Source organism: Pseudoalteromonas sp. Z1A2 (assembly GCF_011378755.1).
Classification (GTDB): domain Bacteria; phylum Pseudomonadota; class Gammaproteobacteria; order Enterobacterales; family Alteromonadaceae; genus Pseudoalteromonas; species Pseudoalteromonas distincta.
The window spans coordinates 70,133-185,475 of record NZ_WTKX01000003.1; the positions used below are offsets into that span (position 1 = coordinate 70,133).

106 protein-coding genes, 1 tRNA gene and 2 pseudogenes (1 of these 109 cut by a window edge) are annotated in these 115,343 nt (G+C 39.4%); 27 read left to right on the top strand and 82 right to left on the bottom strand.

Going from position 1 to position 115,343, the window contains the following annotated elements:
• The 27 genes from GQR47_RS03230 to GQR47_RS03360 all read right to left on the bottom strand — a co-directional run.
• On the bottom strand, positions 1–667 hold the 5' portion of the coding sequence (locus GQR47_RS03230; RefSeq protein ID WP_165723533.1) for a nucleotidyltransferase family protein. It extends 392 nt beyond the left edge of the window; only the first 667 of its 1,059 coding nucleotides appear in the window; its start codon is at positions 665–667; the stop codon falls past the left edge of the window.
• A 10-nt stretch (positions 668–677) separates the two neighbouring features.
• Positions 678–1,310 (bottom strand): acetyltransferase, encoded by a 633-nt coding sequence (locus GQR47_RS03235; RefSeq protein WP_165723534.1) that lies wholly within the window; start codon positions 1,308–1,310, stop codon positions 678–680.
• Entirely contained in the window at positions 1,303–2,385 is a 1,083-nt protein-coding gene (gene neuB / locus GQR47_RS03240; protein WP_165723535.1) for an N-acetylneuraminate synthase, read from the bottom strand. Before neuB ends, GQR47_RS03235 begins: the two co-directional genes overlap by 8 nt.
• Positions 2,382–3,539 (bottom strand): UDP-N-acetylglucosamine 2-epimerase, encoded by a 1,158-nt coding sequence (gene neuC / locus GQR47_RS03245; RefSeq protein ID WP_165723536.1) that lies wholly within the window; start codon positions 3,537–3,539, stop codon positions 2,382–2,384. Before neuC ends, neuB begins: the two co-directional genes overlap by 4 nt.
• Positions 3,536–4,687 (bottom strand): LegC family aminotransferase, encoded by a 1,152-nt coding sequence (locus GQR47_RS03250; protein ID WP_279167554.1) that lies wholly within the window; start codon positions 4,685–4,687, stop codon positions 3,536–3,538. The genes neuC and GQR47_RS03250 overlap by 4 nt, the downstream gene beginning before the upstream one ends.
• A 14-nt stretch (positions 4,688–4,701) precedes the next feature.
• Positions 4,702–5,889, bottom strand: coding sequence for a UDP-N-acetylglucosamine 4,6-dehydratase (locus GQR47_RS03255; RefSeq protein ID WP_165723538.1), 1,188 nt, complete (start codon positions 5,887–5,889; stop codon positions 4,702–4,704).
• A 13-nt stretch (positions 5,890–5,902) separates the two neighbouring features.
• Positions 5,903–7,990 (bottom strand): 6-hydroxymethylpterin diphosphokinase MptE-like protein, encoded by a 2,088-nt coding sequence (locus GQR47_RS03260; RefSeq protein ID WP_165723539.1) that lies wholly within the window; start codon positions 7,988–7,990, stop codon positions 5,903–5,905.
• A 12-nt stretch (positions 7,991–8,002) separates the two neighbouring features.
• Positions 8,003–8,302: a hypothetical protein gene (locus GQR47_RS03265; RefSeq protein ID WP_165723540.1), complete on the bottom strand. Its 300-nt coding sequence runs from the start codon at positions 8,300–8,302 to the stop codon at positions 8,003–8,005.
• Positions 8,292–8,720 (bottom strand): flagellar export chaperone FliS, encoded by a 429-nt coding sequence (gene fliS, locus GQR47_RS03270; RefSeq protein WP_165723541.1) that lies wholly within the window; start codon positions 8,718–8,720, stop codon positions 8,292–8,294. The genes GQR47_RS03265 and fliS overlap by 11 nt, the downstream gene beginning before the upstream one ends.
• Before the next feature lie 41 nt (positions 8,721–8,761).
• Positions 8,762–10,162, bottom strand: coding sequence for a flagellar filament capping protein FliD (fliD, locus tag GQR47_RS03275; protein WP_165723542.1), 1,401 nt, complete (start codon positions 10,160–10,162; stop codon positions 8,762–8,764).
• A 31-nt stretch (positions 10,163–10,193) separates the two neighbouring features.
• Entirely contained in the window at positions 10,194–10,628 is a 435-nt protein-coding gene (locus GQR47_RS03280) for a flagellar protein FlaG (protein WP_165723543.1), read from the bottom strand.
• A 77-nt stretch (positions 10,629–10,705) separates the two neighbouring features.
• Positions 10,706–11,704, bottom strand: a complete 999-nt coding sequence (locus GQR47_RS03285) for a flagellin (RefSeq protein WP_165723544.1) — start codon at positions 11,702–11,704, stop codon at positions 10,706–10,708.
• 164 nt (positions 11,705–11,868) lie between these two features.
• Positions 11,869–12,870, bottom strand: coding sequence for a flagellin (locus tag GQR47_RS03290; protein ID WP_165723545.1), 1,002 nt, complete (start codon positions 12,868–12,870; stop codon positions 11,869–11,871).
• Between the two features lie 443 nt (positions 12,871–13,313).
• Positions 13,314–14,312, bottom strand: coding sequence for a flagellin (locus GQR47_RS03295; RefSeq protein ID WP_165723546.1), 999 nt, complete (start codon positions 14,310–14,312; stop codon positions 13,314–13,316).
• Between the two features lie 336 nt (positions 14,313–14,648).
• The gene (gene flgL, locus GQR47_RS03300; protein WP_165723547.1) at positions 14,649–15,869 is read right to left on the bottom strand and encodes a flagellar hook-associated protein FlgL; all 1,221 of its coding nucleotides are present in this window, start codon (positions 15,867–15,869) and stop codon (positions 14,649–14,651) included.
• A 2-nt stretch (positions 15,870–15,871) separates the two neighbouring features.
• Positions 15,872–17,974 (bottom strand): flagellar hook-associated protein FlgK, encoded by a 2,103-nt coding sequence (gene flgK, locus GQR47_RS03305; protein WP_165723548.1) that lies wholly within the window; start codon positions 17,972–17,974, stop codon positions 15,872–15,874.
• Position 17,975: 1 nt separating this feature from the next.
• Positions 17,976–18,992, bottom strand: a complete 1,017-nt coding sequence (flgJ, locus tag GQR47_RS03310; protein WP_165723549.1) for a flagellar assembly peptidoglycan hydrolase FlgJ — start codon at positions 18,990–18,992, stop codon at positions 17,976–17,978.
• Positions 18,993–19,157: 165 nt separating this feature from the next.
• The gene (locus tag GQR47_RS03315) at positions 19,158–20,252 is read right to left on the bottom strand and encodes a flagellar basal body P-ring protein FlgI (protein WP_039484677.1); all 1,095 of its coding nucleotides are present in this window, start codon (positions 20,250–20,252) and stop codon (positions 19,158–19,160) included.
• A gap of 11 nt (positions 20,253–20,263) precedes the next feature.
• Entirely contained in the window at positions 20,264–20,947 is a 684-nt protein-coding gene (flgH, locus tag GQR47_RS03320) for a flagellar basal body L-ring protein FlgH (protein WP_002959418.1), read from the bottom strand.
• Positions 20,948–20,963: 16 nt separating this feature from the next.
• Positions 20,964–21,752: a flagellar basal-body rod protein FlgG gene (gene flgG / locus GQR47_RS03325; protein WP_002959420.1), complete on the bottom strand. Its 789-nt coding sequence runs from the start codon at positions 21,750–21,752 to the stop codon at positions 20,964–20,966.
• 21 nt (positions 21,753–21,773) lie between these two features.
• The gene (locus GQR47_RS03330; RefSeq protein ID WP_024589964.1) at positions 21,774–22,517 is read right to left on the bottom strand and encodes a flagellar basal body rod protein FlgF; all 744 of its coding nucleotides are present in this window, start codon (positions 22,515–22,517) and stop codon (positions 21,774–21,776) included.
• Positions 22,518–22,674: 157 nt separating this feature from the next.
• Positions 22,675–24,045 carry a flagellar hook protein FlgE gene (gene flgE / locus GQR47_RS03335; protein WP_165723550.1) on the bottom strand — a complete coding sequence of 457 codons (1,371 nt, stop codon included), beginning with the start codon at positions 24,043–24,045 and terminating at the stop codon, positions 22,675–22,677.
• 60 nt (positions 24,046–24,105) lie between these two features.
• Positions 24,106–24,786: a flagellar hook assembly protein FlgD gene (locus GQR47_RS03340; protein WP_002959427.1), complete on the bottom strand. Its 681-nt coding sequence runs from the start codon at positions 24,784–24,786 to the stop codon at positions 24,106–24,108.
• Between the two features lie 13 nt (positions 24,787–24,799).
• The gene (gene flgC, locus GQR47_RS03345) at positions 24,800–25,231 is read right to left on the bottom strand and encodes a flagellar basal body rod protein FlgC (protein WP_002959429.1); all 432 of its coding nucleotides are present in this window, start codon (positions 25,229–25,231) and stop codon (positions 24,800–24,802) included.
• Positions 25,232–25,236: 5 nt separating this feature from the next.
• Positions 25,237–25,644 carry a flagellar basal body rod protein FlgB gene (flgB, locus tag GQR47_RS03350; RefSeq protein WP_165723551.1) on the bottom strand — a complete coding sequence of 136 codons (408 nt, stop codon included), beginning with the start codon at positions 25,642–25,644 and terminating at the stop codon, positions 25,237–25,239.
• 145 nt (positions 25,645–25,789) lie between these two features.
• Positions 25,790–26,620, bottom strand: a complete 831-nt coding sequence (locus GQR47_RS03355) for a protein-glutamate O-methyltransferase CheR (protein ID WP_010553245.1) — start codon at positions 26,618–26,620, stop codon at positions 25,790–25,792.
• 17 nt (positions 26,621–26,637) lie between these two features.
• A complete protein-coding gene (locus GQR47_RS03360) occupies positions 26,638–27,573 on the bottom strand; it encodes a chemotaxis protein CheV (protein WP_165723552.1) in 936 nt (311 codons plus the stop codon).
• A gap of 140 nt (positions 27,574–27,713) precedes the next feature.
• Here GQR47_RS03360 and flgA point away from each other — a divergent pair, with 140 nt between their 5' ends.
• The 3 genes from flgA (at position 27,714) to GQR47_RS03375 (ending at position 29,242) form a co-directional block, all read left to right on the top strand.
• Entirely contained in the window at positions 27,714–28,421 is a 708-nt protein-coding gene (flgA, locus tag GQR47_RS03365; RefSeq protein ID WP_165723553.1) for a flagellar basal body P-ring formation chaperone FlgA, read from the top strand.
• Between the two features lie 76 nt (positions 28,422–28,497).
• Complete coding sequence (gene flgM / locus GQR47_RS03370) at positions 28,498–28,818, top strand: flagellar biosynthesis anti-sigma factor FlgM (protein WP_165723554.1); 321 nt, start codon at positions 28,498–28,500, stop codon at positions 28,816–28,818.
• Positions 28,811–29,242, top strand: a complete 432-nt coding sequence (locus GQR47_RS03375; RefSeq protein WP_024595784.1) for a flagellar protein FlgN — start codon at positions 28,811–28,813, stop codon at positions 29,240–29,242. The genes flgM and GQR47_RS03375 overlap by 8 nt, the downstream gene beginning before the upstream one ends.
• Before the next feature lie 193 nt (positions 29,243–29,435).
• Here GQR47_RS03375 and GQR47_RS03380 read toward each other — a convergent pair whose 3' ends face one another.
• The gene (locus GQR47_RS03380) at positions 29,436–29,657 is read right to left on the bottom strand and encodes a hypothetical protein (protein ID WP_165723555.1); all 222 of its coding nucleotides are present in this window, start codon (positions 29,655–29,657) and stop codon (positions 29,436–29,438) included.
• Positions 29,658–29,847: 190 nt separating this feature from the next.
• Entirely contained in the window at positions 29,848–30,306 is a 459-nt protein-coding gene (locus tag GQR47_RS03385) for an LPP20 family lipoprotein (RefSeq protein WP_008168853.1), read from the bottom strand.
• A gap of 140 nt (positions 30,307–30,446) precedes the next feature.
• Between GQR47_RS03385 and GQR47_RS03390 the strand changes: the two genes are divergently transcribed.
• Positions 30,447–31,640, top strand: a complete 1,194-nt coding sequence (locus GQR47_RS03390; RefSeq protein WP_024595782.1) for a flagellar assembly protein FlgT — start codon at positions 30,447–30,449, stop codon at positions 31,638–31,640.
• Here GQR47_RS03390 and GQR47_RS03395 read toward each other — a convergent pair.
• Complete coding sequence (locus GQR47_RS03395; RefSeq protein ID WP_024595781.1) at positions 31,624–32,526, bottom strand: LysR substrate-binding domain-containing protein; 903 nt, start codon at positions 32,524–32,526, stop codon at positions 31,624–31,626. The genes GQR47_RS03390 and GQR47_RS03395 overlap by 17 nt on opposite strands.
• A 113-nt stretch (positions 32,527–32,639) precedes the next feature.
• Between GQR47_RS03395 and GQR47_RS03400 the strand changes: the two genes are divergently transcribed.
• Positions 32,640–33,368, top strand: a complete 729-nt coding sequence (locus tag GQR47_RS03400) for a glutathione peroxidase (RefSeq protein WP_024603642.1) — start codon at positions 32,640–32,642, stop codon at positions 33,366–33,368.
• 70 nt (positions 33,369–33,438) lie between these two features.
• On the top strand, positions 33,439–34,887 hold the full coding sequence (locus tag GQR47_RS03405) for a dihydrolipoyl dehydrogenase (protein WP_024595779.1): 1,449 nt from the start codon (positions 33,439–33,441) through the stop codon (positions 34,885–34,887).
• Positions 34,888–35,093: 206 nt separating this feature from the next.
• Here GQR47_RS03405 and GQR47_RS03410 read toward each other — a convergent pair whose 3' ends face one another.
• Positions 35,094–36,806, bottom strand: a complete 1,713-nt coding sequence (locus GQR47_RS03410; protein WP_165723556.1) for a thiamine pyrophosphate-dependent enzyme — start codon at positions 36,804–36,806, stop codon at positions 35,094–35,096.
• Positions 36,806–38,479 carry an FMN-binding glutamate synthase family protein gene (locus GQR47_RS03415; RefSeq protein WP_024595777.1) on the bottom strand — a complete coding sequence of 558 codons (1,674 nt, stop codon included), beginning with the start codon at positions 38,477–38,479 and terminating at the stop codon, positions 36,806–36,808. Before GQR47_RS03415 ends, GQR47_RS03410 begins: the two co-directional genes overlap by 1 nt.
• 820 nt (positions 38,480–39,299) lie before the next feature.
• Between GQR47_RS03415 and GQR47_RS03420 the strand changes: the two are divergent.
• From GQR47_RS03420 to GQR47_RS20360, 7 genes and pseudogenes are all read left to right on the top strand, one after another.
• Positions 39,300–39,452, top strand: a pseudogene (locus tag GQR47_RS03420) (dihydrolipoyl dehydrogenase); the annotation flags it as partial.
• Between the two features lie 145 nt (positions 39,453–39,597).
• On the top strand, positions 39,598–40,530 hold the full coding sequence (locus GQR47_RS03425) for an exopolyphosphatase (RefSeq protein WP_165723557.1): 933 nt from the start codon (positions 39,598–39,600) through the stop codon (positions 40,528–40,530).
• A gap of 1,499 nt (positions 40,531–42,029) precedes the next feature.
• On the top strand, positions 42,030–43,607 hold the full coding sequence (locus GQR47_RS03430) for a glycoside hydrolase family 68 protein (RefSeq protein WP_002961343.1): 1,578 nt from the start codon (positions 42,030–42,032) through the stop codon (positions 43,605–43,607).
• Between the two features lie 288 nt (positions 43,608–43,895).
• Positions 43,896–45,563, top strand: a complete 1,668-nt coding sequence (locus GQR47_RS03435) for a glycoside hydrolase family 32 protein (protein ID WP_240915856.1) — start codon at positions 43,896–43,898, stop codon at positions 45,561–45,563.
• A 274-nt stretch (positions 45,564–45,837) separates the two neighbouring features.
• Positions 45,838–46,320 (top strand): annotated as a pseudogene (locus GQR47_RS20425) (DDE-type integrase/transposase/recombinase); the annotation flags it as partial.
• Positions 46,321–47,043: 723 nt separating this feature from the next.
• On the top strand, positions 47,044–47,727 hold the full coding sequence (locus GQR47_RS03445) for a hypothetical protein (protein WP_165723559.1): 684 nt from the start codon (positions 47,044–47,046) through the stop codon (positions 47,725–47,727).
• A 79-nt stretch (positions 47,728–47,806) separates the two neighbouring features.
• Positions 47,807–48,043 carry a hypothetical protein gene (locus GQR47_RS20360; RefSeq protein ID WP_206015966.1) on the top strand — a complete coding sequence of 79 codons (237 nt, stop codon included), beginning with the start codon at positions 47,807–47,809 and terminating at the stop codon, positions 48,041–48,043.
• A 293-nt stretch (positions 48,044–48,336) separates the two neighbouring features.
• Here the strand turns inward: GQR47_RS20360 and GQR47_RS03455 are convergent, their stop codons facing one another.
• The 23 genes from GQR47_RS03455 to rppH all read right to left on the bottom strand — a co-directional run bounded on the left by GQR47_RS03455 (position 48,337) and on the right by rppH (position 69,243).
• Positions 48,337–48,936 (bottom strand): inovirus-type Gp2 protein, encoded by a 600-nt coding sequence (locus tag GQR47_RS03455; protein ID WP_206015968.1) that lies wholly within the window; start codon positions 48,934–48,936, stop codon positions 48,337–48,339.
• Between the two features lie 312 nt (positions 48,937–49,248).
• The gene (locus GQR47_RS03460; protein WP_165723560.1) at positions 49,249–49,668 is read right to left on the bottom strand and encodes a hypothetical protein; all 420 of its coding nucleotides are present in this window, start codon (positions 49,666–49,668) and stop codon (positions 49,249–49,251) included.
• A gap of 60 nt (positions 49,669–49,728) precedes the next feature.
• Positions 49,729–50,133 (bottom strand): hypothetical protein, encoded by a 405-nt coding sequence (locus tag GQR47_RS03465; protein ID WP_165723561.1) that lies wholly within the window; start codon positions 50,131–50,133, stop codon positions 49,729–49,731.
• The gene (locus tag GQR47_RS03470) at positions 50,133–50,333 is read right to left on the bottom strand and encodes an AlpA family transcriptional regulator (protein ID WP_138611398.1); all 201 of its coding nucleotides are present in this window, start codon (positions 50,331–50,333) and stop codon (positions 50,133–50,135) included. Before GQR47_RS03470 ends, GQR47_RS03465 begins: the two co-directional genes overlap by 1 nt.
• 151 nt (positions 50,334–50,484) lie before the next feature.
• Positions 50,485–51,312, bottom strand: coding sequence for a hypothetical protein (locus GQR47_RS03475; RefSeq protein WP_165723562.1), 828 nt, complete (start codon positions 51,310–51,312; stop codon positions 50,485–50,487).
• A 10-nt stretch (positions 51,313–51,322) separates the two neighbouring features.
• Entirely contained in the window at positions 51,323–52,561 is a 1,239-nt protein-coding gene (locus GQR47_RS03480) for an integrase domain-containing protein (protein ID WP_165723563.1), read from the bottom strand.
• A gap of 281 nt (positions 52,562–52,842) precedes the next feature.
• Positions 52,843–52,917, bottom strand: a tRNA-Arg gene (locus GQR47_RS03485).
• A 72-nt stretch (positions 52,918–52,989) separates the two neighbouring features.
• Positions 52,990–53,658: a FlgO family outer membrane protein gene (locus GQR47_RS03490; protein ID WP_024595022.1), complete on the bottom strand. Its 669-nt coding sequence runs from the start codon at positions 53,656–53,658 to the stop codon at positions 52,990–52,992.
• A gap of 7 nt (positions 53,659–53,665) precedes the next feature.
• Positions 53,666–54,358 (bottom strand): FlgO family outer membrane protein, encoded by a 693-nt coding sequence (locus tag GQR47_RS03495; protein WP_024603281.1) that lies wholly within the window; start codon positions 54,356–54,358, stop codon positions 53,666–53,668.
• 13 nt (positions 54,359–54,371) lie between these two features.
• The gene (locus GQR47_RS03500; protein ID WP_007583140.1) at positions 54,372–54,965 is read right to left on the bottom strand and encodes a FlgO family outer membrane protein; all 594 of its coding nucleotides are present in this window, start codon (positions 54,963–54,965) and stop codon (positions 54,372–54,374) included.
• Positions 54,966–55,021: 56 nt separating this feature from the next.
• Positions 55,022–55,651, bottom strand: coding sequence for an SPOR domain-containing protein (locus GQR47_RS03505; RefSeq protein WP_024594916.1), 630 nt, complete (start codon positions 55,649–55,651; stop codon positions 55,022–55,024).
• A 10-nt stretch (positions 55,652–55,661) separates the two neighbouring features.
• The gene (locus GQR47_RS03510; RefSeq protein WP_206015970.1) at positions 55,662–58,559 is read right to left on the bottom strand and encodes a hypothetical protein; all 2,898 of its coding nucleotides are present in this window, start codon (positions 58,557–58,559) and stop codon (positions 55,662–55,664) included.
• A gap of 34 nt (positions 58,560–58,593) precedes the next feature.
• On the bottom strand, positions 58,594–59,424 hold the full coding sequence (locus GQR47_RS03515) for a fimbria/pilus periplasmic chaperone (RefSeq protein ID WP_024592959.1): 831 nt from the start codon (positions 59,422–59,424) through the stop codon (positions 58,594–58,596).
• A 9-nt stretch (positions 59,425–59,433) separates the two neighbouring features.
• A complete protein-coding gene (locus GQR47_RS03520) occupies positions 59,434–59,916 on the bottom strand; it encodes a DUF4402 domain-containing protein (RefSeq protein WP_024594914.1) in 483 nt (160 codons plus the stop codon).
• A 3-nt stretch (positions 59,917–59,919) separates the two neighbouring features.
• On the bottom strand, positions 59,920–60,522 hold the full coding sequence (locus GQR47_RS03525; RefSeq protein ID WP_024594913.1) for a DUF4402 domain-containing protein: 603 nt from the start codon (positions 60,520–60,522) through the stop codon (positions 59,920–59,922).
• A 115-nt stretch (positions 60,523–60,637) separates the two neighbouring features.
• Positions 60,638–61,192, bottom strand: a complete 555-nt coding sequence (locus tag GQR47_RS03530; protein ID WP_024594912.1) for an SPOR domain-containing protein — start codon at positions 61,190–61,192, stop codon at positions 60,638–60,640.
• A 368-nt stretch (positions 61,193–61,560) separates the two neighbouring features.
• Positions 61,561–62,244, bottom strand: a complete 684-nt coding sequence (locus tag GQR47_RS03535; RefSeq protein ID WP_024594911.1) for an SPOR domain-containing protein — start codon at positions 62,242–62,244, stop codon at positions 61,561–61,563.
• A 701-nt stretch (positions 62,245–62,945) separates the two neighbouring features.
• Positions 62,946–63,824, bottom strand: a complete 879-nt coding sequence (gene galU / locus GQR47_RS03540) for a UTP--glucose-1-phosphate uridylyltransferase GalU (protein ID WP_024594910.1) — start codon at positions 63,822–63,824, stop codon at positions 62,946–62,948.
• 23 nt (positions 63,825–63,847) lie between these two features.
• On the bottom strand, positions 63,848–64,699 hold the full coding sequence (locus GQR47_RS03545) for a thymidylate synthase (RefSeq protein WP_024594909.1): 852 nt from the start codon (positions 64,697–64,699) through the stop codon (positions 63,848–63,850).
• A 13-nt stretch (positions 64,700–64,712) separates the two neighbouring features.
• Positions 64,713–65,516: a prolipoprotein diacylglyceryl transferase gene (lgt, locus tag GQR47_RS03550; protein ID WP_002958701.1), complete on the bottom strand. Its 804-nt coding sequence runs from the start codon at positions 65,514–65,516 to the stop codon at positions 64,713–64,715.
• A 13-nt stretch (positions 65,517–65,529) separates the two neighbouring features.
• A complete protein-coding gene (locus tag GQR47_RS03555) occupies positions 65,530–66,339 on the bottom strand; it encodes a sulfite exporter TauE/SafE family protein (RefSeq protein ID WP_024594908.1) in 810 nt (269 codons plus the stop codon).
• Positions 66,340–66,429: 90 nt separating this feature from the next.
• On the bottom strand, positions 66,430–68,694 hold the full coding sequence (ptsP, locus tag GQR47_RS03560; protein WP_002958703.1) for a phosphoenolpyruvate--protein phosphotransferase: 2,265 nt from the start codon (positions 68,692–68,694) through the stop codon (positions 66,430–66,432).
• Between the two features lie 30 nt (positions 68,695–68,724).
• Positions 68,725–69,243 (bottom strand): RNA pyrophosphohydrolase, encoded by a 519-nt coding sequence (gene rppH, locus GQR47_RS03565; RefSeq protein ID WP_002958704.1) that lies wholly within the window; start codon positions 69,241–69,243, stop codon positions 68,725–68,727.
• Positions 69,244–69,773: 530 nt separating this feature from the next.
• Between rppH and mutH the strand changes: the two genes are divergently transcribed.
• Positions 69,774–70,445: a DNA mismatch repair endonuclease MutH gene (gene mutH, locus GQR47_RS03570; RefSeq protein ID WP_165723564.1), complete on the top strand. Its 672-nt coding sequence runs from the start codon at positions 69,774–69,776 to the stop codon at positions 70,443–70,445.
• A gap of 193 nt (positions 70,446–70,638) precedes the next feature.
• On the opposite strand, the gene eno is transcribed toward mutH, so the two are convergent.
• From eno to rlmD, 5 genes are all read right to left on the bottom strand, one after another.
• Positions 70,639–71,937 (bottom strand): phosphopyruvate hydratase, encoded by a 1,299-nt coding sequence (gene eno, locus GQR47_RS03575; protein WP_002958706.1) that lies wholly within the window; start codon positions 71,935–71,937, stop codon positions 70,639–70,641.
• Between the two features lie 112 nt (positions 71,938–72,049).
• Positions 72,050–73,684, bottom strand: coding sequence for a CTP synthase (locus GQR47_RS03580; protein ID WP_033020682.1), 1,635 nt, complete (start codon positions 73,682–73,684; stop codon positions 72,050–72,052).
• 162 nt (positions 73,685–73,846) lie between these two features.
• Positions 73,847–74,644, bottom strand: a complete 798-nt coding sequence (mazG, locus tag GQR47_RS03585) for a nucleoside triphosphate pyrophosphohydrolase (protein WP_024594978.1) — start codon at positions 74,642–74,644, stop codon at positions 73,847–73,849.
• 2 nt (positions 74,645–74,646) lie between these two features.
• Entirely contained in the window at positions 74,647–76,803 is a 2,157-nt protein-coding gene (relA, locus tag GQR47_RS03590; RefSeq protein ID WP_024594977.1) for a GTP diphosphokinase, read from the bottom strand.
• An 8-nt stretch (positions 76,804–76,811) separates the two neighbouring features.
• Entirely contained in the window at positions 76,812–78,137 is a 1,326-nt protein-coding gene (gene rlmD, locus GQR47_RS03595) for a 23S rRNA (uracil(1939)-C(5))-methyltransferase RlmD (protein ID WP_024594976.1), read from the bottom strand.
• A 109-nt stretch (positions 78,138–78,246) separates the two neighbouring features.
• Here rlmD and barA point away from each other — a divergent pair, with 109 nt between their 5' ends.
• On the top strand, positions 78,247–81,021 hold the full coding sequence (gene barA / locus GQR47_RS03600; protein ID WP_024594975.1) for a two-component sensor histidine kinase BarA: 2,775 nt from the start codon (positions 78,247–78,249) through the stop codon (positions 81,019–81,021).
• Between the two features lie 80 nt (positions 81,022–81,101).
• Here the strand turns inward: barA and pdxJ are convergent, their stop codons facing one another.
• The 10 genes from pdxJ to rpoE form a co-directional block, all read right to left on the bottom strand.
• Positions 81,102–81,833, bottom strand: coding sequence for a pyridoxine 5'-phosphate synthase (pdxJ, locus tag GQR47_RS03605; RefSeq protein WP_002958712.1), 732 nt, complete (start codon positions 81,831–81,833; stop codon positions 81,102–81,104).
• A 22-nt stretch (positions 81,834–81,855) separates the two neighbouring features.
• Positions 81,856–82,548 (bottom strand): DNA repair protein RecO, encoded by a 693-nt coding sequence (gene recO, locus GQR47_RS03610; protein ID WP_002958713.1) that lies wholly within the window; start codon positions 82,546–82,548, stop codon positions 81,856–81,858.
• A 20-nt stretch (positions 82,549–82,568) separates the two neighbouring features.
• Positions 82,569–83,501: a GTPase Era gene (era, locus tag GQR47_RS03615; RefSeq protein ID WP_002958714.1), complete on the bottom strand. Its 933-nt coding sequence runs from the start codon at positions 83,499–83,501 to the stop codon at positions 82,569–82,571.
• Positions 83,491–84,168, bottom strand: a complete 678-nt coding sequence (gene rnc / locus GQR47_RS03620) for a ribonuclease III (protein ID WP_002958715.1) — start codon at positions 84,166–84,168, stop codon at positions 83,491–83,493. Before rnc ends, era begins: the two co-directional genes overlap by 11 nt.
• Positions 84,169–84,170: 2 nt before the next feature.
• Entirely contained in the window at positions 84,171–85,106 is a 936-nt protein-coding gene (gene lepB, locus GQR47_RS03625; RefSeq protein WP_002958716.1) for a signal peptidase I, read from the bottom strand.
• A 16-nt stretch (positions 85,107–85,122) separates the two neighbouring features.
• Positions 85,123–86,910: a translation elongation factor 4 gene (gene lepA, locus GQR47_RS03630; protein ID WP_002958717.1), complete on the bottom strand. Its 1,788-nt coding sequence runs from the start codon at positions 86,908–86,910 to the stop codon at positions 85,123–85,125.
• A gap of 275 nt (positions 86,911–87,185) precedes the next feature.
• Complete coding sequence (locus tag GQR47_RS03635; protein WP_024594973.1) at positions 87,186–87,635, bottom strand: SoxR reducing system RseC family protein; 450 nt, start codon at positions 87,633–87,635, stop codon at positions 87,186–87,188.
• A 20-nt stretch (positions 87,636–87,655) separates the two neighbouring features.
• Positions 87,656–88,606 (bottom strand): MucB/RseB C-terminal domain-containing protein, encoded by a 951-nt coding sequence (locus tag GQR47_RS03640; RefSeq protein ID WP_024594972.1) that lies wholly within the window; start codon positions 88,604–88,606, stop codon positions 87,656–87,658.
• Positions 88,607–88,610: 4 nt separating this feature from the next.
• Positions 88,611–89,228: an RseA family anti-sigma factor gene (locus tag GQR47_RS03645; protein WP_165723565.1), complete on the bottom strand. Its 618-nt coding sequence runs from the start codon at positions 89,226–89,228 to the stop codon at positions 88,611–88,613.
• A 1-nt stretch (position 89,229) separates the two neighbouring features.
• Positions 89,230–89,811: an RNA polymerase sigma factor RpoE gene (gene rpoE, locus GQR47_RS03650; RefSeq protein ID WP_002958721.1), complete on the bottom strand. Its 582-nt coding sequence runs from the start codon at positions 89,809–89,811 to the stop codon at positions 89,230–89,232.
• Positions 89,812–90,056: 245 nt separating this feature from the next.
• On the opposite strand from rpoE, the gene nadB reads away from it, so the two are divergent.
• On the top strand, positions 90,057–91,667 hold the full coding sequence (gene nadB, locus GQR47_RS03655) for an L-aspartate oxidase (RefSeq protein WP_002958722.1): 1,611 nt from the start codon (positions 90,057–90,059) through the stop codon (positions 91,665–91,667).
• Here the strand turns inward: nadB and GQR47_RS20430 are convergent.
• Positions 91,642–91,998 carry a hypothetical protein gene (locus GQR47_RS20430; RefSeq protein ID WP_024604708.1) on the bottom strand — a complete coding sequence of 119 codons (357 nt, stop codon included), beginning with the start codon at positions 91,996–91,998 and terminating at the stop codon, positions 91,642–91,644. The genes nadB and GQR47_RS20430 overlap by 26 nt on opposite strands.
• 55 nt (positions 91,999–92,053) lie before the next feature.
• Positions 92,054–92,305 carry a succinate dehydrogenase assembly factor 2 gene (locus GQR47_RS03660; RefSeq protein WP_002958724.1) on the bottom strand — a complete coding sequence of 84 codons (252 nt, stop codon included), beginning with the start codon at positions 92,303–92,305 and terminating at the stop codon, positions 92,054–92,056.
• Positions 92,306–92,469: 164 nt separating this feature from the next.
• Between GQR47_RS03660 and GQR47_RS03665 the strand changes: the two genes are divergently transcribed.
• Together GQR47_RS03665 and GQR47_RS03670 are read left to right on the top strand one after the other, a co-directional pair.
• Positions 92,470–93,381 (top strand): folate-binding protein YgfZ, encoded by a 912-nt coding sequence (locus GQR47_RS03665; RefSeq protein WP_002958725.1) that lies wholly within the window; start codon positions 92,470–92,472, stop codon positions 93,379–93,381.
• A 12-nt stretch (positions 93,382–93,393) separates the two neighbouring features.
• A complete protein-coding gene (locus GQR47_RS03670; RefSeq protein WP_002958726.1) occupies positions 93,394–93,879 on the top strand; it encodes a peptidylprolyl isomerase in 486 nt (161 codons plus the stop codon).
• Between the two features lie 41 nt (positions 93,880–93,920).
• Here the strand turns inward: GQR47_RS03670 and GQR47_RS03675 are convergent, their stop codons facing one another.
• Genes GQR47_RS03675 through GQR47_RS03685 form a run of 3 tightly spaced genes read right to left on the bottom strand, consistent with a single transcriptional unit; the run spans position 93,921 to position 95,604 of the window.
• On the bottom strand, positions 93,921–94,403 hold the full coding sequence (locus GQR47_RS03675; RefSeq protein ID WP_165723566.1) for a hypothetical protein: 483 nt from the start codon (positions 94,401–94,403) through the stop codon (positions 93,921–93,923).
• Between the two features lie 25 nt (positions 94,404–94,428).
• Positions 94,429–95,241 carry a DUF481 domain-containing protein gene (locus GQR47_RS03680; RefSeq protein ID WP_024597159.1) on the bottom strand — a complete coding sequence of 271 codons (813 nt, stop codon included), beginning with the start codon at positions 95,239–95,241 and terminating at the stop codon, positions 94,429–94,431.
• Positions 95,242–95,283: 42 nt separating this feature from the next.
• On the bottom strand, positions 95,284–95,604 hold the full coding sequence (locus GQR47_RS03685) for an HI1450 family dsDNA-mimic protein (protein ID WP_002958729.1): 321 nt from the start codon (positions 95,602–95,604) through the stop codon (positions 95,284–95,286).
• A 367-nt stretch (positions 95,605–95,971) separates the two neighbouring features.
• On the opposite strand from GQR47_RS03685, the gene GQR47_RS03690 reads away from it, so the two are divergent.
• The 7 genes from GQR47_RS03690 (at position 95,972) to GQR47_RS03720 (ending at position 103,796) form a co-directional block, all read left to right on the top strand.
• On the top strand, positions 95,972–96,763 hold the full coding sequence (locus tag GQR47_RS03690; protein WP_024603617.1) for a crotonase/enoyl-CoA hydratase family protein: 792 nt from the start codon (positions 95,972–95,974) through the stop codon (positions 96,761–96,763).
• Positions 96,764–96,834: 71 nt separating this feature from the next.
• Positions 96,835–97,188 carry a CidA/LrgA family protein gene (locus tag GQR47_RS03695; RefSeq protein WP_010553207.1) on the top strand — a complete coding sequence of 118 codons (354 nt, stop codon included), beginning with the start codon at positions 96,835–96,837 and terminating at the stop codon, positions 97,186–97,188.
• A complete protein-coding gene (locus GQR47_RS03700; RefSeq protein WP_165723567.1) occupies positions 97,181–97,924 on the top strand; it encodes an LrgB family protein in 744 nt (247 codons plus the stop codon). The genes GQR47_RS03695 and GQR47_RS03700 overlap by 8 nt, the downstream gene beginning before the upstream one ends.
• Before the next feature lie 38 nt (positions 97,925–97,962).
• The gene (locus tag GQR47_RS03705) at positions 97,963–98,799 is read left to right on the top strand and encodes a mechanosensitive ion channel family protein (protein ID WP_165723568.1); all 837 of its coding nucleotides are present in this window, start codon (positions 97,963–97,965) and stop codon (positions 98,797–98,799) included.
• Between the two features lie 167 nt (positions 98,800–98,966).
• The gene (locus tag GQR47_RS03710) at positions 98,967–102,221 is read left to right on the top strand and encodes a winged helix-turn-helix domain-containing protein (RefSeq protein ID WP_165723583.1); all 3,255 of its coding nucleotides are present in this window, start codon (positions 98,967–98,969) and stop codon (positions 102,219–102,221) included.
• A gap of 20 nt (positions 102,222–102,241) precedes the next feature.
• Entirely contained in the window at positions 102,242–102,622 is a 381-nt protein-coding gene (locus tag GQR47_RS03715) for a DP-EP family protein (protein WP_165723569.1), read from the top strand.
• Between the two features lie 184 nt (positions 102,623–102,806).
• Positions 102,807–103,796, top strand: a complete 990-nt coding sequence (locus tag GQR47_RS03720) for a sensor domain-containing diguanylate cyclase (protein WP_165723570.1) — start codon at positions 102,807–102,809, stop codon at positions 103,794–103,796.
• Between the two features lie 80 nt (positions 103,797–103,876).
• Here GQR47_RS03720 and GQR47_RS03725 read toward each other — a convergent pair whose 3' ends face one another.
• Positions 103,877–104,359, bottom strand: a complete 483-nt coding sequence (locus GQR47_RS03725; protein WP_024596882.1) for a winged helix-turn-helix transcriptional regulator — start codon at positions 104,357–104,359, stop codon at positions 103,877–103,879.
• A 168-nt stretch (positions 104,360–104,527) separates the two neighbouring features.
• Between GQR47_RS03725 and putA the strand changes: the two genes are divergently transcribed.
• Together putA and GQR47_RS03735 are read left to right on the top strand one after the other, a co-directional pair.
• Positions 104,528–108,331 (top strand): bifunctional proline dehydrogenase/L-glutamate gamma-semialdehyde dehydrogenase PutA, encoded by a 3,804-nt coding sequence (gene putA, locus GQR47_RS03730; protein WP_024596881.1) that lies wholly within the window; start codon positions 104,528–104,530, stop codon positions 108,329–108,331.
• A gap of 118 nt (positions 108,332–108,449) precedes the next feature.
• Positions 108,450–109,643 (top strand): HD-GYP domain-containing protein, encoded by a 1,194-nt coding sequence (locus GQR47_RS03735; protein WP_165723571.1) that lies wholly within the window; start codon positions 108,450–108,452, stop codon positions 109,641–109,643.
• A 53-nt stretch (positions 109,644–109,696) separates the two neighbouring features.
• On the opposite strand, the gene GQR47_RS03740 is transcribed toward GQR47_RS03735, so the two are convergent.
• From GQR47_RS03740 to GQR47_RS03765, 6 genes are all read right to left on the bottom strand, one after another.
• Positions 109,697–110,734 carry a general secretion pathway protein GspB gene (locus GQR47_RS03740; protein ID WP_165723572.1) on the bottom strand — a complete coding sequence of 346 codons (1,038 nt, stop codon included), beginning with the start codon at positions 110,732–110,734 and terminating at the stop codon, positions 109,697–109,699.
• 11 nt (positions 110,735–110,745) lie between these two features.
• A complete protein-coding gene (locus GQR47_RS03745) occupies positions 110,746–111,663 on the bottom strand; it encodes an AAA family ATPase (protein ID WP_024596878.1) in 918 nt (305 codons plus the stop codon).
• A gap of 165 nt (positions 111,664–111,828) precedes the next feature.
• A complete protein-coding gene (locus GQR47_RS03750; protein ID WP_024596877.1) occupies positions 111,829–112,347 on the bottom strand; it encodes a DUF1566 domain-containing protein in 519 nt (172 codons plus the stop codon).
• A gap of 9 nt (positions 112,348–112,356) precedes the next feature.
• Positions 112,357–114,006, bottom strand: coding sequence for a DUF1566 domain-containing protein (locus tag GQR47_RS03755; protein WP_024596876.1), 1,650 nt, complete (start codon positions 114,004–114,006; stop codon positions 112,357–112,359).
• 69 nt (positions 114,007–114,075) lie between these two features.
• On the bottom strand, positions 114,076–114,408 hold the full coding sequence (locus GQR47_RS03760) for a hypothetical protein (protein ID WP_024596875.1): 333 nt from the start codon (positions 114,406–114,408) through the stop codon (positions 114,076–114,078).
• 22 nt (positions 114,409–114,430) lie between these two features.
• Positions 114,431–115,135: a DUF2982 domain-containing protein gene (locus GQR47_RS03765; protein ID WP_024596874.1), complete on the bottom strand. Its 705-nt coding sequence runs from the start codon at positions 115,133–115,135 to the stop codon at positions 114,431–114,433.
• Positions 115,136–115,343 lie beyond the last annotated feature (208 nt).

Consider the following 115,343-nt stretch of genomic DNA (forward strand, 5'->3'; position numbering starts at 1 on the left):
AAATCAATGGCAGCTCTTGGCATACATCATCGGGTAATAAACCCAATGCGCCGCCGGTACCTAAGGGTTTGTCCTCATGAATATATTCAATACTTACTCCCCACTTGCTGCCATCACCAAAGTGATTCAAAATTAACTCTGGCATATAGTGAGTCGATATATAAAAGTTTCTAAACCCCGCTTTCACAAAGCTTTTCAATACAGTTTCTAGTATTGGTTTATTGCCAATTTGTAGCATGGGTTTTGGGCAATTATCAGTCAATGGCCGTAAGCGAGTACCAAAGCCACCCGCCATTAAAAATACAGGGTTGTCGTATTTTGGCTTACTCAGAAAGTGCTTGAGCATTTCTAAGCCAACTACTTTGCCTTCATCGACCAGTGGGACAGATAAAATACTCTTGCGTTCCATCAGCTCAATTAATTGCTCTTTTGAGGTACCTTTTTGCGCAGTAATTGGGGATAAGTTCATTATTTCTGATAATGCGACCTCAAGGCCGAGGTTTTTCAACAGTGCACGTCGGATGTCGCCATCTGTAACAACACCTAATAAATGGTGTTCTTCATCAACAACAAGCACAACTTGTGATGCCTGTTCATTAATAACTTCCAGTGCGTCACGTAGGGTTCGCGTTGGTGCCATTAAGATATCTTGCCATATAAACTTCATCAGTAGTCCCCTATTTAATTTTGCCACGACAGCCATAGAGAGTCGTGTTATCAGGAATATCCTTATCAACTAACGCATTTGCACCAATGATTGAGTTACTGCCGATATTTACGCCTGGCAGTACAACGGCACCAGCGCCTATAAAGACGTGTTTTGCAACAGAAACACCACCGCAAAGTACAGCTCCCGGCGCTATATGAGAAAAATCACCTATATTGCAATCATGTTCAATAACCGCGCTAGAGTTAATCACAACATGTTGGCCAATACTCGCTCCTGCATTAATAATAGCACCAGGTAAAATTTGTACGCCTAAACCCAACATAGCATAGTGTGAAATAATAGCGCGCTGGGATAATACATTAGTAAGTGTATAGCCTTTAGCGACCACCATATCAATTATATTAAGACGTTTTCTATCATCAAGCTGGGGTCCTATAGCAACCACAACAGCATATTCCTTCACAGAAAAAATCGCTAAATCATCATCACGTTTATACAGTTTTATATCAGAAAAAATTGCACTTGAGGGGCGTACAGGGCTGATTACTCCGGCTATCGCTTGCTTATTTTCTCTAAGAATATCAGTCAGCACACTCGCATGCCCACCGGCCCCCAAAAGTACTGTGGGTTTGCTATTCATTAATTAATTGACCTGCTTTATAGTGGCGAGAGGCATTACACCCCATAACTTTCCAATAAAGACTTGGCGACATACCGTTACCTGGTCTTTTAATATCAATGTTGTGCTCTGAGAAGACCGTACCGGGTAAGATATCGACAGCAGCGACTAAGCTTTTTCTTGCTGCGATTTTATTTGCAACTTCGCTTTTTGTGGGTGCTTTAATTTTACTGCCCATTGCCAGCTCAGTTTGTCTGATCAAGCTGATCATCTCACTTAACTGTGCAGAGTTAAGGGATGCCTTATGATCTGGTCCAGCCATGGTTTGATCTAAAGTAAAGTGTTTTTCGATAATCTTGGCGCCACAAGCAACGGCAGCTATAGAAACTAGCCATCCTTCGCTATGATCGGAGTAACCCGTTGGTAAATTAAACGCGTTTTCCATGCTTGCCATCGCTGACAAATTTATTTCATCAAGTGGGGCTGGGTATTCGGTTGTACAGTGTAATAGTGTAACTTTACTTTGCAATAAAGCTTGCCCTTGAGTGCTGCTGTAAGCTAATTCAAAATCCCCTTCGCTTGGGGCCTGCTTATTTGGAAAAATATAGCCATAGGCAATCACAGCAAGAGCCGCTTCAATTTCACCTAATGTCGCCATGCCTGTTGATACAATTAAATCACAACCAGATTGAGCATGCTTTAACACCAGCGGGAGGTTCGTGATCTCACCGGAAGGAATTTTTAACCTAGTTAGTTTTAAGTCGTCAATTAAAAAACGTAAGCTTTGCATATCAAATGCTGTTGATAAAAATTCGATTCCTAATTTTTTACATTCAGCGACTAATATATGATGGCTTTCATAACTCAATTCCAAACGCTCTAACATTGTTAATTGTGATTCAACCATGCCAATATTGGTGCTTTGATAACTTGCTTGAGCCGCGTCACTGGTTACAATGTTCTTTGCTTTAAAGGTCTGAAACTTAACCACATCTGCACCTGCACGATGAGCTTCTCTGACCAGCTCAAGAGCCAGCAGCTCATTGCCATTATGATTAACTCCAGCTTCAGCAATAATTAATGTTTTTTGGCTCATGCATTATCTCTGTCATAAAAAGGTTTACTTTGGCAGTTGCTCAAATCAACCTCACTCAATATTTTAACTATTTTTTCAGATGCATTGCCTTCCCCATAAGGATTAACAGCCTGTGTGCACTGGAAAATAAAGTCAGTATCTAGGGCTTTATCAATCGCATTCATTAATGCAATATCGTTCATACTCGTATCAATAACACTGCAACTTTTAGGCCGACCTTTTTGACGGGTGCCAATATTTATTGTGGGGATCTTAAAACTAGGAGCTTCAATTAAACCACTTGATGAGTTTCCTAGCACACAAGCGGCTTGTTTCATTACAGCTAAGTAGCACTTAAAACCGAGCGAAGGATAGAGGATTACGTTATTTAAGTTCCCCAACTCAAGCCACTGTTTTATCATCAATGCGCCTTCGCCATCTGCATTTGGGTAAGTGACAAGAAAGTTAATATCGTCTCGTTCTCTAATTACATTTAATAAAGGGTTAATGTCATTCTCTTTTGCATCACCTCTCGTTACCGGATGGTAAGTAACAAGGAAAAGAGGAGCCTCTAAATTTTTAAATGTAACAACATCGTTTAAATCTATATCGTTTGCTTTTGAAGCGTGAACAATGTTGTCAATCCCAGGTGCGCCGGTGACAAAAATTTGACTTGGTTGCTCTCCTAATTGCATTAGACGTTTAGCGAAAGGCTCTGTAGCAGGGAAATGAATACACGCCATCTTACTAATACTGTGCCTAAGGGCTTCATCAAATGCCCCTTCGGTCACTTCACCACCATGAATATGCGCGATAGGAATACCAAGAAACAAAGCGGCCTGCGCTGCTGCAAATATTTCAAAACGGTCACCAAGTACCAACAAACAATCTAAATTATGACTGGCAAATGCATCCGCAAAGCTGATGGTGGCTAAGCCTGTGGATTTCGCTACCCCAACTTTTGAGTTCGATGACAATAACATCTCGATTGGAACGATATTCTTGATACCTGATTCTTCAAGCTCAGTTATTGTAAGTCCATATTCGGGCGATAAGTGCGTTCCGCAGGCAAATATAACCGTTTCAATAGCTGGTTGTTGTTGCAGTAATAAAATAGGTCGACACAACAACCCAAAATCAGCTCTTGTGCCTGTTACGACAGCTATTCTTCTCATTTTAGTCCCTTAACATTAAACACAGAACTTGGAATATTGACTAAACGATCAGCTAAAAATAGTGAGTTTGTTAATGGGCCTCGTAATGCGTTTTTAAACATAGGAAGAGTGTGCATCAATTGCCATATAGGTCTTGTCATTACACCGGCTTGATTTGTCTTGGTCAGCATTTCATCACGGTATGCTTTTGAAGGACATAAAACGGCGTTAAGCCAGTAATTAGAACGTGCATGTTCAGGCTCAACAATAAACGTCATCTCACTTGCAGCCAACTCAGATTGATATAACACTGCGAGCTCTCTTTTATTTTCAATATACGATGTTAATTGCTCGAGTTGAGCACACCCCAAAGCGGCATTAATATTCGGCATACGATAGTTGAAGGCAATTTCATCATGATAAAACTCATAAGGATGAGGCTGTTTTGCAGTTGTAGTTATATGTTTTGCGCGATTTGCTGCCCCCTCGTCGTTACATAAAATCATCCCACCTCCCCCGGTAGTAATCACTTTATTGCCGTTAAAGCTCAGTGCTGACATTGTTGCAAAGGTGCCCGTATGTTGGCCTTTATATAGGGAACCTAAACTTTCTGCGGCGTCTTCAATTAATTCAATATAAAAGCATTCACATACTTTTTTTAATTCAATAATTTTCGCGGGGTGACCAAATGTATGCATGACCACAACAGCTCTTACACGTGCACCATTTTTGTGATAACAAACTTGCTCTCGAATTTCACAATGCTCTTCGAGGTAATTTAATAATGCCTGCGGACACAAACCGAGTGTTTCTCGATTAACATCCACAAACACAGGATCTGCGCCTAAATAAGCAATAGCATTGCATGTTGCAACAAAAGTAAGGGCTTGGGTTATAACTAGGTCGCCAGTTTTAACACCGCATAAATAAAGCGCCGAGTGCAAAGCAGCAGTACCATTAACAGTGGCTATTGCATACTTGGCTTTTGTGTAATCTGCTATTTGTTTTTCAAATTCATCAACATAACGACCAACACTTGAGACAAAGGTTGAATCCAATGTATCTAAAACATACTTACGTTCATTGCCTTCAAATGCAGGGGCATGTAAAGGGATAAAATCTCTTGTTTTATAATACTCCTGAATGAAACTAATTAATTGATTGGTAATCATGCTGGCCTCTATTACATTTTACTTTCAAGGTACTTTCCCGTTTCTTGGTGGGCAAAATCAGGTAAAACTGTAAAGAACAACTTTATAATTTGCTCTTTTTCCCAAAAGCTAGATTGGCGCAGTTTATGTATTCCCTCTTCAAATTCTTGTAAAAGTAAATTATTGAAGTTAGCTTCATTTTTGATAATACCCAAATTTTCAAACTTGAGCATATCTAACACTTCATCTTCTGTAAAAAACTCTTCACTGTGCTTCTCACCCGACGTGTCACTCAGAGTAAATAAACAAGGCCATTTACCAGCAGATGGTAATGTTTTTACTAATGCTCTAGCCTCATCTTCAGAGCGACATAAATACGGCTCATAACTTTTCTGTTTAAGAAATGATGCAGCGATTTCAGAAAATGTAAGTAAGTGCAATTCATCATTTAATTTAGGGAAAAAAATATCTCTATTATCACCAAAGAGGCAGGAAAATATACACAACAATCCCGACTCTTGTGGGGTGACAAAGTATCGCTTAATATCAGATGGAGCTACGATAGGCTGATGTTTATCGATACGTTGTTTAAATGAATGCAATAAGGAACCGTCACTGAATGCAACATTTGCAAAGCGTGCCATAGACACCGGAATATGTTGACTTGCCCGCATCAAAAACATTTCCATGATTCGCTTTGATGCACCCATCATATTAACTGGATTAGCCGCCTTATCCGTAGATACACAAAAGTATTTTTTTACACCATGGTTAATACACTGCTGCAAGGTTTTTTCTGTGTTTAAGATATTGGTCGCAACCATTCTCATTAATGTAAATTGATCTTTTTCATTGCGTACATGTTTTAACGCAGACAAATTCAAAACGTAATCATATTGACCGTCAGATGCAAAAAACGCATCGTACTCTAAACTACCAATATCGAGTGTATACGTTTGAAAATCGCCGCTGATATAACCTAGTGTAGAACGAATATCACGCACCAGTTCAACTAGATTATTCTCACTAATATCAATAACATGAAGTTTCTTTGGCTGTCTTTTAAATAGTTCTTTCACTACAGCCTGGCCAATTGTACCTGCCCCGCCCAGCACGAGAAGAGAAGCATTTTCTATAATGCTACATAATAATGGTTCAAAACGAGCTAAGTCATTGGTAAAGAGGCTTTCATCCCTGTTAACTAATTTCAATATATCCATGTGTTATCAGCCTTTAATCTTGATATTCTGGTTTTGACCAATTGCACTTGGTTTTCCAGTTAATAGGGAAGTCTTTTTGAATTTCTTTCAGGAACTTAAGCCATAAATCAAAAACATTTTTAAACTGCTCTAACGTTTCTTGTTCATCTTCGAAAAAGTATAACAATGTCAAAAGCGGGCAGTGGAAGTAAAGCAAGGTTCCTTTAATAATATGAAATAAGTGTGGGTGCGCTGATTTTCGGTACGCATAAACCAACCTTTGTTGTGCTTTTAAAAGCTCATGAGCCTCCTCACGTGATGAGAACTCTCTGTTGCCAATATCAATCAAATAATCACATAAAGAATTAAATTCGTCTAAACCAACGAGCTGTTCAATGTCATTAAGTTCAATATTCTTAAAATGTTGAGCCTTAATTAAATCAACAACTTCTTCTCTATTGAGGTTATTACTTTGAACAAATACATCTTCACTGTGTAGTGGAATAGCCCCACGAATTTTTGCACCGGCGCCAATATTGTAGACGTCACACATAGTTGCACTATTTACTAAGCGATCAAAAGTTGTTTTAGACAGTGCTAATAATGGGGCAGCTAAAACATCATCACCGAAATTCCCTTCTAACTTTATTGAAGCACCAGCAAGTGGTTTAAATGCTGATTTTAGTTGGGTGTCATTATAAATACTTAATTTTGAATGCGTTTCACCACTTAGAGGGTAACCATTATCAACACCAAATAAATAAATTTGCTTAAAGCCCATGGTTATCGCATAAGACAATGCCGTGTTAGATACTAAAGGGCCACACGCTGGTAACGCTGTTATACCACGGCCATAATATCTCATAGAAGCCATAGATAGAAATGCAGAGCCAGCTTCTGGACCTTTTAAACCGAGTCCCGCCCATTTGTATAACCCTATTACATCGGGATACATAACATCTACAGCAAGTAAATTAACGTCTTTATACCCAGACTCTGGCGCTATTTTCTTTTGAATATCATAGGTTATCTTTGGTCTTTCAACTAACACATGAAAATCAGCTTTGATACCTGCTTTAATTAAACTTTGGAAAGCAGTACCACCAGCTATAATTATTACATCCTCTTGGTATTGCCTGATCACTTCAATAGCCTCATCTAATGACGGGCCATTACCGACAACAAAAACGGGAATATCTTTAAGAGATTGCTGTGCTTTTTGATTTGCATATAAAAAAGCAGCGCCTTGTTCAACATTACGGATAGAATGAGCAAGACCCGTAATAGCATCATTGTAAAAACCAAACCCTTGATGTAACTGATAATAATTGTCAAAAAAGGCTTTTATAAGGTTATTGATTTCATCAGAAGGATAATGCTGATAACAAAAACTGTTTATGACTGAAAAGGCACCGATATCTTCAGATATTTTAAAGATTTCATTAAAGAAATCTTCATAACTAATACCTAAATGTAAGAAAAGACACCCACCTTCCTTATCTACTTTCTCAATTATGCTAAACCAGTCAATGCAAAAAAGGCTTGCATAAAACATTTCTAAATCGGGTTCACAAATAAATAAGTAATCAAAGGAATGCCGCTTTAATAACTCCGGTATATGGTAACCTAGGCCAATACCAAAGATAAGGCAGCTTGGAAATATATCAGGAAGTGAATCTAGCCGCTTGCTCTTCATATCTTTTACTTTACTTAGCTGCTCTGTAAGTTTAAGCATGTATTGGACATGGATTCTTTCATCATCACTCTCCCAGTGACTATTTGAAAAATAATTTGTACGGCTAAAATTAGCTTTTTTTGTGTAGTTATCAACCTGCTCTTTGGCTTGTTTTAATGGTTCATCATCATAAAGTGGCACACTTTCTCCTTCTGGAAAAAAGTTTCCATGGCCACTTTTTGTTACATGGATACAAAAATCTTCTCGGCAGTGAAAGCTACTGATGTGCTCTGCAATACTAGGGTAGTACTTCTGAAAAGCTAAAAAATTTTTTTCAAAGCGAATGTTAGCTTCATTTTCAAAAATACCTTCTCGCTTTTGGTGTTCAATAGAGCTCTCAAGCTGTTCTTCAAGATGTTTTAATTGTTGTTCGATACTCTCGTTCATAAGATGGCATACCTATTTTATGCTATTGTAAACACCCAATCCTTTTTTATTGCTCAAAAAAGTCGTTAGGTTCTTCTTCGCATCGGATTTCTGTTCTGTAATTAAAGCTACTAGCTCATGCAATGAAGAGAGAAGTTTATTCATAAAATCAACTTCATTAGGTTCGAAAGAGTACTCAATTGAAAAAAGCTCTACAAGTAATTTATCTACAATAACAAGCTCTTCGGTGGCATCCTGGGTGTTATTTTCTTTTACATACAATGCTATGTTATTTAAATGAAGGTCTAATTCTTCAAGTTGCTTACCCAACATTTGCATCTATGCCATTTTCGCTCAAGGTTTTTTCACGAATATCATGCGGTATCGCATCCCACCCTGACTTGATCTCTTTTAGCAGTGCCGATACTTCATCTATAATTGCTGGATCATTTTTAAGCGTTGCATCGACAAGGCGATCAATCATATACGAGTATAATGCATATAAATTTTCCGTTACTTCACCGCCTGCATCAAAGTCTAAACACCCTCTCAAGGCTTCTAAAATAGCAGAAGCTTTTGACAAGTGCTCACTCTTTGCTTCAAGATGCTTTTTCTCAATCGCAACCTTCGTAAACACCATTTTCTCAATCGCACCAGCCATCAACATTTGAATGATTTCATAACGATCAGCACCGGCAATACGACTTTTGAGCGCTTCTTTTTGATAATTTTTTACTTTGGCATTATACATAACTCACCCAACTATATTTTTACAGCTAAATTTAATAACTACTATTTTGATTTAACAAAACCAGGCAGACTCGATAACTGAGCACTCAAATAACTTTGCGTGGATTGCATTTGAGCTAGCAATACATCTAGCCCTGAATACTGTTTACGTAAACGACCTTCTAACTCAGACATTCTATACTCATGATTAAGAACATCATCTTCCAATTCATCTATCTGAGAGTTTAGGCTCGTCTCTCGTTGCTTTAATATTCCATCATTTTCAACATAGTTATTCAATAAAGACTCTAGTTTTCCAGCAACACCGTTTTCACCAGCAAAAATCTTGCCAATATCATCAAAATTCTCATCCATAGCTTCATTTAAGCTACGGACTAAGGATGATTTCTCTAAGTAGCCTTCTTTATTAACACCAAGCCCTAAATCAAATACAGTTTCAAATGGGCCAGCTCCTTCAACATTCAACCCTAACGTATTAACTAATTGTGAACTCAATGAGCGTAATGTTGAATCCCCATTTAAGGGTTTGCCAATTCGCGATTGTAAACCGATTTGACCTATTGCATTATTATAATTAGCTATCAACTCATCAATTAATACAGTTGCACTGTCACGGTCATATTCTACAGCGAGCTTCGCAGTTTCACCGTCAATACTTTGCCGCTTGGCAACAATCGTCATATCTTGCACAGCATCTTTAAACGTATTACTACTATTTGTAATAGTTATCCCATCTACTTTAATTGCTGCGTCTGTAGCCTCGTTACCTGCAGCAATCACAATCCCTGCACTGCCACCGCCACTAGCGACTGTCGATACATTATCCAGTTCGGCATTATCATTAGTAATCACTAAATCATTGCCTGCCCCGGTCTCATTCGAGGTAAGCACAAGTTTAGCTTCAGTGCCCGTATTTATAATATTAGCTGTGACGCCAAAATTCGTCTCTGCGTCGTTGATAGCATCACGAAGATCGGCAAGGGTTGCTCCTGCATCTAATGTAAGATCGAAACTTTTGCTACCCGCTGCAAAGGTCATTGTTCCACCAGAAGCTGTTACAACATCGTCAGTTGAGGCAAACAAACCATCATTTGAAGTTGCGCGGCTACCTTGTGCAACAGCAAGAACTTCTATTTTGAAATTACCTGGCGTGATGTTTGATGTAGGTGTAACTGAGATAAGATCGCCATCATCACTCGTTGGCTGTTTAATAACGGCTTTACGTTTATTGAAATTTTCAGGATCAGCAAGTTTTTCAATGGTATCTTGCAGTTTAGAAAGGGCAGATTTGACCTCTCCAATTGCGGATAGCTCAACTTGAAGTGCTTTATCTTTTGTAGCAAAAGCATTCATTTTGGGAACATTTTCAGCATCAACTGATGCTTGAATAATACTTTCGAGATCCAGCCCAGATCCAATACCTGCGGATGTTATAAGTGGCATACCTCTCTCCTACTATCTGATCCAAAAAATATTATGCAGTTTGATTTAATAACAAACCCTTGTTAGCTAGTTTATCGGCAAATTCCTCTAAAGCTTTAGCCACTTCACGAAATTCTTCACTAGGGATCTCGCGTATAACCTTTTCACTTTCTTTATCATACACTTTGATAATTGGCGGATCTCCCTTTTCATCAAATTCAAATTTCAAATTTGTTGATGTAACAGGAATATACTTATTTAATCTCTCTAAATTTTCTTTTACTTCATCAATGAGCGCTTTTCTTTCACTTTCAGAATCAAGCTGTTGACTGCCATTAACAAGCACTGGCTCTCTACCAGCAATTTTAATGCCATCCTCTTCAACAGTTGCTTTTTTACTTGCCTCATTCAATTCATTTTTATTTGGCAAAGATGAATTAGTTGGGTAATTTTCACTAGATTTAATTATTGCCCCTAAGTCAGCCATAATAACTCTCCTGCAAAATACAAACAAAGTATAAGTCATTATTGAGATAATATCCCAATAATGACTTATAAGCCGAACTAGCCTAGTAATGACAAAGCAACTTGAGGTCGTTGATTTGCTTGACTCAAGATTGAGCTGCTAGCTTGTTGTAAGATCTGCATTTTAGTTAAATTAGCAGTTTCGGTTGCAAAATCAGTGTCCTGAATACGTGAACGTGCCGCTGATAAGTTTTCAGATACATTTGATTGATTTCGAATGGTAGATTGGAAACGGTTTTGCACCGCACCTAGCTCCGCACGCTTTTTATCAACCACTGCGATCAATGCATCCATACCAGCCAGTACCTGTTGCGCACCGGCTTGAGTTGACACTGATATGCCCGTTTCAGTAAAGATGGTCGCAAATGTGCCAGAAGCATCATACGCGCTATCTACAGCAGAAATTGCTGATTGCTGAGCAGTTGCAATGAAACCGACAGACGCAGCGCCGTGTAATGCTTTACCTGTAACAGTTGATGCAGCCCCCGCAATCCCAGATAAAGTAAAACCACCATTTGCAGTTAGAGAATTACCTGCAGCAGTTCCACCTACGTTTTCCATGCTAAACCCAATTGTCTGCGCCGCATCAGCACCAACCTGGAAACTAGCCTTATAGCTACCATCTAATAAGTTTTGCCCACCAAAAGTCGTATCTTGTGCTACACGGTTGACTTCTGACATTAATGAACGGATTTCTTCTTGAACTGCAAGACGATCTTCATCTGTATTGGAGCCATTTGCAGCTTGTTGTGATAGCGTTCTTACACGCTGGAACATTGATGTTACTTCATCAAGAGCGCCTTCAGCAGTCTGCGCAAGAGAAATACCGTCATTAGCATTTCGTACACCTTGGTTTAAACCATTAATTTGACCAGTTAGACGATTAGATATTTGCATACCTGCAGCATCATCTTTCGCACTATTAATTCGAAAACCTGAAGATAAACGCTTAAAAGAAGTATCAAGTTCATTTCCAGAATTCATTAACTGCCGTTGTGCGTTCAACGAACTCACATTGGTATTTACATATAAAGCCATAATAGCCTCCGCTTTATCATTTTAAGAGTAATACAACGGGATACCCCTACCCTGTTATACTACCTGACTTAGAGTCCTACATTTTTAGTTCTCTAAATCAGTTATCGTCCGATAAAGCAAAAGCTTTAGCTTTATTTATAAAATAATTTAGCTTTTATTTAATTTTAACCTTGTAATAAGCTTAAAGCAGCTTGAGGTCTTTGATTTGCTTGACCTAAAATAGTTTGACTAGCTTGTTGTAAAATTTGGTTTTTCGTTAAGTTTGCAGTTTCCATAGCAAAATCTGCATCTTTAATTCGTGATTTAGCAGCTGAAAGATTCTCGGAAATATTAGCTTGGTTGCGAATAGTTGATTGGAACCGGTTTTGCACCGCACCTAGCTCTGCACGCTTTTTATCAACAACTGCAATTAATGCATCCATACCAGCCAATACTCTTTGTGCGCCAACTTGAGATGAAACAGTAATCCCAGTCTCAGTAAATACTGAAGCAAATGAGCCAGTAGCATCGTATGCTGTATCTAATGCTGATAATGCTGACTGCTGAGCAGTTGCAATAAAGCCAACTGATGCAGCACCATGTAAAGCTTTACCAGACACAGTCGATGCAACGCCAGCAATTCCAGATAAAGTAAAGCCGCCATTTGCTGTTAGTGAGTTGCCTGCAGCGGAACCTCCAACTTCTTTCATACTAAAAGAGATTGTTTGTACAGCATCAGCACCAACTTGGAAACTCGCAGCATATGAACCATCTAATAAATTTTGGCCACCAAAAGTAGTATCTGAAGCGATGCGATTGACTTCCCCTGATAGCTGACGAATTTCTTCTTGAATTGCTAACCTATCCTCATCAGTATTTGACCCATTTGAGGCCTGCTGTGCAAGTGTTCGGATACGTTGAAAAGTCGACGTAATTTCATCCATTGCACCTTCAGCTGTTTGTGCTAATGAAATTCCATCATTAGCGTTACGATTACCTTGGTTTAAGCCCAAAATTTGCGATTGTAAGCGATCAGAGATTTGCAAACCTGCCGCATCATCTGCAGCACTGTTAATACGTAAACCTGAAGATAGACGTTTGAATGAAGTATCAAGATCGCCCCCAGTTCTTTCAAGTTGTCGTTGTGCATTTAGCGCACTTACATTTGTATTTACATATAAAGCCATAATAAACTCTCTTCTTATCTGTCAAAGTTAAGCCACCACCTTGAGGTGGTAGTATTTGACAAAGTGACTCATTACAACGGCAAACTTTAATTGCCTGGGGCAAAAAACTGCCACTTTGCAGGTTATTTAAAAACTTAATAAGAGTAGAGCAAACTTTAGGCCAACTTTTATAGCTTCACGTAAGAATACTATATTGAGGATACACAATGAGAAAGGCTCTAAATAGAGCCTTTATAGTAGATAAGTTTGAGAGTGGGTTTGCAAAGCATAAACTGGCACAGTTTATGCTTTATTTTTTATGTTCTTGCAAATGTTAGAACACTATCGGATTTTAAGCGCCTCCGCTTTATAATCCTTCAATAGCGCCTTTGTTAATACCCCATTAGACAAAGGCGCTTTTCTTTATAGTCAATTTCTTGACTTCTCTTTTAAAGGTCTAGGTATTAACCTAGCAGACTTAATGCTGCCTGTGGACGCTGATTCGCTTGGCTTAAGATTGTTTGGCTTGCTTGTTGTAAGATCTGCATCTTAGTTAAGTTAGCTGTTTCGGTTGCAAAATCAGTATCTTTGATACGTGATTTTGCAGCACTTAAGTTCTCAGAAACGTTAGACTGGTTACGTATTGTTGATTGAAAACGGTTTTGTACTGCACCTAACTCTGCACGCTTTTTATCAACAACCGCTATCAATGCATCCATTCCTGCTAGTACTTGCTGTGCACCAGCTTGTGTAGACACCGAGATGCCTGTTTCCGTAAAAATTGTAGCAAATGTGCCTGAAGCATCATATGCGCTATCCACTGCTGAGATGGCCGATTGTTGCGCGGTTGCGATAAAGCTAACTGATGCTGCACCATGAAGTGCTTTACCTGAAACAGTTGAGGCAGCTCCTGCGATACCAGATAATGTGAAGCCACCATTTGCTGTTAATGAATTACCGGCAGCAGTCCCACCAACTTCTTCCATACTGAAGCCAATTGTTTGCGCTGCATCAGCACCGACTTGAAAGCTTGCTTTATAAGTACCATCTAATAAGTTCTGGCCACCAAAAGTAGTATCCGAAGCTACACGGTTTACTTCAGACATCAGCGAACGAATTTCTTCTTGAATCGCTAACCGATCTTCATCTGTATTTGAACCATTTGATGCCTGTTGTGAAAGGGTACGAACACGTTGAAACATTGATGTAACTTCATCTAATGCGCCTTCAGCGGTTTGTGCTAATGAAATAGCATCATTCGCATTACGGTTACCTTGATTCAAACCGTTAATTTGTGATGTTAAACGGTCAGAAATTTGTAAACCAGCAGCATCATCAGCTGCGCTATTAATACGAAAACCTGATGATAAACGTTGGAACGATGTATCCAATGCATTACCTGAATTCATTAATTGTCTTTGTGCGTTTAATGAACTAACATTTGTATTTACATATAAAGCCATGATTATCTCTCCCGAAGTAAACTTATCATTTACTCTCAAACTTACTTAGATTAAGCAGTGGTTGTTATTTACAACGCTTTGCTTGGTTAATTAAGTTATCGGTCTAGTCGAAAAATCCTTTAGCTTTTTTTTTATTTTATTTATATTTTTTATAAAGTCATGTAATTTAAAGAATTTATAGTCATTAAATTAATTGTTTTTATTACAAAAATAAAAAGTATTATCCAAGTCTTTTTTGTCAGGGAGATATTAAGCTGTAAAATAATAAGGAGATAATCTTAAAAGGCATGGCAAACTCAGGAGTGAGGTAACATATTGCCTTACTCCTTTACTTACTTATAAGTAATCGAATAGTGATAGGTTAGCCAAACGGCCAAAAGTTGCCTGAGATGCTTGAAGGGCAGTTTCTTGCTTAGTTAGTTCGGTAATCGCTTCTGCCATATCTAACTCAACTAAATCGGCACGTGCCGCTTTATTGTTTATATCCAAATCGGCATTTGACTGGGAAATTTTATCTGCAGCATTAATGCGCCCACCTAGGCCTGCTTGCGTTAACGATACTTTATTTCTCCCATTATCTAATTGCACTAGACCATCGGCAAGTGCCTGCTCAAAAGCGTCTTGATCTAGGCTTGTATCTTTTAAATCTGCAATCAAATTGCTCATAGTATTAAGTACGTTCTCATTTTGAGGTGCCCCAAGAGTGAAATCCACTTGCCCCGTAGCTACAGGTGAAATACTTATTTCGAGCCCGTTAAATTTAATAAGCCCATCAGATAAGTCACCACTGGCTAAAACATTCCCTCCTTGTTCAACTGTGTAAGTTCCAGGGGAGCCTGCTGTTGTTATCACATTATAGGTATTATTAGCACCTGAAGGATCATATTCAGCACTATGAAAGCTATCAAATTGCCCTTGTTCCTTAACGTATACCTTAGAATCGAGTACTCCACCCGATACTACACCATCATTTGAGCTTACATTTAACCTAGCTTGTACTTTTTCAAAAACATCAAATCCATTATCACTTGATTTTATATCGATACCTTCGGCTATTTTTATTTTATGCAGTCCTTGGTCTCCAGCATATTCATACTTCTGGTTCGCGCTGTTATAACTATAAGCAGGTGTATTATCTTGATATCCAGAAAAAAGGTATTTACCATCTTCTGTTTTAGCATTCATTAAATCGAGTACTGTCGATTGTATAGATTTTAGTTCTTCTGCGATTCCTTCACGATCAATATCGGAATAAGCTCCATTACCTGCTTGAATTGTTAATGTATGCGCTCGCTCTAATGAGCTTTTTATATTATCCAGTACGGTTTCTTCATTAGTTAAGCGACTAGAAAGCATAGTAATGTTCTTTTCATACTGCTCGTTTGCTTGTATTTTATCTGAATAAAGCGACGCTTGAGACATCGCTGATGGATCATCTGAGGTTGATAAAATTCGCTTCTGTGTATTAACTTGCTCTTGAGCTCTGCTCACACCTTGTTGATTTTCTAATATTTTATTTATGTTGTTTTGGTACATTAAATTATTTGATAAACGCATAATTACCTCGCCGCATTTAATAAGGTGTCAAAAATTTCTTGAGCTGCTGCTAAAACTTGTGCTGATGCTGAATATGATTGTTGAAAACGCAGTAAATTTGCGGCCTCTTCATCAAGATTTACTCCAGATAACGACTCGTACCATGCCTCAGATTGCTGTGCTAGAGCGTCAAATGCAGCGCCACTTGTGATTGCTTGACCAGTTACAACACCTACATCGCTCACTAATCCTGAATAAGCTTGGTTGAACGTTTTATGGTTGTCGGCCGTTGCTGTTGTTTCTACATTTAAACGGACTAACTCACCATTTTGTAAATCTGCTAATTTTAAACCATTACGGTTATCGTCAAAGCCGCCTTCGTTAAACTCAAGTGTAAAGGTGTCGCCTGTTGCTGGTGTACCTTCTATATCAAAGTCAAAACCATATGAATCATAAGGGGCACCAAGACCTGCTAAAACGTTTTTACCTGGGGGCGCTATAGTTACTGCCACATCAGTGCCACTACCATCGCTAATTAAATAATCATTGGTACCTGTAGCTTTAACAATTTTAATATCACCATTAGCAAGTACTGGTGGATTAACTGGTATAGGCGGTGTAGTGAGAGGTGTTTCTAAAGTAAATCCACCTGAAATAACGCTACTAACTGTACCCACTGAAATAGTTGCAGTACCTGTATTATCTATACTGTTAGATGTACGGATAGGTGAAGCTAATGCTAAATCTTCGCCGCGCCCTGTTGCAAGCGTGATGCTAGAAGCCGAGTCGGAATTAAGTTTAATTTGAAACTGATCTCCCACGTTACCTGTTTTGGTTGTATCTATATTTAATTGTAGTCCGAAGGAGTCTTTTACCGTTGCTAACACTTCTGATGTTGTAGCTGTTGCCGCTTGATAAGGGACTGCATTTCGAATATCGTCTGCATTTATGATCCCATCAGCTGGGATATCTGCAACTGATGGATCACCTAGCGGCTCGCCTTTATTATCTACTGGTTGAATAGAAACCGATGTTGCACTGGTATAAATAATAATAAAGTCACTAGCAGGAAGTTCACTACCTTTACCTGGCTCTACCGTTGCAGTCATACCAGCAGTGCCCGTGTTAGCTTGATACGCATAAGCGCCAACGGTAGGAATATTAAAAATATTACCACCTAGCTGACCTGTTGCATCCATACCCAATTTGTTTTGTTCGTTAAATGCATCAGCTATCGCTAAGCCCATTTGGCCAATTTGGTTTTGCGCAGGGACTAATATGTCATCTCTAAAAGCAAGTAAGCCGCCAATTTTGCCTTTAAGCTTACTTACATCAACTTCAAGCGGCACAGCTTTGCCACCATTAACGTCAAGCGTGAATTCTTTAAAATTAGGATCGGGATCGCCCGTCATCGAAAATAAGTTAAATGCGCCATTTTGCATAACAACTGCTTCGCCTGTGCCCATAAAAACGAGTTTTTCGCCATTTGGACCATCAAGCGTTTCTATGTCTATTAGCTCTGATAAGTCGCGTATTGCTTTATCGCGTTCGTTATAGGTAGAGCTGGCATCTGCGGCGTTATTAGTGCCATTAACTGCTGCAATATTTTGATTTAGCGTGCTAATACTTTGAATGAGTGAGTTTGCTTCATCTGAAAATATTTCGAGTTGCTCGTTTACTATACTTTTTTGATCAAGCACGATGCCCGAAAGCCTATCCATTTGATCAATTAAGCTTTGCGCATCTGTCATCACTAATGAGCGAGCAACAGTAGACGAGGGCTGATTTAGCGCTTCTTGCACGTTATTAAATAAAGAGTTAATACCAGTCGAAAGATTATTCGACTCTTCAGAAAAAATAGTATCAACTCGATTAGCCTCAGTAATAAACTGATCGAAAAACGATTTATTAGAGGTGTCACGATTTAGCTGTGACTGAGCAAACTCATTTAGTAATCGGTATGTTTCGCCTCGCCCTACTTGGTTGTCAACCATAGTAGTAAACTCTGTACGCTCACGCACATAGCCTTCTGTATTAACATTGGCGATATTTTTACTTGTCGTTTGCAGTAGCTCCGAGCTTGCTCTAACCCCAGAACTGGCAATGTTTAATAAATTAAACGACATGTTACTCTACTCCTTGGCGGATCACGTTTGCCGCAATGTCTTTTAGCTGACTGCTATTGAGCACTTGTTTTATTTTGTTGGCATAATTTGGATCGGTTGCATAACCTGCTTTTTGTAATGAATCTAAAAAGTCATTTGGTTTTGCTGTATTTTGTAATGCTTCTTTGTAGCGTGGGTTTTGCGTTAAAAAATCAACGAAGTCGTTCACGCTATCTTTAATTGAGTCGTAGGCTCTAAAGCTGGCTTGTTTTTTAACGGGTGTGCCTTGTTCAAACTCAAGCGTTACTTTGCTTGCTTTATCGCCTTCCCAGCTTTTATCTGACTTAATATTAAATAAGTTATTTGAGCTGCCACCGTCACTTTTATCAATAATGTGTTTACCCCAACCGGTTTCAAGTGCCGCTTGTGCAACCATTACTGCAGGGTTTAAACCAATTTTTTGCGCTGCAGTTTTAGCGTGTTCCCACACTGAACTTACAAACTCTTCTGCATTTTTAAATGTTGGGCTATCAGCTTTAGACTCTGCAGTATTAACTTTAGGCTCAGCAATATCGGCTTTAGTACTCTTAACTATAAGATCGGGTTGCTTATTTTTTTGCTCATGAGGAAGAGCGGAACCGACTTGCGTATCGCTAAAAATATCGTTGGTTGTTCTAAGCACCGAGCCTGGCATAAAGTTTTTAGACTCAGGCGATAACTGCTGAACAATTAAATCGGCAAGGCCTAACGAGCCATTTGATGAAAGCTCTGTTGAAAGTTGCTGATCGTGCATTTCTTCAAAAAACTTTACGCCACTTGAGTTAAATGGGCTGTCTTTGTCTTCAAATGCTTCGTTAGCTTTGCGCATTCCTTTGAGCAACATTTGCGTAAAAATAGCTTCAAATTGTGCGGCCGCTTTTTTGAGCGCAGCTTTAGAGGCATCAGTTGATGCATCGCCACTCGTTAAGGCTTCTTTACGAAGTGAATCTAAGTTGCCTAAATCAAAAAAGTTTTGTTTATCGAGGTGATTAGTTTCCATCGGCTTTTTGACACAAAATGAATAATGCAGTTAAAAATGCAAAAATTGAGCCACTACCGATAAAACAAGGAAGATAAAAATAATAAACTTAAGTTGCTGTAAATAAAAAGCCCTAATTTCAAAAATATAGGGCTTAAGTAATACGTTATTTATTGGCTTGCTTTTTTAAATAACAACCAACTGTCCGTTAATTGCGCCGGCTTCTTTTAGCGCTTCTAAAATAGCCATTAAGTCGCCAGGCGCTGCGCCAACTTCGTTAATTGCGCGAACTAAATCGTCAAGGCTTACACCTGGATTAAATACAAAGGCACGAGAGTCGTCTTGGTTTACATCAATAATACTTTGCTGCGTGACAACTGTATCACCGTTTGCTAGCGGATTTGGTTGTGACACGTTTTGTTGTTCTGCAATTGTTACTGTTAAGCCACCGTGAGTTATAGCCGCAGGCTGAAGCTTAACGTTTTTGCCAATGACAATTGTACCGGTGCGCGAGTTAACTATAATTTTAGCGGCCATGTCAGCTGGTTTAAATTCTAAGTTTTCGAGTGTTGATAAGTACGATACACGCTGGGATGCATCGCGTGGTGCTATAACACGAATAGAAACAGAATCTATTGCTTGTGCGCTATTTGGGCCAACTAAGTCATTAATTGTTTTTTCTAGGCGTTTTGCCGTTGTAAAGTCTGGGCGGTTTAAATTAAAAGTAATGTAATCGCCTTGCATAAATGGGCTTTCCACGGCGCGCTCAACTGTAGCGCCATTTGGTATACGGCCAACTGTAGGGGTGTTAATTACAACTCTACTGCCATCAAGGCCTTGTGCGCCTAAGCCACCGACAATTAAACTACCTTGTGCAATTGCATACACGTTACCATCTACACCTTTTAAAAAAGTTTGTAGTAAAGTACCGCCACGTAAACTGCCTGCACTACCAATAGAAGAAACCGTTATATCTATTGTTTGCCCGGGTTTTCTAAATGCGGGTAATTCAGCATGCACAGCAACAGCGGCAACATTTTTAATTTTAGGACTTTGAGTTGAAGGTAGCGTAATACCAAAGCTGTTCAACATGCCTCTAAAACTTTGTTGTGTGTATGAGTTTTGCTCGCCAGTGCCCGGTAAACCAACCACTAAGCCATAACCGACTAATTGGTTAGAGCGTACGCCTTCAACCATAGACACATCTTTTATGCGCTCAGCACTGGCAGTAAACTGCCAACCTAATAACACAACTAAACATAAAGCTTTAAGGCTATTCATGTTGTTACCCTCTAAAATGGAAACAGCGAACTGCTAAAGAAACGTGTAAGCCAACCAGGACTTTGCGCCTCTTGCGTTTGCCCTTTACCTGAGTATTGAATACGTGCATTAGCAATACGATTTGATTCAACCGTATTATCGGCGCTTACGTCTTGAGGGCGTACTAGCCCTTCTAAACGAATAAACTCTTCACCGGTATTAAGCGTTAGCCATTTTTCGCCGCGTATAACTAAATTACCGTTAGGTAAAACGCGCATTACATTAACCGAAATATCGCCCACTAAGCTGTTTGACTGGTTTGATTTTGAATCACCCGTAAACGACGAATCACTACCAATACCAAACTGGATACTATCGCCACCTATATTTACAGGTAGACCACCTAAGCCAATCACTGGGTCTAAGCTTGCGTCAGTTTCTTTGTCTGTTTCTGTTTTAGCGGCCTTTGTTGCTTGAGTAGACTCTTGCAATTTAACCGTAATTATATCGCCAGTACGTAGCGCTTTTTTATCAGAATATAAGTCGTTTGATGTATGAGTATTAAACAGTGAACCTGTGGCTACCAGCGGCTCTAAAATAGGCTCGGGGTACATAGGTGCGTAGTAAGGGTCGTCCTGCACTACCTCACTATTTTGCGTAGACATACAGCCACTTAAAAATAATGTGCCCGCTGCAAATAAAATAATATTACGCATAATTCCCCCTATTCTATTAAAGCTGTTGATTGATATAACTCATCATTTCGTCAACGGCCGAAATTACTTTTGAGTTCATTTCGTAAATACGCTGAGTTTCTATTAGATTTACCAGCTCTTCAGTCACATTTACGTTAGATGTTTCGAGTGAGCCTTGAATAATACTACCTAACCCTTCAACACCAGGATTACCTTGTACAGGTGCACCACTTACAGCGGTTTCGGTATAAAGGTTTTGGCCAATTGGCTCAAGACCCGATGGATTAATAAAGTCACTAATAGTCAGCTGACCAATGACAACGTTATCGGCTTGGCCTGCAACACGTACAGATACTTCGCCGTCTTGCGAAACCGTAATTGATTGCGCGTCATCTGGTACATTCATTTCTGGCTGAATAACGTAACCTGCGCCCGATGTCACAATTCGTCCATCGCCATCGGTAGTAAACTGACCATTGCGCGAGTAAGCAATATTGCCATCTGGTTGCAGTACTTCAAAAAAACCTTCGCCAGAAATCATCCAATCTAGTGAGTTTTCGGTGGTCAACATGTTGCCTTGCGTAAACTCTTTTTGGTTAGCTACAACTTTAGCACCCGCACCTAACATTAAGCCCGACGGCATTTCGGTATCTTGCGATGAACGACCACCTGGTTGATTAATATTTTGATAAAGTAAATCTTCAAATATAGCGCGGCTTTTTTTGTAACCTACGGTACTGGCATTCGCTAAATTATTTGAGATAACCGATATATCGGTTTGTTGAGCGTCTAGCCCCGTTTTACTGATCCACAATGCTGGATTCATAATCGTGTCCTCACTTTAAAGTTAAACTATGCGTAATAACTGATCTTGACGCTCGTCAATTTCTTCAGCTGTTTTCATTAATTTCACTTGTAATTCAAATTGGCGCTGGTGGCTTATCATGTCGACCATTTCGTGAACCGGATTCACATTCGACATTTCAAGCGAACCACTTAAAACTTTTACATTGGCAGAGGTATCTACTGTTACATTTGCTTTTGGTCTAAATAAACCGTCGTTACCTTTTTCGAGCTGTGAGCTATTTGCTTCAACAACTCTAAGCGTGTCGATTTCTTCTAAAAAGTTAGCAGGAGCGCCTTGTGGTCGAACTTGAATAGCGCCATCTTGGCTAAACCCTATTTTTTCGACTGGGACGGGTAAAATAACAGGTCCCCCTTCGCCAATAACTTGACGACCGTGGCTGGTTACGAGCATGCCTTGAGCAGTAATGTTTAACGTACCCACTTTTGTGTAAGCTTCATTACCGGAGGCATCTTGCACAGCAAGCCATGCGTTATCGCTCATTGCGATATCTAAGTCTCGCCCGGTTTGAACAATGCCACCCGATACCATGTTTGAACCCGGACGCTCTTGCATTGAAAATACACGTGTAGGCAAACCTTCGCCAAACGCTTGCATAGAACGCGCCTGGGCAAAGTCAGCTTTAAATCCTGTTGTATTTGCATTCGCCAAATTATTGGCTTTAAGCGCAAGCCCTTGTAGGCTTTGCTTAGCGCCGGAGGCCGCAATGTAGACCATTTTGTCCATAGTATCGACTCACATAAAAAATCTCTGAACTTACAAATGCAAAATAGGTGCCAGATTAAATTTGACGCAACACTGAGAGGTATTTAGAAGGGCTTACAAAGAGGACTTATAAAAAAGGCTGCAAAAATGCAGCCTAATATATTTAATGGGGTTTAGCTTATCGAATCTGCAAAATACTTTGCTGAATAGTTGAATTAACTTCAAGCGCACGTGAGTTTGCTTGGTAATTACGCTGTGCAGTAATTAAGTCTACAAGCTCGTTTGTAAGATTAGTATTTGATTGCTCAAGCGCTGATGAGTTAATTCCACCAAACGTACCCGAACCGGCTTCACCCGCTACAGGTTCACCTGAATCAATACTTTGCTTCCAGCTTGTATCACCCACTTGTGATAACCCTTGTGAGTTAGGAAAACGCACCATAGCCACTTGCCCTAGGAATGTTGAGTCACCGTTACTGTAAGAAGCGACAATTTTACCGTCTGTTCCTATATCAATTCCGGCTAAACGACCTACTGTTGAGCCATCTTGATCGAGTGCTTTTACTTCAAAACCACTTGAATACTGAGTTGGGATACGTCCAGCCGTGTTATTTTCATCGCGCCAGTTAAGCTCAATACCAGTACCTGGGAAAGTTGCACCATTGTCTAGTAATGTTGATAAACCAGCACCAGAACCCGCTGGTAGTAATATTTCATCAAAAGTAGTTGTATTTGTATTTGCCACACCACCTGTTGTTGATGGTAAACCACTTGAGTTAAAACCTAGGGTGGTCAGTGGTGTATAAGGTGTCGTTGTTTGTTCTCCACCAGTTGTGGCATCAACTACTTTGCCATCGAGTGTTGCGTATACTTCCCAACTGTTATCTGTACCACCTGCTGCGGCATCATCTTCTTTAGCAAAAAAGTATTGTAAAATATGTGGTTCACCTAGTGAATCATATACCGTTGTTGACGTAGATGAGTTATAAGTACCACTAGATGTAGGGTCAAAATCTAGACCTGTTGGATCCGCCGTTGCATCTAAGTTAAACGACAAAAATACATTTTCTGTTGCGCGAGGTGAACCAGACGAATCAGGGATTTGAATTGGATCAGTTGTGCTCAAACTTACCGACGTTGTATCACCTGTAGATGAATCAACTGGGAATGCTTGTAAAAAGTTACCTTTTGCGTCAACCATAAAGTTATCTTGGTTAAGCTTAAATGCACCCGCACGTGTATATGTTAAATCTTGCGAAGATAAATCGTCGGTCATCGCAAAATAACCTTCACCAGTGATTGCTAAATCAAGTGAGTTATTTGTAAATTGCAGTGAGCCTTGGTGAAACTGCTGCGCAACCATGGTTGTTTGCACACCGTCACCATTTTTAGTCTTACCAGAGCTAAACACTGATGAAGCGTAAACATCGGCAAACTCAGCGCGTGACTCTTTAAAACCTGTGGTATTAACGTTTGCAATATTATTTGCAGTTACGTCTAAATCTTTTTGTGCGGCAGCTAAGCCAGTTAATGCAATATTGAAGCTCATAATTCACCTCTAACCTGTTAATATTTAGCCTGCTGACAGGCGAAGTATAATTAAAATTTATTACGCGATTTCTGCGACGTCTGTCAACCTAACCGCACCTTCTTTAGTGTTAATAATAATGCCACTTGAGCCATTAATATTAACGCTTTCAATGTTCTTAAATGTAGCAATGGGTAAGCTTGAAAATTCACCGTCAGTACTTCCTTCGGCGGTTACTGAATATTCACCTTCAGGTAAACGCTCACCAGCTTCATTTTTGCCATCCCACGCAAAACGTACCGCACCTGCCGGCTGAGAACCCATATCAATAGTTCTTACTAGCTGACCTGATGCATCAGTAACTTTAATTTTTAAGTTATCAACGGCTTCTTCTGCCACTGCAGAGCCTCTGGCATCACCTGTTTCATTTAAATCCAGGGTGTTTGACTCTAGTAAAGCTTGTTTGCCTACAAGTGTAGATGCTTGCAGTGCTGAATTAGATGTCATTGAAGAGGCTAAAGATTCAAAATTAGTATTTAAATCTGTAATCCCTTGCGCCATCGTAAAGCTAGTCATTTGAGCAATCATTTGGTCATTATCCGCAGGGTTACTGGGATCCTGATACGATAATTGCTGAGTTAACAAAGAGAAAAAGTCTTCTTGTGTTAACGCATCACTCTCATTATCACTGGTAGCAACTTGTTGCTCTTGCCAGCGTATAGAGTCTAAATAGGATGAAGATGTACTAATATCGTTACTCATAACCTACCCTCGGTTACCGCTGCCCTAGCAACAGTGTTTTACTTAGCATTTGCTTAGCTGCATCAGCAACTTGCACGTTTGTTTGGTAAGAACGAGAGGCAGAAATCATATTTGCCATCTCCTCTACAACATTAACGTTGGGTTTATAGATATAGCCATTTTCATCCGCACTTGGATGGTTTGGGTTATATTCAATTTGTAATGGTGCATCGCTTTCAACAATGCCCAAAACTTTAACACCAACTGCGGAGCCCTGCTGGTTACTTACTGATGCTGAAGCCTTTGTCAGCTCAGCCGCAAATACAGGTTGGCGCGCTCGGTACGTTTTGTCTTGAGATGAACTAATGGTATTAGCATTAGAAATATTACTAGCTGTAGTATTTAAGCGAACGTTTTGTGCGCTCATACCCGAACCTGCAATATCAAAAACATTATATAAACTCATAATTTTTATCCTTGACTACCGAGAGCTTTATTCAGACCTTTGAATCTGCCGCTTAAAAATTGCAAGCTGGCCTGATACTCCATAGCATTCTGTGTATACAAGTTTCGTTCCACTTGTATATCAACCGAGTTACCATCTCCTGTATCTGATTGATTTGGTAAGCGAAATGATTCAGAATTACCCATACTATGAGTACCTCCACTAATGTGTTTATCGTTAGTTCTTACCATGGTATTGCCGCTTTGCTGGGTTGACCTTGCCGCTTTTAATGCCGAGGCAAAGTCTATATCTTTTGCTTTATAGCCAGGCGTATCAGCGTTAGCTATATTAGTTGCAATTAATTCTGCTCGCTGTGAACGGATCAACATGGCTTGCGGATGCACACCTAATGCTTTATCAAAACTGATAGCCATAACCTTCTCCAAAAAATTGACTTACCCATGAATAAAGCAAAAAATAAGCCATTTATAATAAGGAAAGTTATATTTTTATAAGGCCATGTATCTAAATAGAAAAACGACGCTGAGTGCGTCGTTTTAGGGAAAGGAATTAGCTTAATTATTTCTTTTGGTAAATAATACCGGGGTTGCATCTAACCATATCGAACTCAGTACTTAAGCCAGTCAAGGACTCTGACGCACCTAAAAACAAGTACCCTTTTGGATTTAACGCTTGTGCAAACTGATTAATAATTTTAGCTTTTATTTCAGGAGCAAAGTAAATAAGTACATTACGGCAAAAAATAATATCAAACTTGCCCATTAACGCGTACGAATCAAGCAAATTTAAATGCCTAAAACTAACTTGTTTTTTTATTGTATCGTTTACTTGTGCCATACCGTTGCCGCTATCTTTAAAAAACTTTTTACGACGTTCTGCCGATAAGCCTCTGGCAAGTGCAAGCGCGTCGTATTCTGCATTTTTACACATATCAAGCATGGTATTAGATATATCTGTACCAATAATTTGCGCTCCCATACGTAGCACGCCAGGTTGCTTAGCTTGAAACTCGGCAACCGACATAGCAATCGAGTAGGGTTCTTGCCCTGATGAGCTGGCAGCAGACCAAATTTTTAATGGTCTTCTTAACTCTTTAAACTCAGGGAATAATTTATTTTGAAGTAATTCAAATGGGTATTGATCTCTAAACCATAACGTTTCGTTTGTGGTCATTGCATCAACAACAGCGGCTCTTAATTGCCGCTCATGAAGGCCAAGTGTTTTACTTACTAATTGTGATAAAGATTCCACATTAAATCGAGCCATGAGTGGAGCAAGTCGACTTTTAACTAAGTATTGCTTGTTTTCACCTAAAACAATACCGCATTGCTGCTCTAAAAACGAACGAAACTGGTCGTATTCACTTTGCTGCAAATCTTTATTATTCAAATCAATAACACCTATTTTTATTGGTCACTATGGACCCATTTTTTAACCGCAGTTGCTAACTCATCAGGGTTAAATTTGGCGATAAAGTCGTCAGCACCTACTTTTTCTATCATTGCTTGGTTAAACACACCACTCAATGATGTATGTAAAATAACATGTAATGGTGCAAGCTTAGGATCTGCTTTTATTTCAGCTGTTAAGGTATAGCCGTCCATTTCTGGCATTTCAACGTCTGAGATGAGTAACGCTACCCGCTCAGTAATGTCATTTTTACAATCAAATTCTGCTATTTCTTTAAGCCTAATTAAAGCTTCTTTACCATTTTTAGCAAGCTCTGTTTGCACGCCTAACGGCTCTAGGGCACGTTTAACTTGGTTACGCGCAACAGCGGAGTCGTCTGCAATAAATACGATACGCTCGCCTAAGTCTTTTTGAATGTCGCCACTTTGTGCAACTTCAGCACTTACTTCTGTATTTACTGGGCAAATTTCATTAAGTATTTTTTCTACGTCTAAAATTTCTACTAATTCATTTTCGATTTCGGTCACGGCTGTTAAATATGAATAACGCCCGGCACCTGATGGTGGTGGCATTATTTTTTCCCAATTCATATTTACAATACGCTCAACCCCGCCCACTAAAAAGCCTTGAACCGAGCGGTTGTACTCAGCAATGATGATAAAACTGTCTTTAATATTTTCTATTGGGCGCCCGCCTACAGCCATCGACAGGTCGATTACTGAGATAGTTTGACCACGAATATGAGCAACACCACGAATATAAGCATTCGATTTTGGCATGCTTGTAAGTGGAGGACATTGCAATACTTCCCTCACTTTAAATACATTAATGCCAAAACGCTGACGCCCTCTGAGCTTAAATAAAAGTAATTCTAGGCGGTTCTGCCCAACCAACTGTGTGCGTTGGTTTACTGAGTCTAAAATGCCTGCCATTCAAATCTCCTAAAGAAAACAAATAATGCGGAACGATAATTGCTTTCTATTAATAAAGCTACATAACATCGCGGGAGCGTCTATTTTTTGACGCAAAATATTTATACCCTGTTTGAAACCATAAGCATAGTCGAAACATTATGAGTTTGTTAAAAAAAGTCAGAAGATACAGTGTTTTTTATTTTGTTGCTAGCCTCTGCTTTGCATTACCTTTGCAGGCCAAAGTATTTAGCAAAGATTTATTACAAGAGATGGCTGTTGCTTATATAGCTGAGCAGATTGGTACATTAAAAAATAATAATATGCAATTAAGTGCACTGCCTTTAGACAGTCGTATCCCTGATCGTATTTGTAATTCTGAGCTTGAATTATCAACATCTGATGAGCCACCATTTAACCGCCAAGTAACCTTACAAGCCAAGTGCAATGATGTGCAAACGTGGACTCAATACGTTCATGTAAGAGTTGTTGAAATGGCTCCAGTTGTTGTTGCCACTGCTAATTTAACTCGTGGTGAAGTAATAACTAAATCGCATTTAAGTATTGAAATGAAACCAACTCACTTTGTACGAATTCAGTACTTAGATGACCCTACAATGCTAATAGGCAGCAGAAGTAAACGAAATATTAGAAGTGGTATGCCAGTATTACTAAACCAAATTTGTATGGTGTGTAAAGGTGACTCTGTTAATATTTACGCTAATCTCAGAGGCCTTAGAATTAAAACCACAGGTATTGCTTTAGAAGACGGTACTTTGGGCGAACAGATACAAATAAAAAACAAAAAATCAGGTAAAGTTTTAAATGCGCGAGTAGATGGTGTAGAGTCTGTTCAAGTGAATATTTAATTTAGATTTATACTAAAGTATCCCACGTATATGCCGATAACATGGCATAAGTTGGGTAATATACGGGTTTATTATTATGGTTAATCAAGTTAATGGCAGTAATCAACAAGCTAATGCGCTTACAAATGCAAAGCAGCAACAAGTTGATTTAAAAAAAGATAATGCTAATACACAATCTGCTCAGGCTCCTTCGCCTAAAGCTGCTAGTGATTCTGTAAGTTTAACGCCGCAGGCACAGCAATTAAAAACGCTTCAAGATAAAGCGCAGCAATCGCCTGGCTTTGACAGCGATAAAGTTGCTGAGCTAAAAAAAGCAATAACTGAAGGTAAATACCAAGTGGATAGTGAAAAGCTTGCTAAAAACTTAGCTGATTTTGAGTTTAACGTGTATGGCTGATCATAATAGTTTAATTAGCGTAAAACTAAACCAACAAGTAAGTTGTTTAGACTCTTTGCATACGCTATTAAACGACGAGCTTACTGCTATTGCCTCACGACGTGGTGCTGGTTTAAAAGAAATTGCCCAACAAAAAATGTCTTTTTTAACTAAGTTAAGCACTCTTGATAAAGAGCTAAGTAAGCTAATTGCTAGTAACGACTCACAAAATCCTGAAATATCTGAGCTAATAAGCCAAGTTAAAACTCAACTTGCACAATGCCAAAAACAAAATAACGTTAATGCTCATGCTGCCCGCCAAGCGCAACTAAGTGTTAAACAATTAAAAGAGATATTAATTGGCGCACCAACGTCAATGACCTACGATCAAGCCGGTAAATCTGTAAATACCGAGAGTAAACTGGTTCGTAACTTAAAAGCTTAAGCCCCAAATTTTACATTAAAAAAGCCTTATTGACTTATCAATAAGGCTTTTTTAATGTCCTTTATTCTTAAATTTAGTTATAAATAATACCAATTCACTTAATTATGTAAGCCCCCCCTTAATAAATAATTAGGGGGGCTTTATTGGTATTAAATATCCGTTTGATTATTACTACTTTCAATTAAGTGTTTAATCATTTCCTCCGATTGATTTTGTACATCAACTGCAGGTGCTGCTGTATCAATGCTTCCCCGCTTTGGGCTGGGGTATAAGCAATTGCAGAGCCTTCGTCTTCAACCAGTGTATTTAGCGCTATAAGCTGCTCTGCATCTTCGTTAATGATTACATCATCAATATTAAGCGGCTCCGCCGAACTCATTTGCACCGTTTGCTCAGGCGTTGATAGACCACTCAAGTTACCTAAATCTATCGTTTCAGTGCTTAATATGTTGTTGCTTGAAAGCAGATAAAACCTTTGTTATTGAACGATCTAAAATAAGTGGCAATAAAATACATCTGTTGAGCACTACGCAATCTGCTTAAAATTAATCCTAACAACAGCATAGCACTCAATATAGGAGGATGAGGTATTTTGAATAACTTTTTTAGTAGTACGTTACTTTTTTAACTTCGCGTGGTTTTACTTCACCTATGTATAAATCGTGCACACGCTTCATATTAAGCTCAAGCTCGGTCACGTAAGTGTCATCTACTGCGTAAGTTTTAATTATTTGTGCACCTTTAATAAGCCCCTGCACTTTACTTTCTAAGTAATCGTCTTGAGCAATTGAGCCTTCCACCGTTGTTCCTGCGGTAATTTTTTGCCCATATACTTGCTCAGTAAGCTCCCGGTAAGCTTCAAGCTTAGAAGCCTTAATGGCCATAAGTTGCTTTTGCGACGCGTTAGCGCCTTTTTGCAAGCTAATAGGTGCATACCCTATCGCTTTTAAAACGGGGTAATTATTTGGCTCTACATATTTATATTCAACATGCTTATCAAAAACGCTGCTACAACCACCTAAGGTTAAACACCCAAGTGTAATAAGTAATGAAATTGCTCGCATAGCATTTAGCCCTTGTATAGTAATTAGCAGTACATATGCACGTTTAATGCCATTTATAGCATTACTAATAATTACCAAATAACATTGGTACAGTCCTTGCTCTACCTAGTTAATAGCTAACGTTTAATTGGAGTAAAAGTATGAAGTCGTTTTTATCATTGGCATTTGCAGGATTAAGTGCAACGGCATTATTAACGTTCTCCCCTTTTACTAAAGCACAGTGGTATGAATCAACGGGTCACGCGAACGTCCAAAATGGTGATACAAGCGCGGCTAAATCTGCCGCTATAAAAGATGCGATTACACAGGCGTTAGTATTCTCTGGCGCACGGGTTAGCTCTGTGCAAACGTTGGTAGATGGCGTGTTGATGCAAGATCAGCTAAAAATTAGCAGCCACGGAGAAATTCAAAAAATTGAACTGGTCAGCGAAAATAAATACGACAATAAATTTGCCGTTACATTACGGCTCGATATTTTTTCTCAAACAGAGCAATGCCCACAAAATAGTTTTAATAAGTTTGTGGCCGTTACACAAAGCCAACTTGTTCATCGTGAACACGCCAAAATGGGTCAAATATTTGACGTAAGCAAAGCTATTAGCAAAAATATTTTTACTTCCCTGCAAAAATCAAAAATGAGCGCAGTACCTATTGCTTACTATAATAATGCAATAAGCGTTGATAAGTACTTTTCGCAGCAGCACGACTATTCAAACGCTCAATTAGAAGAAATATCTTCGCGCAGTAACGCTCAATATGTTCTGCTTAGCCAAATAACCAGCCTTTCGACTAGCGACAAACTCAATAACGATTATGCATTTTGGCAAGACGAGGCGTATGAGCGCAGTTACAACATTGAGTTTGCACTGTTTGATGGCACTACCTATGAGCAACTTTGGCAAAATAGTTACCATACTCAAGCAATTTGGCCATTTGAAAAAACAACCATAGTTGACGTTAATAGTGATAGGTTTTGGCAATCGCCTTATGGGCAAAGCATAACCGATATCAACCAAGCAGTAAGTTATGACATTCAAGCAGCCATGGCGTGTTTGCCAACTCAAGGCAAAATAATGCACATGGAAAATAGCAAAATTGTTATTAATTTAGGTAAAGCTCATGGGTTAAAAAAAGGCCAGATGCTAAGCATTGCGCACCATAACTATTTAACCGACGCGGCAGGTAATGTTATGCCACACACCATCACCACGCTTAATAAAATTCGCGTTGAGCAGCTTTATCAGCAAACTGCAGTAGCTGTCAGTATTGATGACAAACCACTACCTGGCGTGCAAATTAACGATGTAGTAGAAATAATCAGCCAAGATCTTTAGTTAATTTAGCTTTTAAATTAGGGTGAGCCGATAACCACTTGCCCAATTGTTCTACACCCGATAAATGCGGATAATGCTTTCTGCATGCAAACACCACATTACGCTGCTGATTAGGGAATATAGGCAAGTAATCAATCCCTACACGGTCGGTACATGCCAGTTTTGGTACAAATGTAATACCGTCATCCATGGCCACTAACGCTAATAATGTTTCTAAACTATTACCTTTATACTGATTAGATATATCGACTCCCGCAGAAAAACAAAACTTTTGGGCTTGATCTTTAAAGCAATGACCATCACTTAACATTAGTAGGCTGCATCCTTGAAGGTCGTTCAACGCCACTTTTTTATGCTTAGAAAGCGCGTTATCTTGTGATACCGCCACTAAAAAATCTTCTTTGTATAAAGCAACCGTATGGTAATTAATAAGCTCTGGCACATCGGCTAAAATAGCAAAGTCGAGTTCGCCATTATTTAAAGCTTCTAAAATTGTTGCTGTTTGCATCTCAATAAACGAAAACTGACTATCAATAAATGCCGCTTTCATTGATGTTAATAACGCAGGCAACAAGTAAGGCGCAATGGTAGGAATAATACCAATAGTTAATTTACCTTGTAGAGGCTCATTAGAAGTAGCAGCAAGTTCTTTGAGTATTTGCGTTTGTTCTAAAATAATCTCTATTTGCGTCAACAAACGTTCACCTTTTGCTGTTAACGTAACTTGTTTAGTTGAGCGGTCAAATAAAGTAACGCCAAGCTCATGTTCGAGTTTTTTTACTTGGCCACTTAATGTAGGCTGACTTACAAAACATGCATTGGCAGCTTTGCGAAAGTGCTTGTATTGCGCTATTGCTTTTACATATTCAAAATCTTTTAAGTTCATATTCAGCTCCGCATGATAGTTTATAACTATCAGTTTAATACAAACAAACGATTGGAACTATATTTAATTGTTCGCCATAATGGCTATCAACAAATCAAGAGGAACAAAAAACTATGTTAAACAATATCGAAGGTCAAACAGTCCCAAGTGTTACATTTGCAACTCGTCAAAATAACGAATGGAAATCAGTAACAACAGATGAAATTTTTAAAGGTAAAACGGTTGTAGTGTTTTCACTACCTGGTGCATTCACACCAACATGTTCATCAACTCACTTACCACGTTACAACGAATTAGCAGGCGTACTTAAGCAAAACGGCGTTGACGAAATTGTATGTTTATCAGTAAACGATACCTTTGTAATGAACGCATGGGCTGAGCATCAAGAAGCGCAAAACATTACTTTATTACCAGACGGCAACGGCGAATTTACTGACGGCATGGGCATGTTAGTAGACAAAAACGACCTAGGCTTTGGTAAGCGCAGCTGGAGATACTCTATGCTTGTTAAAGATGGCGTGATTGACAAAATGTTCATCGAACCAGATTTACCAGGTGACCCGTTTGAAGTATCTGACGCAGACACAATGCTTGATTACATCAACCCTAAGCAAGCTAAACCAGAGCCAGTAACTGTATTTACTAAACCTGGTTGTCCGTTCTGTTCAAAAGCTAAAGCGCTTCTTACAGAAAAAGGCTTTGCATTTGAAGAAATTGTTATGGGCTCAGGCGCATCACTAACAAGCCTTAAAGCAGTATCTGGCCGTGAAACCGTTCCACAAGTATTTATTGGCGGTAAGCACATTGGTGGCTCAGATGATTTAGAAAAATACTTTGCTTAATTAATAATTTTGCTCAATTAGTAAATATAAATAGGGGCACTGGTTGCCCCTATTTTATAAGGAAAAAATAATGAAAGAATTGCAAACCGACGTTGTTGTTATTGGTGCGGGTACTGCGGGTTTAAGTGCTTATCGTAATGCTAAACAATTTACAAATAACGTACTTATGATCGAATCAGGCCCTTACGGCACTACCTGCGCACGAGTTGGTTGCATGCCGAGTAAATTATTAATTGCAGCTGCTGAAGCTGCGCACTCAATCACAATGGCACCTGCATTTGGTGTACACAGCTCTGCACCACGTATTAATGGTAAAGAAGTGATGGCACGCGTTAAAAGCGAACGCGACCGCTTTGCCGGATTTGTAGTAGAAGCTGTAGATGAATTACCAGATGGTGATAAAATTCGTGGTTACGCTAAATTTTTAGACACAAACCGCATACAAATAGACGACCACACAATTATTACAGCAAAACGCTTTGTAATTGCTACCGGTTCACGCCCTTCGTACCCTGGCGTATTTAATAACTTTGGCGACAAACTTATTATAAACGACGACGTATTTGATTGGGATGACCTACCAGAATCAGTCGCTGTATTTGGCCCTGGTGTAATAGGTCTTGAAATTGGCCAAGCACTTAGCCGACTAGGCGTAAATGTAAAACTATTTGGTGTAGGCGGCGCAATTGGCCCACTTACAGATCCAGTAGTAAAAGACTACGCAAACACTGTTTTTGCCGAAGAATTTTTTGTTGATACCGACTCAAACGTATCCGACATGATGCAAGTAAACAGCAAAGCGCAGCTTACTTACACCGACAAACAAGGTGAAAAACACACCGAACAGTTTGACTACGTACTTGCAGCCACAGGCCGAGTACCTAACGTAGATAAACTAGGCCTTGAAAACACAGGCATTGAACTTGATGAACGCGGCGTACCGCACGCAGACACACATACAATGCAGTGTGGTGAGTCGAACATATTTATAGCAGGCGATGCAAGTAACATGCTACCACTGTTACACGAAGCATCTGACCAAGGTGCTATTGCAGGTCAAAATGCAGGGCGCTTCCCAGATGTACGTATAGGTCTGCGCAGAGCAAAAATTGCAGCTGTATTTAGCGACCCACAAATAGCAATGGTAGGCGAAAGCTACAAGCAAATTACTGACCGATTAGGCCCATGCGGTTGTTTTGAAGTAGGCGAAGTAAGCTTTGAAAACCAAGGCCGTAGCCGAGTAATGCTTAAAAACAAAGGTCATATGCGTGTATATGCAGAGCAAGGCACAGGCTTATTTTTAGGTGCAGAATTTATTGGCCCACAAGCCGAACACATCGCTCACTTATTAGCTTGGGCTGTACAAAACAAAATGACCGTACCAGAAATGCTTGATATGCCATTTTACCACCCAGTAATTGAAGAAGGGTTACGCACCGCTCTTCGCGACTTAAACGCCAAACTTAAATTTGGCCCAGACATTGTAAATTCATGTATGGAATGTGGCCCAGGCGCATAACCTATTTACCACACATACAAACTTGCTAAGTAAAAGCCAAAACTAACGTTTTGGCTTTTTTTTATAATTTTTTTAAGCTTACCTCTCAAAAAAAAATTTAGTTGTTACACTTAATTGTTAATCGAATCAAAAAAGATAAAAACATCACCTAGTTCTAGCGCAATTTTCTTAACGTTAGATAGACTCTCTATATAAGCAGATTTGTATTATTTAATAAAGTTATCTCTGAGTAACGACACTACTTCGTTAGTACGACCATTTAGTACTGCTTTAAGGCCAAATAAAGCCGTAGAGGCTACCTGCCCTGCTTCTATTTTAGGCGGCATGACTAACTCCATTCTATTTACTTTTACTTCTAATAAAGCCGGTCCTTTTGCATCTAGCCATGCGCGCATCGTTGAAGGCAGTTCATCAGGGTCTGATACTTGCCAACTGTGCAAGCCAATTTGCTGTGCTAATAGAGCAAAATTAGGGTTCGAGAGACCTGTGTAACTATCAAGTAAGCCTTCTACCCTTTGCTCCATTTCTACAAAGCCGAGTGAGTCATTGTTAAAAATTAAAATTTTAACTGCTATTTTCTCTTGCACTAAGGTAAGTAAATCTCCCAATAACATGGTGATCCCGCCATCGCCACACATCGCTATTACTTGCCTATCAGGATATGCATTTGCAATTCCTAATGCCTGAGGATACGCATTTGCCATAGTACCATGCAATAAACTGGCTAAAAAACGGCGCTCTCCTGTAGCCTTTAAATGCCTTAATAACCAAACCATTGGACTTCCTCCATCGGCGGTAAAAATAGCATTATCAGTGGCCTGTTCACTGAGTAGCTGCGCCAGGTACTGCGGGTGAATAAGGTCAGAGTCGTGTTTTGCCTTTTTATTGTAGCCCTGAGTGTCTTTTTTCCACTGCTCAAGCGATTCATTCAAATGTCTATTATCTGATTTTTGTTCAAGTAGTGGGGTTAACGCAGCTAAAGTATCTTTAACATCGCCCACTAAACCAAGTTCGATAGGCGAACGGCGCCCTAAATGGTTAGCCTCTTTATTGATTTGCACAATACGGGCTTTTTCAGGATAAAATTGGGTATAGGCAAAGTCAGAACCTAAGCAAATTAACAAATCGCAATCGCTCATTGCTTGCACTCCTGCAAGATTTCCTAAAATCCCTGTCATACCAATGTTAAAAGGGTTATTAGGCTCTACAAATTCTTTTGCTCGCGAACTATGAGCTATCGGAGCGTTTAACTTTTTTGCCAAAGTAATAAGTTGATCATGCGCCTTTCGGGCGCCAATACCTGCGTAAATGGTAATGCGCTTTGCATCGAGAATCATACCAGCAAGCTTTTTGAGTTCGTCGTCACTTGGACGAATAACCGGTTGAGGCTGGTGAACCGACCAAGGCAAATCATCATCTATTTTCTCCTTAAATACATCGCCATTAACTACAACCACCGCCACCCCCTTGTGTGCCAATGCCGCTTGAGCAGCCTGGGTTACGATACGCCGAGCTTGATCTGGGTGGCTAATACGCTTACAAAATACAGAGCACTGCTCGTAAATTTTGGTTTGGTCCAACTCTTGTGGAAAATCCATTCCTTCCTCCGCCCTATCAATGTTGGAGGCTATTAAAACAACAGGGGCACCATTACGGTGGCTTTCAAAAATACCATTTACAAAATGTAAGCTGCCAGGTCCACATGTTCCAGCACAAACAGCAAGCTGCTCTGTCATATAAGCTTCTGCACCGGCGGCAAAGCCACCTACTTCTTCATGACGTACATTGACCCACTTTAAATCGGTGTGCCTAATCGCATCAGTAAAATGATTTATTGTGTCGCCAACAATACCATAACAACGTTTTGCTCCCGCTTGTACGAGAGTGTCTGCTATAACGTGTGAAACTGTTGTACTCATTAGTAATGTCCTCTTTTATGTGCTAATAACGTTGTTCCCATTGCATCGGTTAAATTTTTAATTGGCTTAAATGTATCTTTAGAAGCAGCTTCCCACCAATCGCAATACGCTGTATCGCCAGGGGTATCAAGCAAACTGTTAGGAGGTAAAAATGGATGGACTTCCATAATTGACTTAGATTGTGCTGCATCTATGCGCGTTATAATTTGATGGGGATCTAACTCACTAGGATGAACGCCACCGCAGGAGCCCACAATTTCACCTAATGCAGCTAACGTTTTAGAATGAAACAGCGCTGCTCTTTGTGATTGTATTTCTATATCTAACGAGCGTTGGCGCTGTGGATCTTGGGTGGTGATCCCCGTAGGGCACGTCCCTTTGTCACAACGCTTAGCTTGCACACAACCAATGGAAAACATAAACGCACGCGCGGCATTACACCAATCAGCGCCTAAAGCAATATGCTTAGCCATGCCCATACCATTATAAATTTTACCACTGGCACCGAGCTTTATATGCTTCCTTAACCCCGTACCCACTAACATATTTTGCATCATTACTAAACCATCCTCTAAAGGCATACCAACCCAATCCGACAATTCATTAGGTGCAGCGCCCGTACCGCCTTCTGCGCCATCGACCACAATAAAATCAGGGTAAATTTCAGTGCTAAGCATAGCTTTACCCAACGCCATAACCTCGTGGGGCATACCAACGCACAGCTTTAACCCTACTGGCTTACCGCCAGAAAGCTCACGCATATGTTGTGCAAATTCAAGTAATTCAACGGGTGTTGAAAAAGCAGAGTGCCCAGCGGGCGACAAACAATCTTCATGAGCGGGAACTTTACGGGTGCGGGCTATTTCTTCAGTTACCTTAGAGCCTGGTAACAAGCCACCATGGCCTGGTTTAGCACCTTGACTGAGTTTTATTTCAGTCATTTTTACTTGTTTACTTTGTGCAGTATCAGCAAACTGCTTTGGATCAAAATTGCCGTGCTCGTCGCGACAACCAAAGTAGCCAGTGCCTAACTCCCATACAATGTCGCCACCATGCTTTTTATGATACTCACTAAGCCCTCCTTCCCCGGTATCATGATAAAAGTCACCTATTTTAGCGCCTTTATTTAATGCCTCAACTGCTCTACCCGATAATGCGCCGAAGCTCATTGCCGATATATTTAATAAGGATGCTTCATAAGGTTGGCTAGATTGCTCATTACCAATAGTTACCCTTGGCTTAGTATCTGGCTGAGATTTAGGTGCCATAGAGTGGCAAACCCACGTATAACCATCTTCTTTTACGTTGCGTTCTGTACCTAAAGGCCGCGTATCACTTTTACCTTGCGAGCGAGCATAAATAAGATTACGCGCTTCAAAACTGTAAGGTGTACCTTCTAAATCATCCTCCACAATGTATTGGCGTAAAAATGGTCGTAAGTCGTAAAATATGTGCCTTATCCATGCTATTACCGGATAATTTCTAAGCAACGTGCTACTAGTTTGCAACCTGTCTTTAATGCCTAGTGCCACAAAAAAACCAGCAATAATGATGACGAATATTGAGAGGTAATTATAAGGATTTAAAAACAGAACTAGCACTAACACAATCAATGCACTGATCGGTAAAAAAGCGCGCATTAATAAATGAAAAAAAGAAGCCATTTGTTTCATTATCGTATTTCCCTTTCTTTTGAGTGAGCAAAAGCAAGGTGAAAGCATATACTAACCCAAGCTCGAGCAATTAATAATCTACTCTAGGGACACACTATAATAAGCAAACTGAACAAAAACTGATGAAAGAGACTAAAAAAGGAACAAACAAAAATGGGCTACGCTCAATCAACTAATAGCAATTGCATTAAATAAGTGATCTATTATAGCGCTAAGAAAATAGCACAATAACAAGGCAAAATTGTGATGTATAAAGTCAAAATTTGATGATCATATACAAAGCTCCTAGAGTTTTTCGATATAGTTGTGTTGACCAAGACATAAACGTTATCAGAGGAGCTTAGTATAAAACTATATGGTGGGGTGGAGTTGACTTGCATTCAAATAATAGTGTAATTCCTATCATTAATGAACAGGGTGAAACGCTTAACTGCAATCGTTTAAATAATGACATCTCTGTCATTTTATCTTTTTAGCCCCTTATAAATACAAGCTAGCAGGACTTGTTGTTGAATCAACATTTAATTTGTATTGGTTAGTTGATGCATTAATAGCTGCAAAGTTTAAACTTCACTTAGCGAATCCAGCTGCAACCCAGCAATACTCTGGTTAAAAATATACCAACGAGCATAGTGATGCACGCCGGTTAGCTGAAATGCTAAGTCTAGATATACTCTCTGGAGGCTATATTTATCCCCGAGAACTCAGGGCTGTTCGAGATTTAATGCACAAACAAATGGACATTGTTCAACAGTCCACTAAAAACTTATTATCGGTGTAAAGTTGTTATATGCGTCATCTTGGTTATAAGCTCGGTAGCAACAAAATGACCGTACCAGAAATGCTTGATATGCCATTTTACCACCCAGTAATTGAAGAAGGGTTACGTACCGCCCTTCGCGACTTAAACGCCAAACTTAAATTTGGCCCAGACATTGTAAATTCATGTATGGAATGTGGTCCAGGCGCATAACCTATTTGCCACACATACAAACTTGCTAAGCAAAAGCCAAAACTAACGTTTTGGCTTTTTTTTATAATTTTTTTAAGCTAACCTCTCAAAAAAAAATTTAGCTGTTACACTTAATTGATAATTCAATTAAAAAGATGGAATAGCTATGCCCAATAATAAATTTAGACTAGTCACTCGCAGCGATTTTGATGGCTTAGTTTGTGCCGTATTGCTCAAAGACTTAGACCTAATTGACGATATTTTATTTGTTCATCCAAAAGACATGCAAGATGGCAAAATAGACATTACCGAAAACGACATTACGACCAACCTCCCCTACGTTGCAGGCTGTCATATAGCATTCGATCATCACCTTAGCGAAACCGTTCGCAACTCAAGCGACATAAAAAACCATATTATTGACCCAAAAGCCCCATCAGCAGCTCGCGTAGTTTATGACTATTATGGCGGCGCTGAAAAACTTCCAAATATTTCTGTTGAAATGATGGACGCGGTAGACAAAGGCGATGCTGCTCAGTTTTCAAAAGACGAAATATTAAACCCAACCGATTGGGTATTAATGAACTTTATTATGGATGCGCGAACTGGACTTGGCCGTTTTCGCGAGTTTAAAATTTCAAATTACCAATTAATGATGCAACTGATTGATGCGTGTAAAGATCAGAGCATCGAAGAAATCCTACAAATGGAAGACGTAGCCGAACGTGTTGCTTTATATAACGAGCATAACGAAAAAGCCAAAGAGCAAATTTCTCAATGCGCTACCGTTCATAAAAACTTAGTAGTCCTTGATTTAACTCAAGAAGAAACAATTTACGCCACAAACCGATTTGTTATTTATGCCATGTACCCCGACTGCAATATCTCGATTCATAAAATGTGGGGCCTTAAAAAGCAAAATGTGGTGTATGCCATAGGTAAATCAATAACTAACCGCAGTTCAAACACCAATGTTGGCGAACTGTGCCTTAAATACGGCGGCGGCGGCCATTTAAATGCAGGTACTTGCCAAGTAGAAACAAGTAAAGCTGAAGCTGTACTTAGCGAATTGATTGATAAAATTACAAGTGATGGTTAGTTGTAAGCTGTTATCTACCTAGCAGCGAAATATAGTGTATTAGTATTGACTATAGCCTCAGTTGAGTTTGGGTTGAACCAAAGTTAGGATCCTGAATTCATTCCGGGTGTGGGTAAAATTATTGATCATACTTTCAACCATAAGTTGATTTATGTTTTCATGCAGCGCGATAGATTACGTGGCGAAAAGTAGCCTAGCAAAGCACGTTATTATCACCAATAGTGTTAGTATTGAGTGCCGACTAGCCACTGTTAAAAATAATTTTTTAACAGTGGCTAGTATGTGTACCTAGTGTTTGGCGAGCAAGGTAGAAGGGCATAGTTAGTATGATTTAACGTCGAAGAAAAATGTATCCGATACGCAAAGTGACTGCTAAAAGCTCTGCTGGGATAGTTCGGGCGATGATTGCATCTTAAGATACTACCGTCATCATTTCCTCACGATCATAGTAGGTAATACCAGTAAATTCTGTGACCATGGCTGGTAGCAAACAAACTAAAAAACTGCCCCCCCCCCCTCGCCAAATAAAACCCATATTAAAAACTTAAGGTAAGTAAAAACTTTAACGGATCCCTATCGCAGCAAAGCAAATTGCTGGCGCTCAACGAGACCTTAACTTTCGGCCAAGAAAATGTTTGGGATATAAAAACTCAGCAGTGGTGTTCGATAAATTACCTAGTGCGACTTAATTTACTAAGTGGGGCACTTCGAGTTAATTGGCGTCATGCTGCAGATTAAAACCTTAGCAGGAAAGCTCCTCAAGCCTCGAAGCAACAGTATTTTATGGGTAGGCATCGCTTTTTGACTCATCGAAAAATAACAACACGGGATCCTTTAATCGGTATTCATTCTTCTAATGCATAAGCGTTAGCATAAAAAGTATTATAACTTCCTTCTTAACAACTTAATCGATTAAGTTAAGCCTTCATTCAACAGGTGCCGCGTGAGAATTAATACATTATTTTTTCGTTAAGATTTAAATGAATGATGATAACTTTCAAGCATAAAAACTTATTTTTTTAATATTAATATTCACTTTTAAATTCCTACCTCTAAGTTACTTACAAAAAAGCCAGTAAACACTAACACTATAGAGCCCATATATAATACGCAACCTTAATTCAAGATGAATTAAGGTTGTCATTTGAAAGTTCCTATATGCAATAGTATTTTATATTTATATTTTCGATTGTTTTTGATTGTTAAATCGGTGAACCATTACAAAAAAACAAACTTAATCGTTTAAGTTTTTAAAAGAGTGGTATATAGTAAAAAAGCTAACATCATGTAGCGCGGGCATTATTACGCCCGAATTTCCTGGCTAATTCCAGAAGACAACCTTTGTCCGAATCGATTTCGCTATAAAAGTCACATATATTCAAGTGAATACAACTGGTTTTCACTCAAAATAATTGATTTAGACTAGGATAACAGGGGTCTTATTAGGCTGAGGCCATCCTTTTACGGGAAACAATTTTTAATTTAGTGAGAAGATATTGATGAATAGTAAAATAGGTAAATCGACAATCCCAATTCTGTGTTCATTTCTGGGCTTAACAACGGCAGCTGTTGCAGAACCTTATCTACAGCCGGGTCCCGAGCCGACATTTCACACCCAAGAGGCATTTGCACCTGAGAGTAATTTCACTGCGAAGTGGACGCGGGCTGATGCACGCCAAATCAAGCGAATGTCTGATCCGACGGCTGGTTCACGTCAGAATTCGATGCCTGAAGAATACACTATGCCTGACATCCCGCAGAACTTCCCTGACATGTCGAACGAACAGGTCTGGGTATGGGACTCTTGGCCTCTGACTGACGAGGATGCTAATCAGTACAGTGTCAATGGACAGGAAATCATTTTTTCTTTAGTAGCCGACCGTAGCCTTGGCTTTGATGACCGCCACGTTTACGCAAAGATCGGCTACTTCTATCGGCCGGCTGGGATTTCCGCTGACCAACGCCCCGAAAATGGTGGTTGGACCTATGGTGGTCTCGTGTTCGATGAAGGTGTCACCGGTGAAATTTTCGAAGACCAGTCTTACAGCCACCAGACCCAGTGGTCAGGCTCGGCGCGTATTTTTCCGGGTGGCGAAATAAAGTTATTTTTCACAGATGTTGCCTTCTACCGTGATCAAGACGGTGGACCGGACATCAAGCCTTACGACTCTCGGCTCGCGCTAAGCGTAGGCCATGTGCATGCTAATAAACACGGCGTGAGATTCACCGGTTTCAACAAGGTTACGTCGCTACTCGAGGCTGACGGCACTTACTACCAAAATGCTGAGCAAAACCCTTACTATAACTTCCGCGACCCGTTTACTTTCGAAGATCCGGCTCATCCAGGTGAGACCTATATGGTATTTGAGGGCAACTCGGCCATGGACCGGACAACTGCACAGTGTGATGCGGACGACCTTGGCTACCGGGACGGCGACCCTTATGCAGAAACCGTAACCCAAGTGAATGCATCGGGTGCGCCCTTTCAGATCGGTAACGTCGGTCTGGCAAGGGCTACGAACGACGACCTAACCGAGTGGGAATTTCTGCCGCCTATTCTATCTGCAAACTGTGTCACCGATCAGACTGAACGACCGCAGATCTACCAACAAGATGGCAAGTACTACCTTTTCACTATTAGCCACAGCACCACATACGCAACAGGTATTACTGGCCCCGAGGGCGTATATGGTTTCGTAGGCAACGGTATTCGCAGCGATTACCAGCCGATGAACCAGGGATCCGGACTGGTGCTGGGTAACCCAACGAACCTCAACTACTGGCCGGGTAGTCCGTTTGCGCCAGACTATAATCAGCATCCAGGTCAATTCCAGTCGTACTCGCACTACGTGATGCCTGGGGGCTTGATCCAATCGTTCATCGACACGATCGGCACTCAAGAAAATTTTCGTCGCGGTGGGACGCTTGCACCTACAGTCAGGATAGAAATCAACGGCGACTCGTCAGAGGTTGATTATTCCTATAGCGTAAATGGTTATGGGCTAGGTGGTTGGGCCGATATCCCTGCAAACCTTAATGTGAATTCGGGTGGACAGATCAAGCCTCTAAAGAAATAGCTTTAGTAAATTAATCTATACAGCCATTATCGGTGGGAAGAGGAGATGGCGATGTACCGGCGTATCCTCTTCTCCCTTGTTTGTAAATGGCAAATAAAGGTATGCTCGACTTATTCGACAGTCTCTCGAACTGTCGCTCTGTTTTTTTGTTTTACAGCAGTGATTTCTGAAGCACTGCATTTCCTTATTTTACAAGTTTTTCGTACTGCCCAATATCATCTATCATGCTCAATGAGTACCTTTGCGCAATTACATTGCTTTGTAATCGGTGCTCCAATAAGGGGAATTATGAACCACAATCTTATTTTAATATTTGCAAGTCGCTGGTATATGACAATTTGCGTGTTGGTCGTGTTGTTCTGCTCAGGAATGTCGCTGGCCGTCGAATTAGGTTCTGAAGCAGCGTTTAGCTCTTCACCGTTGCCTCTGTTGACAGAAGAATCATCTAAATACAAGCGCCCAGCTAATTGGGCTAGATATCGGCCCGCGGTGCACCTAACCCCCGCCAAACACTGGATGAACGATCCCCAGCGTCCAATTCTGATTGACGGTATCTGGCACTACTATTACCTCTACAATGCCGATTATCCCATAGGAAACGGTACTGAGTGGTACCACGCGACCTCGGTTGATCTTGTGCACTGGCAAGATCACGGTGTGGCAATCGACAAATACAAGAACGGCCTCGGCGACATTGAAACCGGTAGCGCAGTAATTGACATCGATAACACTGCAGGCTTCGGCCCTGGCGCTGTAATCGCCATCATGACTCAACAACACGAGGGTGTACAGCGCCAGTCGCTCTTTGTCTCGACTGACGGCGGCTATCGATTTAAGGCGTACCACGACAATCCTGTCATGGACAACCCTGGATCCGAGCATTGGCGTGATCCTAAGATCATCTGGGACGACACGCGCAATGAATGGCTGATGGTGCTGGCTGAGGGTCATAAGATCGGCTTTTACACGTCGCCCGATTTGAAGCATTGGAAGTATCAGTCTGGGTTCGAGCGCGACGACCTTGGGATTCTGGAATGTCCCGACCTATTCCAAATGTCGGTCAACGGTGACAGTGCAACTACACGATGGGTGCTGGCAACTGGCGCGAACGGCTTTAAAAAAGGAATGACCACGGGAACCCTGTACTGGACCGGAGTATGGGACGGAAAAAATTTCACCGTGGATAGCGATGAACCTCAATGGCTAGACTTCGGCGCCGACTTTTATGCCGCAGTGACATGGGAAGACCCTCGCCACAATGACGCCGAACGCCTTGCTTCTCGCTATGCCATTGGTTGGCTCAATAACTGGGCCTACGCCACCAAACTCCCAACCGATGAGTGGCACGGGGGGGCCAACTCGATCGTACGGCGCATCATGCTACGGTCTGTAGACGGTAAGCCGCAGCTTGTCTCGCAGCCCATCAATGCGATCGACAAACTTGAGGGTAATACAGTAGCTCGATCCAATATTCGGGTGACGGAAGCGTCGAAGATGGCACTTCCTCACCCTCAATCCGATGCCTACCGACTCCGGGTTAAGATTGACGCTGACTCAGATGCTAAAGAGATCCGCTTCCGTCTTAAGGAAGGCAATGGGCACTTTTCTGTCGTTGGATACAACTTTGCGAATGACACTGTTTTTGTCAAACGCGATAAGGATGCTATAGCCAATGCGATGCCCAAAGTTTACCGCGAGGTTCGAAAGTCCCCCGTACAAGCGCGCGATGGCTTTGTCATGCTGGATATCATTGTAGATACAACATCCATTGAGGTCTTTGTAAATAACGGCGAAGTTGTACTTTCAAACCTTGTATTCGGCGCTCCCGGTGCAAATGACCTATCGGTCGAGTCAATTGGAGGAAATACGGAACTGAGTTTATTTGAGCTAACCCCTCTCAAGGTTGCCCCGGTCACTCGCAGTAAAGGTAATGCGGGCTTGGGCCCTACTCCGTGAAATTTAGCCTAGATTGTATTTTAAGATGTTGCTGGTTATTGTGTGATTCATAGGTATCGTTTCAATATACTATCTCTCTATGAACAAAGAAACTCAACAGCTATTAAAGTGGATTGAGCTTTAAGAAAAAACAATGTTGTGGGTCTAGTTTGACGTCGTTGGTATATCTAGACCTACTCTTCAAATTGCTACCAGCGATACATAGAAAACAGCATAGACGTACTCACAGACCCCAAGCACTAATATTTATTATCAAATAGAAAATGGGTGCTAGAAGCTCCAAAATCAGCTTCTACACGAGCATAACTTCCATCCATCACTTGACTCAATTCATAAAGTCCTGACCAAATACGAAGTAAAGCCAATAGTTTTTCAGCAAAAGAAAAATACTTCATTCGATAATAAAGGCCTATTCCTAGTGACTAAATTCAGATGGATACATGTAAAGTCGCGCCTGAATTTATCAGTACACTACCATTGATGATTGCTCTAGATATCGCGTGTTAGACGCCTTTAAACGTAGAACGGCAAACAATACACTTACCTTTGTCGATAAAGTGATAGAAGAAATGCCATTTCCAACACGACGGTACAAACTGATCGCGCAATGGAGTTTTTTGCTGAGAAGGTACTGCTCAAATTGATGGAGCATAACATTAAATTTCGTCCCAACAAATCAGGCTCTCCTCACTTAAATGGTAAAGTTAAGAGGCCACAAAGAATCGACAAAGAAGAGTTTTATTCGACCGTTAATTTGGATTTTGGAGATCTCAAAAGTTAAACTTTACCTGAATGACGGCATTACTACACTACAATCAGCAGCACGCTTACGGCTCATTTAGAGGTAAAACACCACGGGTATTGAATGTGAACGCCTTGAACTACATCACTTTGAAGAACGTTCAAGCTAACTACGAAACGCCTAAAAATAGTTAAGAAATCAATTAAACTATATAATATTAAGCCTGAGAAATTAATGCATCATTAGTTAAGCTGATTTTTAGAAATCTTTATCATTTATATTTTATAAAAAATCAGGAGTGATGTAGCGGTCAATTAATTTCAAATTTGATGAGGTTTCTACTTTCTACTTAACTTTATTGGCTAACTTTAAAAAACCTTTCGGCTTTTTTTACACTTTATTCTTAACTGGGCTATTCGTAATAAATCTATGCTAGTTGATATCAGTGAAACAATGGCTAGGTACAATTATAAGAGTTGAGTGTAATCCACTATTTAATAAACTCATCACGCTACATATGTGCTACTCAAGCATAACTCATTAAATTTAATTGGTAGCCCCTGCAAACACCAAATTAACACCTCAAACACCTGATAACAAAGAAATTAATAAAACCAACAATCAGTCGATGTAACTACAAGTGTAACTAAAACTTTTTGTCACCACTTTGCTAATATCATTTACAGCTCACATTAGAAATGGAATTATTGAGCAACCAATAAAAAAGGATAATTATTCATGGAACGAATTAAATTAATATTTAAGATAGCCGCCTACTCATCATTTCTGATATTGGTCATTTGGTACTCATCAGGCAGCATCCTAAAAAGTTACGACCTGGCACAAAACGGGAAAGTAACCACAGCTAGAGTAATAGCATATCAATACAGTGAATCAAGCGGACGCAAAGGCCGTACTAATAGGCACTATGACCACCTCATTGCTTTTAATGGACATAAAGGGCTAATAGACTTCGGTGAAGAAGTAAAGGTTGGCACCCAGCTATACATCGTTTTTAGCGAAACCAACCCCACAAACTTTGTAGCTGGCAAAAGCAAGCTTTCTGTATTCGAATATCTTAAACAAGAGCATGGTGTAGTTGGGTTAATTGTCGGAGCGTTTATAGTCGCGTTCTTACCTTTGGAGATATTCGCTTTAACTAGGCAATTCCTATACCCACCGTATAAAGCTAAGCCTACACAGGCCGAAATCAAGCTAGAACAAATTGAAATTAATAATTCTCGCGAAAGACTGAAAAAACCGTTAAAAAGATCATTATCAATTGGCCTAGCCTCATTTGTTTTATTCATCATTATAGGAGACCAAGAAAGTGGGTATATTGACCTTACAATCAAATCACTCCCTTTCTCTGTCGCAATATTTGTAATCGCATACACAGCGATGTATAAGCCAAAGAAGTGATGATGCTATCAAATTGCATAATATCCATACATCAGTAAACTACCTCTTAAATATCACTCAATATCATCGAGGCTGACTTATGAGCTATTCAATTATGCAAGCGGGACAAAGCACTAAGAACAAAGCGACAGGATCATTAAAAACCCTGTCAGATTTAGAGCAAAATCGTGAAATGACAAATAATAATTTAGATCAGCAGCAAAAAAGTGCTCAACTTAGTGGCGCGGGTTCAGGCGCAATGATTGGAACGCAAATAATGCCAGGCTGGGGAACTGCTATTGGGGCTGTGGTTGGCTTTGCAGCTGGCTCACTTTAAAGCTGCGCATTAAATCTTAAATTGACGTAGTTATCACCCAGCTTAAACAACAAATAGCCTAGGGGATCATGTGGTTAATAATTTATGAGTGCGCATTTTATTAGTGCGCACTTAAGCTCTATTCCTCACCAAAAGGACAAATCGTTTATTTACTACGTCATTTGTTCCGAATTAAATAACTACCAAATAAAAAACAACTACTTAAAATTTTAATTGTTCCGCCATTTGTTCCGCACTGTTCACCCTGTCACACGCTTTGAACAAGCGATAAAAACCATTCAAACCAAAGCATTTCAAAACTCATTAACCCTTGGCTTTATCCTACTAGCACCGTAATTTTTAGCCTGAGTAGCTTTATAGCCCTTCCCACGCGCTTTAGCTAAATAAGATATACGGTAAATAGCCTCTTGCTGTGACTCCAAGCAATCGCGCTTCATGATGTAATAACAATTTTTTGGTACATAAGCCGAACCGTTAAGCTCGCCCCATATCTGTAAAACCTTCTTTGTTATGCTGTTTGGATAGTTAACTTTTGAGGCATCTAGCATAAGCGCATAGTGGTAATGTTGACGCTTTGCCCTCTCAAGCTCTCTACACCACACAAAACCAATACGACTAACCCCATATTGAGCCTTAACCCATTTAAACAGCCTACGGTTAAATACAGTGATGATTTTGTTATCTGGCGTGTACGACTCCATACGCAAATCAAAACGAATTAACATTACACGGCTATGGTTACTCAACATGGCCTCAATTTGGTCTAGCATAGCTCGCATAGGCTTAACCATTAACCCGCTTTTTCCAGCGTTTACCCACCAGCCTTTTTCACCGTGGACAAAAATGTGTTCATACCCTTTATCATTGTTATTTATGGTTAGTTGGTTAGTCATTCATGAGCCGTAGATATTATTAAATACCCAGTTAATTGTTAGTAGCTACTATCCATAGCTATAACGCCTCTACTGAGTCGCATCTTCAAAAATAGCCATTTTTCGAGGGTAAAAAACCGACTTTGAATGTTCATATTGTTTCACCAACAAAAAGTCATAAACGATAAAGCACACAGCGATAGTATTCGCTTACATAAAAATACTGGTGCATAGGTTTTTTAGGCTATTTTCTTAGGTGGGTTTCCCTTGGCCACAATCACTACCAAGGGATAATTCAAAGTTGATTTAATATGCTGGTGGCGCATATTTCTATTAAGCGGCCTGCTCATCTGAACGAGTAGACATTTTGCCTAATTCTTTTATAGCATCCTCAAGCAGACCATCCACCAGCCAAATTACATTACTCAGATGACTTCCAAGCAATCCGCCAAACCCCTCACTATTACGCAAAGCGTCCAGCACCGTTTTAGCCTGAATTAAAAGCTGCTCAAATTTCAATTGTTCTCTAGGGATTTCACCAAAATACATATCAACGCTATCCGTCAATACTCCCCCTATGCGCTCACTAACAGTCCAGAGTAAGTTTGCTAATGTGGTCTCTGTCATAGACTTGTAGTTATCATTAGCGGTAATAAACACTGTTAGGCTATGTACCTGGCTTACCGCCCCATCAAGATAGTCAAAATTGTCTGCCGAAATGCTAGCATCATATTTCATATTGTTTGTAGTCATCGTCCTGTTCCTTTTAATTAAATTTTTAATAGCCGGTAATGGCAATACTTTAGTAATTACTTATGACAAACGATTAAAAGGCGCCAACAACTCCGCCTCCTGCTCCTTGCTTAATACTCCTGCTTTTCGCCTTGCCCGGCTCGCGTTAATCTCTTTCAAAATTGCCGCTGCTATTTCTGGTGATGAAAAGCTATATCTAAGATGAGTACCTATACCGTCTGGGTTCTCATCATTCACTCGCGTTAACTCAAAACCGTGCAAGCGCTCTAACTGCGTAAAGTAGTTCCTGCCACTGGATAGTCCAACGTTACGCAAAATATCGTTTTCTGTAGCACCTGCAGGGTGCTGTAAAATATAAATAAATGCTCGCTCTTTCTTTGGCTGCGTTCTCGGCTTTTTTGGGCTATTATCATTGGCTGCTGAATTGGCTTGAGTGGCGGCTTTTTTGCCGCTGCTCCCTTTCATTAGGCCGCCTCCTCGTCATGCTCCACACAAGGTAGGCTTTCCATCCAAGCCTTAATCTCGCTTTCAAGCCAACCCACTGAACGAGCGCCTAAGTCCCGTCTAGCAGGAAATAACCCCATTTTTTCCTTACGCCAAATTGTAGGGCGGCTCATACCAGTAATTTTTACTACTTCGCGTTGCTTTAAAATTCTATCAATCATCTCGCTTCACCTTGTAAATTATTGCAAAAAATGAACAAGGCAAATGTTAGGGCTTATGACTTCATATTGCGCAGTAGCTAACTTAACGCTGACCAGTATTAAGGTTAACTACTAATTTATAAAAGTTAAGCCATTGTAATTAATGATTTTACTAATTATTATTTTTCTTCTTTTCTGGGTTTAGAGCATCACAGATATAGTCATAAATCGTAGATCTAGCTCTAGCCTTTTTAGGTTTTCCATTTCCATCAGAACCCTCAAAAAATTTATAAGAGTGATCCACCACCTCATTTGCAAGTGAGTCAGCCACAACCTTTCCTGTGTTCTTATTGATACAATCCTCCCTTTTATTAGCTAAAACCCATAACGCAGCTTCAAGCACTTCTATTCTTTTCAAAGCGTTATTTAAACGTCCACCTAAGCGCTTACCATCTTCGACCTTTGATAGCTTCTGAGGCTTAGATGCTTGCGCCAAAACTGCTACTTGATCAGCCTTAATTAATAAGTCATCAATTTGAGGGTATATAGGGTGAGCATGATGTACTTCAATACCTTTGTATTCCGCTGGCTCTTGGAACTTTAACCTCCACGTTTGCCCTTCCATATCTTCCACCAACCCAACACTAAAGCTCTCATAGAACTGGTGATGTTCGTAGGGGTCAATAACATTGCTACCCGCTTCAACATCATTATCTTTGAACTCTACACCTAAATGTAAAAGCAATAATTCATAGAAATACTCATCACAATGCTGACGGTCCAACTTAAAAAAACCCTCTAATTCTTCTATACTTTCAGAGCTCTCCTGTTGATTTTCGCGCACTCCATAACGACTATGCCTACCAAATAATTCCGTATAAAAATCAATTTTCCCTCTCTTGTAATGCCGAAATAAACACTTTATTTTATTGCTATCGTTCATATCAGCTTTATCAAAAAGCACCTCTAACGCTTCATCTACACTAATAAATTCATCCATTAGCTAATCCTTAAACTACTTTTAAATGCTGGCTGCCAGTGACTGAGTAATCACCCTTACTAGCCGCTTCAATATGATCAGACCACCAGCACATCATTGTACGTCTGCGTTCTAAATAGTCGGTTCGGTTGTAAGCTGCGCGTACTTGGTTTTTATCTACGTGCGCTAATGCCGCCTCAATTAAATCAGAGTCAAAACCTTGTGCGTTTAAAGTGGTACTCGCTAGTGCGCGTAATCCGTGGGCTGTCTGCTTGCCTTGTAAGCCCATACGCCTGAGCGCTGCGCCTAATGTCTCTCGGCTTAGGTGGGTACGTGGGTTGTTATCAGAAGGGAATATAAAATCACGATGGCCGCTAATAGGTTTTAAATACTCTAATAGGGCTAATACTTGCGGAGTTAAAGGGATTGCTTGCGGTTTGCGCTTTTTCATACGCTCAGCAGGTATATTCCACACTCGATTATCAAAATCAATTTCATTCCACATTGCCCCCGCTGCCTCTGACGGCCTAGCCATTGTATGTAACTGCCACTCAAATAAGCATTTAGTAATAAGCTTTAAACGAGCATCGTTAACGGTTGCTAAAAGCATTGGCAGTTGTTCAGGGGCTACTGTAGGCATATTCGTATGCTTAACAGTATCAAACGCTTTAGCGATACTGTGAAGATGATTGATCGGCATACGCCCAGTATTAACCGCATAATCCATCACTTCATTAATACGCTGGCATAAGCGGCCTAGCATATCGAGCTTATTCGCTGCCTCTAAAGGGCGCAGCGTTTCAATGGTTAACTGTGCGGATAATTTACTTATCGGCACTTTACCAAGCGCGGGATAAACATGTATTTCAAATCCTCGTAAAATGTTAAATGAGTGCCGCTCACTTACTTTTACTGTTTTTAGCTTTAGCCATTCAGTTGCTACTGCTTCAAAGGTATTCTTTGCCTCAGTTGCTTTGGTACTCTGAATTTCTTCCCTGTATTCTTTAGGGTCAATATCATCAGCAAGTAACGCCCTTGCCTCATCACGTTTTTTTCTAGCCGCTGCTAATGGTACCGCAGGGTAAACACCAAAACTTATTTGAGCTCGCTTTTTGATGTGCGGACGGTAGTAATTAAACAGCCACGTTTTAGAGCCATTCTTTTTTATACGCAAGCCTAACCCGCCACCATCCGACAACAGGTATTCACTTGCTTTTGGTTTCGCATTTTTTATCTGCGTATCATTCAAAGGGGTTGTTAATCTAGGCACGTTTTCACTCCACTATCGAACAGGTAGCCAACCCTTAAAATGGGATACTAAAATCACGATCCGCATTCTTCCTTTAATTTTCATCCGCTTAACTAAATTACAGCGGTTTTAGTTACATCAAAATCGGCAAAACGATTCGGTGTAACTATGAGTGTAACTAAAAATATGAAATGTAGCGATACCAAATTTTACGACTTGAAACGTGGAGGGCTTGTTTACAGTGGGGTATATGACGATTTTAAATTTATTGCTGCGATATTTTTATGTATGAAACGAGTAATTGGTAGCCCCTGCAGGAATCGAACCTGCAACTGCCCCTTAGGAGGGGGCCGTTATATCCATTTAACTAAGAGGCCACAAATAAGCTGTGTGCTTAGAGGTGTGAATTATAACGGCATCTGGTTTTTTATATCAAGCGACAACTGAACTTAATTACTTGATAAGTATATATCTTCTTTATTTAGTACATAAATTGGGATTAGTTTTCGACTACTCGCGACGATTTTTTTTGTATGCGCGTTAATTACACGTGTATTTACAACAACAGCATCACTGCGATAAATTAATGTACCCGCTAATACATGGCTCGCCATTTGCTCTTCGCTAAGCTTTTCAATATCACGCGAGAAAGCAAAATCACCACGGCTATTTACATCTATTGTTTGGGTTGTCTTAAAATCAACCACGCCATAACCAAACTTTTGTAACTGATGAATTAATGTTTCAGAAATTTGATTACCCAATTGATTACTTTTAGTAAGCGATGAATCAAGATCGACCAAAGTAGTAACAGCAATATTAATGTTGGTGTCGGTATCACTTTCATACTCAAGCGTATCAACCAAATCAAGTGCCATTTGCTCTACATAGTTAGAAAGTGTTTTATGGTGCTGAAGTGGTATAAATTGATTGCCGTTAGCATCGTCTTGAGTTGATTTTTGCTCGGCTGTTTTAAGCATGCTTGCTAAGTCATAATTTACTTGTGTGGTTGAAGATGCATTCATTTCAGCACTTTCATTATTTTGAGTAAAGGCACAACCAGTTAAATTAGCTAAAGCAAAAAAAACGATAAAGCGGTTTAATAATTTACTATACATAATTATCTCACTTGCTTGCTTGTTTTAACATTATGCCATCAGTGCGATAGCTACTATTAAGCGCATCAACAACCGACTGTGGAATAAACCCTTGTGCAGAACCGACTACGGCCTTACTTTCTAGCCCAACAATACGTGCATTAACAAGTACACCACCTTGATGGTTTACAAGCGTACCGGCTAGTACGTACTTAAAGTTTTGATCTTGTTTTAGCTCTAAATAGTCGCGACTAAATACAAAGTCGCCTGTTGAGGTAACACGCATATAATCAGTTGTTTTAAAATCAATAACGGGTACACCAAAGCTGTGTAATTCATGCATGAAGCTTTCTGCAATTTGGTTTCCTAGTAAGCTACCATCGTTGTAGTCTTCATCTAAAAAAATAAAACTCGAAACAGCTAACGGTGTTTGTTCACTTACGTACTGTAAGTTTTCAACCATGTCTTGCATTATGCCGCGCACATAATGGTTAATATTTTTGCGCATTGGCGGTGTTGCTTTTGTGTAGTTATCTTGTGGAGCCATTCCTGACTGAAATAAGTTATCGTCAGAAACAGGCGCTGCAACGTCGCGTTGGTTACTCACCAGTTGGTTGCTTTGCTCACTTTGTGGTGTTGTGGTGTCTGTATTCATTGTGCCTAGTATTTGAGAGCAACCAAAGCCCAGTGGTAAGCATAATGTAATTAATAGGTTTTTCATTTTGTGCTCCAAATTAGTATTCGCTTCGGTATAAAAGTCCGTCACGCTGCTGAATTTTCTCATTGCCCCACATTACATTAATTGGGATCTCGGTACTTCCCGCAGAGAGCACCTGTTTATTTTCTATATTCACAAGCCGTGCATTAACTATGTATGCATGCTGCTGGCGAGTCACTGTTCCTGTGATAACTAAGTCAATATTTTGGCGATTACGTAATTTACTTAAATCGCGACTTAAAATACTGTCTGAGTTTTCTGATAAAGAGAGGTTATTCCCAAGTCTGTACTCAACGGTGTGATAACCCAGTTGAGTAAATTGTGTAAGCAGACTTTCTTGGATCTGCTGACTTAAGCCTGAGGCTTGCCCTGTCACTAATTTTGTATCTAGTGCATCTGCATAAAAGAAGCTACTAACGCCAACACGTGCATTAGCATTTAATGCTCCGTTTAGGTGGTTAAGTTGCGACGTTAAATTAACTACATAGTCATTAACCGTAAAAGGAGCCATGGCCGCTTTAGGTGCATCTGTAGGCACACTTGGTTCTGGTGGTGGCACCAAGTTACAAGCAGCTAAATTTAAAAATAATAAAGGCAGTAAAAGGCGCATAATTGCCATCCTCTTCAAAACATACTGAGGATAAAGCAATTTATATGCCGACTTAGCTATTGTGCGGTAAAAGGCTGATCTACGTAATAACTAACTAAACAATTTATATTTTGGCTCTTTAATTTTTGACAGTCAGCCATAGCGTTTTTTTTGTCTATGTATGCGCCTAGCTTTAAGCGGTTATACATAACTCCTTTTACATTTATTGTTTCAACATTCATTACAAAATTATCGCCTAGTAAGTTAGGAAGCTTTTTCTGTAGCTGCCTAAAAGCTAAAGAGAGTTGTTCTTTTTGCGTTATTGAAAGCACTTGTAAAGCAAATTTGGGATTAACTGGTTTTGTTACTTGTATATTCGAGTTATTAATTGTGTTGGTATTAACGATTTCTGCTTTTATTACTGGTGCGTTTTTCTGCTCATTTTCTTTTGCAATTGTATTAAGTTGCGATATTAGTAAACTTAAGTCTTCTTCAATAAGTAATAAACGCGCAAGTTCAGGCCTCATATTTTGCCACTGCTGGGAGCTCATTTTTAGAGCTTCAAGTTCTTGCTTTGTTATTTTTACGTAGCTTTTTTCGTCAGCTATTTCCGTCTGAGTAATACTATTATCAATTGCTTTATTATTCGCACAACCATAACTTAGCAACATTGCACTGATTAAAAATATACATTGAACTCTTTTCATCCTAATTCCTTTAATGAAGTATTTCATGTGTTTCAATAACACACTTTAATCCTTGCGCTTTTACTGAGTCGCATACAGAGATAAGCTTTGGCGAACTATTTGTTGCGTACGCTAAGGCTAAAATAAATTTATTTTTAGCTTTATCATACATATAAAAAGCTTCTTGCTGCTCTATTCGTGGTGCTATTAAACGGTAATAAATTTTTAAGATATTTAACGAACTAAAACTTCCGGCATTGGCAATGCTTCCTGTTGTTGCACTGAGCGCCTTTAACGTTAAATCAACGCCCATTACTACATCTCCTTGAGGCGATAAATTAACTGTTATATTTTGAGTGTTGTTTAGCTGCTTGCGTTGTTTATATTCATCATCAATTACTGCTTTATACTGCCCCGGTTTAAGGTCTGTAAATAAATAATAGCCATCATATGCTGCTTGAGTTTGTGCAACTTGATCCCCTTTCTCATTCAATAGCGCTATATTTGCAAAGGGCTGGATCTGTGTTGTATCACCTTTTTGTTGATAAACAACTCCCTCCACTTCACTGGCATTATTTAATGCGAAGTCCATATACTCTACAAAACCAGCCCTTGGTGTAATAGAAAAACCCTCATTAGCTGGTATTAAAAACGGATCTTCAAAACTATTTCTATCTAGTATTATATCTGTTGTACGATTTGCTGGCATTGAAGTTAATAGCGCAACGCCGTGTTCGTCTGTAATTGCTTGACGATAATTGTGAACGCCTTTTACCTTTACGCCGCCAACACCGTGCTCATCATCATCCATAATACCGTTATTATTTTGATCTAAAAATACGCGTAACATTAAACTACCCGTGTTAGTTAAGCTGCGCTTAGAGACAAAATATGTGTTGTGTTCAACATCAAACCCTAAGCTAAAACGACTATAAATACCGAGCCGCCAATCATCGTTACTGTTGTAGTTTAAGTTACTCGTTAAACTAAACTTGTCGCTTTGCCAATTGAGTCCTAATTCGGCCGATTGAATATTATTACGAAGGGAATCAGTTATAGTCAGTTCGGCTTGTAAATCTCGGCCCAAGTTGCGGCTAAACTCAGCCTCGTAACTAACAAGCTCACTTACTGGCGATATACTATAATCTATACCAAACCTTGTGTAGGTTCTCCCAAAGCGCTTTTGAAAACGTGTTGTTCCAAAAGTACTCTTAGAGCTATCGTCTTGTTGCCACAGCAATTGGTTACTTAATGCAAATCCTGAGTATGAGTAGTTGAACTGGTTGCGTACTTGTTTAAAACGCCCTCTAATATCACTATCGTCATATAAGACGTTATTTTGATAAGAAAGGCGTCCATAGGTATTATTCATTAGCCCACCAGCTAAATTTATTTGGTAGCTGTTAAAATCTTGCTGCTGTTCGTCGGTACGATTTGTAGCGCTAAAAAGTAGTGATTGTTCGGCAATTTGAGTTCGGGCTGTAAATTCAAATTCTTGTTCATTGTTATTATTTTTTTCAACATTCGCATTTAATAATAATCGGTCAGACAAGCTTATGTTGGTACCAAATGCATACTTAAGTAGATCGTCATCCGTATTTTTTTGACCTGATGTAGCAGTGTATACAGATATATTATCTGTAAGCCCTTGCTCATATCTACCCGCAACTTGCCAACCCTGCCCCTGCGAGCTTGAAACATTGTTATTTAGTAACTGCTTGCCTTGTTCAGTAACCGACAATTCATAGTGACCTTGTCCCTGCTTAAGTTGATTTCCGTCCACAAAGTAATAATCACTTTTACGCTCAACTTGACCTTGAGGCCCATAAAAAATAAGCTCAAAATTATTAGCTCCAAATAATAGGTTTATATTATCAAAAATATAACGCCCATCTGCGAGGCTAAGCTGCTGGTCTATTAATATTTCATTACGATACAGCTCTACATCCCAACCTGGCTGTATAGCACCGCTTAAGTTAACTTGATTATTGACTATTTTTCTATTGGTTACATTATTAGAAACTTTAACACCTCGGGCATACTGACTACTGTAGCTATTACCCACTTGCGTGGCGATAACATCACCAAAAGATATTTCAGTAGGCATGAAGCTGTTTTTTATTTCTTTGTCTAAGTTTTGCTTTGTAAACGTTAACCTAGAGTTGGTAAGTAAGTCAGTACTTCGTCCAGACAAAAAATACTCTGCAGATAAATACGCAAAGTCTTGAGTGCCTAAAAGTGAATAGTTCGTAGAATGTCTATCATCGCTCGCGGTAAAATTTAGTTGTAAGTCGGCAACCGGAGAAGATAGCGCTTTATATGGGCTAGCTTTCCATGGGAGCGTAGGTGGCGATCTCTTGTTAGGTGATTTTAGGTTGCGCGACTGTCTGTATCTTTGTTGTTCAACCGGTAAGGGGATCTCTGAGCTTATAAGTAATTCTAAATCTGGGTAATCAATATTAAACTCTAGATTTAAAGCATTATGTAAACTTTGAATATCTACATAAATATCATCTTCAATGGTAATTTGATTTTTTGCTAATAAGTAGCTCTGTGTAGGACTAGTAAATACAGCGGGTGTAACCGCTGCATTTAGAAAAAGAGGTTGTTGATTTGATCCAACACCTTGAGCAATTCGATTGCTAGCATCAACATTCATTGCAAATTGTAGAATATCAAATAAGTCGCTTAAACTAACTTGTACACTTTGCTCGCTTTTAATTGCTGCAACTTCACCTAAGTAGTATGAGTTTAAATAAAGCGAAAGTATTAATAACTCGCCTGTGGCGATTCGCTGTTGCTGATTTTCTTTGTTTTTATAATCAATTACTTCAACGGGCTTAGTTAGCTTTAGTTCAATTGCGCGTAGTGTTGTTAAAGCATCCCCCACGGAAGAATTAGGATTAGCTATTACACTATTACTAAGCAAACTACTTATGCTTAGTAATAGTGCATACAATAAATTATTTAGCGTCATTCACAGTTAAAACATTAAGTGATTGTGAGGTTAAAGGCAGAGTGTATTGTGCAAATGTAAGGTCTTTATATTCTTGACTGCCTTCATATTTAAAAATGACTTTTCCTGCTTTATCTAAATTTTTGTCACTAAATAAACTAAGGGTTACAAACGCATTATCCACTTCTGGATAAATACTTAAATTACCAATTTCTGCAATTTTAACTTGCTCGTTATTGCTATCAACAAAGTAAGCACTTAATTTACCGTAGCTACTAAACTTACCTTCTCGTTTTATATTCAATAAAAACTGAGGACGTTGATTGCTTTCATTTAGCACTAGCTTAGCTTGTTCTATGGCAACTTCTGGCTGTTTCATGTCTTTACGTAACAAAATAGGAATGCTGTAGCTCATAATCATATTAACTTTTATTGAGCTTGTTTTATTAGTATTTTCACCAGGCAATGCTTGAAATAGAAGATGAGAGCGGTACTCACCAGAAGCTAGACCTTTAGGTTTACGTATTGCTATTTTTACTGTTTGTTTTTCACCAGGTGCTAAACGCATTTGTTTTGGTGACAAACGTGCCATTGAACTTAAACTTTCGCTTGTAGCCTCTGCCAACTGTATGTAGCCACCGCTAGGTTGCGCTTGCTTCTCACTCCATAAAACACGATATGTTTGATATTCATCCCCCGTATTAATTACGGTAACTTTAGCGGTTCGTTGACGTTCATCAAAACTAATACGGGTTGGAGAGATAAGTAAATTTGCGTATGCATTTTTTCCTAAAATACATACACTCAGTGCGAGCAGCACTACAACTTTATAAAGCATGTTTTTCCTTTAGTAATCAATCGTAATTTCTAATTGGGTGTCAGTAATAAAACTACCATCTAAGTAACTTTGGCTAGTCCCTGTCGTTATTAAACGGCCACCTACTTTGAGTAAAAGATCTCCAAATTCATCGCTAGTTTGCGTGCTTGGTAAATCCACTAATACAACCGAAAACTTGGCACTATTAGCTCCAAGTACTTCACTTTGCAATGTAGAGTCACTCATTTTATTAAACGATATTTGAGTAAGCGGAGGTAAATCGGTAAATAAAAGTTCTGCGGGATTCCCCTCAGTTAATACGTAAATACTACCAAATGTGGTTATTTCACCATTGTGGTTAATCGTGATAGAGCTTAAAGTATTATTTTGAGGGATAACTAAAGTGCCAAAATTAAGCGCTTCTTGTTGTATGCTTGCGCTATAGGCTTGCTCGCTAAACATTAACGAAAGCCAAGCAGAAACATACAAAAAGCGCATTGTTTGTTTAAACACTAATTAATATGACACTTCAATATTAAAGCTACCAGAATACTCACCATCAGGGTAATCCACACTTGATGCGTTTGATGAAGTAGAAAGAGTCGCGCCTATATTAAATGATACAGCGCCATCAGCACCAGCTTGTAGGTTAGGAGTACCCTGCGTATAAAGCGCTCCTGAATTTGTTCCGCTCGTTATAAAGTAAGTCCAAGCATCTACAGTAAAATCAGGTTCATTTAAGCCTTGGCCAGCTAAGGGTAGTATCAAAGTATTTACTGGGTCGCTAATGGTTAAAATAGAGTTTGGTACTACATCTGACACACTGAAAGCACCCGCTTCACCACCTTCAATTATTGAGATACTCGCAGCGTTACCAGTTGGATTATCTTGTGAAGTAACAGGGCTCGCAGCTGGATCAGGATTAACTGTCAGCGTTGCTTGTTCGGCGCCTAATGGATCTGAAATAGCACGAATAGTACCAAAATTTAAATCGTTATCTTTTGTGAGTACTACAGCATTTTGTACTGTTACTTTCGCTTCAAATGACTCTGTAGCAGCATAAGTGCTAAACGAGCTGACCACGGTGGCTACAGCTAATGCAGATAAATAAAACTTCATGCTAAATCCTTATAAGAAAATGGGCTTTATCAAATATTTGCCCAACTATAGTTAGTATCGACTATTAGTACAAATACTTTAATACTATATAAGTTTAAAAGTCCTAATTTATTAATTATATTGGTTTTCCGACAAAAGCAGCAATATTACATACTTGATCAAGCTGATTAGCTAAATAACAAAACGCACTTACTTGAGCATCGTTTTTAAATGGACCTACACGTAATCCATACAAAGTCATATTATTATTTTTACGTTCAAACATAGTAAAATTAAATTGAGTAAATGCACTAGGGTATAATTGCTTAAGCCTTTCGACTCTTGCTCTAACAAGCTCTGGCTTTAAATACCAACCAAGCTGTGCTCCAATTTTAGTTTCATCTGTTAAGGTGAGTTCTGAGTTTTGTAAGTTTGGTGTTTTTACTTCGGGAGTGTTATTTAGTGCCGTCGGTTCCAAATTCTGTGAAGGCTGATTACCATAGGTGATATCGATTTTACTTTGCATGAGTAAAGGAGGGTTTTCAGTTAATTCACTTTGAGACGATAACGCCATAATTAATAGCTGTAAATCATCTTCCATAGCAGTTAAACGACCAATGCTTTCTTGCTGTACGTGCCACTGCGAAACATACTCTTTTACTTGTTTATCAGTTATTAAAGAATGCTGCACGCTCTCGTTATTTACAGTTGCGCTGCTGCATCCATATAAATAAAAAGATAAGAATAAAACTGATATTAAATGACAAGACTTCAAATACCGCATTGCAAAATGCACTCTACTAACCAAGATAATAAATCAAAGCAAATTTTGCGCCAATTTATAGCAACTTTTTAATTAAGTAGTCTATTTTGAAGTAAGAAAACCGAGTTGATAACAAAACAAAATTGCATTATTTAATTACTATCACTAATTATTGCTGTATTGCTCTAGCTACTGCCTCCGTGCACTCGTATATCAAAATTATTAGCGATAATTGCGTCAGGTTTAATCCCCAGATTGATTAGGTATTATTACAGATTGATATTACGTAATACGGGCTACAGCCTTACTGGCTTATCGGTGTAGTTACTTACTATGCAATCGAGTTTATATAACTTGAATACGTCACAGTCTGCTTTTGCATTTTTAAAGTTTTGGTAAGAGCCAAGTTTTAGCCTGTAAAACATTTTGTCGTTTATCTTGGCGGTTTCTACGTTAGTCAATATTTTGTCTCTAAACAACGGTGCTGCTTTAGTATTTAGCTCTTGCCATGCTTTAGCCACACCTTGCTCTGAGTCAACCGAAGCTACTTGCAAAGCAAATACATGTTTTGGTTTATTTAATTTTACAGCTTGTTTTTTATTACTGTAGTTTTGTTTAACTTGTTGGCGTGACTTAACATTGCGTGTGTTTCGTGGTGAACGTACAGACTTGCTGCTATACCCTTGATTAGACTGCGCTATTGCTTTGCTGTTTATAATATCAATATGATTTACGAGATAAGTTATTTCTTTTTCTAACCTTAAAATTCGCTCTATGCCTTCACGAGCTTGTTGCCACTGCATTGCAGCATCTTTTAGCTGAGCAAGTTCAAGGGCTGTAATTGATACATAGTCAGGCGAGTTACTTTGAGGCTGTTCATCAATGGTTTTTATTTCAGGCGTAACGCTGCATGCTGTGCCAAATAAAAGCATTAGCAAGCTAAGTAAAAGCCCAATGTTATTTTTTTTATATATAAACATGTATTTGCTGTCCTGAAAGCAGTGTTCTTACACTACATTTCAGTTAAACATTCTCACAAGAAAGCGTTTAACTTTATTTAAGCTGTGAGCTATAAAACTTAGCTCTTCGCATGCTTGTCAGTGTTTTGTAAAACACAACGTTGCATACTCCCACCCTTCCTTGAGAGCATTATTTAATACAAATTCAATGCCAGTTAACACAAACTTTACAACATAAATAACAATATGTCTGTAATGACCTAAAAATTTTATTTTTAGAGAGGCTCCTTTCCTATTTTATTCTAGGGCCTGTTGACCTTTCAGGATTAAAATTTGTTCAATCTAGGGGCCATTTAATCGCGGCGCGAGGTTTGTAATCTAGTGGGCTCGATAACTGCTCCTGCGTTATTCTACTGACTTACATCCCTGTAAGAATAAGTAAAAACCGAGTAAAGCTTCCGCGTCCTGCTCACGCCCCTTACCTACATCCATGTAGGCAACAAAGAGTAAATTGCCCCGAGGCAGAACCCTTCGGGCAGCGCATGTTTGGCATTTATGCTACGTTATCGCCTATTTATGGGGAATAACCACACTTCATAGGCTCTGCCTTGCCTAAATACCAAACAGTCTGCTGTAAATTTAACCTCGAAAGATAAACAGACTCTAACAAAACTCATAAAAAAGGCGCCGATATAGGCGCCTTTCATGTTTTACGTTAACTGTTAAATCAGTTTTTTAATAAATGACTTTAATTCATCAGCAAATTCATCGCGCCGAAGTGCAAATTCAATAGTTGCTTTTAAATAACCAATTTTACTTCCACAATCGTGGCTACGGCCTTTTATAGCGTATGCATCTACTTTTTCGTGTTCCATTAACATCGCAATTGCGTCAGTTAATTGAATTTCATTGCCTGCTCCTTGCGGAGTTTTTGCAAGTAACGGCCATATGTTTTCGCTTAATACGTATCGACCCACTACAGCTAAGTTAGATGGTGCTTCGTCTACTGGCGGTTTTTCTACCATATTAAAGATTGCTGAGCTTTCACCTTGCTTTAGGTCAACATCGCCTAAATCAACCACACCAAACTTATCTACTTCATCCATTGGTACTGGCTCAACCATTATTTGGCTATGCTTGTTTTGCTCAAAATTAGCGATCATTTCTGCTAAGTTATCTTTTTTAAGATCGCTCTCTACATCGTCAATAATTACATCCGGTAGAATAACTACAAACGGTTCGTTACCAATAATAGGCGCAGCACAACTAATAGCATGGCCTAAGCCTTTTGCTTCACCTTGGCGTACGTGAATAATGGTTACGTCTTTAGGGCAGATTGCTTGCACTTCGGCAAGTAGTTGCCGCTTTACACGCTTTTCTAAAGTAGCTTCTAGTTCAAAGCTCGTATCGAAGTGATTTTCGATTGAATTTTTACTTGAGTGAGTTACTAACACTATTTCTTTAATGCCTGCAGCAACGGCTTCGTTTACTACATATTGAATTAAAGGACGGTCTACCACTGGCAGCATTTCTTTAGGAATTGCTTTAGTGGCTGGTAACATACGAGTACCAAGGCCTGCTACTGGGATGACTGCTTTCATTTTATGTTTTCCTTAATCTTTTATTATACTGAAAATGGATATTGAATCGCTTCGTGGCATTGATAGCCTGTTACTTCAAAGTCGTCTCGTGTTACCCACGTTTCTATGTCTTCTAATGATTTAATTTTTGGATTAATTTTTAACTGAGGAGATGCAAATGGCTCACGCGTTAACTGCACATCACGCATCAGCTCAAGTTGGTTTTCGTAAATATGTGCATTAGCAATTTTATGATACGCCTTACCCGCTTTGTGGCCGGTAATTTGAGCCACTAGCGCAAGCAACACAAAACACTGAATTTGATTAAAATTAAGGCCAAGTGGCACATCACAGCTTCGCTGGTATGACGTTAAATATAGCGTATCACCAAGTAAGGAGAAAGTGTGTGTATGCATACACGGGCGCAGGCAACCAAGCTCAAACTCACCTGGATTATAAAACGTGATTATTTCACCACGGTCATCAATGCCATTTTTTAAGTTATTAATAACTTTGGAAAGCTGATCAAGCGTTGAGCCATCTGGTCGTTGCCAACCACGACCTTGTACGCCGTAAACACGCCCCATGTCATCCTCACCTTTACGGTTAGGATTATTAAGCCATGCATTGTTATCGTTTGCGTTAGCATCCCACGTTTTACAGCCAATTTCACGAAATTGCGCAGCGCTGTCGTACCCGCGTAAATAGCCTAGCAATTCAGCAATCGCTGCTTTGTAGTAACTTTTGCGTGTAGTGATCATCGGAAACTGATTATTAGCCACATCGTATTCTAAATCAGCATTGATAACGGTTAAACAACGAGTACCTGTACGTTTATTTTCGACCCACTGCCCTTCGTCAACAATACGCTGACATAATTCTAAATATTGTTTCATGCGTTACTTCTTATTATGCTTTAGCTGTGGTTATTTGTTTAGGTTGTTTATATGCCCAAATTAATAAGCCTAAACCACCTACAATCATAGGTAACGAAAGTATTTGTCCCATTGATATAAAGTCGGCAAATAAACCTAATTGTGCATCGGGTTGGCGGAAATATTCAATACAGAATCTAAACACGCCATAACCTAATAAAAATACACCGGCTACGCTGCCTGCTGGACGTGGTTTTTTAATAAACCATTGCAGGATTAAAAACAGCACTAAGCCTTCAAAAAATGCTTCGTATAATTGCGATGGGTGACGCGCAAGCGGACCGCCCGTTGGAAATACCATTGCCCATGGCACGTCGGTAACACGCCCCCATAATTCACCGTTTATAAAGTTACCAATACGTCCAGCTAAAAGCCCTACAGGAACCAGTGGTGCAACAAAGTCGCCCACTTGCAGAAGCGACTTTTTACGCGTCCACGAAAAAATTGCGACGGCAGTTATAACGCCAAGTGTTCCACCATGAAACGACATACCGCCCTGGTCTATTCTAAATAAATACAGTGGGTTTTCTATAAAGTAACTAAACTGGTAAAACAATACGTAGCCAATACGCCCACCTAGTATTACCCCTAACATGCCGTAAAACAGTAAATCGCTTACTTGCTCTTTAGTCCAACCCGAATTTGGCTTTGATGCTTGACGATTTGCAAACCACATCGCAAATGCAAAACCTATTAAATACATCAAGCCATACCAACGTACGCTTAGCGGTCCAACAGAAAAAATAATTGGATCAATTTGAGGAAACTCAAGTGCCATAAAAAATAAACCTTTAGCTAAAAACCATTTTAATTGCGATAACTACAAGCAGCACCGCGAAAACTTTCTTAATTGTATTAACAGGTAAATAGTGAGTTGCTTTGGCGCCAATAGGCGCAACAAACCACGAGGTAATAACAATTCCAAGTAATGCAGGTAAATAAACAAACCCAGCAAAACCATGCTCTAAATCGGTAACATGCCAGCCTGCGCTGATGTAACCAATAGAGCCAAATAATGCTATAACAATTCCGCACGCGGCTGCGCAGCCAATTGCTTTTTTTATATCAACCGAAAAATAATTAAGCATAGGTACTATTAAAGCACCACCACCAATACCAATTAAACCTGATAATCCGCCCATTATCGCAGAAAATCCACCTAAAATAGGACCTGCTGGTAACGGTTTATCTGACATCGGTTTATTACGCGCGGATAGCACCATTCTTGCTGCAATAAATACAACACTTATAGCAAACACTGTACGCAATATTTGTTCAGGGATTAAACTTGCTGCAAAGCCACTAATAAGTGCACCTAAAGCCACACCCGACATAACCCATGGGGCAATATCCCAAGGCACGTTATCATTTTTATGATGAGCCAGCGCTGAAGACGTTGAAGTAAATAAAATAGAAGCGAGTGAGGTTGCAATAGCAATTACTAATACATGATCAGCCGACGTTACATTAAATGACAGTAGCAGAGTGCTTAGAACTGGAACGATAATTAAACCGCCACCAATGCCTAGTAACCCAGCTAAAAACCCAACAATACAGCCTAGTAGTGCGCAGCTTGCGACTAACAAACCTAAGTCATACATAGTAATCTCAAATACCCTTTTAAGGTTTATATATTAAAGGATTATAAAACTAATAGCATCTGTGTATTGCAATTAATTAGGCGTATAAGCTTATTTGGGAGTGTAAAACAAATCACCTAATTTATGCTCTAGCATAAAGCTTCGCGTTAAACGTAGTACTTGTTTGGCTGTGGATTGCGCTAAGCATTCACTTAATAGTTGTTCCATGTCACTGACATTTAAACGCCTAAGTACCCATTTAACTTTATTAAGCGATGATAAATTCATACTAAGGCGCCTGTAACCCATGGCAATAAGCAAAATAGCCCCTTCAGGATCGCCGCCTAGTTCACCACACAAACTAAACGGCAGTTCATATTGCTCACATTCACGCGCTACTTTATTTAGTACCCTGAGTACGCCCGGGTGATAAGGGTTAAAAAGTTCGGCAACTCGTGCATTAGCCCTGTCTACTGCTAATAAATACTGTGTTAAATCGTTACTACCTACTGAGCAAAAATCGACTTTTTTTGACCACTCTGGAAGCATAAATACACTTGAAGGTACCTCTAGCATTATCCCTATGTCGGGTCTTTCTATGGTTTGCTCTGGGTATTTTTCACTTAACTCAAAATAAGCCTGTTCAAATAATGCAAGTGACTCATCAACTTCTTCAGTGCCGCTGATCATAGGGAGCATTATTTTTAGATTGCCTAAACCAATATTGGCTTTAAGCATCGCTTTTAGTTGATCTAAAAATAACTCTGGGTGATCAAGGCTAATACGAATGCCACGCCAACCTAAAAATGGGTTTTCTTCGGTAATGTTAAAGTAATCGAGTACCTTATCGCCCCCAATATCCAATGTACGCATAACCACAGGATTAGGATGATAGCTAGTTAGTACTTCTCGGTACCAATTTTCTTGCTCTGATTGCGAAGGAAACTGACCCTTTTGCATAAACCACGCTTCGGTACGGTAAAGCCCCACACCGTCACAAATATGCGCGCTACTTTGCTCGGTATTAAGCTCAAGGCCTGCGTTTAATAATAAGCTAACATGCTCACCGTCAAGCGTAATTGATTCAGAGTCTTGCTCTGCTAAAAAGCGGTTATTAAGTAGGTTATCTTGATGCTGTAACTCTGTGTATTCATCCATCAACATTTGCGAAGGCGATATATATAAACGCCCAGCAAATGCATCTAAAATCATCGGTTTGCCATTAAACTGCAGTAGAGGTAAATCTTCTATACCCCAAATGGCAGGGATCCCCATCGCACGCGTTAATATAGAAGCATGGCTATTTGCAGAGCCATTTACGCTTACAACGCCTGTTAAGTGACCTTTTGGCACCTCAGCTAGCATGGCGGGTGTTAAGGTATTAGCAATTAAAATAGTGTTGGCCGGATAATTTTTAACAGCGTGCTCGGTATTTACAAGATGGTGTAATACGCGAAGACCAATGTCTTTAACGTCAACAGCACGCTCTTTTATATAAGGGTCTTGCATGGCATTAAATTGAGATATTAAACGCTCTATTACAATTTTTAGGGCGCTTTTAGCACACCAGCCTTCTTGTAATTGCATTTCAACATTATGCCCTAAACTTTTAGCGTCAAGCAGTTGTTGATACACATCAAATACCGCAAGAGCTTCGTGCGGAATAGAGTCGCTTAGCGTCATAGATAGGGTATTAAATTCTTTGCGCGTTGCAGCTACAGCTTGTGTAAACAAACGGCGCTGCTCAGTAACGTCACTGTCTTTTAAAAGCTCAATAGATTTAAAATCGAGTTTTGGTAATACAACAAATGCTTGCCCTATACCTATTCCAGGCGCGCTCGATACGCCTTTTAAAACAGACGTTTGATGAGATGACTCATCTTGGCGGAGTATTTCTTTAATTTCAGCATGCGCTAACTGTGAAGCAAGCTGGGCAGAAAGCGTTATTAAAAACGACTCTTCGTCTTGGCTAAATACACGTGCCATTTTTTGTTGAACAACAATAACACCCAGTACTTTTTTTTGATGAACAACGGGTACAGATAAAAAAGCGTTGTAGCCTTCTTCGTTTACTTCGGGGGAGAGCTTAAAACGAGGATGCGATTTAGCAAATGCAATATTAATAGGTTCTTCGCGTTGCGCTACTAGGCCCACTAAACCTTCGGTAAAACCAATTCTAAACTTACCTACCGCATCGGGGTTTAGCCCTTCGGTTGCCATAAGTACAAAATTGTCCTGGCTGTAATCTGCAAAATAAATGGAGCAGCACTGGGTTTTCATGGCATCTTTAACCATTTGCACAAAGCACACTAATGCGCTGTCTAAATTCGCTTGTCGCGATACAGACTCCGCAATAGATCTCAGTGTAGCCAGCATGTCCTGCTCCTTTATTTTATTCTGAATTAACTACCTTTTACTTCGCCAATGATCTTTATGTTGTTCTCTCTTATTAAAAGGCATGGCGAAAGGAGCAAACTCTTTCATTACACGTCGATAAACATCCCGTTTAAACGATACAACCTGTCTTACAGGATACCAATAACTTACCCAGCGCCAATCATCAAATTCAGGATGATGGGTTTTAAGTAAATTTACATCTTCGTCTTTACAGCGTAATTTTAGTAAAAACCATTTTTGTTTTTGCCCAATACACACCGGACTAGAGTCTCGGCGGATTAATCGTTTGGGTAATTTATAGCGTAACCAATGTTTTGAGCTTGCGACTATTTCTACATCTTCTGGTCGCAACCCTACTTCTTCGTGTAATTCACGGTACATGGTTTGTTCTGCAGTTTCGCCATCATCAACACCACCTTGGGGAAATTGCCAAGAGTGTTGACCATAACGTCTGGCCCAAAAAACCTGTCCCTGATTATTGCAAATCACAATTCCGACATTGGCACGAAAACCTTCGGCATCAATCACCTTAGTGCCTCATTTGTAAGTCGATTTTTAATGATTGTTCCACATTAGCCGCAATACGGCAAATACTATTATACCCAAGCCAATTAGTGAGCTAAGTTTGAGCTTTTAGTATGTTGATAAATTAATAGAGAATAGGTAAATATTTAGAAAATAACTCAGCAAAGCTATTGCGGTTCTTGTTTTCCTCTAGTTACTCACAGTTTGTGCATAACTTTTGTAAAACACGCTCATTTTGCAAACAAATCCACAATATTAGATCTTAAAACTTAGCTTCTCCACAGATTCTGTGGATAAACATGTTCATATAGTTGTATTTATCCTTACAACTTTTAAATGGCTTAATCAAAACTGAACGTGCACATTTAAAAAAACCTGCAGAGTCAGTAACTTAAAGTAAAGTAGCTTAATTTCAATATGTGCAAAATTAACACAAACAACAAGCGAGCAAAAAACGTACAACCCTAAAGATATCCACGGCTTAGCCTATTTGCTATCATGGCTATGGTATTTATACAACCGAAATTAAGAATATGCGACCTACAAAACCACACTCAATAAACGACTTAATGCAGCGCGTTAACAGTATTGCCGGATTAACGCTAGGACAACTTGCAAACCACTACCATTTTAAAACACCTGATGACTTACTACGTGAAAAAGGCTGGACTGGGCAACTCATTGAATACGTACTAGGCGCTACTGCAGGCTCAAAACCCCTCCCCGATTTTGAAGATTTAGGAATTGAGCTAAAAACACTGCCTATTTCTTATAAAGGTAGGCCACTGGAAACTACGTTTGTATCGGTTACACCTTTAATGAACGTAACGGGAATGACGTGGCATACCAGCTCTGTACGTAAAAAACTAAATCATGTTTTATGGCTGCCAATTTTAAGCGAACGTGATATTGCCCCGTTTGACAGAACCATCGGCAGCGGCTTTTTGTGGCAGCCTTCACCTGAACAAGACGCTTTGTTACAGCGCGACTGGGAAGAGCAAATGGAGCTAATTGCGCTAGGTAGAGTCGACGAAATATCAGGCCATTTAGGCGATGCTATGCAAATACGCCCCAAAGCTGCTCATAGTAAAATAGTCACTGATGCTATTGGCCCAAATGGGCAAATAATTAAAACCCTACCCCGTGGTTTTTATTTAAAAACCAGTTTTACAGGTGATATTTTAAAGCAGCAGTTTCAGCTATGAGTGCGTAAGAAGTTAAAGCATGAGTAAAGCGTTATACTTTTGTGCTCCACTCTTTAGTGCTGCGTACATCAACAAGCTTAAAGCATACAATTTATTTTCATCTCTTTGGAAAAAGTATCAGGCATAAAAAATCCCCGCATAGGCGAGGATTTTATCATCTAAAATTAAAAGTTATATTCTATGTAAAATAGAATTACTGACCTTTAACTTCTTTAAGACCGTTGTACGGTGCTTTATCACCTAATTGCTCTTCAATACGTAGCAATTGGTTGTACTTTGCAACACGGTCAGAACGGCTCAATGAACCTGTTTTGATTTGACCTGCAGCAGTACCCACTGCTAAATCAGCAATTGTTGAATCTTCAGTTTCACCAGAACGGTGAGAAATAACAACAGTAAAACCAGCATCTTTAGCCATTTTGATTGCAGCTAAAGTTTCAGTTAAAGAACCGATTTGGTTAAACTTAATTAAGATTGAGTTAGCAATACCGTTGTCGATACCACGTTTTAAAATCTTCGTGTTAGTTACAAATAAATCATCACCTACTAATTGGATTTTATCACCCATTAGTTTAGTTTGGTGTGCAAAGCCATCCCAATCAGACTCATCAAGACCATCTTCAATAGAAACGATTGGGTACTGATTAGTAAGATCTTGTAAGAAGAAGTTAAATTCTTCAGAAGTGAATTTTTTACCTTCACCTTTAAGATCGTAGATGTTTGCTTCTTTGTCGTAAAACTCAGATGCAGCACAATCCATCGCTAAAGTAATATCTTTACCTAGCTCGTAACCTGCGTTTGCAACAGCTACTTTGATTGCAGCAAGAGCCGCTTCGTTAGATGCAAGGTTAGGTGCAAAACCACCTTCATCGCCAACCGCTGTTGAATGACCATCAGCTTTAAGCACTTTAGCAAGGCTGTGGAATACTTCAGCGCCCATACGTAGGCCTTCGCGGAAGTTTTTAGCGCCAACAGGTTGGATCATGAATTCTTGAATATCTACAGAGTTATCTGCGTGCTCACCACCATTGATGATGTTCATCATTGGAAGTGGCATAGAGTAAACACCTGGTGTGCCATTTAAGTCAGCAATATGTTCATAAAGCTCAACTTTTTTAGACTGTGCAGCTGCTTTCGCAGTTGCTAGTGATACAGCTAAGATTGCGTTTGCACCTAATTTTTCTTTATTTTCGGTACCATCTAAATCTAGCATCACTTTATCAACAGCGTTTTGATCTAATGCATTTTGACCAGCTAAAGCATCAGCAATTTCTTTATTAATATAACCAACTGCTTTTAATACGCCTTTACCTAAGTAACGTGATTTATCACCGTCGCGTAACTCTAATGCTTCACGAGTACCAGTAGATGCGCCTGAAGGTGCTGCTGCACGACCCCAAGAACCATCTGCTAAATGTACGTCTGCTTCAACAGTTGGGTTACCACGCGAGTCCATAATTTCGCGACCGATTACTTTTACGATTTCTGACATCTTGATTCCTCTATATTCCCAAAATGGTGAGTTCAGCTAACTTTACTACGTTTTATATAGCTTAGTCAGCCCTTAAAACAAAAAAGCCGTGCAATATGCACGGCTTTTAAAATTACGAATTCGCTTTTTGGTGGATGTGTGCAGCTGCTACAAACCCTTCAAATAACGGATGACCATCACGTGGCGTTGACGTGAATTCCGGATGGAACTGCGCGGCAATAAACCATGGGTGATCTTTATTTTCGATAATTTCTACCAGTTTTTTATCTTCTGATAAACCAGTAAAGCTTAAGCCTGCTTTTTCAAGTATTTCTACGAAGTTATTATTTACTTCGTAGCGATGACGATGACGTTCAACAATTTCGTCGCTGCCATATACTCCATGTACTTTAGAACCAGGCGTTAAATGACATTTTTGTGCGCCTAAACGCATAGTGCCACCTAAATCAGATTTTTCGCTACGTGTTTCAACATTACCTTCAGCATCTAGCCATTCAGTAATTAAGCCAACTACCGGTGCTTCTGAATTTGCATTAAATTCTGTAGAGTTTGCATCTGTTAAACCTGCAACATTACGTGCATATTCAATTAATGCTACTTGCATCCCTAAACAAATACCTAAGTATGGTACTTTATTTTCACGTGCATATTTAGCTGCTAAAATTTTACCTTCAACACCACGTCCGCCAAATCCACCCGGTACTAAAATAGCATCTAAGTGTGAAAGTAATTCAACACCTTTGCTTTCTAAGTCTTGTGAATCTACGTATTCAATGTTGATTGTTAGGCGGTTTTTAAGACCCGCATGCTTTAATGCTTCGTTAACCGATTTGTACGCATCTGGTAATTCAATATATTTACCAACCATACCAATGGTCACTTCACCCGTTGGGTTAGACTCTTGATAAAGTACTTGTTCCCACTCAGCTAAATCAGCTTCTGGTGGATCTAAGTGAAAACGACGACATACAAAGTTATCTAATTCTTGTGTTTTTAATAACGCAGGAATTTTATAAATGCTGTCTACATCTGGTAGTGAAATAACCGCTTTTTCTTCTACGTTTGTGAATAATGAGATTTTTGCACGCTCATTATTAGGTAGTTTACGGTCTGAACGACAAATAAGAATATCTGGCTGAATACCGACTGAGCGTAACTCTTTAACAGAGTGCTGAGTTGGTTTCGTTTTAACTTCACCGGCAGGGCCTAAAAATGGCACTAGCGTTAAGTGAATAAATAGCGCGCGTTCGCGGCCAATTTCAGTTCCCATCTGACGAATTGCTTCAATAAACGGTTGTGATTCAATATCACCTACAGTGCCGCCAATTTCTACAATAGCAATATCATAACCTTCAGCACCGTCGTATACACGCTGCTTAATATCGTTAGTGATATGTGGAATAACCTGAATAGTAGCACCTAGGTATTCACCACGGCGCTCACGACGTAATACGTCTTCATATACACGGCCTTGTGTGAAGTTATTACGACTAGTCATTTTGGTACGGATAAAACGCTCGTAGTGACCTAAATCAAGGTCAGTTTCTGCGCCGTCTTCTGTAACGTAAACTTCACCGTGTTGAATTGGGCTCATTGTGCCTGGGTCAACGTTGATGTAAGGATCCAGCTTTAAAATGGTAACATTTAAACCACGGGCTTCTAAAATAGCGGCCAGTGAAGCTGCGGCAATACCTTTACCCAACGAAGAAACAACTCCGCCAGTAACGAAGATAAATTTTGTACTCATGCGAACCCTAGAATATCAGGAATTAAAAGGAATATAACACCCAAAGAAGAGCCTAAGGGTATATCATCAAGACGGGGCGAAATTGTACCAAAACACTGCTTATCAATCCAGCTAAAATTAGCTAATACGCGCACAAAAAATGTGCACTATTTAACATTAAGCCTATTTTACTTTTTTAATCGCATCCCACGCACTATCCATCTCTTCAAAGGTTGCTGTATCTAAGCTTTTACCTTGCGCATGCAAATAAGCGTTTACCTTTTCAAAACGCGCTGAAAACTTATCATTAGCGCTACGAAGCAGTTGTTCGGGATCTCGTTTAACATGGCGTACAACATTAACAGTGGCAAAAAGTAAGTCGCCGAGCTCTTCCGCTGTATGATCAGATAGCGGGTCTTGCTCAATCGCTTCTTTTACTTCAAGCACTTCTTCACTCACTTTATCTAGTGCACCATGATACGTTGGCCAATCAAAGCCAAGGGAAGCCACGCGTTGTTGAATTTTTTTGGCTTTACTTAAGCTTGGCATATTGCCAGGGATATCTTGCCAAAAAGAAGGGGATTCGGTTTGCGCTCTAGCACTTCGCTCCTGTGCTTTGATTGCTTGCCACTGCTGCGATAATTGATCGTCTGTTAGCTCTTTTTTTCCACCAAACACATGCGGGTGACGACGGGTAAGCTTATCGTTTAATTGCTCTACTAGATCATTAAAATCAAATAGATTTTGCTCTTGTGCAAGTTGCGCATAAAAAACTATTTGAAATAGCAAATCACCCAATTCACCTTTAAGCTCATCTAAGTTGCCTGATTCAATACAGTCGGCAACTTCGTACGCTTCTTCTAGCGTATGCGGCACAATAGATTTAAAATCTTGCTTGAGATCCCACGGACAACCGCCCTTGGGATCTCGCAGTGTTTTCATTATGCTAAGAAGTTGTGTAAGCGCTGTATTATCATTCATGATTAATGACCACGCTTGGCATCATGTACACCTTCAATTTGGTGTAATTTAGAAAGAACACGGTTAGTACCCGATAAGTCATGTACTTCTATTTGCATTGTAAATATAGCTAACTGATTATCTTCAACCGTATTTACGTTCATGTTTAAAACATTTACTTTTTCGTTAGCAAGTACTGAGCTTATATCGCGTATCAACCCTGAACGATCGGTGGCTTCTATTTTAATACTTAGTGCGTACGAGCCGTTAATATCATCTGACCAACTTACCGAAATAACACGCTCAGGATGCTGGTTTTTTAAGTTATTAAACGAATCACAGTCTTCCTTATGAACACCTATTCCTCGACCTTGGGTTATATAACCTATTATTTCATCGCCAGGTACTGGGCGACAGCACTTGGCTACATGGCTCATTAGGCTGCCAACACCATCAACCACAATGCCGTTTTTATCACCAGTTACTTTACTTGGTGCTTTAATGCGAATAACCGGCTCATCTTCTGTCCGATCACTTACAAAGTTAAGCATTTGATTGAGGCGAACATCGCCCGCACCAATCGCAACCATTAAGTCATCCAGCTCTTTAAAGTTAAAACGCTTAATGGCTGGCTCTAAATCTTTATATGTTAAATTGAGCTTTTGTAATTCACTGTCGAGAATTTCTTTCCCCGCACTTAAGTTTTTGTCGCGGTCGAGCTGTTTAAACCAGTGGTGGATTTTAGCTCTAGCACGGGATGATTTAATGTATCCTAATGACGGGTTTAACCAATCACGACTTGGATTTGGTTGTTTTTGGGTCAGTATTTCTACCTGATCTCCTGTTGTAAGTTGATGCGTAAACGGCACTATTTTGCCGAATATTTTTGCACCAATACAACGATGCCCCACATTTGAGTGGATGTAGTAAGCAAAATCAAGCGGTGTAGCACCAAGTGGTAAATCGATAATATCGCCGCTTGGGGTAAATATGTATACGCGATCTTCTACTACTTGGTTTTTAAGCTCTTCTGCTAAATCGCCACCATCAACCACTTCTTCTTGCCATTGGAGTAGCTTACGCAACCAGCTGATTTTTTGCTCATAACCCGAACCGCGCCCTGGTAATGCACCTTCTTTGTACATCCAGTGTGCAGCCACCCCTAACTCAGCATCTTGATGCATGTCGCTGGTACGAATTTGTATCTCTACCGTTTTACCTTCAGGTCCAAATACCACGGTATGAATTGACTGATAGCCGTTTTGTTTTGGGGTTGCTACATAGTCGTCAAACTCTTTATTAAGATGACGCCAATTGGTGTGCACAATGCCCAGCGCACCGTAGCAGTCTTGCAGGCGTTCAACGACGATACGCATTGCCCGAATATCAAAAAGCTGATCAAACTCGTAGTTTTTTTGCTGCATTTTTTTATAAATGCTGTAAATGTGCTTAGGACGGCCATAAACCTGGGCCTCTATGCCCGCTTCACTTAAACGATTTTTTACTTGCTCAACCATATCTTCCATGTAGGCTTCGCGTGTAAGACGTTTGTCGTCAAGTTGTTTGGCTATGCTTTTATAGGTGCCTGGGTGCAAATATCTAAACGATAAATCTTCCAGTTCCCATTTTAATTGCCCTATTCCTAATCTGTTTGCCAATGGTGCAAAAATATCAGCCGTTTCTTTAGCGGCAATGACGCGGTCTTCTTCATCCGCATTTTTTACATTGCGTAAATGACATACCTGCTCGGCAAGCTTAATGACCACGGCGCGCACATCTTCAACCATGGTTAATAACATTTTTCGAATATTATCAACTTGCATAGTGCCTTTACCTTGATGCGATAAAGTACTAATAGTGGCCATTTGTGCAACCCCAGTTAGCAGCATGGCAATGTTATTCCCAAGCTGCTCTTCGATGGTTTCAAGCGATATTAAGTCGTTTAAAAAATACGGGGTTAAATACGCAGTAGCTAACGATTCGGGGTCGAGATTTAGCTCAGCTAAAATTTCAACCATTTCGATTGCAGTAGTTTGCCTGCTTTCACTATCACATTTTACGCAGAGCGCTTGGGCTTTAGTAAGTAGCTCTGTTTTTTCTTCAGACAAGGCAAGAAATGAAAGCCGAGTGCTAAAATCTGTTGTCTCATCTTGTTGATGTGATTGTCGTGTAGCTACCATAATGCGTTCTACCTCCGTTGAAATAACGCCATAGTTTCAATATGCCCTGTATGAGGAAACATATTCATTAGCCCAATTTTATTAAGATCAAAGCCAGCTTGTGAAATAATTGCGCTGTCACGGGCTAAAGTAACAGGGTCACAAGAGACATATAAAATAGTTTTAAACTGCTTTAAAGGTAATTCCTCTAATACAGCCATAGCACCAGTCCTCGAAGGATCGAGTACAAGCACATCTAAGTTTTTGCTAAACCATGGGGCGCTCTGTATGCTTTGGGTTAAATCAAAGCAATGAAACTGCGCATTGGTAATAGAGTTAGTTTGCGCATTTTGAGCAGCCATTGCAACCGCTGAAGTCACACCTTCTACACCAATTACAGATTTTGCTTGTTTTGCTAACACTAATGAGAAATTACCAATCCCACAAAATAAATCCAATAAATTTTCATCACCTTTTAAATCAAGCCAATTTGCAGCTTGCTTTAACATAGCTTCGTTAACTTGCGCATTTACCTGAATAAAATTACCTAAACCAAATTCAAATTTTAGATCAAATTCTTTAAGATAATAAAATGGCATGGCTAAGTGTGAATGTTCTATTGCATCGCTCTCGCTTTGCCATACAATTTTAAACTGCTGGCTTTTTGTTATGTGCTCAACCAAAGCCTTTGTATCATCATTAATTGCTTTAGTGTGACGAATAACAACAAAGTTTTGTTTATCACTTTGGCATAACTGTAAATGGCTTATACTGTGCAGTGCTTTGTGTTGATTAATTAAATCATCAAAAAGTGTAAAAACATCTGTAAATACTTCATCAAGTACTGCACATTTATTAATACTCACAATATTTTTTGAGCCACTTGCTCTGTAACCCACGCGCATTTTTTTAGCTGCTTTATCAAACATAACAGCTATACGAGCGCTGCGTCTGTAATGCACAGGTTTACTTAATAATGGGGCTTGCCAGTTTAAGCTGTTTAATTTAGCAAACTTACTAAATAACTGAGTAACTGCAGTTTGTTTTTCTACAACTTGTTGGCTTTCTTCTAAATGCTGTAATTGGCAACCACCACACTGATTATAGTGCTCACAAAAAGCATCTACTCTTGATTCACTCGCTTTAATAACTTTAATTACTTTTGCACTGCTGTATTTAGCTTTATCTTCGACGAGTGTTGCTTTGACTGTTTCGTTTGGTAATGCACCGCTTACAAAACATACTTTATTGTTATGTTTAGCAATGCCACGCCCTTGATGATCCATTCCCGTTATAGTCAATTCTAGTGTTTGTTGCTTTAACGGTTTTTTTTTCGCTTTAAAAATTTGCGCCATTAGGCATTACCTTAACTTTATTTATGAAGCACCTATATTTAGATGCTTTAGAATGCGTGTTGAACCGTATATACTCAAGTCATACTAATAACGATAAAACGCTCTCATTATGACCAAATTAGGCTTACGCGATTCTGTTTTAACACTGACCCTGATCCCAACGGTGATCATAGGATTACTACTTGGTGGCTATTTTACAATAAATCGTTACATTGAGCTTGATGAAATTTTATATCAGCAAGGCACTACTATTTCTGAGCCCCTTGCTATTGCGCTTGAGCAACCCATGCTCGAAAAAAACAAACAGCTATTGAATCGCCTTATAAGCTACACACATAACAAGCACTCCCCTACAATTAAGTCGATTGCAATTTTTGATAAAAATAATGCGCTATTAATGACCAGTAATTATCACCGCTCATTTGAAAAGTTAATTAGTCAAAAAACGCTCATAAATTTAAAAACCACCCATGTGCAAAAGTCAGATGAGCTTGTTACATTTTTCACACCCATTATTAACCATACTAGTCACGATTCTAAATGGGACCCGTCGGCTTTTCAGTCATCTCTGGGCACCGTTATTATACAGCTAAATAAAGACCAAGCTGTTATAGGTCAACAAAGAGCTTTATTAATTAGCGGTATTGTAATTATTTTATCATTGGTGTTTGCAGCTATTTTAGCTTTAAAGTTGAGCCGCATGTTTATGACGCCGCTTAATAAGTTAGTACTTGCAACCGACAAGTTAGTTGAAGGTAAAAGAAGTACTGGCCTTAACGACAACATGATTGGTGAGTTTGAGTTACTTCGAGAAGGCTTAAACACCATTGCTCACACTATGGTGATGCAAAAAGATGAAATGCAAAAAAATATTGATCAAGCAACAAGCGACTACCGCGAAACACTAGAGCAATACGAAACGTCAAATATAGAGCTCTCGTTTGCAAAAAAAGAAGCGCAAGATGCTAACCGTGTAAAATCAGACTTTTTAGCTAAAATGAGTCACGAGCTTCGTACTCCGTTAAACGGTGTTATTGGATTTACACGCCAGCTTTATAAAACACCGCTGAATAAACATCAAAAAGATTACCTCGACACTATTATGCTCTCAGCAAATAGTTTAATGACTATTATTAGCGACATTTTAGACTTCTCCAAACTAGAAGCGGGGGCAATGGAGCTTGAGTCGATTCAGTTTCAACTTCGTGATGCTGTAAATGAAGTAATGACACTACTCGCTCCTAGCGCACACGATAAGCAATTAGAGCTATCCATTTACATTAACCAACAAGTACCGGATGACTTAACAGGCGATCCCACTCGCTTTAAACAAGTCTTAATAAACCTGTTAAGTAATGCGATTAAATTTACCGAAAAAGGCTCTATTAAGGTCGACATAAGTCATCGGTTACTCGACGACGAACGCACTTCTTTACTTGTGTCAGTAACAGATACTGGCGTGGGTATACCTATGGATAAGCAAGACTCTTTATTCACTCCATTTGGGCAAGCAGACTCAAGCATTACACGTAAGTTTGGTGGTACAGGCCTTGGTCTTATTATTACCAAGCATATTGTTGAAGCAATGAGTGGTCGTATAACGTTAAATTCTGCGCCTGGTAACGGTACCTGCTTTACATTCAATAGTGTGTTTAGTTTGCCAAATCACGTATTTACAAATGACTTACCGACTAAATCGCTCATTGGTAAGCGTATCTTATATTTAGAGCCACATGAGCATACGCACCATGCCGTACTTTCGTTATTAACCCAGTGGGAATCAAACGTTACGGCATGCTTTAACGAAACTAGCTTTTTAGACGCTATAAAAAATACTGAACATAAATATGACGTTTGCTTAATTGGCCATATGGCATCAGTTGATGATATGCAGCAACTAAAAAGCTATGTAAAAGCCGTGCGTGAATCTACTGATTACTTATATTTAATGCTTAATACTGTATCGCACAATATGCGAGAAGCCTTTATAGGCAGCGGAGCTGATGCATGTTTAAGTAAGCCACTTAATCACCGTAAGTTATGTGAAGTACTTGCAGCACCTTACAGACTTGACCACCCGACTCATAATATTGAACAAAACGATCAAGCTCTACTGCCGTTAAAAGTATTGGTTGTTGATGATAACGATGCTAATTTAAAACTTCTCCATACTTTGTTAAGTGAACAGATTGAAGTAATAGAAACGGCTCATAATGGTTCACAGGCATACAGTTTAAGTAAAAGTCATAAATACGACATAATTTTTATGGATATACAAATGCCAATTATGGACGGTATAACCGCATGTAAGCTTATACAAGAATCATCACTTAATGAAGACACACCCATTATCGCTGTAACGGCACACGCCCTTCAAAGCGAAAAAGAGCAACTACTAAAAGATGGCTTTAAAGGCTATTTAACTAAGCCTATTGATGAAGATATGCTTAAACAAATTATTAGCGACCATAGTCCACAGACTCCTGTTAATCGTGACAAAGCTAAGACAGATACACCACAAAGTCCTGCACCATTTCAAAGTAGTAGAATTGATTGGGCACAAGCCCTGCAGCGTGCTGGCGGAAAGAGCGAGTTAGCGCTAGAGATGCTTAACATGCTACTTTTAAGTGTCCCTGAGACCCTTACATTACTTGCTAAAGCAATAGAGAGTAACGATTGCCAGCAAGTGTTAAGTATTGTCCATAAGTTTCATGGTGCATGTTGTTACACTGGTGTACCTAAACTTAAATCACTCGCAGAAACAATCGAAACATCGCTTAAAAATAAATGCTTGTTAGAGAATATTGAACCTGAATTATTTGAGTTACAAGATGAGCTTGAAAACCTACTTGCAGATGCAAGTGTGACCGAACTGCAAAGATAAGCTTTGAATTTTAGATACAAAAAACGCGGTATTTACCGCGTTTTTTAATTAAGCTTTTTAAATGCTTATGTTTGCTTATCTTACATTCTTGCTTCAATCATTAATCGTTTCATGTCACGTACGGCTTTATCAAGCCCATCTATCGCTGCACGAGCAATAATAGCGTGACCAATATTTAGCTCATAAATCTCAGGCATTGCAGCGATTGGTTTCACGTTATGATAATGAAGACCATGGCCAGCGTTAACAATCAAACCTAAGCTTGCTGCGTATTTTACACCTTCACGAATGTGCTCTAACTCTTTGTGTAAATCAGTATCATTTGTTGCATCAGCGTACGCGCCTGTGTGTATTTCTACATAAGGAGCACCACATTCTTTGGCTGCATCTAACTGTGCTTTATCTGCATCAATAAATAGCGATACTTTAATACCCGCTTCGGTAAGCGTTTTTGTTGCTGCTTTAATTTTATCTATATTACCGGCTACGTCTAAGCCACCTTCGGTTGTTAATTCTTCGCGCTTTTCAGGTACTAAACACACGTACTCAGGTTTTACTTCAAGCGCTATTTTTATCATTTCATCGGTAACAGCGGTTTCAAGATTCATACGAGTTTGAATGGTTTTAGCCATTACATAAACGTCGCGATCTTGAATATGGCGTCTGTCTTCACGTAAGTGAATCGTAATACCGTCTGCGCCTGCATGCTCTGCTACACTGGCTGCATGAGCTGGATCTGGATAGCTTGTTCCACGCGCTTGGCGAAGTGTTGCAATATGATCTACGTTTACACCCAAAAGAATATCTTTCATTTTCTTACCTGTAAAATTACGTTTATTGAGAGGCCATAAATAGCTCGCGGCTTTTTAATGGTTTACTACCTAATAAGGGTTTTAATAAATAGCGACTTAATTGCTTTGCCATATATAGCACATCATTTTGGCTAAAGTCATGATTTGCTATGGCGTTGAGTTGTTTGCCACTAAATCCAGAACGTGTATCTTCTTGTACTAAAAAACCAAGTTCGGGGAAATAACTATACGTCTGCTTTTCATCTATTGGTTCACCACTGGCGTCAAAACTAAAATCCACGCCATAACCGAGTAATTCCAATAGTTGAAACTCGTATGAGCGAAGCACCTCTTGTAAATTAGCCCCGCTGTTTAGGTTTGATAGATGAGTTTTATATAGCTCAAATACTTGTTCAATTGGCTCGTTAACAGGAACGATACGATTTGTAAGCTCATTTAAATAAAAACCACAATAAAGCTCATCACCTTTTAAAAAGTGCGAGTTCCCATGCAGTTCAAACTTATTGATATATTTTAAATCGTACTTGCCACTGTAATTAACAAGCAGTGCCTGAAACGGCTGAAGTTGTGCTTTATGTTTAGTGGCCTGGCGACCACTAATTCGGGCCAGCATTCTTAACTGACCAACGCCTTCTACAAGCATATCTAACATTACTTGGGAGTCACTATAAGGACGCCGATGTAATAAATACGCGGTGTAGAAGTCGCTATCCATTCACTAAGCTACTGCTTGGTCTAGTCTTCACTGTAACCTAAGCTTCTTAGTGCACGTTCATCGTCAGCCCAACCCGACTTAACTTTAACCCAAAGCTCTAAAAACACTTTGTTATCAAGCATTTCTTCTATGTCTTTACGGGCTTCACGGCCAATGGTTTTTAGCTTTTCGCCTTTATTACCAATAACCATGCGTTTTTGTGTTTCGCGCTCAACAAGAATTAACCCGTTGATATGCCAAATACCGTTGTCTTGCCATTTAAACTGCTCAATTTCAACAGTTACAGAATACGGCAATTCTTCGCCCATAAAACGCATTAGTTTTTCACGAATTACTTCAGCTGCCATAAAGCGCATTGAACGGTCAGTTACATAATCTTCTGGAAAGTAAAATTCGCAAGGAGGTAAGCGTTTAGTTACTTCTGCTTTGATTAAATCAACATTTTTACCTTGCGTTGCCGATACTGGCATAATTCCAACAAAATCAAACTTGTCACTTAACCACTTCATATGAGGCAACACAAGGTCACGGTCTTTAACTTGGTCTATTTTATTAATAACCAATAATACCGGCTTACCACTTTGCGATACTTTATTAAGTACCATGTCGTCATCGGCATTCCAATGAGTGCCCTCAACTACAAAAATAATAAGCTCAACATCGCCGATAGAACTAGACGCGGCACGGTTCATTAAACGGTTAATCGCACGTTTTTCTTCAACGTGTAGACCTGGTGTATCTATGTATACCGCTTGGTGTTTACCTTCGGTATGAATACCCATAATACGATGACGCGTGGTTTGTGGTTTACGTGAGGTAATACTCACTTTTTGCTCAATAATTTCATTAAGCAAAGTCGACTTACCTACGTTTGGGCGCCCTACAATAGCAACCATTCCACAAAACGTATCTACATCACCTTCATGAGGCTGTATTAGGGTATCAAGGTTCATTTTTAAGTATCTTCAATGCTTTTTCAGCAGCTTTTTGTTCGGCTTTACGGCGCGAGCTACCTACAGAAATTATGCTATCCATTCCATCAACAATACATTCGACCGTGAATGTTTGATTGTGTGCTTGGCCTTTGGTATCAACCACAGTGTAACCCGGTAAAGATAATTTACGGGCTTGTAAATACTCTTGCAGCAGGGTCTTCGGATCTTTTTGGTTAAGCCCTGGTGAAATAGCATCTAATCGTGATTCGTACCATGACAATATAAGATCGCCACAGCTATCAATACCTGAATCTAAAAATGCAGCGCCAATAATAGCTTCTACTGCATCAGCAAGCGTTGACTCGCGACGGAATCCGCCACTTTTAAGCTCGCCCGGCCCTAAGCGTAAATAATCGCCTAGGCCAAATTCAAGACCAAATTCGGCAAGTGTTTGACCACGCACAAGCGTTGAGCGCATGCGGCTTAAATCGCCTTCACGCGCTTTAGGAAATTTGGCATAAAGTGCATTGGCAATCACAAAGCTTAAAATAGAGTCGCCTAAAAATTCTAGTCGCTCATTATGCTGGCCTTTGTGGCTGCGGTGCGTCATTGCTTGCTCAAGTAAACCTTGATCGGCAAATTCATAGCCAATTTTTTTATATAATTCTGTTACATTTTTTTTCATCGTTACTGAATATTACCTAGGCGCTCAAAGCGAACACCAGTTGGAACCCATCCTGGTAAAATATCATCAGGGCCATTCTCAAATTCAAAACTCATCCATATAAAGACAGCTTTACCCACCAAGTTTTCTTTTGGTACAAAGCCCCAAAAGCGACCATCTTGGCTGTTGTCGCGGTTATCACCCATCATAAAATAATGATCAGCAGGAACAGTCCATTCATCAGAAGGCGTGCCCGGTTGCTGGTAGTAACGCCCTTTTCTCTCAGGCGCTTGTGGGTTGATTAATATATCATGCGTAACTGTTGTTAAATTTTCATTTACACGAGCTAGAGGCATTGGGCCTTGTTTAAATTCGTTATCATTAATTAGTTTAAAATCAATTTTATTGAATTCATTACATAAAAGCTCACCCTGCTGGGTTTCGCCTTCTTTACAATTTGGCTGAATATATAAACGTTTATCGCGATAAACAATTTTATCGCCAGGTAAACCAATTGTACGTTTAATATAGTCAACATTTTCATCTAAAGGGTATTTAAAAACAACAATATCACCACGCTCAGGCTGCCCAATATCAACTAATTGAGTACGCCAAACAGGGTCTTTTATTCCATATGAATACTTTTGTACTAAAATAAAATCACCTACTAATAATGTAGGCATCATTGAACCGGATGGAATTTGAAACGGTTCAAAGATAAATGATCTAAAAATAGTAATTGCTGCAATCATCGGGAAAATCGACTTTGCTGTTTCTGTTAGTACTGGTTCTGGTGCAATTAATGCCGCCGTTTCTTCATCTAACGGAGCTCCAGCAGACGTTTGCGCTATCGCTAAGCGCTCCTGTCTTTTAGGTGCATACATTAAGTGATCTATTAACCATATTAAGCCTGAGCCTAAAGTTAATAACACCAATAAAACTGAAAAATAACCAGCCATTTATAATCCTTTGTTTTTATTTGCCAACTTTTAAAATAGCTAAAAACGCTTCTTGAGGCACTTCAACATTACCTACTTGCTTCATACGTTTTTTACCATCTTTTTGCTTTTTAAGTAGCTTTTTCTTACGGCTCACATCACCACCGTAACACTTAGCAATTACGTTTTTACGTAATTGTTTTACCGTGGTACGGGCAATAACATGTTGTCCGATAGCAGCTTGAATCGCTATATCAAACATTTGACGTGGGATAAGCTCTTTTAACGCATCAGCTAACTGGCGACCACGAGACTGTGCACCATCTCTGTGAACAATTATCGCAAGTGCGTCAACGCGCTCACCATTGATTAAAATATCAACACGCACCATATCTGATGTTTGAAAGTGTTTAAAGTTATAATCAAGCGACGCAAAACCACGGCTAGTTGATTTTAATTTATCAAAGAAATCCATCACCACTTCAGCCATAGGTAGCTCGTACGTTACAGCTACTTGCTTTCCGTGATAAGTCATTTTTGTTTGGCTACCACGTTTTTCAATACACAAAGTAATAACGTTACCTAGGTATTCTTGTGGTACCAAAATATTAGCTTCAACAATCGGCTCTCGAATCTCTACAATATCGTTTACTGCAGGTAAATCAGATGGATTATCAATCTGAAATGTACCTTCTTTAGTAACTATCTCATAGATTACCGTAGGTGCTGTTGTAATTAAATCAATATCGTATTCACGCTCTAAACGCTCTTGAATGATTTCCATGTGTAGCATACCTAAAAAGCCACAGCGGAAACCAAAGCCAAGTGCAGTTGAATTCTCTGGTTCAAAGAATAACGACGCATCGTTTAAGCTTAATTTATTAAGTGCATCACGGAACGATTCATACTCATCTGATGCAATTGGGAACATACCCGCATAAACCTGAGGCTTAATTTTTTGAAAGCCAGGTAAGCGAAGTGGAGCTGCATTTTTTTGATGAGTAATAGTGTCACCTACTGGCGCACCATGTATCTCTTTAATACCAGCAATAACAAACCCTACTTCACCTGTTCTTAAAATACCGGTGTTGGTTTGCTTAGGAGTGAACACACCTACTTGGTCAGCAGTATGTATATGCTCGTTCGACATTATTTTTATTTTGTCGCCAGTGCGTAATTCACCGTGCTTAATACGCACTAGTGATACAACGCCTTGGTATGGGTCAAACCAAGAATCGATAATAAGTGCTTGTAAAGGTGCATCTTTGTCGCCTACTGGCGGCGGTACATCTTTAACGATCATTTCAAGAACTTCGGCAATACCTACACCTGTTTTAGCGCTACACTGCACTGCATCAAGGGCATCAATACCAATAATCTCTTCAATTTCTTCTGCAACACGTAAAGGATCCGCTTGCGGTAAATCGATTTTATTAAGTACTGGAATTACTTCTAATTCCATTTCAATAGCGGTGTAACAGTTAGCTAGTGTTTGTGCTTCAACGCCTTGGCCTGCATCAACAACAAGCAACGCGCCTTCACAAGCAGCTAAAGATCGTGAAACTTCATACGTAAAATCAACGTGTCCTGGAGTATCAATGAAATTAAGTTGGTAGGTTTCGCCGTCGTTCGCTTTGTAATTCAACGTTACACTTTGCGCTTTAATGGTAATACCACGTTCGCGCTCAATATCCATTGAATCCAAAACTTGTTTTTGCATTTCACGGTCGGTTAAACCGCCACAAACTTGGATCAAACGATCTGAAAGGGTCGATTTACCATGGTCAATATGGGCGATGATCGAAAAATTACGGATATGCTTCATAAACTGGATTCTATACTTCTATTTTAATGGACTAAATATGAATACCTAAGTGACTTGAAAATACTTGCTTTAGGATGCCATAAGCTAAATTTGTATATAACAAACTGTACTTACGCTTTTTAAGATGGGTTACAACCATTTTATGTATTGAATAACAATAAGTTATATTTACTTAACTTAAATAATTCAGCCAGATAAAATAATTTAAAAAACCACGATTCCCTGTATTTCCAAGTTACTTTGGTATAAAACGGCAATTTTACATTTAATTGGCGTCAATCACCATCTATTTGAGTTAAAGGGATACTAATTGGGTGAATTTTTATAACTTTTATATCGTGCTTTAGAGATTTCACGCGAGTTTTAGCTATAAAAAAGCCAGTAACACCACCTAGAGCAGCAGCTAAAATCTGCCAGCCTTCGGAAGCTATAAACAATTGCGCCGCAACAAATGCAAAAACAAGACTCAAAAGGAGCGGTAGCATGTAAACCGCAAAAGCATGCTTAACGACATGACTATCATCTAGTGACAAAGTGACCTTTTGCCCTATTTCTACTGAGGATTCAAATTTATAAGGAAAGGTTTTTTTTGCAGTGCCAAATAATTTACTAAACACTTGTGAGCCGCAACGACCATTGCAGCCTTCACAAGCTTGTTTTTGCTGTGCTTCTAAATGAGCAATGTGGCCATCGAGGGCCACAACAGTGAGGGTTTGTTCAATCATAACAATCCTTACGGAATCGTCTATAGTGCGCGGGTAACTGACTCTGCAATCGCTTTTGCGGTCATACTCGGTACATTACCAACAACCGATACATCAAAATTACCGCCATTATGCACATATACTGTCGTTGCACCAGAAGTGAGTGCTCCACTTAAACGCTTACCTGGTAATGGGCGCTGAATAAATACAGAAACCTCAACAAAACCATCAGAGAACAAGTAATAATCAGTTAATTCGTTATTTAAATCGAGCTTATGTCTGTCTGATTTTAGCAACTCAAAGCCATCTGGTAACCAACTGATTTTCCAATTAGTGGCAGTACTATCTTCATTTATAAGTGCATTGTTTGGCAAAGGCGTTGGAAAGTTTCGATTGAGCACTTCAACTAGCATACCGGCTGGCTGCTCTGTCACACTAATATGTGTAAGCTGTAACTGCTCTAAGGCTTCACCTTCATGGTTAACGTACGCGGCTTTTAGTAACAACGACGATTCCATATCCAACCAAATCCAGTAATTATATTTATACTCGTCTTTAGATTCAATGCGAACAAGTTGCGCTGCACGCCCTGCAATACGCCCTTTTCCGCCTAGTACAAAATCATAGTGCGCACTTAAGCGATCTATATCTTTAAAAAGTACTTCAGGGATTGGACCTGCTATTGAATCTGTTTTTAGAGAATATGGTTCAGACTGAGGTTCAAAATAAGTAACTTGATTATCGATACGGACCATTTCAAGCCCAGCACCGTTAAGTAAACTTAAATGCTCAAGTTCGGTGTCACCTTGTAAAGCATGCACCCATCGGTAAGGTTCCATTGTTTTACCTTTGACAACCACAAACGAAGCGTCAAAATTACGGGTGTGAACGGCATTAGCCATTTTGAGTAATAAATCTTTGGCAGGATTTGTGTCGTTGGCAAATGCATTAAAGCTTACTACCAACGACAGAACAAAAGTGATTACTTTCATTTAATTAGTTTTTTTCCTCAGACGCTTTGGTATTAGTTTGCGCTGTTTCTAAAGAATTCGCAACTCGTGCTTGGCGTTGATGCTCAAGAACTAACGCACCAATACGCTGTTGCTGTAGTTCACGTAAACCTTGCTCAGCATTTTCAAGCGCAGGCTCAGACGAATAACTTACTGGCGAGGCCATACCTGCTAGCGGTGTGGTTTGCAGTAATGGAATTTCACTTTGCTGCTCATTGTTACTTTGAGGAAGCGTATTAACGCCCACAATAGCAAACATCGCTACACTTGCTGCAATAGCTAATTGGGCAACTGGTTTGCGCCAATTAAAAGCGACTACTTTATTATCTTGTACTGTTTCAGTCATTGCTTGAGGCTGTGTTTTTGACTGACTAAAGTCAGCATAAACAGGCTCGCTTTCTAGTGCTAATGCAACGCGATCGCTAATATCAATATGTATGTCGTTATTATTTTTTTGAGCACGCATCGCATCACCAATTAACGCATAACGGCCAAACGTAGTTACATCTTGCTCTGCAATTTTTGCATCAGTTAGATGTTGCTCGCCATCAAGTAATGCCGATAACGCTTCGTTATCTAACTTGTTAAGGTGTGCTTTTGTCATACTAAGACTCGCCTATTAATGGGTTTAATTTGTTATCTATTGCTTCACGGGCACGAAATATACGCGAACGCACAGTCCCGACTGGGCAATCCATTACCACTGCTATTTCTTCATAGCTCATCCCTTCTATTTCTCTAAGGGTGATTGCGGTTTTAAGATCTTCAGGCAAACTATCAATCGTATTAAAAATAACAGCGCGTACTTCTTCGCTTAAAAGTAGGTTTTCAGGAGATGCATTCGATCGCATTGAATCTGCACAATCATAAAACTCGGCATCTTCAGCGTCTATATCATTTGCTGGCGGCTTACGCCCCTGGGCTACTAAGTAATTTTTAGCACAATTAACGGCAATACGGTATAACCACGTGTAAAAGGCGCTGTCACCTCTAAAGTTAGGAAGTGCACGGTAAGCTTTAATAAAAGCTTCTTGTGCTACATCAGCAATATCGCCTTGGTTAGATACATAACGTGAGATCAAACCTGCAATTTTGTTTTGATACTTCTTTACTAATAGGTTGAAGGCGTTTTTATCTCCTTGCTGGACCCTTTTTACTAGCACTAAATCTAATTCCTGCTCGCTCATTCGAGCCGGTACTCCTATGTCTGATTTTTGCTTGTTATTCATATTGTCGTCATTGTTCACAAATACTCTGACCTCTTTATGAATAAAAAGTTCTGCTTAATATTATTTTTTTATAAAATAGATGATAATAACGGCGCTAAGCCTTTAAAATCACTACGTAGTAGTATGACAAATATGATACAACTACAGATATTAAAAACAAATATTGCTCTATATGAGCATTGTAACCGCAAAGTACCTCTGACATGAACCAAAATAAACATCACATTGCAGATGTCGCTATTATAGGTAGCGGCGCAGCAGGCTTATCACTTGCATTATCTCTTGCTAATTATTGTAACGTTACCGTGATCAGTAAAGGAGCGCTTACCGAAGGTTCTACTTTGTATGCCCAAGGCGGTATAGCTGCTGTATTTGATAAACAAAACGACAGCATAGAATCTCATGTTGAAGATACTCTCGATGCAGGCGGCGGTTTATGCGATAGAGACGCTGTTCATTATACCGCCAGCAATGCTCACGATTGCCTACAGTGGTTAATCGACCAAGGCGTACCCTTTGATATGGAGTTTGATAGCAAAGGAAAAGAGCGTTTTCATTTAACACGTGAAGGTGGTCACAGCCATCGCCGTATATTGCATGCAGCCGATGCAACAGGCAAAGCGGTGCAAACAACACTTATCAGCCAAGTTAAAATTCATAAAAATATAACGCTTTTAGAGCAATACAACGCCATAGATTTAATCACAGATAAAAGCGCCGGAAAAACAGGCTCACACATTGAAGGCATGTATGTGTGGAACAAAAAAGCTAAAAAGGTAGAAACCATTTCAGCTAAATTTGTTGCTCTTGCAACCGGTGGTGCAAGTAAAGTGTATTTATATACATCTAATCCAGACGTATCAAGTGGTGATGGTATTGCAATGGCTTGGCGTGCAGGTTGTAAAGTTGCCAACATGGAATTTAATCAATTTCATCCAACAAGTCTTTATCATCCAGAGCTACAAAACTTTTTAATTACCGAAGCCATGCGCGGTGAAGGGGCTTATTTAAAACGCCCAGATGGCACTCGTTTTATGAAAGACTTTGATAGCCGTGAAGAGCTTGCTCCACGCGATATAGTGGCACGCGCAATCGATTTTGAAATGAAGCGCTTAGGCGCTAATTGTGTTTATTTAGATATTAGCCACAAAGATAAAGACTTTATTATTGAGCACTTTCCTACTATTTACGCAAAATGCTTAAGTGTAGGCCTCGATATAACGAAAGAAGCAATCCCAGTTGTGCCTGCTGCGCATTACACCTGTGGTGGTGTAATGACTGACTTTAACGGCAAAACAGATCTCGATAACTTATATGCTGTAGGTGAAGTTGCTTACACAGGCTTACATGGTGCAAACCGTATGGCAAGTAATTCACTATTAGAGTGCATTGTATTTGCTCACGCTGCAGCTAAAGATATTTTAAGTAAAATTGAACATGCACCAGAGCCGATGGCGCTTCCTCATTGGGATGAGAGCCGTGTTAGTAACTCAGATGAAGAAATTGTTATTACCCATAACTGGCATGAACTACGTTTATTTATGTGGGATTATGTAGGTATTGTACGCTCTACTAAACGCTTAGAACGAGCACTGCATAGAGTTGAGTTGCTACAGCAAGAAATACACGATTACTATGCAAACTTTAGAGTAAGTAACAACTTACTTGAGCTTCGTAATTTAGTGCAAGTATCAGAGCTTATTATTAGAAGTGCTATGGAGCGAAAAGAAAGCAGAGGCTTGCATTACACTATTGATTACCCTGAACAAAGTGAAAACCCAACGCCGACTATTTTGACTCCAAAACGCAATTAATTGCGCCGACAGTGGCACGTTTTAGACGCGCATAACTTTGCTCATTAACGCCATTGGCTGAAATTATAAGCCAATGGTTGTTACTAAAACCTTTAATATGAAGCCATATATTATTACCATAAAATCGGCTTTTGTTACTTATTTCACCCTGAATTTTTAAGCTCTCGCCCTCAAATCTAAATAACTTTGGTTCTAATATTATAATTCCCTCATTTGGGTGAATTGCTAATACTTTGCGCCACATTATCAAGCCAGCTAGTGCATTTATTATTAAACAAAAAAGCATAGCTAATAGTGAATCTAAAAATAAACATAATATAAAACTGAGCATACAAAAAAAGACCACAATTGGTTTGTGGTCAGCTTTATTATTTGTAACCGTAAACCTATACACGAACTCGGTCTAAGATCAGCGAAACCATACCGTTTAACTGCTCGTCTTTACATTCTTCATGACCCATAAACCATGCAAATAAGTCAGGGTCTTCTTCTGTTAGCAAACGCTGAAAGATAGCCTGTTGCTCTGCGCTCAAAGAGTCGTATGCTTCTTCTACAAACGGCATAAACAAAACATCTAGCTCTAACATGCCACGACGACAAGCCCAACGAATACGTGCTTTACTATGAATTTCAACCATTTTAAACCTCATACTTAATTGACTCGAGTTTAACAAACACAAGCCTATTTAGCAGCTATTAATCTCTCATTAAATAATAAACCCGCACCAATAAGCGCTTGTCTGTACCATACGTAACAACTGCGTTATTATGTCACTTCATTTATATTGCAAAGAAGGTTTTTATGTCGAGCGTTTATGCATGTCCGTTATCTCATCAACTTATTAGCCTCTGCGGTGCTGATAAATTATCTTATTTGCACGGACAAATCACTCAAGATCTAAATAAATTAACCAGCAGTAATTATTTGTGGGCTGGCCATTGCAGCGCCAAAGGTAAACTTTGGGGTGTATTTAAATTATTTTCTTACCAAGATAGCTACTACCTTGCGGGTAGCCAAGCTGAAGTTGAAAAATCATTAGCTGAACTTAAAAAATACGCTGTATTTGCAAAAGTTGATATTACTGAATGCTCAAAGCGTTTAATTGGTTTAATTGGTGATGATTTATCGGATGTACTGGCACAACTTGATATTAGCTTTGAAGGCGATGCAAGCGCGTGTGATTTTACGAATGGTAAAGCGCTAAAATTAGCTGATAACCGTGTTTTAATAATGGTTGATAACCAATTTAGCATGCCTGATAACGTATCCACACTTGATAACGAAGCCCCTTGGCAACAAGCAGCGATGCTTGCCGGTGAGCCTCAGCTAAGTGCAGATGCAATTGGCGAGTACGTTCCTCAAATGGTAAACCTACATGCTATTGGCGGTATAAGTTTCAAAAAAGGGTGTTATACAGGTCAAGAAACCGTAGCCCGTATGAAGTACCTTGGTAAAAATAAACGTGCAATGTATATCGTTTCAGGGCAAAGCGAAGGCATTCTTTCAGAGCCTGATTTAGAAACCCAATTAGGCGAAAATTGGCGCCGTGCAGGTAAACTTATTGCACAAAGCTTTGATGAGCAAACAAATAAATTAACAGGCCTCGTTGTGTTGCCAAACGATACTGATGTAACTCAGGTACTTCGTGCAAAACACACACCTCAGGTGGAGCTAAGCATTCTGCCTCTACCCTACTCTCTTGAAGATGAATAAATAGGAATGACTATGATCGTTGCGGCAAACAAAGTGGTAAAAATGCATTATTCAGTAATGGATAATGATGGCAATAGCATTGATAACTCGTTCGGTGGTGAGCCACTACACTTTATCATTGGCACAGGCTATTTAATTTCAGGCCTAGAAAATGCTTTGCTGGGTAAGCAACCAGGCGACACGCTTAGCGTAAAGGTTGAACCTGAAGAAGGTTACGGCGAGCGCCACGAAAACCTAATGCAAGCAGTACCTAAATCAATGTTTGAAGGTATGGAAATTGAAGTTGGCATGCAATTTCGTGCATCAACAGATGATGGTGACCAATCAGTAATGATCATCGATATCCAAGATGAAGAAGTGATTGTAGATGGTAATAACCCACTTGCAGGTATAACACTTAACTTTGATGTAGAAATACTAGAAGTACGTGATGCTACAGAAGATGAATTAACTCACGGCCACGTACATGGCGAAGGTGGGTGTGGCCACGACCACTAATGCACTGCTAAACAGATAAAAAAGCGCCTAAGGCGCTTTTTTTATATCATATTGTTACGCTTTACCGTTTCAGCTTTTGGCTTACTAGGCAGCGCGATTGATACGTTTTTTTCTTTTAAAGCAGCTAGTAAACCTTTTTGATCGTTTGTACCAACTCTATACAAGGTGCCATCTTTGAGCGTTAACTGTATTGCACTAAAGCCAGATACTGTATACACCCAACCATCGTGAGTAATTCGCATACCAATACCGTGCCTGTATGAGTTTTGAACTGCTTTTGCTTCTACTACTTCGCTAAGCTCAATACTTTGCCCAGCAACACCTGGACCAAACGCCCAGCTAATATTTTTATCATCTACTTTTACTGTTAGGCCATGGAACAAAAAGCCCACCAGCACTAAAATCCCAGTAAATATTATTAAAGGTCCATCAGCGCCTAACAAGTTCCACGCAAGCGCCACAAAACCGCCAATCCACGCTAATACAAAAAAGATAAACACCGCATACTGTTTATGCTGATACATAATATTCTCTAAATTAAATAAATACTTAAAAGCTGTATACCAATGTAGCACTCAGCTCTGAGTCAAACTTGAGTTTATCATCTTCGGGTTTTGAGTTATAACGATACATGTAGGTAAATTTGAGTGATACCGCGCCAATCACTTGGCTTATCAGTGCGGTTTCCGATTTTAAGCGAGAATTAAGACCTGAAAGCGACTGCTCTATACTCACATCTTGATTAAAACGAGTGCGCTTAGAAACCAAGCGTTCCCACTGCATTGCAACACGTACTAAATAACCGGTTTTATCAATTTCATCTTCGCTCACATCCGAATCTTCATCGGCGACTGAACGGTATAAACCGGGTCCTATATCAATATCTACTTTGTTTTTAGAGCCTTGATATACACGCGCACCATAGCCTGTCGCCACCGTGCTTTTAAAATCAAGTCCACTAAATTCATCTTCTTCGTAATCACCGTAAATAAAAAATGAGGAGTTTTTAACACCTACTTTATAGTTACCTTGCGCTGATACAAAAATACGATTAGCTGTAACATCAGTGCCACCGCTTTCATCGTTTTCATCACGCTTATAAAGAGAGTCTATTTTAAATTGGTTACGCCACTTTTCAAAATCTTGGTATAAATTACCTTTGAGCTTAAAACTGGTCGAATTGGTGTTACCTTTACTTAGAATAAAACCAAATTCAGTATCACCGTAAAGCATATCACCTTTGTGTAACTCATGAATTTCTTCATCAGAGAGCTTGCCATATTCATGAAAATCTTCAAATGGATCAACAGCCCAACTTGGGCAGCTAATTATTAAAAAAATTAAAAATAAATACTTACGCACAACACTCTCTCTGCACACAATTATAAAAATAAGCGGTATTGCTTATTCACTCTCTTTCCATAAAATATGACAAAACGGAGCATCTTTATCACGACTAATCAAAATTTTAGCAAACAAAACATCATCATTTTCAAATTCTAAACCAACTAGCACCTGAATAAAGTGCTCTGGCTCTATCTCAAGGGCAACAAAATCTTGCCACTGATCGTCTGGCTCGTCTTCTTCAATAAAGCCTAGGTCTTCTCTAAACTCATTAAAGTCTTCAACATCTTTATCACTCAAGTTATTTGGCGCTAGCTCTAAAAAAATATCATAAGCTTGGTGAGTAGCTTCTTCTACCGTATATAAACGTGGACCCGACATATGTGCTTAACCTTAAGCTTTTAAGTTGCGCTATATTATCAAATCTCATCATCATTTTGATAAAAAAAAGCGTAAAACACTGACTTTTTTGTAACTGAGTCATGCTTTATTCAGCATGCAGCTCAAACAATAAATAACAATTTAACTAACCCATTGAATATCAAGATTACTTTTTTAATTTAAGCTTAAAATAACAACGTAAAAAATTTTATTATCTCAAGTTCTAATTGTTTAGCTTTTTCTCATCTAAATCTAACCCTTTAAGACTACAGCTTTAGCAATAAATTCCATTTATTTAAAAAATACCGTCACTTTACTTAATTCTTATAACAACATAAGCTCAACTAACAGGTCAGAGGAGTGTGTAATGATAAAACTAGAAAAACAAAATGGCATTGCAACCGTCACGCTTAGCAGAGCAAAAAAACAAAACGCATTAAGCTTTGAAATGTTTGTAGAACTAAACAAAGCCATTAAAAACATAAAAAGAGACCGCAGTATTCGTGCTGTAGTAATAAAAGGCGATGGCGAACATTTTTGTGCAGGGCTTGATATATCAGCCGTAATGGCGGCACCATTGAATATTATAAAATTATTGCTTAAATGGTTACCTGGCAATCAAAACTTAGCGCAAAAAGTAGTATTAGGCTGGCAGTCACTGAGTGTGCCCGTTATTGCACAAATTGATGGCAACTGTTTAGGGGGTGGTTTACAAATAGCTTTGGGAGCAGATTACAGGATTGTTCATATTGATGCCAAACTTGCCATTATGGAAGCACGCTGGGGGTTGTGCCCCGATATGGGCGCCAATGTAATGATGAGCGGTTTAGTTAAGCGTGACCAAGCACTTTGGCTTGCAAGCCACGCAAACCCAATCACAGCACAACAAGCGAATGAGCTAGGTTTGGTTACTCAGCTTACCGATGATACTCAACAAGCCACGCAAAACATGCTCAATACATTACTTGAGCGCTCACCCGATACGCTTGCTGCTATTAAACGTGTTACACAACTTAGCTATAAACCAAACCAACGAAAAATACTCGCTAAAGAAACCTTCAGCCAAATTCGCTTATTGCTAAACCCAAACACTAAAAAAGCAATTGCTAAAGCAAAAGGAAAAGCGGATATAACCTACGCAAATACAAAGCACTGGTAGACTATTGCACAATGCATAAAAGAGTTTGATTTGTTAAAGTTAAGCTCTTATCTTTTCTGTGAGCCACTTTGATGAAATATCTGCTCAGTAGCGCTATTATTTTACTATGTTTAGCCTGCGCTAAACTCATTATGCACTTTATTGGTGGAAGCTTTCCTGCGCCGTTACTCGCTATGGTTATTTTATTAGTTTTACTCTTATCGGGTATTGTAAAAGAGCAACATGTAAAACCATGCGCCTCCCCTATTTTAAATATTATGCCTATCTTTTTCATTCCAGCGGGTGTGGGATTTATTGAGCATCTCGGTCTTATAAAATCGCACTGGGCATTTTTAGCATCAGTTGTGGTGCTTGTCCCTATAACTACCTTATTGCTTGTTAGCAGTGTAATTGCGTACTTTAAGGGAAGAGAAAATAATGACTAATTTTACTTTTTCCGCTATTTCAGAGCTACAGCCTAATTTATGGTGGCTAAGTATTCCTTTTATTATTGTATTATTTTTAGCACTAAGGGCCGTAAACCAAAGTATAAAAAACAGCGTATTTAAATCGCTCACCAACCCCGTATTTTTAAGTATTAGTATTATTGCTTTATTACTCGTTAATCTAAACTTGCCTTATACGCAATTTGCCACGCACAGCAAATTACTAAGCTGGTTATTAGAGCCCGCAATTGTGGCTCTAGCGCTTCCTTTATATCAGCAGTTTACACACGTACGAAAAAATCTATTACTCATAGTCGCAACATGTAGCTTAGGCATTGTTAACGCAACCGTTGTGGCATTTTTGCTAAGCATATTATTTAACGCACCTGCACAGCTAAGTGCATCTGTTGCCGCACTCAGTGTGACGACCCCAATATCTTTAATTGTTACTGACTCGTTAGGAGGGATTAGCTCACTTGCTGCGGCTTTAGTTATTTTTATTGGTTTACTAGGCGCTTTATTTGGTTTTATGCTTTTTAAACTCATTAATATTTTTAATCACGAATCTCAAGGCGTTGCCATGGGCACAGCTTGCCATGCAATTGGGACCGCTGCTGCTATTGCTGAGCATCCAAAAGTAGGCGCTTACTCATCAGTTGCAATGGCACTAAGTGCTTTATTAACAGCGATTATAGTGCCGCTGTTATATCCATTTTTATTCAACATTTTGCTATAGTTGGAAAAATACAACATAGCCCTAACTTAGAGCGCTTTATGATCAGTTCTGAAATCGAACAGTTTGAAAAATATTACACCATGCTTACTGAGTATATGGTTACCTACAGTATGCAAATTGTTGGCGCTATTTTTATCGTCCTCATTGGTTTGTGGATAGCACAAAAGCTTGCCAAATTTGTAGCCGCGTTAATGACCCGCCATAATGTTGACATTACGCTCACTAACTTTGTCAGTAGCGTGGTAAAAGTACTACTCATTGTAATGGTTATAATTATTGCACTTGGCAAAATAGGTATCAGCGTTACACCATTTGTAGCAGCCATTGGTGCTGCATCTTTAGGTGCTGGTTTAGCGCTGCAAGGAATGCTTTCTAATTATGGTGCAGGCCTTGCCATTATAGCCACGCGACCTTTTGTTGTTGGTGATACTATTGAAGTTAAAAATGTAAGCGGCCAAGTTAAAACAATTGAGCTTGGCTACACTATTTTAATCAATGAAGAAAAAGTAGAAATCACCATTCCAAATAAGCACATAGTGGGTGAAATACTTCATAACTCATTTAGTTACTCATTGGTCAAAGGTGAAATAGATATAGCTTATAGTGCATGCTCTGATAACGCGATTAGCCTCATTGAAGACGTACTTAAAGCACATGAATTAGTCGCACAAAATCCGTCATCACAAGTGGGTATTGAACGCTTCGCCGATAGCGGTGTTACAATAAGCTACCGATATTGGGTGCCTACTACTAAAATTATCGAAACCAAACTGGCTATTAACGGTGGTGTTTATAAAGCAATTAATAACGCTGATATTGAAATTCCATTCCCTCAACGCGTCATTACAATTAACAAAGCCGACCTAGAAAGCTAATTTATTTTTATAGTGAGCTTGCATATCTGCAAGCTCATCCTTTCCTACCCCCTCTGCTCAGAATAAACTCAAATAGTTGTGTTATAGATTTATTTGCCATATAAATAGTGTTAATAAATATCAATACGCACTTAATTTTAATAATAAAAAAACAATAATGAGTAATGATGATGCGCAACCCCTTCTACCTAGGCGATTGGCAAGTAACACCTTCAACTAACTCAATTCAACTCACTGGTAAAGCCAAACAGTTAGAGCCCAAAGCGATGGAAGTTTTATTGCATTTGTGTCAACAAAATGGCGACATTGTAAGCAGCGATGAATTGCTCAGTAAATGCTGGAAAAATACTGATATTGGCGATAATCCATTACATAAAACTATCACTCAGCTAAGAAAAGCGCTCGGTGATAAAGCCAATGAACCACATTATATTGAAACTATCCGTAAACGTGGCTACCGCATTATTGCAAAATTATCTTTTCCGTTAGCAGATCCTATCCCAAGCACTAAAAGTACATGGCAGGGAGGATCCCCTTTCTTAGGCCTGCGTGCATATAACCCAAATGATACCCACGTTTTTTTTGGCCGTACCCAATCTATAGCTACCCTGCTGGAAAGGATATCTAGCCAGGTAAATTACGGTCGTGCTTTTTGCTTAATACTTGGCCCTAGTGGTACAGGTAAATCCTCGCTTGTTAATGCTGGAATTTTACCAAAACTACTAGATGAGCGAGGCTATAATGGCATCGGGGTTATTTCCTACACCCAGATCGACTTTGCAGATGTGCATAAAAATAGACTTTTTCTAGACTTAGCTTCTGCATTACTTGATTGGGATATAAACGCCCAGCCTGTGTTTGAAGGATTAAGCGCGCAAACACTTGCAGAGCAACTTGAATTGGCAATAGATGGCGTAATTAATGCCATACAAGCTGCACTTAGTAAAGCCTCTACACAACTTAAAACACCCCAGTTATTTTTATTTATTGACCGCTTAGAAGTACTGCTTTCTTCTCCTATATTTAGTAGCGAAACACGCAGCCATTTTTTATCGGTTATTGAACGCTTAGCAATCTCTAAAGCTGTGATTGTATTTAGTGCGTGTCGTAACGACTTTTATCCTTTAGTGGTTGAACAACCAAGTTTAATGGCAGGCAAAGCTCATGGCGCGCACTACGATTTAACACCGCCAAACCGCCAAGAACTCCAACAAATTATTCGCCTGCCAGCGTTAACCGCTAATTTAACGTTCTCCAATGACCCACAAACCCAAACACCACTGGATGAAATATTGTGCGCCGATACCGCCAATAACCCCGATGCATTGCCCATGCTGCAATACACATTGCAAGAGCTGTACTTACAGCGCAGTGATAATAACGAGCTACTGCACAGTGTTTACACAAAACTCGGGGGTATTGAGGGCGCCATAGGCAAAAAAGCAGAAGATATATTTATTGATCTTAGTAATGAGCAACAGCAGCAACTAAAAAGCGTATTATCACAACTGATCACTTTAAACCCAGATGGTAAAACCATTACGAGCCGCGCTGCCCGCTGGCAAACATTAACCAACACAAGTCAAAAAGAGCTTGTGCAAGCCATGGTCGATAGCCGTTTATTTGTATCGCATTTACAAAACCAAGAAGCCTGTTTTAGTCTTGCTCACGAGGCATTATTGCGTCAATGGCCGCGCGCAAAACAATGGATTAATGACCATAAAGATGCCTTAGCAATAAAAAGTCGTTTACAACATCAAACACGAAATTGGGTAGATGAAGGCAAAAGTAGTGCTTACCTCCTAGCGCCAGGTAAACCACTACAAGAAGCGCAGCTATTACTTAACGACAAACTGTTTAAATTAGATGATAACGAGCATGCTCTTATCAAAAGCTCTGTAAACAAAATAAAAACAAAAATAAGAGCAAAACGAGTGACCGTTGCTTTATTGTGCTTACTTACATTTACCGCGTTATTGATGAGCTTCATTAGTTTTAAAGCCCAACAGCATGCGCAAAACAAGCAGCTTGAGGCCGAAAGCTTACTAGGGTTTATGGTCGGCGACTTTGCCGATAAATTACGTAGCGTTGAACGTATGGACTTACTTGATGGTATTAGTAATAAAGCACTTGAGTATTTTACTAATCAAACTGACGATTCAAGTTCACTTTTTAGCTTTAGCGATAATAAAGCACAATTTAACAACCGTTTTCAGTACGCACAAACCCTCGAAGCAATGGGTGAAGTAGCTTATTCCCGAGGTAAAACTGATGAAGCCTTTACCGCCTTTGAAAACGCCCGCACCCGCCTTGAGGCATTATTAAAAATACAGCCTAATAACTTAGAGCTACTAACGCTTGCAGGTGCCAATGCCTTTTGGCTTGGTCAATTAGCTTATGATCAAAATGATCATCAAGCTACTGAGCAAATGTTTAAAAAATACCACGCTTACAGTAAAAAAATGTATGCGCTGGCAGCCAATGATTTTAACTCCATTATGGAATTATCGTATTCATCTAATTCTTTAGGTTCTTTATACATAGAAAAATCCAACTACAGCGCTGCAAAAAAGAACTTTGCAGAGTCACTTTTACTTAAAAATAAAGCGCTTAAACTGAAACCTAATAACAAAGATTTACTTCGAGATAAATCCGATACGATTAGTTGGCTTGCAAAAACAGAAGAGAAGCTAAGTAACTTTAATGAAGCAGTTAATATATTGGAAGGTGCAGTTGACGTAATCACAAAATTGATTGCTGACTACCCTAGTGATGCAAGCCTTTTTTACACGTCAGCAAACCTATATATGCAACAAAGTTATTTACTGAGCTATTTGAGTGATAAACGGATGGCCCATAAAAAAGCCAGCTTGGCTAATCAAGTTATCAATGAAGCTTTAGTACAAGATCCAAAAAACAATAAATTTCAGCTTATGTATTATCGCTCTTTAGCACATTCACTAATGCTATCTACTGATGAAGCTACTGACTCAACAATTGAAAAAATAATTAATTTTTTAAAATCTCAAAATTTTAAAAATACCAGCACTATTAATACACAAATTACACTGATTCAATATTTTATAAATAGACAATCACCACTCAAAGCGCAGGAGTTATTAACTGAGCTTGAGAATAATGAAAACTACAAACATCAATTAGCCAGCCTAACTAAAACTGGTGATTACTTAGTATATACAAGAATAAACTTAATCAAAGCAAACTTAGCTACAACTAATAAACAGCGAGAGCAATTTTGCTTAAGTGCTATCAAAGCAATTTCTGAAGCTGCAAAAATAAGTCAGAGCGTAAAAATAACATACCCACTAGTACAAGCTTATACCTGTTTAAACAGAGAAGACGAGATATCAGAAATAAAAACAAGCCTAGTTAAATTAGGCATTACGAACTTCCAACTATAATTACTCATAAAGGAAATGATATGAATAACACCCTAGAAAATGTCGACTTTCAAGTAAATATTGAACTTAACAACGGTGAAGCTATTTTTAGCTATACAAAAAATGGCGAACCCGCTACTGGCGGTGGTGTTGTAAGAACTGAAACCGCTGGCAACTACAATTTAGACGATGCCACAATTCAAAATGGTTTCGTATTTACTGGCGCTACTATCACCAATATCGACACACAAAAACCATGCGCCCAAGACTTCAGCTATAAAGTAAGTGACAACGGCCACACAATTATCATTACCGACACAGATGAAAATAATGGCTCTGTATGCTTAATCTTTAACGTTGAGTGTAATGGCAATAAATATGAAAGCGCTGATCCTCAAGTTAAGAATGAAAAAGAACTCTAATCAGTAATGCTTATTTTTAAATTGCACAGGCATATTAATTGCGGTGTAATTTATTTAAAAACGCCCCTTAAATAAACTTAAATAACAACAACTTAAATCAGAAGGTTACCGAAAGGTTTAAAAACGATAAATTGAATAAACTGCTAGACATAAAGTTTCATTAACAATAAAAATGAGCAACACCATGTCTAACAATAATGAAAATAGCAAAGCAAACAACACCGACAGCGCTGTATCTGCATTAATCAGCAGCATTTCTAATACCGTTAACAATGAAAAAATAAGCGCAATTATTAATGTCACTAATGTCATGGCCGATGCTATTTTTATTGTTAATGCAGATGGGGTGTTTGAATCAGTAAATCCCGTAGCAGCACGTTTTTTCAATGTAACGTCTGATTCATTAATAGGTAAAAAATGGCAAGATTGTTTACAAGAACAGTATCGCGATGACTATGCTTACATGTTTGAAAGTTGGAAAAACAACTATCAAACACCACTCAATCATGGTCCGAAAGAAGTTAAAATAAGAAAAAACAATGGTAACTGTTTAGATGTTGAGTTATCTATATCATGTTTACCCGAATCGGTAGTCGCAAGTACCCCACTTTTTATTTGTATAATGCATGATATTTCAAAGCACGTTAAAAAATACAAAGTACTGGAAAACGTAGCCAGACTTGATCATCTCACTGGTATCGCTAATCGCTGTACTTTAGAAAAAACCATCATTAAAAATTGGCAAGAGTGCATAGTTAACAAGCAGCCTCTTAGCTTTATACTTATTGATATTGATTACTTTAAATTATTTAACGATAACTTTGGCCATGTAAAAGGTGATAAGTGCCTTCAAAAAGTCGCTCGTACAATTGAAGAGTGCTTACCATCTAAAGACAGTTTAGTAGCACGCTATGGTGGTGAGGAGTTTGCTGTTGTGCTGCCTCGTTCGCACATTTCAAATGCACAAATGATTGCTAAGCGTATTCAAGAAAAAATACTCAACATTAATTTTAGAGATCTCGGTTTACCAGCGAATGTAAAAATAAGTGTAAGTCAGGGTTTAGCGTGTGAATACAATAATCAATACAGAACATCTGAGGCATTAATATGCGCGGCGGATACTGCCTTATACAGAGCGAAGTCGGAAGGTCGTAATAAATTATGTATAAGGTGATGTACTAACTATTTGGTATAGCATTTATCTACTAAAATAAAAAAACCGCAATTGCGGTTTTTTTATGACTTGAGAAAAGCTTAAATATCGATTAACAATCCTTCATCCTTTTTAATCTTTTCGATCACCATATAAGTATGATGAGTACCCACGCCGGGAATATCTACTAAGTCGCCAAGAACTTGTCTATATTCTTCCATATTAGAAACGCGAATTTTTAATAAGTAATCATAACCACCAGCAACCATGTCACATTCGACTACTTGTTCTATCCTTAATATGTGCTCTCTAAATACTTTAAATACAGCTGTATTTGAAGCAACAAGCGATACTTGAACATGCGCTACTAAGCTCTGATTAAGTTTAGCTTCGCTAAGCTTGGCATAATAGCCTTCAATATACCCTTCTTGCTCTAATCGTTTAACACGATCTAGGCACGGGCTGGCACTCAAATTAACCTGTTTTGCGAGGTTAACATTAGAAATTCTGCCGTTCTTTTGAAGAACGTCTAGTATGGCTAAATCAATGCGATCTAGCATGCGTAATCTATTTGGAATTGTCATAACAGAATTTTATGCGGATAAGTTAAATTTATACCCTGTAAATTATCGTAAATCGCGAAATTTAACCAGCATATTCTGCTGAATTTTAATTAGAATGCACTCACAATATCACTGGTAATTTATTGGTAATTAATTTTACTTTAATTCTTAACATCCTGAGGGTTGCTTATGTTATTCAACGGCGATTTAACTACTACTTGTCCTATCAGACAAAGAATCCGTGACTTCTACCGCATAGATGAAAATGCAGTTATTGATCATATTTTACCGCTTGCAGAAGTAGGCGTAAAAGCACGAAGTCGTGCCTGGGAAAGAGCCCGCCAGATTGTTTTGAACATTCGTAAAGAGCAAGATGGGCAAGGCGGTGTTGATGCGCTTTTAAATGAATTTTCACTCTCTAGTGAAGAAGGCGTTGTATTAATGTGTTTGGCCGAAGCACTGCTTCGCGTACCAGATAAAGCAACTCAAGATGTACTTATTCGTGACAAATTAGCCAAAGGTGATTGGAGCTCTCATTTAGGAAGCAGCGATTCTTTATTTGTAAACGCATCTTCTTGGGGATTATTAGTTACCGGTAAAATGGTTAACTACACAGACAAAACTAAAGAACAACAGTTCGGCATGCTTAAAAAGACCATTGGTCGTTTAGGTGAGCCAGTTATTCGTAAGTCTGTAAACTTTGCTATGAAAATTATGGGCAAGCAATTCGTAATGGGTCGTACCATTGACGAAGCAATTGAACGTGCTGCCGAAACAGAGCAAAAAGGTTATGTGTATTCTTACGATATGCTAGGCGAAGGCGCGCGCACAATGAAAGATGCGAAGCGTTACTTTGACAGCTACATGAATGCTATACACTCAATTGGTAAAGCGGCTAATGGTCGTGGTCCAATTAAGAGCCCTGGTATTTCAGTTAAGCTTTCTGCTATTCATCCGCGCTATGAGTTCACTCATAAAGACCGTGTGATGGAAGAAATTGTACCAAAGTTAAAAGAGCTTGCGCTTGCCGCTAAAAAATACGATATCGGCTTTACCGTTGATGCAGAAGAAGCAGACCGTTTAGATATTTCATTAGATGTAATTGAAGCGGTATTCAGTGATGAAGATCTTGGTGATTGGCAAGGTTTTGGCTTAGCAGTTCAAGCGTATCAAAAACGTGCTATTTTTGTAATTGAATGGCTTACTGACCTTGCAACCCGCGTTGGTCGCAAGATGATGGTACGTCTAGTTAAAGGCGCATACTGGGATACTGAAATCAAAACCACACAGCAAGATGGTTTAGATCACTACCCAGTATTTACCCGTAAAGCAACAACAGACGTTTCTTACAAAGCGTGTGCTATTAAAATGCTTGAAGCGCGCGATGTGCTTTATCCGCAATTTGCTACACATAACGCTTACACTGCCGCAACTATTTTAGAAGTAGCCAAAGGCGACAACACAGGTTTCGAATTTCAACGCTTGCACGGTATGGGTGAGTCATTATTCGACCAAATCGTTAACGAAGAAAAAATTCAATGCCGCGTGTATGCCCCAGTTGGTCAACACGAAGACCTCCTTGCGTACCTCGTTCGTCGTTTGTTAGAAAATGGTGCTAACTCATCATTTGTAAACGCAATTGTTGATACAACAAAACCTGTTGAATCACTACTACCAGACCCTGTAGAAACATTGCAAGGCTTGCGTAACAAGTACAATACGCAAATCAAAATGCCAATTGATTTATACGGTGAAGAACGTGCTAACTCTAAAGGCATGGATTTAACCGACATTAACGTTATTACCCCTTTCAAAGAGAATCTTGAAACATGGTTTAACGAGCACTTAATTGAGCAAAGCCAAGTACCTGAAGGCTCATTAGCTGTTAAAAACCCAGCAAATCACAAAGAAATCATTGGCCACGTTAAATTGCAAACTGGCGAAGAGATGAAAGTATTACTGGCTAACGCTGAAGCTGCACTTGAGTCATGGTCACAAACACCAGTAAGAGAGCGAGCTAACTTACTGCGTCGAGTTGCTGATATCTTAGAGCGTCATCACGACGAACTTGTTGCTATCTGTATTAAAGAAGCAGGTAAAGTAGCGCAAGATGGTATTGATGAAGTACGTGAAGCGGTTGATTTTTGCCGTTACTACGCGGCGCGCGCTGAGGAGCTATCGCAAGATGAGCGTTTTGAAGCCCGTGGCGTTATTTTATGTATTAGCCCGTGGAACTTCCCGCTTGCAATATTCTTAGGCCAAGTTGCCGCTGCGATTGTTACAGGTAACACTGTAATTGCAAAGCCTGCTGAGCAAACAAGTTTAATCGCCCTTCGTGCTATTGAACTAATGTTGTCTGTTGGTTTACCTGAGCATGTTGTTCAACCGGTTATTGCTCGTGGTTCAGAAGTAGGCAAAACAATTGTTCCTGATGAGCGCATTCAAGCGGTTATGTTTACAGGCTCTACTGAAACAGGCACATTAATTTCTCAAACACTTGCTGCACGTAACGATATTCAAGTACCGTTAATTGCAGAAACAGGTGGCCAAAACTGTATGATTGTTGACTCAACGGCGCTTCCTGAGCAAGTAGTTGACGATGTGATCAGTTCTGGTTTTCAAAGTGCTGGCCAACGTTGTTCTGCTCTTCGTGTTTTATTCATTCAAGATGACGTAGCAGATGGCATTATCGAAATGCTTAAAGGTGCCCTAGCTGAGTTACACATTGGCGACCCATCGTTACTATCAACTGATGTTGGTCCGGTAATTGATGAAAAAGCACTTAAAAACTTAAACGAGCACGTTGAGTACTTAAAAGGTAATTCTATACTTCATTACGAGTGTAAAATTCCGGATAACACGCAAAATGGCGCATACTTTTTTGCACCTCGCTTATACGAAATCAAAGATTTATCAGTACTTAAGCGTGAAGTATTTGGCCCATGTGTTCATATTGTTCGCTTTAAATCGAGCGAACTTGATGATGTGATGGATCAAATTAACAACACAGGTTATGGCTTAACAATGGGTGTACATTCACGTATTGAAGAGCGCTGTGAGTACCTTGCTAAAATGTCACGTGCGGGTAATGTTTACATTAACCGAAACATGATTGGTGCTATTGTTGGTGTGCAACCATTTGGTGGCCGTGGTTTATCAGGTACTGGCCCTAAAGCCGGTGGCCCTAACTACCTTCAACGTTTAGTAAAAGAAAAGGCATCACCAGATAACGTTCAAATGACAAACCTGACGCCAGATGAGCTTGATTTACACCACTACAGCGGTGCAAATGAGCAAGTTAAAAAGCTAATGGCTAACTCAATGCGCGATGAAAAAATCTGGCGTGCAACACCACTAAACGACCGTGTTTCGGCTGTGCGTCAGTTGCTTGCTAAAATCGCGACGGTAGAAATTATCGACGATTTAGCAGACGATTTAGCATTAACATTATCAGAAGCTCGTGCACAGCTTAACCGCCTTGAAAAGCACATGCGTAAATTTACTACCCTGCCAGGGCCAACGGGTGAGTCTAATACACTTCATCTAGAAGCGCGTGGTTGTGTAGTGTGTTATGCAGATAAGAGCACATCATTTAACTTCTGGGCATTGTCTATCATTACCGCTATTGCCGCAGGTAATACGGTAATTACTGTAGCGTCTGAGCTGTTTTACGATGAAGCTGTTGCCTTTAAAGATAAATTTATCTCTACAGGTGTTGCTGAAGGTGTTTTCCAAGTAGCTAAACCTAATCAGTTACAAGCTATCTTGGCTCACCCTCATTTAGCTGGCGCGGTAGTTGCTGCTCGCTCGTCTCGTTTAGGCTACTTTAGCCAACAGCTTGCACAGCGTAAAGGCGCAATTTTACCGGTAATTAGCTCTGAGTATTACGATACATTAATCAAGCGCTTAATTACTGAAAAAACAATTAGTATTGATACAACAGCATCAGGCGGTAATACCTCGCTAATGACGCTTGTTGAAGATGATGAATAATTAAGCTAATGCTTTTTTACTAAAAAATAAAATAAGGCACTGTAAAGTGCCTTTTTTATTTGGTCGTTACGTATAAGTTTGTTAGTTTAAAAGTAGATTAACAACTGAAGCCGTAAAATTGAAAACCATTCCTATTACTAAGTTAGTCCCAGGTATGTTTGTGCAAAGCGTTACCAAACAAACTGGCAGTATTAAAATTAAAAACCAAGGCTGGGTTAAAACTCAAGCTGGTATTAATAACCTGATAAAAGCAGGTATTTTAGAAGTAGAAATTGACCCAGATAAAACCCTCATTGATTCAGTCCCTGAAAAAGATCCTATCGCTACACCTACAACAAAAATAAAGCGTGATCCTTGGCAAAAAATAAACAGCGCTGAGCAAGAAATGGGAAAAGCAAAAAAGCTTTATGACGAAGCAAAAACACTGCAAATAAAAGCATTTAAAGATATAAAAGCTGGCCGTGATATAGATATAGGGCCGTTTAGAGAACTGGCAAGTGGCTTTATGGATTCTGTTTTTAGAAATCAAGATGCCCTAGCCTGCCTTACCCAAATGCGCCAAAAAGATGCCTACCTACTTGAGCACTCAATTAATGTATCAATATTAATGGGTATTTTTGCAAAACACTTAAATATAGAGAAAGACACTATTGTTGAGCTGACTACCGGCGCACTATTACACGACATTGGTAAAATAAAAATCCCTGATGAAGTGCTAAACAAACCTGGGCGCTTTACAGACGACGAATTTAAAATAATGAAAATGCATTCGCTTTTCAGTAAAGAGATATTAGAAGACTCTGGGTTAACAGGGATCGCGGTAGATATTGCAGGTATGCACCACGAAAGACTCGATGGTAAAGGCTACCCGTTTGGTAAAAAAGGTGACGAGATAAGTCAGTATGTGCGTATGGCGTCAATTGTAGATGTTTATGATGCACTTACCGCAGAACGTGTTTATAAAGCAGGCATGGAGCCAATAAAGGCGTTTAAAATATTAAAAGACGGGTGCCCTGATAGCTTTGATCCTGTGCTGCTTAATAAATTTATTCAATGTATTGGCATCCATCCGGTAGGAACGCTTGTAAGGTTATCGAGTCAAAGAGTCGGTTTGGTCACCGAGAGTAATCCGGGGGCACCACTAAAACCTGTCGTTAAAACATTTTACAGCGCTAAGCATAGCCGCTACACCGAAGTAAAAGATATTGATTTATCTAATAAAAAAACTGTAGACACTCTTGAGTCAGCGATTAAACCTAAAGAATATAACATTGATTTAGAACGCTTTTATAAAAATTCAATATTATCCTAAGCACTATTGAGAGCTCAATATTCTACCGAGCTCTCAACATGATAACTAAGCGCTTACTGCGGCCAGTCTTGCAAAGCTTTTAAGCTAAACTCATAACCATCAAAATCTAGCACACTTTGCTCAGGTGTAATTTCTGTGACTGTTAGAGCTCCTATGCTTTCTCCTTCGTGTAATTCTCGGCCATTTAGCTTGATCCAACGTTTATCAGCACTCGATGAATATATATGCGCTTGATATTTAATACTAGGTAACATTGATTGCAAACCATCAGGTAATAACTCAACAGGCTCAACACGTGATGACGTTTTTGACGCTTGAGTAACTTCATAATCTTGGTTTTTTTCGACATCTTGTATAGCTTGCGCAAATGCATTTTTAAGAGTTGTAGGCACAGCATCAAGCTCAGGGTCACTCGTCTGTTGAGATTGGGTGCTGCCATTAATTGGCTTACCCAATACTTTATATTTACTCATATCAAGTTGAGCCGATGCGGTATTTTGATTTTGCCCAAATACCGCAGTGTTTTGTGCATTATTTGGATTGTAATTACTTTGTGGGTTAAACGCTGGCTGATTATAATTTTGAACAGGCATTACTTGTTGCATGTTTTGCTGATTATAACCTGCTGCGCTCGTGACCTGGCTCGACGGCATAGGAATATACTGACCATTTGGGGTTAATAACATTTGCTGTACACCATTGGGGGTTTGCACATGCACAAGTTGCCCTTCAATCGTTGCAGTATTTGTTGGAGCTACTTTAGCAGGCTCCAACTTAGCTACTTGCTGTTTTTCAGCTTCAGCATCTTCCTCTTTAACGTCTTTGTTAGGCGATGATTTTTCGCTTTCCACCACCTTAATTACAGCGGGTTCCGCTGCGTTTAATAAAGTCGTACTTTGAAACCACTTTCCGGCGGTAAAGCCACCCGCTACCGCAATAAAAGCAGCTAAGCTTGTACCAAATACTAATGCTAATCGTCTATAACGCTTAAGTGCTTGCTGTTGCTTTAACTGCTCAGATTGTAAGTCGTACTGTTCAGCACTCATATCTGATTGCTGCGACTGCTTTAGCGCATCTAATAAATAAGACATAACTTACCTAACTATAAAATAAATGAAAGCCCAATGCCTACGGCAAATAAAGCAGCGAATGCAAGGCTATAGGGTACAAATGACGTTGCTTTGTTAGCTTCGTTAACCGGTGCGACAAAATCCATGGGTAATGACTCATGGGCTGATTTTTTTATTATATCGCTATCAACTATCAACTGCTGCTTTGCAAAAGTCCCAACTAAAGCACGCTCACAGACCAAGTTCATTAATCGTGGCACACCGCCAGTTAATTGATGAACAGCTTGCATGGCATCCATCGAAAAGATTCCTTTATCACACCCTGCAATATGTAACCGATGCTTTATGTAAGCGACTGTTTGGCCTTGCGTAAGTGGTAATAAATGGTAACGAGCCGTTATCCTCTGGGCAAGTTGCCTTAATTCGTTGCGCTTCAAAAGTTCTTGCAGCTCTGGTTGACCAACCAATACTATTTGTAATAATTTTTTATGATCGGTTTCTATATTTGTCAGCAAACGTAATTGCTCAAGCACGTTAGGGGCAAGTAATTGTGCTTCGTCAATAATAAGTATAGTGTGCCCGCCCGATTTATTATTAGTCTCTAAATGCTTTTTTATAATATCGGTAAGACTTTTAAGCGTCGCATTATGAACATCGTAACTAATGTTGAGCTCATCACAAATACTGGCTAATAACTCCAGCTCTGAAAGCGCTGGATTATGGATCATCGCTACTTGAGTGTTTTCAGGAAGCTGCTCTAACATACTGCGGGTAATTGTTGTTTTACCTGTACCTACTTCACCTGTTAATAATACAAAACCACCGTCTTCACCTAATCCATAGGTAAGGTGTGCTAAGGCTTCTTTATGTCGTTCACTTAAAAATAAGTAATGAGGGTTGGGCGAGATCGAAAAAGGTTTTTCGTTCAGGCCAAAATAGCTTAAATACACCGTGATGTTCCTTCGTAATTAAATCACGGCCTATAATGGCAAAAAAATGCGCTGAGTGACAACGTTGTAAGCGCTTTATTATTGAAATAACGTAAATTTATGTAAAACAAAAAAGTGCAGCTGTTTTAAGGCTGCACTTTTGTCTGTCTAATCTTAGTATGCATTTTACTCTTCGTAGCGCACTAACCGTAAATACACATTACTGGTTTTAGCATGTAAGCTATTCAACCCACTATCAAATTGATAAACCCACGCTGAGCTCATTGTGCTTACACCCGATGTATTTGACCAATAGTTTTGAAGCTTAGTGCCCAAAAATACGTCTTCATTAATACTCGGCTCTGTGCAACTGTGCTCTAAAATACTCGCCAATTCTTTAATGTTAGGCATTTGCCAATCATCGTAATCTGCGGTTGTATCATTTTTAGCACCGCGTAGTGCCTCTTGCCAAGTAAGAGAAGGTGTTGAACCTTCACAAAGTTGTGTCTCTGTATTATAAGTTTGCCCATAACTACAGCGTTGCCACATAAGGCCTGTTTCACTATCAGACACTGTGCCATCTGCATTTATGGTAAATCTATCTGTCGGTGTTGTGGTATCTGCACCGTCGTAGCACGTTTGCGCCGCTGCAATATTAAAGCTCAAACTTATAGTTGCTAGTGCATAGAGTAATTTAAATTTCATTATTTTCTCCTAACGACTTCTAACTAAACGTACATAAGCAGTATTTTCTTTTGGATAAGCAAGGTCGTTACCATCACTCATATCAATGATATACGCTTGAGATAAACTGGTACCATCAGCTGCTGTTTGTGAGGTCCAGTAACGTAAATGGCTTAATGCACTTTCACTTGGCATATTAGGAAAAAATGCCTCATCAATTAATATACTTTGCCCTTGTTTACCGTAATCAATTAAGCCCAAAAGCTCTGTATAAGTAGGTAATCGCCAGTTTGTACCACCACAAAAATCTAAATCATTAACTTCGTTTATATAACTTTGTACTCCACAACTTGTATTGTCCGGACACGTTGAATTGGCTGTACTGGTATCGGTAAAAGTCGTATTCCCTACATCCCAAAAGTAATGATTTTGACCATCACGTAACGAAGTATTTGGTACCGTGCCAGATGCCACACTTTTCACCTCCCATACAAGCCCAGTAACATTATCGCGTATACAGGTAAAGTCACTACTATCATCACCAACTTCATCAGCAAACTCATTAAGTTTAGTGTAATCAAACGCTAAATTACCTTTGCCAACTTTATCTAAGCGGTTTGCATAGCTATCGCGTCCAAGCTCTGCATCTTGCGCTGGAAAGTCATCACTCTCACAATTAATACGTTGAGTATTGTTATAACACTCACCAACACCACTATCGTTGATGAGTCCAAGTGCTTTGGGTGATACATCAACAAATAAAGAGTCTGTATCGGTGCGTCCTTTTGAGTCGGTTACCGTGACTTCAAAGCTCAATGTAGACTCAGTATCAACATCTGAGGCAAAAAATGTCGTTGTACATTGGTCGCTATTGCTTAATGCTTCGCTATTACCGGTAAGTTGTTGCCATTTACACTTATAGGTATCGGTAACTGTTTCGCTATTTGTTGCATCAAGCGTTACTTGTTCAAACTCTTCGACATTTTGATCTGCGCCTGCATTTGCATCTACTAACTCATTTGTTTTGTTGAGTGTCATTGAATATTGAGTGCTCGCCTCGCCACCCTCATCATCAGTGACAGTTAGCTGCCAAGATAAATTCACGTTGCTTTCAAGTAATGGATGAGAAAAGCTAAGAGTTGATTCATTAAAACTCTCAATATCTAAATCAGGACCCGATAGCAATTGCCACAAATAACTATCAATTTGGCCATTATCATCAGGATCGCTCGACTCTAGGGCACTCAAAGTCACTGTATCTTTGTATACAGAGGGAAGTGTTTCAGGAGATGTTTGTGTAACAACAGCAAGAGGTAGTTGGTTATTAGAGCTCACTGAAATAGAAATGTCGTCACTAACAGCGCTACTACTTGTACTTTGATAGCTCACTCTTAATATTATTTCACTATCAGTTTTTACGTCAGGTGCAGTAAGTGTTTGCTCAGCGCCTTCAAGGGGGAAACCTTCTATGCTTGGGCCACTAACTTGTTGCCATGAAAACGTACCATCAGCGGGGGAACCTTGTGCTGTGATGGTAAATTCAGATTTTTCGATAATTTGTAAATCGGCTCCAGCATTAACAGACGTTTCAACAACTGTATTATCGCTATCACCGCCACCGCCTCCACACGCACTCAGTAAACCACACGAAATGAGGGGGATTAAAGCAAACGCTTTCATACGCAGCACCTTATTATGTCAAATAATTACTATAGTGTAATCACTAGCAATAAAGATGCCATTACAGTACTACATATATGTGTCTTGATGAATACGTACAAACAACTTCGTACCGATTTTACTGTAATCTATTTTGTATTCACGCCCGTCTAGAGCTTGAATAAACAGCAACTGCTTTTCTTCGCCAAATACATCAGCGCTACTTACATAAACCATTTCTAAATAACGCTCTTTTGCATCACGGCGGTTTTTAGGTAATTCTTCTTTAAATGGCTCCAGACCATGTTGCGTTACTTTAATTCGAGGATGAATTTCAGAGTTTACAATCACTAAATCATGCTTTTTATCTTTATGTATTATGGTGTTTCGACCACTTTTTAAAAAGGCTCTCTCTTGACTCATTTTTCTTTCCTACAGTCGTAGCTTAATTACTAAGCTGCGACGCTATAAACTGACTAGGCTCGCGCTTCCACTTATTTAAGTTAGCACTAAATGCCCAAATATCTCTATCTAACACGCTGGCAGGCAATAATAAATCGTAACCTGTTAGCTGCTGAAGGTGCTTAGTTCTATTAGCAAACATGGCTATAAGCCCAGTATAGCTTATCCCTTTATGGGATGTGTAATGTGTATCTTCTATTAACCATTCTGATGGGCAATTGCCATTTTTGCAATGTTTTTGAACAACTTGCATAAATAAATTACGCTGCTCTATTAATAATTTCCCTGCAATTCTAGGCGCTATGCTTGATAAAAAGTCGTCTATATCATTTACCTTAACGCCAACCGCATTTAATTCTAAATAGTCAAAGCCATCTTCTACTTTGGGTATTCCACTGTGATGAAAGTTACTATGAGGCATACACCAAGCTCCGTACTTGTGGCAATAAACGAGCTCAGATTCGCTTAATATAAGGCTATGGTATGGTTCTTGAGATTTTAAAAATCCAATAAAAATAGCCACAAGGCACAAGCTCACTAAAAATATTTCAAGTATGCTAATCTCACCCGGCCTCAGTAAATTAAATAACATAATAAAGACTAAGCCTATAGCACCTACAACAATCGCCTCAATTGCGTTTCGCGCGCCCTGTGCCCGAAACTTAATGACATTGTCAGATTTATCCATATTGGTAAAACACCATATAAAAAACAAACATAATAATGCCCCAAATTATGACCTTTCTTGTTGTTATACATAAGTTACAGCTAGTTTCAAATTTCATACATTACCGCTTTTTCCTCAACAAAATAGGAACAATGAATAAATCTTATTTACTTTTACGCTTAACGCACAAATTTATGAGATACATAACCGTCTTTTCACGGTCTTATTT

Coding starts and splice junctions, on each gene's coding strand:
- GQR47_RS03235 (WP_165723534.1), bottom strand. CDS start 1,310: ATGAATAGCAAACCCACAGTACTTTTGGGGGCCGGTGGGCATGCGAGT.
- neuB (WP_165723535.1), bottom strand. CDS start 2,385: ATGAGCCAAAAAACATTAATTATTGCTGAAGCTGGAGTTAATCATAAT.
- neuC (WP_165723536.1), bottom strand. CDS start 3,539: ATGAGAAGAATAGCTGTCGTAACAGGCACAAGAGCTGATTTTGGGTTG.
- GQR47_RS03255 (WP_165723538.1), bottom strand. CDS start 5,889: ATGGATATATTGAAATTAGTTAACAGGGATGAAAGCCTCTTTACCAAT.
- GQR47_RS03260 (WP_165723539.1), bottom strand. CDS start 7,990: ATGAACGAGAGTATCGAACAACAATTAAAACATCTTGAAGAACAGCTT.
- GQR47_RS03265 (WP_165723540.1), bottom strand. CDS start 8,302: ATGTTGGGTAAGCAACTTGAAGAATTAGACCTTCATTTAAATAACATA.
- fliS (WP_165723541.1), bottom strand. CDS start 8,720: ATGTATAATGCCAAAGTAAAAAATTATCAAAAAGAAGCGCTCAAAAGT.
- fliD (WP_165723542.1), bottom strand. CDS start 10,162: ATGCCACTTATAACATCCGCAGGTATTGGATCTGGGCTGGATCTCGAA.
- GQR47_RS03280 (WP_165723543.1), bottom strand. CDS start 10,628: ATGGCTGACTTAGGGGCAATAATTAAATCTAGTGAAAATTACCCAACT.
- GQR47_RS03285 (WP_165723544.1), bottom strand. CDS start 11,704: ATGGCTTTATATGTAAATACCAATGTGAGTTCGTTGAACGCACAACGG.
- GQR47_RS03290 (WP_165723545.1), bottom strand. CDS start 12,870: ATGGCTTTATATGTAAATACAAATGTAAGTGCGCTAAATGCACAACGA.
- GQR47_RS03295 (WP_165723546.1), bottom strand. CDS start 14,312: ATGGCTTTATATGTAAATACAAATGTTAGTTCATTAAACGCACAAAGA.
- flgL (WP_165723547.1), bottom strand. CDS start 15,869: ATGCGTTTATCAAATAATTTAATGTACCAAAACAACATAAATAAAATA.
- flgK (WP_165723548.1), bottom strand. CDS start 17,974: ATGTCGTTTAATTTATTAAACATTGCCAGTTCTGGGGTTAGAGCAAGC.
- flgJ (WP_165723549.1), bottom strand. CDS start 18,992: ATGGAAACTAATCACCTCGATAAACAAAACTTTTTTGATTTAGGCAAC.
- GQR47_RS03315 (WP_039484677.1), bottom strand. CDS start 20,252: ATGAATAGCCTTAAAGCTTTATGTTTAGTTGTGTTATTAGGTTGGCAG.
- flgH (WP_002959418.1), bottom strand. CDS start 20,947: ATGCGTAATATTATTTTATTTGCAGCGGGCACATTATTTTTAAGTGGC.
- flgG (WP_002959420.1), bottom strand. CDS start 21,752: ATGAATCCAGCATTGTGGATCAGTAAAACGGGGCTAGACGCTCAACAA.
- GQR47_RS03330 (WP_024589964.1), bottom strand. CDS start 22,517: ATGGACAAAATGGTCTACATTGCGGCCTCCGGCGCTAAGCAAAGCCTA.
- flgE (WP_165723550.1), bottom strand. CDS start 24,045: ATGAGCTTCAATATTGCATTAACTGGCTTAGCTGCCGCACAAAAAGAT.
- GQR47_RS03340 (WP_002959427.1), bottom strand. CDS start 24,786: ATGAGTAACGATATTAGTACATCTTCATCCTATTTAGACTCTATACGC.
- flgC (WP_002959429.1), bottom strand. CDS start 25,231: ATGAGTTTATATAATGTTTTTGATATTGCAGGTTCGGGTATGAGCGCA.
- flgB (WP_165723551.1), bottom strand. CDS start 25,644: ATGGCTATCAGTTTTGATAAAGCATTAGGTGTGCATCCGCAAGCCATG.
- GQR47_RS03360 (WP_165723552.1), bottom strand. CDS start 27,573: ATGGCAGGCATTTTAGACTCAGTAAACCAACGCACACAGTTGGTTGGG.
- flgA (WP_165723553.1), top strand. CDS start 27,714: ATGAGTTTGTTAAAAAAAGTCAGAAGATACAGTGTTTTTTATTTTGTT.
- flgM (WP_165723554.1), top strand. CDS start 28,498: ATGGTTAATCAAGTTAATGGCAGTAATCAACAAGCTAATGCGCTTACA.
- GQR47_RS03375 (WP_024595784.1), top strand. CDS start 28,811: ATGGCTGATCATAATAGTTTAATTAGCGTAAAACTAAACCAACAAGTA.
- GQR47_RS03385 (WP_008168853.1), bottom strand. CDS start 30,306: ATGCGAGCAATTTCATTACTTATTACACTTGGGTGTTTAACCTTAGGT.
- GQR47_RS03390 (WP_024595782.1), top strand. CDS start 30,447: ATGAAGTCGTTTTTATCATTGGCATTTGCAGGATTAAGTGCAACGGCA.
- GQR47_RS03395 (WP_024595781.1), bottom strand. CDS start 32,526: ATGAACTTAAAAGATTTTGAATATGTAAAAGCAATAGCGCAATACAAG.
- GQR47_RS03400 (WP_024603642.1), top strand. CDS start 32,640: ATGTTAAACAATATCGAAGGTCAAACAGTCCCAAGTGTTACATTTGCA.
- GQR47_RS03405 (WP_024595779.1), top strand. CDS start 33,439: ATGAAAGAATTGCAAACCGACGTTGTTGTTATTGGTGCGGGTACTGCG.
- GQR47_RS03410 (WP_165723556.1), bottom strand. CDS start 36,806: ATGAGTACAACAGTTTCACACGTTATAGCAGACACTCTCGTACAAGCG.
- GQR47_RS03415 (WP_024595777.1), bottom strand. CDS start 38,479: ATGAAACAAATGGCTTCTTTTTTTCATTTATTAATGCGCGCTTTTTTA.
- GQR47_RS03425 (WP_165723557.1), top strand. CDS start 39,598: ATGCCCAATAATAAATTTAGACTAGTCACTCGCAGCGATTTTGATGGC.
- GQR47_RS03430 (WP_002961343.1), top strand. CDS start 42,030: ATGAATAGTAAAATAGGTAAATCGACAATCCCAATTCTGTGTTCATTT.
- GQR47_RS03435 (WP_240915856.1), top strand. CDS start 43,896: ATGAACCACAATCTTATTTTAATATTTGCAAGTCGCTGGTATATGACA.
- GQR47_RS03445 (WP_165723559.1), top strand. CDS start 47,044: ATGGAACGAATTAAATTAATATTTAAGATAGCCGCCTACTCATCATTT.
- GQR47_RS20360 (WP_206015966.1), top strand. CDS start 47,807: ATGAGCTATTCAATTATGCAAGCGGGACAAAGCACTAAGAACAAAGCG.
- GQR47_RS03455 (WP_206015968.1), bottom strand. CDS start 48,936: ATGACTAACCAACTAACCATAAATAACAATGATAAAGGGTATGAACAC.
- GQR47_RS03460 (WP_165723560.1), bottom strand. CDS start 49,668: ATGACTACAAACAATATGAAATATGATGCTAGCATTTCGGCAGACAAT.
- GQR47_RS03465 (WP_165723561.1), bottom strand. CDS start 50,133: ATGAAAGGGAGCAGCGGCAAAAAAGCCGCCACTCAAGCCAATTCAGCA.
- GQR47_RS03470 (WP_138611398.1), bottom strand. CDS start 50,333: ATGATTGATAGAATTTTAAAGCAACGCGAAGTAGTAAAAATTACTGGT.
- GQR47_RS03475 (WP_165723562.1), bottom strand. CDS start 51,312: ATGGATGAATTTATTAGTGTAGATGAAGCGTTAGAGGTGCTTTTTGAT.
- GQR47_RS03490 (WP_024595022.1), bottom strand. CDS start 53,658: ATGTATAGTAAATTATTAAACCGCTTTATCGTTTTTTTTGCTTTAGCT.
- GQR47_RS03495 (WP_024603281.1), bottom strand. CDS start 54,358: ATGAAAAACCTATTAATTACATTATGCTTACCACTGGGCTTTGGTTGC.
- GQR47_RS03500 (WP_007583140.1), bottom strand. CDS start 54,965: ATGCGCCTTTTACTGCCTTTATTATTTTTAAATTTAGCTGCTTGTAAC.
- GQR47_RS03505 (WP_024594916.1), bottom strand. CDS start 55,651: ATGAAAAGAGTTCAATGTATATTTTTAATCAGTGCAATGTTGCTAAGT.
- GQR47_RS03515 (WP_024592959.1), bottom strand. CDS start 59,424: ATGCTTTATAAAGTTGTAGTGCTGCTCGCACTGAGTGTATGTATTTTA.
- GQR47_RS03525 (WP_024594913.1), bottom strand. CDS start 60,522: ATGAAGTTTTATTTATCTGCATTAGCTGTAGCCACCGTGGTCAGCTCG.
- GQR47_RS03535 (WP_024594911.1), bottom strand. CDS start 62,244: ATGTTTATATATAAAAAAAATAACATTGGGCTTTTACTTAGCTTGCTA.
- galU (WP_024594910.1), bottom strand. CDS start 63,824: ATGAAAGCAGTCATCCCAGTAGCAGGCCTTGGTACTCGTATGTTACCA.
- GQR47_RS03545 (WP_024594909.1), bottom strand. CDS start 64,699: ATGAAACAATATTTAGAATTATGTCAGCGTATTGTTGACGAAGGGCAG.
- lgt (WP_002958701.1), bottom strand. CDS start 65,516: ATGGCACTTGAGTTTCCTCAAATTGATCCAATTATTTTTTCTGTTGGA.
- GQR47_RS03555 (WP_024594908.1), bottom strand. CDS start 66,339: ATGTATGACTTAGGTTTGTTAGTCGCAAGCTGCGCACTACTAGGCTGT.
- ptsP (WP_002958703.1), bottom strand. CDS start 68,694: ATGCTGGCTACACTGAGATCTATTGCGGAGTCTGTATCGCGACAAGCG.
- mutH (WP_165723564.1), top strand. CDS start 69,774: ATGCGACCTACAAAACCACACTCAATAAACGACTTAATGCAGCGCGTT.
- eno (WP_002958706.1), bottom strand. CDS start 71,937: ATGTCAGAAATCGTAAAAGTAATCGGTCGCGAAATTATGGACTCGCGT.
- GQR47_RS03580 (WP_033020682.1), bottom strand. CDS start 73,684: ATGAGTACAAAATTTATCTTCGTTACTGGCGGAGTTGTTTCTTCGTTG.
- mazG (WP_024594978.1), bottom strand. CDS start 74,644: ATGAATGATAATACAGCGCTTACACAACTTCTTAGCATAATGAAAACA.
- relA (WP_024594977.1), bottom strand. CDS start 76,803: ATGGTAGCTACACGACAATCACATCAACAAGATGAGACAACAGATTTT.
- rlmD (WP_024594976.1), bottom strand. CDS start 78,137: ATGGCGCAAATTTTTAAAGCGAAAAAAAAACCGTTAAAGCAACAAACA.
- barA (WP_024594975.1), top strand. CDS start 78,247: ATGACCAAATTAGGCTTACGCGATTCTGTTTTAACACTGACCCTGATC.
- pdxJ (WP_002958712.1), bottom strand. CDS start 81,833: ATGAAAGATATTCTTTTGGGTGTAAACGTAGATCATATTGCAACACTT.
- recO (WP_002958713.1), bottom strand. CDS start 82,548: ATGGATAGCGACTTCTACACCGCGTATTTATTACATCGGCGTCCTTAT.
- era (WP_002958714.1), bottom strand. CDS start 83,501: ATGAACCTTGATACCCTAATACAGCCTCATGAAGGTGATGTAGATACG.
- rnc (WP_002958715.1), bottom strand. CDS start 84,168: ATGAAAAAAAATGTAACAGAATTATATAAAAAAATTGGCTATGAATTT.
- lepB (WP_002958716.1), bottom strand. CDS start 85,106: ATGGCTGGTTATTTTTCAGTTTTATTGGTGTTATTAACTTTAGGCTCA.
- lepA (WP_002958717.1), bottom strand. CDS start 86,910: ATGAAGCATATCCGTAATTTTTCGATCATCGCCCATATTGACCATGGT.
- GQR47_RS03635 (WP_024594973.1), bottom strand. CDS start 87,635: ATGATTGAACAAACCCTCACTGTTGTGGCCCTCGATGGCCACATTGCT.
- GQR47_RS03640 (WP_024594972.1), bottom strand. CDS start 88,606: ATGAAAGTAATCACTTTTGTTCTGTCGTTGGTAGTAAGCTTTAATGCA.
- GQR47_RS03645 (WP_165723565.1), bottom strand. CDS start 89,228: ATGACAAAAGCACACCTTAACAAGTTAGATAACGAAGCGTTATCGGCA.
- rpoE (WP_002958721.1), bottom strand. CDS start 89,811: ATGAGCGAGCAGGAATTAGATTTAGTGCTAGTAAAAAGGGTCCAGCAA.
- nadB (WP_002958722.1), top strand. CDS start 90,057: ATGAACCAAAATAAACATCACATTGCAGATGTCGCTATTATAGGTAGC.
- GQR47_RS20430 (WP_024604708.1), bottom strand. CDS start 91,998: ATGCTCAGTTTTATATTATGTTTATTTTTAGATTCACTATTAGCTATG.
- GQR47_RS03660 (WP_002958724.1), bottom strand. CDS start 92,305: ATGGTTGAAATTCATAGTAAAGCACGTATTCGTTGGGCTTGTCGTCGT.
- GQR47_RS03665 (WP_002958725.1), top strand. CDS start 92,470: ATGTCGAGCGTTTATGCATGTCCGTTATCTCATCAACTTATTAGCCTC.
- GQR47_RS03670 (WP_002958726.1), top strand. CDS start 93,394: ATGATCGTTGCGGCAAACAAAGTGGTAAAAATGCATTATTCAGTAATG.
- GQR47_RS03675 (WP_165723566.1), bottom strand. CDS start 94,403: ATGTATCAGCATAAACAGTATGCGGTGTTTATCTTTTTTGTATTAGCG.
- GQR47_RS03685 (WP_002958729.1), bottom strand. CDS start 95,604: ATGTCGGGTCCACGTTTATATACGGTAGAAGAAGCTACTCACCAAGCT.
- GQR47_RS03690 (WP_024603617.1), top strand. CDS start 95,972: ATGATAAAACTAGAAAAACAAAATGGCATTGCAACCGTCACGCTTAGC.
- GQR47_RS03695 (WP_010553207.1), top strand. CDS start 96,835: ATGAAATATCTGCTCAGTAGCGCTATTATTTTACTATGTTTAGCCTGC.
- GQR47_RS03700 (WP_165723567.1), top strand. CDS start 97,181: ATGACTAATTTTACTTTTTCCGCTATTTCAGAGCTACAGCCTAATTTA.
- GQR47_RS03705 (WP_165723568.1), top strand. CDS start 97,963: ATGATCAGTTCTGAAATCGAACAGTTTGAAAAATATTACACCATGCTT.
- GQR47_RS03710 (WP_165723583.1), top strand. CDS start 98,967: ATGATGCGCAACCCCTTCTACCTAGGCGATTGGCAAGTAACACCTTCA.
- GQR47_RS03715 (WP_165723569.1), top strand. CDS start 102,242: ATGAATAACACCCTAGAAAATGTCGACTTTCAAGTAAATATTGAACTT.
- GQR47_RS03720 (WP_165723570.1), top strand. CDS start 102,807: ATGTCTAACAATAATGAAAATAGCAAAGCAAACAACACCGACAGCGCT.
- GQR47_RS03725 (WP_024596882.1), bottom strand. CDS start 104,359: ATGACAATTCCAAATAGATTACGCATGCTAGATCGCATTGATTTAGCC.
- putA (WP_024596881.1), top strand. CDS start 104,528: ATGTTATTCAACGGCGATTTAACTACTACTTGTCCTATCAGACAAAGA.
- GQR47_RS03740 (WP_165723572.1), bottom strand. CDS start 110,734: ATGTCTTATTTATTAGATGCGCTAAAGCAGTCGCAGCAATCAGATATG.
- GQR47_RS03750 (WP_024596877.1), bottom strand. CDS start 112,347: ATGAAATTTAAATTACTCTATGCACTAGCAACTATAAGTTTGAGCTTT.
- GQR47_RS03755 (WP_024596876.1), bottom strand. CDS start 114,006: ATGAAAGCGTTTGCTTTAATCCCCCTCATTTCGTGTGGTTTACTGAGT.
- GQR47_RS03760 (WP_024596875.1), bottom strand. CDS start 114,408: ATGAGTCAAGAGAGAGCCTTTTTAAAAAGTGGTCGAAACACCATAATA.
- GQR47_RS03765 (WP_024596874.1), bottom strand. CDS start 115,135: ATGGATAAATCTGACAATGTCATTAAGTTTCGGGCACAGGGCGCGCGA.